This is a genomic window from Enterococcus rotai (assembly GCF_001465345.1).
GTDB classification, from domain to species: Bacteria; Bacillota; Bacilli; order Lactobacillales; family Enterococcaceae; genus Enterococcus_L; species Enterococcus_L rotai.
The window spans coordinates 3,517,776-3,623,512 of sequence record NZ_CP013655.1 but is presented as its reverse complement, the minus strand read 5'-3'; the positions used below and the strand labels follow the sequence as shown (position 1 = coordinate 3,623,512).

General features: G+C 36.4%; 95 protein-coding genes (1 of these 95 only partly in view). 80 read left to right on the top strand and 15 right to left on the bottom strand.

What is annotated here, in order from left to right:
• Window positions 1-21 precede the first annotated feature (21 nt).
• From ATZ35_RS16175 to ATZ35_RS16160, 4 genes are read left to right on the top strand one after another with little or no spacing between them, the layout of a single operon-like run.
• Complete coding sequence (locus tag ATZ35_RS16175) at window positions 22-1,107, top strand: ABC transporter ATP-binding protein (RefSeq protein ID WP_208928141.1); 1,086 nt, start codon at window positions 22-24, stop codon at window positions 1,105-1,107.
• A gap of 11 nt (window positions 1,108-1,118) precedes the next feature.
• Entirely contained in the window at window positions 1,119-1,928 is an 810-nt protein-coding gene (locus ATZ35_RS16170; protein WP_208928140.1) for an ABC transporter permease, read from the top strand.
• A complete protein-coding gene (locus ATZ35_RS16165; protein WP_086278972.1) occupies window positions 1,925-2,761 on the top strand; it encodes an ABC transporter permease in 837 nt (278 codons plus the stop codon). Before ATZ35_RS16170 ends, ATZ35_RS16165 begins: the two co-directional genes overlap by 4 nt.
• On the top strand, window positions 2,758-3,831 hold the full coding sequence (locus ATZ35_RS16160; protein WP_208928139.1) for an ABC transporter substrate-binding protein: 1,074 nt from the start codon (window positions 2,758-2,760) through the stop codon (window positions 3,829-3,831). Before ATZ35_RS16165 ends, ATZ35_RS16160 begins: the two co-directional genes overlap by 4 nt.
• Window positions 3,832-3,919: 88 nt before the next feature.
• Here the strand turns inward: ATZ35_RS16160 and ATZ35_RS16155 are convergent, their stop codons facing one another.
• Window positions 3,920-5,080 carry a hydroxymethylglutaryl-CoA synthase gene (locus ATZ35_RS16155; protein WP_208928138.1) on the bottom strand — a complete coding sequence of 387 codons (1,161 nt, stop codon included), beginning with the start codon at window positions 5,078-5,080 and terminating at the stop codon, window positions 3,920-3,922.
• Window positions 5,081-5,265: 185 nt separating this feature from the next.
• Between ATZ35_RS16155 and ATZ35_RS16150 the strand changes: the two genes are divergently transcribed.
• Together ATZ35_RS16150 and ATZ35_RS16145 are read left to right on the top strand one after the other, a co-directional pair.
• Entirely contained in the window at window positions 5,266-7,707 is a 2,442-nt protein-coding gene (locus tag ATZ35_RS16150) for a hydroxymethylglutaryl-CoA reductase, degradative (RefSeq protein ID WP_208928137.1), read from the top strand.
• A 422-nt stretch (window positions 7,708-8,129) separates the two neighbouring features.
• Complete coding sequence (locus tag ATZ35_RS16145; protein ID WP_208928136.1) at window positions 8,130-9,458, top strand: glucosaminidase domain-containing protein; 1,329 nt, start codon at window positions 8,130-8,132, stop codon at window positions 9,456-9,458.
• A gap of 476 nt (window positions 9,459-9,934) precedes the next feature.
• On the opposite strand, the gene ATZ35_RS16140 is transcribed toward ATZ35_RS16145, so the two are convergent.
• From ATZ35_RS16140 to ATZ35_RS16125, 4 genes are all read right to left on the bottom strand, one after another.
• A complete protein-coding gene (locus ATZ35_RS16140; protein ID WP_208928135.1) occupies window positions 9,935-11,650 on the bottom strand; it encodes an ABC transporter permease/substrate binding protein in 1,716 nt (571 codons plus the stop codon).
• Window positions 11,643-12,833 (bottom strand): quaternary amine ABC transporter ATP-binding protein, encoded by a 1,191-nt coding sequence (locus ATZ35_RS16135; RefSeq protein ID WP_208928134.1) that lies wholly within the window; start codon window positions 12,831-12,833, stop codon window positions 11,643-11,645. The genes ATZ35_RS16140 and ATZ35_RS16135 overlap by 8 nt, the downstream gene beginning before the upstream one ends.
• A 331-nt stretch (window positions 12,834-13,164) precedes the next feature.
• Window positions 13,165-13,800: a GntR family transcriptional regulator gene (locus ATZ35_RS16130; protein WP_208928133.1), complete on the bottom strand. Its 636-nt coding sequence runs from the start codon at window positions 13,798-13,800 to the stop codon at window positions 13,165-13,167.
• Between the two features lie 16 nt (window positions 13,801-13,816).
• A complete protein-coding gene (locus ATZ35_RS16125) occupies window positions 13,817-15,760 on the bottom strand; it encodes an ABC-F family ATP-binding cassette domain-containing protein (RefSeq protein ID WP_208928132.1) in 1,944 nt (647 codons plus the stop codon).
• Between the two features lie 216 nt (window positions 15,761-15,976).
• On the opposite strand from ATZ35_RS16125, the gene ATZ35_RS16120 reads away from it, so the two are divergent.
• Complete coding sequence (locus tag ATZ35_RS16120; protein ID WP_208928131.1) at window positions 15,977-16,642, top strand: redox-sensing transcriptional repressor Rex; 666 nt, start codon at window positions 15,977-15,979, stop codon at window positions 16,640-16,642.
• A gap of 67 nt (window positions 16,643-16,709) precedes the next feature.
• Here ATZ35_RS16120 and ATZ35_RS16115 read toward each other — a convergent pair whose 3' ends face one another.
• The gene (locus ATZ35_RS16115) at window positions 16,710-17,378 is read right to left on the bottom strand and encodes a CPBP family intramembrane glutamic endopeptidase (protein ID WP_208930518.1); all 669 of its coding nucleotides are present in this window, start codon (window positions 17,376-17,378) and stop codon (window positions 16,710-16,712) included.
• A gap of 75 nt (window positions 17,379-17,453) precedes the next feature.
• The gene (locus ATZ35_RS16110; RefSeq protein ID WP_208928130.1) at window positions 17,454-17,636 is read right to left on the bottom strand and encodes a hypothetical protein; all 183 of its coding nucleotides are present in this window, start codon (window positions 17,634-17,636) and stop codon (window positions 17,454-17,456) included.
• Window positions 17,637-17,885: 249 nt separating this feature from the next.
• Here ATZ35_RS16110 and groES point away from each other — a divergent pair, with 249 nt between their 5' ends.
• Window positions 17,886-18,170, top strand: coding sequence for a co-chaperone GroES (gene groES, locus ATZ35_RS16105; RefSeq protein ID WP_010773017.1), 285 nt, complete (start codon window positions 17,886-17,888; stop codon window positions 18,168-18,170).
• Between the two features lie 62 nt (window positions 18,171-18,232).
• Window positions 18,233-19,861, top strand: coding sequence for a chaperonin GroEL (gene groL / locus ATZ35_RS16100; RefSeq protein WP_086278993.1), 1,629 nt, complete (start codon window positions 18,233-18,235; stop codon window positions 19,859-19,861).
• Window positions 19,862-19,923: 62 nt separating this feature from the next.
• On the opposite strand, the gene ATZ35_RS16095 is transcribed toward groL, so the two are convergent.
• Window positions 19,924-20,664, bottom strand: coding sequence for a TraX family protein (locus tag ATZ35_RS16095; protein WP_208928129.1), 741 nt, complete (start codon window positions 20,662-20,664; stop codon window positions 19,924-19,926).
• Between the two features lie 642 nt (window positions 20,665-21,306).
• On the opposite strand from ATZ35_RS16095, the gene ATZ35_RS16090 reads away from it, so the two are divergent.
• From ATZ35_RS16090 to ATZ35_RS16855, 20 genes are all read left to right on the top strand, one after another.
• Window positions 21,307-22,431: a tyrosine-type recombinase/integrase gene (locus tag ATZ35_RS16090; protein WP_208928128.1), complete on the top strand. Its 1,125-nt coding sequence runs from the start codon at window positions 21,307-21,309 to the stop codon at window positions 22,429-22,431.
• A 374-nt stretch (window positions 22,432-22,805) separates the two neighbouring features.
• Window positions 22,806-23,528 carry a winged helix-turn-helix domain-containing protein gene (locus ATZ35_RS16085; protein WP_208928127.1) on the top strand — a complete coding sequence of 241 codons (723 nt, stop codon included), beginning with the start codon at window positions 22,806-22,808 and terminating at the stop codon, window positions 23,526-23,528.
• Between the two features lie 244 nt (window positions 23,529-23,772).
• Window positions 23,773-25,107 (top strand): pectate lyase-like adhesive domain-containing protein, encoded by a 1,335-nt coding sequence (locus tag ATZ35_RS16080; RefSeq protein WP_208928126.1) that lies wholly within the window; start codon window positions 23,773-23,775, stop codon window positions 25,105-25,107.
• 98 nt (window positions 25,108-25,205) lie between these two features.
• Window positions 25,206-28,364 carry a hypothetical protein gene (locus tag ATZ35_RS16075; RefSeq protein ID WP_208928125.1) on the top strand — a complete coding sequence of 1,053 codons (3,159 nt, stop codon included), beginning with the start codon at window positions 25,206-25,208 and terminating at the stop codon, window positions 28,362-28,364.
• A gap of 19 nt (window positions 28,365-28,383) precedes the next feature.
• A complete protein-coding gene (locus ATZ35_RS16070) occupies window positions 28,384-28,728 on the top strand; it encodes an LPXTG cell wall anchor domain-containing protein (protein ID WP_208928124.1) in 345 nt (114 codons plus the stop codon).
• Window positions 28,729-28,732: 4 nt separating this feature from the next.
• The gene (locus ATZ35_RS16065; RefSeq protein ID WP_208928123.1) at window positions 28,733-29,536 is read left to right on the top strand and encodes a WxL domain-containing protein; all 804 of its coding nucleotides are present in this window, start codon (window positions 28,733-28,735) and stop codon (window positions 29,534-29,536) included.
• 30 nt (window positions 29,537-29,566) lie between these two features.
• Window positions 29,567-30,376, top strand: coding sequence for a WxL domain-containing protein (locus ATZ35_RS16060; RefSeq protein ID WP_208928122.1), 810 nt, complete (start codon window positions 29,567-29,569; stop codon window positions 30,374-30,376).
• A gap of 100 nt (window positions 30,377-30,476) precedes the next feature.
• A complete protein-coding gene (locus ATZ35_RS16055) occupies window positions 30,477-31,529 on the top strand; it encodes a WxLIP family cell surface protein (protein ID WP_208928121.1) in 1,053 nt (350 codons plus the stop codon).
• A gap of 21 nt (window positions 31,530-31,550) precedes the next feature.
• Complete coding sequence (locus ATZ35_RS16050; RefSeq protein WP_208928120.1) at window positions 31,551-32,219, top strand: hypothetical protein; 669 nt, start codon at window positions 31,551-31,553, stop codon at window positions 32,217-32,219.
• A 26-nt stretch (window positions 32,220-32,245) separates the two neighbouring features.
• The gene (gene lepB, locus ATZ35_RS16045) at window positions 32,246-32,986 is read left to right on the top strand and encodes a signal peptidase I (protein WP_208928119.1); all 741 of its coding nucleotides are present in this window, start codon (window positions 32,246-32,248) and stop codon (window positions 32,984-32,986) included.
• Between the two features lie 17 nt (window positions 32,987-33,003).
• A complete protein-coding gene (gene lepB, locus ATZ35_RS16040) occupies window positions 33,004-33,678 on the top strand; it encodes a signal peptidase I (RefSeq protein WP_208928118.1) in 675 nt (224 codons plus the stop codon).
• 74 nt (window positions 33,679-33,752) lie between these two features.
• A complete protein-coding gene (locus ATZ35_RS16035; protein WP_208928117.1) occupies window positions 33,753-36,329 on the top strand; it encodes a YfhO family protein in 2,577 nt (858 codons plus the stop codon).
• Between the two features lie 14 nt (window positions 36,330-36,343).
• The gene (locus ATZ35_RS16030; RefSeq protein WP_208928116.1) at window positions 36,344-37,315 is read left to right on the top strand and encodes a DUF5067 domain-containing protein; all 972 of its coding nucleotides are present in this window, start codon (window positions 36,344-36,346) and stop codon (window positions 37,313-37,315) included.
• Window positions 37,315-38,052 (top strand): hypothetical protein, encoded by a 738-nt coding sequence (locus ATZ35_RS16025; protein ID WP_208928115.1) that lies wholly within the window; start codon window positions 37,315-37,317, stop codon window positions 38,050-38,052. Before ATZ35_RS16030 ends, ATZ35_RS16025 begins: the two co-directional genes overlap by 1 nt.
• Before the next feature lie 22 nt (window positions 38,053-38,074).
• Window positions 38,075-39,754 (top strand): hypothetical protein, encoded by a 1,680-nt coding sequence (locus tag ATZ35_RS16020; RefSeq protein ID WP_208928114.1) that lies wholly within the window; start codon window positions 38,075-38,077, stop codon window positions 39,752-39,754.
• 24 nt (window positions 39,755-39,778) lie between these two features.
• Complete coding sequence (locus ATZ35_RS16015) at window positions 39,779-40,810, top strand: glycosyltransferase family 2 protein (protein ID WP_208928113.1); 1,032 nt, start codon at window positions 39,779-39,781, stop codon at window positions 40,808-40,810.
• A complete protein-coding gene (locus ATZ35_RS16010; RefSeq protein ID WP_208928112.1) occupies window positions 40,810-41,880 on the top strand; it encodes an acyltransferase in 1,071 nt (356 codons plus the stop codon). Before ATZ35_RS16015 ends, ATZ35_RS16010 begins: the two co-directional genes overlap by 1 nt.
• Before the next feature lie 202 nt (window positions 41,881-42,082).
• Window positions 42,083-42,934 (top strand): HAD-IIB family hydrolase, encoded by an 852-nt coding sequence (locus ATZ35_RS16005; RefSeq protein WP_208928111.1) that lies wholly within the window; start codon window positions 42,083-42,085, stop codon window positions 42,932-42,934.
• A gap of 110 nt (window positions 42,935-43,044) precedes the next feature.
• The gene (locus ATZ35_RS16860; protein ID WP_244148182.1) at window positions 43,045-43,572 is read left to right on the top strand and encodes a hypothetical protein; all 528 of its coding nucleotides are present in this window, start codon (window positions 43,045-43,047) and stop codon (window positions 43,570-43,572) included.
• 233 nt (window positions 43,573-43,805) lie between these two features.
• Complete coding sequence (locus ATZ35_RS16855) at window positions 43,806-44,252, top strand: hypothetical protein (protein WP_244148181.1); 447 nt, start codon at window positions 43,806-43,808, stop codon at window positions 44,250-44,252.
• A 127-nt stretch (window positions 44,253-44,379) separates the two neighbouring features.
• Here ATZ35_RS16855 and ATZ35_RS15995 read toward each other — a convergent pair whose 3' ends face one another.
• Complete coding sequence (locus ATZ35_RS15995) at window positions 44,380-45,138, bottom strand: MerR family transcriptional regulator (protein WP_208928110.1); 759 nt, start codon at window positions 45,136-45,138, stop codon at window positions 44,380-44,382.
• Between the two features lie 156 nt (window positions 45,139-45,294).
• Between ATZ35_RS15995 and ATZ35_RS15990 the strand changes: the two genes are divergently transcribed.
• The 26 genes from ATZ35_RS15990 (at window position 45,295) to ATZ35_RS15865 (ending at window position 70,912) form a co-directional block, all read left to right on the top strand.
• Window positions 45,295-45,651, top strand: coding sequence for a DUF1827 family protein (locus tag ATZ35_RS15990; RefSeq protein WP_086279015.1), 357 nt, complete (start codon window positions 45,295-45,297; stop codon window positions 45,649-45,651).
• A gap of 220 nt (window positions 45,652-45,871) precedes the next feature.
• Window positions 45,872-46,282 (top strand): GtrA family protein, encoded by a 411-nt coding sequence (locus ATZ35_RS15985; protein WP_208928109.1) that lies wholly within the window; start codon window positions 45,872-45,874, stop codon window positions 46,280-46,282.
• Between the two features lie 81 nt (window positions 46,283-46,363).
• Window positions 46,364-47,836 (top strand): nicotinate phosphoribosyltransferase, encoded by a 1,473-nt coding sequence (locus ATZ35_RS15980; RefSeq protein ID WP_208928108.1) that lies wholly within the window; start codon window positions 46,364-46,366, stop codon window positions 47,834-47,836.
• 81 nt (window positions 47,837-47,917) lie between these two features.
• Window positions 47,918-48,745, top strand: a complete 828-nt coding sequence (gene nadE, locus ATZ35_RS15975; RefSeq protein ID WP_208928107.1) for an NAD(+) synthase — start codon at window positions 47,918-47,920, stop codon at window positions 48,743-48,745.
• Window positions 48,746-49,335: 590 nt separating this feature from the next.
• Entirely contained in the window at window positions 49,336-51,804 is a 2,469-nt protein-coding gene (locus ATZ35_RS15970) for an HAD-IC family P-type ATPase (protein ID WP_208928106.1), read from the top strand.
• A 176-nt stretch (window positions 51,805-51,980) separates the two neighbouring features.
• Window positions 51,981-53,771: a heavy metal translocating P-type ATPase gene (locus tag ATZ35_RS15965; protein WP_208928105.1), complete on the top strand. Its 1,791-nt coding sequence runs from the start codon at window positions 51,981-51,983 to the stop codon at window positions 53,769-53,771.
• Between the two features lie 155 nt (window positions 53,772-53,926).
• A complete protein-coding gene (locus ATZ35_RS15960; protein WP_208928104.1) occupies window positions 53,927-54,199 on the top strand; it encodes a (4Fe-4S)-binding protein in 273 nt (90 codons plus the stop codon).
• Window positions 54,200-54,201: 2 nt separating this feature from the next.
• Window positions 54,202-54,477: a GNAT family N-acetyltransferase gene (locus ATZ35_RS15955; protein WP_086279022.1), complete on the top strand. Its 276-nt coding sequence runs from the start codon at window positions 54,202-54,204 to the stop codon at window positions 54,475-54,477.
• A 131-nt stretch (window positions 54,478-54,608) separates the two neighbouring features.
• On the top strand, window positions 54,609-54,845 hold the full coding sequence (secG, locus tag ATZ35_RS15950) for a preprotein translocase subunit SecG (protein WP_010765524.1): 237 nt from the start codon (window positions 54,609-54,611) through the stop codon (window positions 54,843-54,845).
• A gap of 145 nt (window positions 54,846-54,990) precedes the next feature.
• The gene (locus ATZ35_RS15945; protein WP_208928103.1) at window positions 54,991-55,755 is read left to right on the top strand and encodes an alpha/beta hydrolase; all 765 of its coding nucleotides are present in this window, start codon (window positions 54,991-54,993) and stop codon (window positions 55,753-55,755) included.
• Window positions 55,752-58,100: a ribonuclease R gene (gene rnr / locus ATZ35_RS15940; protein WP_208928102.1), complete on the top strand. Its 2,349-nt coding sequence runs from the start codon at window positions 55,752-55,754 to the stop codon at window positions 58,098-58,100. Before ATZ35_RS15945 ends, rnr begins: the two co-directional genes overlap by 4 nt.
• Before the next feature lie 17 nt (window positions 58,101-58,117).
• Complete coding sequence (gene smpB, locus ATZ35_RS15935; RefSeq protein ID WP_086444181.1) at window positions 58,118-58,582, top strand: SsrA-binding protein SmpB; 465 nt, start codon at window positions 58,118-58,120, stop codon at window positions 58,580-58,582.
• A gap of 339 nt (window positions 58,583-58,921) precedes the next feature.
• Complete coding sequence (atpB, locus tag ATZ35_RS15930) at window positions 58,922-59,638, top strand: F0F1 ATP synthase subunit A (RefSeq protein WP_010763288.1); 717 nt, start codon at window positions 58,922-58,924, stop codon at window positions 59,636-59,638.
• 41 nt (window positions 59,639-59,679) lie between these two features.
• Entirely contained in the window at window positions 59,680-59,892 is a 213-nt protein-coding gene (gene atpE / locus ATZ35_RS15925) for a F0F1 ATP synthase subunit C (RefSeq protein ID WP_010763289.1), read from the top strand.
• A gap of 376 nt (window positions 59,893-60,268) precedes the next feature.
• Window positions 60,269-60,796, top strand: a complete 528-nt coding sequence (atpF, locus tag ATZ35_RS15920) for a F0F1 ATP synthase subunit B (protein WP_208928101.1) — start codon at window positions 60,269-60,271, stop codon at window positions 60,794-60,796.
• Window positions 60,783-61,325: an ATP synthase F1 subunit delta gene (gene atpH / locus ATZ35_RS15915; RefSeq protein WP_208928100.1), complete on the top strand. Its 543-nt coding sequence runs from the start codon at window positions 60,783-60,785 to the stop codon at window positions 61,323-61,325. The genes atpF and atpH overlap by 14 nt, the downstream gene beginning before the upstream one ends.
• A 28-nt stretch (window positions 61,326-61,353) precedes the next feature.
• Entirely contained in the window at window positions 61,354-62,910 is a 1,557-nt protein-coding gene (gene atpA / locus ATZ35_RS15910) for a F0F1 ATP synthase subunit alpha (protein ID WP_069645166.1), read from the top strand.
• A gap of 15 nt (window positions 62,911-62,925) precedes the next feature.
• On the top strand, window positions 62,926-63,846 hold the full coding sequence (locus ATZ35_RS15905) for a F0F1 ATP synthase subunit gamma (protein WP_086279030.1): 921 nt from the start codon (window positions 62,926-62,928) through the stop codon (window positions 63,844-63,846).
• Window positions 63,847-64,220: 374 nt separating this feature from the next.
• Window positions 64,221-65,627, top strand: a complete 1,407-nt coding sequence (atpD, locus tag ATZ35_RS15900) for a F0F1 ATP synthase subunit beta (RefSeq protein ID WP_208928099.1) — start codon at window positions 64,221-64,223, stop codon at window positions 65,625-65,627.
• 17 nt (window positions 65,628-65,644) lie between these two features.
• Complete coding sequence (locus tag ATZ35_RS15895) at window positions 65,645-66,064, top strand: F0F1 ATP synthase subunit epsilon (protein WP_010772960.1); 420 nt, start codon at window positions 65,645-65,647, stop codon at window positions 66,062-66,064.
• A gap of 276 nt (window positions 66,065-66,340) precedes the next feature.
• Complete coding sequence (locus ATZ35_RS15890; protein ID WP_208928098.1) at window positions 66,341-66,577, top strand: DUF1146 family protein; 237 nt, start codon at window positions 66,341-66,343, stop codon at window positions 66,575-66,577.
• A gap of 106 nt (window positions 66,578-66,683) precedes the next feature.
• Entirely contained in the window at window positions 66,684-67,982 is a 1,299-nt protein-coding gene (gene murA / locus ATZ35_RS15885) for a UDP-N-acetylglucosamine 1-carboxyvinyltransferase (RefSeq protein WP_208928097.1), read from the top strand.
• A 14-nt stretch (window positions 67,983-67,996) separates the two neighbouring features.
• On the top strand, window positions 67,997-68,173 hold the full coding sequence (locus tag ATZ35_RS15880) for a DNA-directed RNA polymerase subunit beta (RefSeq protein WP_086279034.1): 177 nt from the start codon (window positions 67,997-67,999) through the stop codon (window positions 68,171-68,173).
• A 393-nt stretch (window positions 68,174-68,566) separates the two neighbouring features.
• Entirely contained in the window at window positions 68,567-69,217 is a 651-nt protein-coding gene (locus ATZ35_RS15875) for a 3D domain-containing protein (RefSeq protein WP_208928096.1), read from the top strand.
• 161 nt (window positions 69,218-69,378) lie between these two features.
• Complete coding sequence (locus ATZ35_RS15870) at window positions 69,379-69,741, top strand: PTS glucitol/sorbitol transporter subunit IIA (protein ID WP_208928095.1); 363 nt, start codon at window positions 69,379-69,381, stop codon at window positions 69,739-69,741.
• A gap of 4 nt (window positions 69,742-69,745) precedes the next feature.
• On the top strand, window positions 69,746-70,912 hold the full coding sequence (locus ATZ35_RS15865) for an AI-2E family transporter (RefSeq protein WP_208928094.1): 1,167 nt from the start codon (window positions 69,746-69,748) through the stop codon (window positions 70,910-70,912).
• 46 nt (window positions 70,913-70,958) lie between these two features.
• Here ATZ35_RS15865 and ATZ35_RS15860 read toward each other — a convergent pair whose 3' ends face one another.
• Window positions 70,959-71,579 (bottom strand): FMN-dependent NADH-azoreductase, encoded by a 621-nt coding sequence (locus tag ATZ35_RS15860; RefSeq protein ID WP_208928093.1) that lies wholly within the window; start codon window positions 71,577-71,579, stop codon window positions 70,959-70,961.
• A gap of 139 nt (window positions 71,580-71,718) precedes the next feature.
• Window positions 71,719-72,012, bottom strand: coding sequence for a rhodanese-like domain-containing protein (locus tag ATZ35_RS15855; protein ID WP_208928092.1), 294 nt, complete (start codon window positions 72,010-72,012; stop codon window positions 71,719-71,721).
• A gap of 280 nt (window positions 72,013-72,292) precedes the next feature.
• Between ATZ35_RS15855 and licT the strand changes: the two genes are divergently transcribed.
• The 3 genes from licT to ATZ35_RS15840 all read left to right on the top strand — a co-directional run bounded on the left by licT (window position 72,293) and on the right by ATZ35_RS15840 (window position 76,749).
• On the top strand, window positions 72,293-73,135 hold the full coding sequence (gene licT / locus ATZ35_RS15850; RefSeq protein WP_208928091.1) for a BglG family transcription antiterminator LicT: 843 nt from the start codon (window positions 72,293-72,295) through the stop codon (window positions 73,133-73,135).
• 184 nt (window positions 73,136-73,319) lie between these two features.
• Window positions 73,320-75,209 carry a beta-glucoside-specific PTS transporter subunit IIABC gene (locus ATZ35_RS15845; protein WP_208928090.1) on the top strand — a complete coding sequence of 630 codons (1,890 nt, stop codon included), beginning with the start codon at window positions 73,320-73,322 and terminating at the stop codon, window positions 75,207-75,209.
• A 91-nt stretch (window positions 75,210-75,300) separates the two neighbouring features.
• Window positions 75,301-76,749, top strand: coding sequence for a glycoside hydrolase family 1 protein (locus ATZ35_RS15840; protein ID WP_208928089.1), 1,449 nt, complete (start codon window positions 75,301-75,303; stop codon window positions 76,747-76,749).
• A gap of 62 nt (window positions 76,750-76,811) precedes the next feature.
• Here the strand turns inward: ATZ35_RS15840 and ATZ35_RS15835 are convergent, their stop codons facing one another.
• Complete coding sequence (locus tag ATZ35_RS15835) at window positions 76,812-77,720, bottom strand: helix-turn-helix domain-containing protein (RefSeq protein WP_208928088.1); 909 nt, start codon at window positions 77,718-77,720, stop codon at window positions 76,812-76,814.
• A gap of 537 nt (window positions 77,721-78,257) precedes the next feature.
• Here ATZ35_RS15835 and ATZ35_RS15830 point away from each other — a divergent pair.
• From ATZ35_RS15830 to manA, 8 genes are all read left to right on the top strand, one after another.
• Complete coding sequence (locus ATZ35_RS15830; protein WP_208928087.1) at window positions 78,258-78,845, top strand: nucleoside/nucleotide kinase family protein; 588 nt, start codon at window positions 78,258-78,260, stop codon at window positions 78,843-78,845.
• A 157-nt stretch (window positions 78,846-79,002) separates the two neighbouring features.
• Window positions 79,003-79,650 carry a TetR/AcrR family transcriptional regulator gene (locus ATZ35_RS15825; protein WP_208928086.1) on the top strand — a complete coding sequence of 216 codons (648 nt, stop codon included), beginning with the start codon at window positions 79,003-79,005 and terminating at the stop codon, window positions 79,648-79,650.
• A gap of 241 nt (window positions 79,651-79,891) precedes the next feature.
• Window positions 79,892-81,052 (top strand): efflux RND transporter periplasmic adaptor subunit, encoded by a 1,161-nt coding sequence (locus tag ATZ35_RS15820; protein ID WP_208928085.1) that lies wholly within the window; start codon window positions 79,892-79,894, stop codon window positions 81,050-81,052.
• Window positions 81,053-81,063: 11 nt separating this feature from the next.
• Window positions 81,064-81,774, top strand: a complete 711-nt coding sequence (locus ATZ35_RS15815) for an ABC transporter ATP-binding protein (RefSeq protein ID WP_086444196.1) — start codon at window positions 81,064-81,066, stop codon at window positions 81,772-81,774.
• On the top strand, window positions 81,771-83,006 hold the full coding sequence (locus ATZ35_RS15810) for an ABC transporter permease (protein ID WP_208928084.1): 1,236 nt from the start codon (window positions 81,771-81,773) through the stop codon (window positions 83,004-83,006). Before ATZ35_RS15815 ends, ATZ35_RS15810 begins: the two co-directional genes overlap by 4 nt.
• A 297-nt stretch (window positions 83,007-83,303) precedes the next feature.
• Complete coding sequence (locus tag ATZ35_RS15805; RefSeq protein WP_208928083.1) at window positions 83,304-84,140, top strand: VOC family protein; 837 nt, start codon at window positions 83,304-83,306, stop codon at window positions 84,138-84,140.
• 38 nt (window positions 84,141-84,178) lie between these two features.
• Window positions 84,179-85,216 (top strand): serine hydrolase domain-containing protein, encoded by a 1,038-nt coding sequence (locus ATZ35_RS15800; protein WP_208930517.1) that lies wholly within the window; start codon window positions 84,179-84,181, stop codon window positions 85,214-85,216.
• A gap of 42 nt (window positions 85,217-85,258) precedes the next feature.
• Window positions 85,259-86,233 (top strand): mannose-6-phosphate isomerase, class I, encoded by a 975-nt coding sequence (gene manA / locus ATZ35_RS15795; RefSeq protein WP_208928082.1) that lies wholly within the window; start codon window positions 85,259-85,261, stop codon window positions 86,231-86,233.
• Between the two features lie 42 nt (window positions 86,234-86,275).
• On the opposite strand, the gene ATZ35_RS15790 is transcribed toward manA, so the two are convergent.
• From ATZ35_RS15790 to ATZ35_RS15780, 3 genes are all read right to left on the bottom strand, one after another.
• Window positions 86,276-86,971: a type 1 glutamine amidotransferase gene (locus ATZ35_RS15790; RefSeq protein ID WP_208928081.1), complete on the bottom strand. Its 696-nt coding sequence runs from the start codon at window positions 86,969-86,971 to the stop codon at window positions 86,276-86,278.
• A 71-nt stretch (window positions 86,972-87,042) separates the two neighbouring features.
• Window positions 87,043-88,377 carry a Mur ligase family protein gene (locus ATZ35_RS15785; RefSeq protein ID WP_208928080.1) on the bottom strand — a complete coding sequence of 445 codons (1,335 nt, stop codon included), beginning with the start codon at window positions 88,375-88,377 and terminating at the stop codon, window positions 87,043-87,045.
• A gap of 184 nt (window positions 88,378-88,561) precedes the next feature.
• Window positions 88,562-89,200, bottom strand: coding sequence for a helix-turn-helix transcriptional regulator (locus ATZ35_RS15780; RefSeq protein ID WP_208928079.1), 639 nt, complete (start codon window positions 89,198-89,200; stop codon window positions 88,562-88,564).
• 439 nt (window positions 89,201-89,639) lie between these two features.
• On the opposite strand from ATZ35_RS15780, the gene ssnA reads away from it, so the two are divergent.
• The 14 genes from ssnA to ATZ35_RS15710 all read left to right on the top strand — a co-directional run.
• Window positions 89,640-90,974: a putative aminohydrolase SsnA gene (ssnA, locus tag ATZ35_RS15775; RefSeq protein ID WP_208930516.1), complete on the top strand. Its 1,335-nt coding sequence runs from the start codon at window positions 89,640-89,642 to the stop codon at window positions 90,972-90,974.
• Between the two features lie 39 nt (window positions 90,975-91,013).
• Entirely contained in the window at window positions 91,014-94,019 is a 3,006-nt protein-coding gene (gene ygfK / locus ATZ35_RS15770; protein ID WP_208928078.1) for a putative selenate reductase subunit YgfK, read from the top strand.
• 49 nt (window positions 94,020-94,068) lie between these two features.
• The gene (hydA, locus tag ATZ35_RS15765) at window positions 94,069-95,451 is read left to right on the top strand and encodes a dihydropyrimidinase (RefSeq protein WP_208928077.1); all 1,383 of its coding nucleotides are present in this window, start codon (window positions 94,069-94,071) and stop codon (window positions 95,449-95,451) included.
• Between the two features lie 53 nt (window positions 95,452-95,504).
• Window positions 95,505-96,698, top strand: coding sequence for a diaminopropionate ammonia-lyase (dpaL, locus tag ATZ35_RS15760; RefSeq protein ID WP_208928076.1), 1,194 nt, complete (start codon window positions 95,505-95,507; stop codon window positions 96,696-96,698).
• Between the two features lie 5 nt (window positions 96,699-96,703).
• Entirely contained in the window at window positions 96,704-98,020 is a 1,317-nt protein-coding gene (locus ATZ35_RS15755) for a YgeY family selenium metabolism-linked hydrolase (protein ID WP_208928075.1), read from the top strand.
• A 117-nt stretch (window positions 98,021-98,137) separates the two neighbouring features.
• Window positions 98,138-99,331: a knotted carbamoyltransferase YgeW gene (gene ygeW / locus ATZ35_RS15750; protein WP_208928074.1), complete on the top strand. Its 1,194-nt coding sequence runs from the start codon at window positions 98,138-98,140 to the stop codon at window positions 99,329-99,331.
• Between the two features lie 315 nt (window positions 99,332-99,646).
• Entirely contained in the window at window positions 99,647-100,585 is a 939-nt protein-coding gene (gene arcC / locus ATZ35_RS15745) for a carbamate kinase (RefSeq protein WP_208928073.1), read from the top strand.
• Window positions 100,586-100,619: 34 nt separating this feature from the next.
• A complete protein-coding gene (locus ATZ35_RS15740) occupies window positions 100,620-101,000 on the top strand; it encodes a RidA family protein (RefSeq protein ID WP_208928072.1) in 381 nt (126 codons plus the stop codon).
• 100 nt (window positions 101,001-101,100) lie between these two features.
• A complete protein-coding gene (locus tag ATZ35_RS15735; protein ID WP_208928071.1) occupies window positions 101,101-102,420 on the top strand; it encodes a nucleobase:cation symporter-2 family protein in 1,320 nt (439 codons plus the stop codon).
• 107 nt (window positions 102,421-102,527) lie between these two features.
• The gene (locus ATZ35_RS15730; protein WP_208928070.1) at window positions 102,528-103,115 is read left to right on the top strand and encodes a nucleoside-triphosphatase; all 588 of its coding nucleotides are present in this window, start codon (window positions 102,528-102,530) and stop codon (window positions 103,113-103,115) included.
• A gap of 52 nt (window positions 103,116-103,167) precedes the next feature.
• Window positions 103,168-103,554, top strand: a complete 387-nt coding sequence (locus ATZ35_RS15725) for a winged helix-turn-helix domain-containing protein (RefSeq protein WP_086279064.1) — start codon at window positions 103,168-103,170, stop codon at window positions 103,552-103,554.
• Entirely contained in the window at window positions 103,551-104,570 is a 1,020-nt protein-coding gene (gene xdhC / locus ATZ35_RS15720) for a xanthine dehydrogenase accessory protein XdhC (protein WP_208928069.1), read from the top strand. Before ATZ35_RS15725 ends, xdhC begins: the two co-directional genes overlap by 4 nt.
• Before the next feature lie 24 nt (window positions 104,571-104,594).
• Window positions 104,595-105,626, top strand: a complete 1,032-nt coding sequence (locus tag ATZ35_RS15715; protein WP_208928068.1) for a FecCD family ABC transporter permease — start codon at window positions 104,595-104,597, stop codon at window positions 105,624-105,626.
• Between the two features lie 12 nt (window positions 105,627-105,638).
• On the top strand, window positions 105,639-105,737 hold the 5' portion of the coding sequence (locus ATZ35_RS15710) for an ABC transporter ATP-binding protein (protein ID WP_208928067.1). It continues 669 nt past the right edge of the window; only the first 99 of its 768 coding nucleotides appear in the window; it begins with the start codon at window positions 105,639-105,641; its stop codon lies beyond the right edge, outside the window.

The window sequence follows — 105,737 nt, the reverse complement described above, 5'->3', positions numbered from 1 at the left end:
AATAATAGGAGGCATTAACGAGTGAAAAAAAATATTATTACGTTTGAAAACGTTGTGAAAGAATATGATGATGAAAAAGTATTAAAAAATGTTAGTTTTGAGATTGAACAAGGGAAATTTTATACTCTGTTAGGGCCTTCTGGTTGTGGGAAAACCACAATTTTACGTATTTTAGCAGGTTTTGTCGATGCTACTGAGGGAGATATTTATTTTGATGGACAACGAATCAATGATATCCCAGCAAATAAACGTCAGGTCAATACGGTTTTTCAAGATTATGCTTTGTTTCCCCATATGAATGTCTTTGATAATGTAGCGTTCGGTTTGAAAATCAAAAAGACACCTAAAAAAGAAATTGAAAAAAAAGTCAAAGATGCATTACGGATGGTGCAATTGCCTGGTTATGAGGTGCGTGAAATCAGTGAAATGTCAGGTGGTCAGCGCCAACGTGTGGCTATCGCTCGTGCTATTGTCAATGAGCCTAAGGTTTTATTATTAGATGAACCATTGTCGGCTTTAGATTTGAAATTGCGGACAGATATGCAATATGAGCTCCGTGATTTACAACAACGTTTAGGCATTACCTTTATTTTTGTGACTCATGATCAAGAAGAAGCTTTGGCTATGAGCGATGAGATTTTTGTGATGAACAAAGGGCATATTGTGCAAAGTGGAACACCTGTCGATATTTATGATGAGCCAATCAATCATTTTGTAGCTGATTTTGTAGGAGAAAGTAATATTGTCAACGGTACGATGATTGAAGACAATCTCGTTGAATTTGTCGGCAAACGCTTTGAATGTGTGGATGGCGGCATGCGCCAAAATGAAGCTGTTGAAATCGTATTACGTCCAGAAGACTTAACGATTACTACAGCGGATAAAGGGAAACTAGTCGTGACGGTCGATACACAGTTATTTCGTGGGGTTCATTATGAGATCATTTGTCACGATGAAGATCATAATGAGTGGATGGTTCATTCAACTAGGAAAGCCACAGAAGGTGCCAAGGTTGGACTCTTTTTTGAACCAGAAGATATTCACGTAATGCGCTTCAATGAATCTGAAGAAGAATTTGATGCTCGTTTAGAAAGCTACGAAGAATAGGGGGAAGATTAATGAAAACAATGCGTCGGATTTATTCAATTCCTTATATGATGTGGCTATTATTATTTGTGATTGCACCGGTTTTGATGATCATTTACCAATCGTTTTTCGATATGAATGGACACTTCACTTTGGGAAATTATCAAACTTACTTTACTTCTGGAACCTACTTGAGTATGACCCTAAATTCTGTTTGGTATGCTTTTTTGATTACAATATTTACGCTGTTGATCAGCTATCCTACAGCCTATTTTTTGACTAAGTTAAAACATAAACAATTATGGTTGATGTTAGTGATTTTACCAACTTGGGTCAATTTGTTACTAAAAGCCTATGCGTTTATCGGGATCTTTAGCATTCATGGAAATATTAATGAGTTTTTAAGCTTTATCGGAATTGGACCGCATCAGATTCTATTTACCGATTTTAGTTTTTTGTTTGTCGCGACATATATTGAAATACCCTTTATGATTTTGCCGATTTTCAATGCTTTGGAAGAGCTGAATCCTTCCTTGATCAGTGCGAGTCGTGATTTAGGTGCGAATAGTGTTGAGACGTTTCAGCGGGTGATTTTTCCTCTTTCTTTGAATGGGGTGAAAAGTGGGGTTCAAGCTGTTTTTATTCCGTCACTTTCATTATTCATGCTAACTCGTTTGATTGGTGGAAATCGAGTGATCACACTTGGGACGGCGATCGAAGAGCACTTTATGGTCACACAAAATTGGGGCATGGGTTCAACGATCGGTGTGATTTTGATCGTGGCTATGTTCGTTGTAATGCTATTAACGGGTGAGAAGAAGAAAAAGGGGCGAGTGAAATGACAAAGAAAAAATTTAAATGGTCCTATCTTTATCTGATCATCGTTTTTGCTTTATTGTATGCGCCAATTTTTTACCTGATTTTCTATTCATTCAATGATACTGACACAATGAATACATTTACTGGATTTACACTTGATAACTATACAGCTGTTTTTGAAGATACTCGTTTGTTGATCATTGTGCTGAATACATTCTTGTTGGCCTTTTTATCAGCTCTGCTAGCAACGATGATCGGTACGTTTGGCGCAATGGCCATCTATTATACGAAGAAAAGAAAAACGAGAACAACACTAATGAGCTTTAACAATATTTTACTTGTTTCCCCAGATGTTATTATTGGTGCTAGTTTTTTGATTTTTTTCACTGCCGTTGGATTTATTAGCTTAGGCTTTACTAGTGTTTTATTATCTCATATCGCTTTTAGTATCCCAATCGTTGTGTTGATGGTTTTGCCGAAACTTCAAGAGATGAACGATTCTATGGTCGATGCAGCTCGTGATTTAGGAGCAAATAACTTTCAGGTGATTAAAAATATTATCTTGCCATTTTTAGCGCCAGGTATCATCGCTGGCTATTTTATGGCGTTTACCTACTCACTTGATGATTTTGCCGTGACCTTTTTCGTTACAGGAAATGGATTCTCCACATTATCAGTTGAAATTTATTCTAGAGCAAGACAAGGAATTAGTTTGGAAATCAATGCTTTGAGTGCATTAGTATTTATCTTCTCGATGATTTTAGTGATCGGCTACTATTTTATCAGCCAAGATAATACATCAAAACGAATCAAAAAACTGCGCCGAGAACAGAGTGAGGTGGCTAACCTAAAATGAAAAAACTACAATCTTTGTTTATTGGTATTTTAGTGATCATTTTGATCTTATTTTTAGGCGTACATCAACTGGAAAAAGCGAGTGGTATGGCTGGTGCAGACACATTGACGATTTACAATTGGGGTGACTATATCGACCCTGATCTATTGCGTAAATTTGAAAAAGAATCAGGCTACAAGGTTAATTATGAAACATTCGATTCAAATGAAGCCATGTTTACCAAGATCCAGCAAGGTGGGACCGCTTATGATATTACGATTCCTTCAGAATATATGATTCAAAAAATGATGAAAGAAAAAATGCTCTTACCGATCGATCATAAAAAATTAAAAGGGTTAGAAAACATTGATGAACGCTTTTTGAATTTAGATTTTGATCCGCAAAATAAATACTCGATTCCTTATTTCTGGGGGACGTTAGGCATTATCTATAATGACAAATTCATCGGCAAAGATGAAATCAAGCACTGGGATGATTTATGGAAGCCAGAATTAAAAGATAACGTGATGCTCATTGATGGTGCACGAGAAGTATTGGGATTATCATTGAATAGTTTGGGCTATTCTTTGAACAGCAAGAACAATCAAGAGTTAAGAGCTGCAACGGATAAACTAAATAAACTGACCACAAATGTAAAAGCGATCGTAGCGGATGAAATCAAAATGTATATGATCAATGAAGAAAGTGCAGTAGCTGTGACGTTTTCAGGTGAAGCTGCTGAAATGCTTACGAGCAATGAACATCTGCATTATGTCATTCCAGCAGAAGGATCAAATTTGTGGTTTGACAATATTGTGATTCCTAAAACTGCTAAAAACATTAAAGGCTCATATGATTTTATCAACTTTATGCTACGACCTGAAAATGCTGCTCAAAATGCTGAATACATTGGTTATTCTACACCTAATAAAATAGCTGAAAAACTATTGCCAGAAGAAATCTCTAGCGATGAACAATTTTATCCTAATGATGAAGTTATCAAACATCTGGAGGTTTATGAGGACCTAGGGGCAAAATATTTGGGGATTTATAATGACTTGTTTTTAGAGTTTAAGATGTACCGGAAATAGCAAACCAAATGGAAATATAATAAAACTATTTTAGACTAAACTAAATAACTGAGCCGTAGCAGACAAGTTACGGCTCAGTTATTTAATTTTAGTTATCTGTACGATAATAACGAATATGATTCTCCGCTTTTTCAATCGAATAAGGGACAGGATCTGCAAAAGAGACAGATTGGCCGTCATTCGGTAAACTTTCGCTAAAGACGTTTTCATAGTCTTCTATAGAAAGCTGCTTGCGATTATCAAGAAGCTCTTGATGTTCTACGCTGTGTAACTGATTTTGATACCCTTCTACTAAATAACCAGAGAAAAATTCACTGACAGCGCCAGATCCATAACTGAATAAACCAATTTTTGAACCTGCTTCTAAGGAAAAACTATTTTCTAATAAAGAAATCAACCCTAAATATAATGAACCAGTATATAAGTTCCCAACTCGTCGACTATAAGTAATACTTTCTTCATATTGAGCCATAAGTCGTTCGAGTGTTTTTTCATCAGTTTCTTCAGCAATGCTCAATAGAGCTTTTTTGCCTATTTTTGTATAAGGAATATGGAAGCAAAGAGCAGCATAATCTTCTAAAGTCAACCCAGTTTGCTGTTTATGCTGCGCCCAAACGGTAGCAAAAGATTGAAGATAGGTTTCATTTGATAAAGGACCATCTACCAAAGGAAACTCTTCATAAACAGGTCGCCAGAAATCATAAATATCATTTGTAAAAAATACACTATCATTTTCTAAGACTAACACACGAGGATCTTTACTGATTAAAAGTGCAACAGCACCAGCTCCTTGTGTTGGTTCACCATCTGAATGTAAACCATAGCGAGATAAATCAGAGGCAACCACTAATACTTTACGCTCTGGATGACTTCGTACATAATCTGTTGCCATTTTTATTGCTGCTGTAGCCCCGTAGCAAGCTTCTTTTATCTCAAATGAGCGAGCAAAAGGCTGGATATCTAATAAATGATGAATGATTACAGCCGAAGCTTTTGAAGAATCATAACCGGATTCTGTTCCAACAATCACCATGTCGATTTGTTCTTTATCAGCTTGACTCAAAATTGCAGCCGCTGCATTTGCTCCAAATGTGATAATATCTTGACTAACAGGATTAACCGCCATTTGGTCTTGCCCAATACCAACATGAAACTTCATAGGATCTGTGTCTCTGGCATTTGCAAGGTCAGTCATATCAAGATACAAATTTGGAACATAAAAAGATAACTTATCAATACCAATATTCATAAAAATCTACTTCCCTTCAAATTTAAAAAAGCTCCAATTATAAGGTACCATATTTCCGCAGAAAAGTAGTCAAAAAAAGGCGATAGTTTAAGAATGGTTAAAGAATTTTTAATTTTCTTCTATTTCACAAAAGTAATTGCTTTTGATAGAATAAAAATGCTATATTCTCATGAGGGGGTGCTTTTTTGAAAGAAGTTGTTATTATTGACGCTGCACGTACGCCGATTGGAAAGTATAAAGGCAGTTTAAGTTCTGTTTCGGCAGTAGAGTTAGGCAAAACAGTAGTCAAACAAATTATAGATAGAAATGAAATCAATACCAAAGATATTAAACAAGTTATTTTTGGAAATGTACTGCAAGCAGGTTTAGGACAAAATCCAGCTAGGCAAATCGCTTTAGGTGCAGGATTATCAGAAACAATACCAGCCATGACAATCAATGAAGTGTGTGGCTCAGGTATGAAAGCCGTTATTTTGGCGGAACAATTGATCCAATTAGGAAAAGCTGAGATTGTTGTTGCAGGCGGAGTAGAAAGTATGACGCAAGCACCGAAAATAAAAAAATATCTTGCTGAAACAAATACATATGACACATCAACTTCTAGTATGTGGAACGATGGTTTAAAGGATGCATTTACACAAGAACCAATGGGTGTTACAGCTGAAAAGGTCGCAAAGCAATTCAAGATTAGTCGAGTGGCGCAAGATGAATTTGCATTGAAATCACATCTTAAAGCAGCAAAAGCTCAAAAAGAAGGTCTATTCGCTCAAGAAATACTACCTATAAGATTGGAATCAGGTGAGGTCATTGATGAGGACGAAGGAATTTCTTCAGAGATGACATTGGATCATTTAGAGACATTAAAACCAGCATTTGAAGAAAATGGTACGGTAACAGCAGGAAATTCTTCAACAATCAACGATGGTGCAGCTGTCTTGATTTTAGCTTCAAAAAGCTATGCCATTGAGCAGGGATTGCCTTATTTAGCGACGATCAAAGATTACACCGAGATTGGGATTGACCCTTCTATCATGGGTGTTTCTCCAGTAAAAGCCGTTGGTCAATTATTAGAGAATAATCAATTGAAGATCAGTGATATTGATTTATTCGAAATCAATGAGGCTTTTGCAGCTACATCGATAGCTGTGACCAACGAGCTAGGGTTACCAGAGGATAAAGTCAATACTAAAGGTGGGGGGATCGCTTTGGGGCATCCTATCGGCGCTTCTGGTGCACGGGTCATTACGACACTAGCTCATAGTTTAAAAGCTAAAGGCAAGCAATACGGAATTGCTTCACTGTGTGTAGGTGGAGGGCTTGGCTTAGCCCTATTGATTGAATGTCAAACAGAGACAGATACACAGCGGAAATTTTATCAGTTATCTCGTGAGGAAAGACTACAAAAACTAGAAGATGCTGGAACGATTGATCGAGAGAGCAAAAATGAGCTATTATATAATGTTGCGCTACCAGCAGATATCGCTAATAACTTGATTGAAAATCAAATTAGCGAAATCAGTATACCGCTTGGAATAGCTCAAAACTTCGTGGTCAATGATGCTGAATTCGTTATTCCGATGGCAACAGAAGAACCTTCTGTGATTGCAGCGGCTAGCAATGGCGCGAGGATAGTAAAAATAGCAGGTGGTTTTAGAGCATCGGTCAGCCAACGTTTAATGCGAGGACAGATCGTCTTTTATGATGTTGAGGATGAAAATGAGTTGCGTCGGCTGATTGAAAGCAGAGAAGCTGAGATTTTTGAAGTGGCACGTCAAAGTTATCCTTCGATCATTAAGCGAGGGGGAGGCTTGGAAAAAATGTCGATCCGCTGGTTAGCAGCCTCTCAATTTCTATCACTTGATTTATTCATTGATGTCAAAGATGCCATGGGGGCTAATATTGTCAATACGATTTTAGAAGCTGTGGCGGAGCGTTTACAACAAGAGTTGCCTAACGAGAAAATTTTATTCAGTATCTTAAGTAACTATTCAACAGAGTCATTGGTAACGGCAACTTGTGAGATTCCTTTTTCTCTTTTAAACAAAGGCGAAATCAGCGGGAAATTGGTAGCAGAGAAAATCGTTCAGGCTTCTGAACTAGCAAAAGTTGATCCTTATCGAGCTGCAACGCACAATAAGGGCATTATGAATGGCATTGATGCAGTTGTTTTAGCAACTGGAAACGATACTAGAGCGATTGCAGCTGCTTGTCATGCGTATGCGGTGAAAGAGGGCCAATATCGTGGATTGAGCTGTTGGAGCATGAAAGAAGAGACGCTGGTTGGGACTCTGACTGTTCCGTTAGCCATTGCAACCGTAGGTGGGGCAACGAATGTGTTGCCCAAAGCTAAAATTGCTTTAGAAATATTGAAAGTTGATTCGGCAATTTCGTTAATGGAAGTTATAGCCGCCTTGGGACTTGCCCAAAATTTAGCTGCTCTCAAAGCATTAGTAACAGAAGGGATTCAAAAAGGACATATGTCAATGCAAAGCCGTTCACTTGCTTTAACTGTTGGAGCAATTGGGGATGAAGTGGGGAAAGTAACAGCTTTATTAGAAAATCAAAAGCCGTTAAATCAGGAAATAGCTAGAGCGATTTTAAAAAAAGTTAGATTGGCTGAAAAGTAATAAAATAAGCGTTATTTTACTATTGCTACTTATTTTTAACAAAATCGCTCTCTTTTTGACTGAAACGTGAATTTTTTTCGAAACTTTCCAATCTTTTGAGTCAAGTGCAAGATTTTCCAACATACTTATGGTAAAATAAACTCAACTTATAGAAGGTTAAATGCGGTTTTTAGAGGAAATGGGTAGGTGAAGCTATGGAGAAACATCACAAGAAGTGCAAGAACAATCGGAAGTTCATGATATTCTCACACTCAGAATGCTTTACTAGCTTAAGAAGCTACAGTCAGATTTAGCACTTTAAAATCACGACAAGGTCACCCAACTGCTTAAAATCAGGCAGTTCTATGGAGACAACCTAAAAATGAGTGATGGATTCTAAAAAATAATTGAATCTTTAATACATGTGAGAGGAACTAAAATGAATGAAAAGAAAACTATTATCACTCCAGATGATTTGTGTATTGCTCAGTGTTAATTTAATCCCTGTGATTAGCCATGCAGATGAATTAACTCAGTCGGAATCGGAATCAAATGTTATCGAAGAAAGTCCAACCGAAACAACGGATACTTCTTCAACAGAAGTAACGCCGCCCACAACCGATTCATCAACTTCAGAAACGGAAACTGGGACGACTGAAACAACAACTGATACGACAACAGAATCTTCAGAAACGGTCCAACCTCCTGCAAACAGTCATGAGGAAGTACCTGTAACTCCGCAGCCAGGTGCACCCGTTGAACCAGCACCTGCAGAAACGGCACCGGTAGAAGTACCACAACCAGCGCCTGTTTATGATGCAGCTGCACAATTGAATCAAGACATCAAAGTCTTGAAAAACGAACCAACAGAAACATTTATTCGCCGTATCGGTGAAAAAGCCCGTGCTGTTGGACAAAAAAATGATCTCTACGCATCTGTCATGATTGCCCAAGCTATTTTGGAGACAGGTTCTGGTAACAGTGATTTGAGTCAACAACCATATCATAATCTTTTCGGAATCAAAGGGGAGTACAAAGGAGAAAAAGTTGTCTTTTCTACACAGGAAGATGACGGATCTGGTAATTGGTACTCAATCGATGCATCTTTTAAAAAATACCCTAGCTACAAAGAGTCTTTTGAAGACTACGCTAAGTTGATGAAAGAAGGCATTGATTCAAATAAAGAAATCTATTCAGGAACATGGAAAGCCAATGCAGTTAGTTATCGTGAAGCAACGAAATCTTTAACTGGTGTTTATGCTACTGATACTAGCTACGATCAAAAGCTGAATGCATTTATCGAAGAATATGATTTGACTGAATACGATAAGGAAAAACCATCTACATCAACTAGTGGTATTATCGTAACGGATAGTCATCCAGATAGTGATTTTAAAGAATACACTGGAGAAACTTATACTGGTTCAGAAGCTTATGCAGCAGGTAATTGTACGCAATATGTTTATAATCGTATCGTTCAATTAGATGGTTATGTTGAAACAACTATGGGTAACGGGATGGACTGGGGTGCAACAGGAAAAGCCAATGGTTATGAAGTAACAAACAAACCAAAAGCAGGTACCGCAGTTAGCTTCCAACCTACAGTTGCAGGAGCAGATGGAACATATGGACATGTGGCATTTGTAGAGCATGTCTATGAAGATGGTTCAATCCTAATTTCAGAAATGAATGTAGCTGGTTTAGGGATGGTTTCATTTAGAGTGATTGACAAAGACACTGCCAATACACTAGCGTATGTAACACCTAAATAATAAAAATAGACCAATGATTATGTCTAACGGAATACGTTAGATAGGATCATTGGTTTTTCTTATAAGAAAATAGTATTTAGGTTTTCTTAAGTATTCTATAGAAAACCTAAATGATTTAGGCATAGTTTCTTCAAATCTTCCAGTTATTATAAATACATACCCAATAACAAACCCAAACAAAACACTTTTTCATTTTTACTCCTCAAGTAAAAAAGAACTCCTTTCCGCTCGGTCACCCAGCCGAGCGGTATTTGCTGTGAATCACTACACTGCGTTTCGATCTCATCAATTTCTAAGAGCTAAATCTCTAAGAATTGAAGGACTACGACTGGCTTCGCCAGAGCAGATGATGAACAGTACTTGGCGACCAGAGGGAGAGAAGTTCCCATACTAGGAATCACGTCAAAGCTAAAAGGCAAAAAAGCATTCCAAAATAAAAAAAGAACTGACCACAATTATCATGGTCAGTTCTTTTTTTATTTTTTCCACTCAGCTACTTCTTTTGAGTGACTGTCTATCCAGTCTCTGGCAGCTTGAGTTGGTTCAGTTCCGTTATTGATTTCCAACATTACAGATTCCATATCTTCTTTTGTCCAATGGAAATTTTTCAAGATGTTATAGGCTTCAGGATTTTCTTTTTCTAATCCTTTTCTAGCCATTGTGTGAATTGTTTCTTCTTTGCCCATTGTGCCTTTTGGATCTTCTAAATATTTAAGATCGTATTTAGCAAACATCCAATGTGGAGACCAACCCGTAATAACAATCTCTTCTTTGTTTTTGATGGCTTGTCCAAGAGCAACGGTCATGGCACCAGAAGAAGAAGTTTCAACTGACCAATCAGATAAGTTGTTATAAGCTTTTTGTGTTTTTTCAGCAGCCGCAACAACACCTGCACCAGGTTCGATCCCGGTGATTTTTTTACCAGCTTGATCTTTTAAATCTTCAATTGAATTAACGTCCATGTATTGTGGAACAACGATACCAAGTTTAGCACCTTTTAAGTTTTCACCTAAATCATCCACTTTATTTTTATATTGTTTGTATTGCTCACCATGAGTTCCAGGAAGCCAAGCGGCAACCATTGCATCTGTTTCCCCTTTTGAGAGAGATTCCCACATAATGGCATTATCTAGCGGTGTCAGTGAGACATTGTAACCAACATCTTTTAACACTTCACCGATCACATGAGTTGAGGCAACTTCTGTATCCCATTCTACATAAGAAAGAGAAATATTTTTTTCTTCATTTTTTGCAGAAGAGAACAGAGTAGAGCCGGCGATCAAAGCGATAATCGCTACAATAGCAACAGCAGTGCCACCAATTTTTTGTTTTTTAGATAATTTTGATTTAGCTGGCGTTGATTTTTTCTTATTTAAATTTTGAGTAAAACGATCAATGATAATCGCTAAAATAACTAAAGCAACCCCATTAACAAAACCATTTCCGACTTGGGCACGTTGTAAGGCAGAAAGAACGCCGCGGCCAAGTCCAGGAGCACCGATCATTGATGCGATAACCACCATAGAAAGTGCCAGCATTGTTGTCTGGTTGACCCCCGCCATGATCGTATTTTTAGCTAATGGTAACTCAAGTTTGAATAGTTTTTGCCAACCGGTACTACCAAATGAATCAGAAGCTTCAACTAATTCTTTCGGTACTTGACGAATCCCAAGATTGGTAAAACGAACAGTTGGTGGCAATGCAAAGATCACTGAGGCAAATACCCCAGGAACCATCCCGATTCCGAAGAATGCCACTGCAGGAATCAAATACACAAATCCAGGCATTGTTTGCATGAAATCTAAAATAGGGGTAATAATGCTTTGCGCTTTATTACTTTTTGCCATTAAAATTCCTAATGGTACACCAATGACGATGGAAACTACACTAGAAAGTAAAACTAAAGTTACGGTACTCATTAAATCTGTCCATAAATTTTGATTGTAAATGAAAAGTAACCCGATCAGTGTGAACAAGCTTAAACCAATTTTCTTATTTGAAATAAAAAATGCAATGGCAGTTAAAATAATGATAAATAGTACGGGAGGAATCGCAACTAATAGAGAGGTGATTCCGTCCATTAAACTTTGACCTGTTGATTGGAAGAAACTGAAAACTCCTGAAAAAGTATTCGTCATCCATTCTGTGATCGTTTCTACCCAACTTGCTACTGGTAATTGATAATTATTCATTGATATTCACCTCTGTTTCTGCTAATGCTTCAAGAACGCTGCCTCGAATGACGACACCAAGCAATTTATTGTTGTCCGTTACAGCAACTGGTGTAGGTGAATCATAGATGATTGGAAAAATATCGTTGACGAGCATATCTTTGTCGATAGAAGTGATATCTGTATCCACATAATCAGTTAATGGTTTACCTGCTTTACGTGCTTCTAACGCTCGCTCAGCTCGGACGACCCCTTTTAGTTGACGTTTTTTATCAACAGCTAAAAGCATACTAACTTCTTCTTGACGCATCCGTGTTAAAGCAACCGTTGGGCCGTCAATTTCAATATTAGTTGTTAATGCAGGAACCATGATATTTTGAGCAGTTAAAACCTTAGAACGATCCACATCTTCAACGAAGGTACGAACGTAATCATTGGCTGGGTTTGTTAAGATTTCTTCACCAGTACCAATTTGCATAATCTGACCGTCTTTCATTAGAGCAATTCGATCGCCGATACGTAATGCTTCATTTAAATCATGTGTGATAAAGATGATCGTCTTTTTCACATTTTCTTGTAGATCTACTAATTCATCTTGCATTTCTCGACGAATCAACGGATCAAGAGCAGAAAAGGCTTCATCCATCAGTAAAATTTCTGGATCGTTAGCTAAGGCTCTGGCTAAGCCAACACGTTGTTGCATTCCGCCAGACAGCTGTTTAGGAAACTGATCTTTAAAAGCGAGTAAGCTTGAGTTTTCTAACGCTTGTTCGGCTTTAGCAGTACGTTCTTCTTTTGGGACACCGCGAACTTCTAAACCATATTCTGTATTTTCTAAAATGGTGCGGTGAGGGAATAGACCGAAATTTTGGAATACCATGCTCATCTTATTACGACGAACTTCTCTAAGGCCTTCTTTATCCAATTTTGAGATATCTTGATTATCAATAAAAATATTTCCTGAAGTTGGCTCGATCAGGCGGTTCAAAAGACGAATCAACGTAGACTTCCCACTACCTGAAAGTCCCATGATCACGAAGATTTCCCCTTCTTCTACTTCAAAATTTACATCGTAAACCCCGACAGTAGCACCAGTCTTCTTCAAGATCTCGGTCTTATCCTTGTTTTCTTTGATCATATCCAGTGCTTGCTTTGATCTTTTACCGAATATTTTTGTTAAATGCGATACTTTTACTTTGGGCAAAACAAAATTCCTCCTTATTTTAAAAGCTTAGCAGGCTCGTCCAGCTCTGACAGGAAAATAGGAAAATCAGAATGTGGCGTTATTTGCCACAATCGGATTTTATCTTTTTCCCAAAGAGCTAGCCTGCGAAGCTATATAACACTAAAAGTTCAATACACTCTTTCTTTTTGCTTTTACAGAGTAATGTAAAGAAAATCAATTTCTTTTCTGTAAAAAAAGTGACCATTCTAGGTTAACATCGGCTAGTCACTTTGTCAAATTGCTTGCTTTATAGATAAGAAGAAAGAAAAAAGAGCTATCAATCCACAAATGGGGTTGATAACTCTTTAGATTATGAATTTGGGTAGAAAAAATTCTGAACTCGTTGCAACGTTGATTCATGACCGACAAAATAAATTGTATCACCAGAAGTAAGCTTTGCATAGGGTCCAGGGGAGACTAGCAGTTCGTCTCCATGCTTGATTGCAATCAGAGTAGCAGAGGTGCTTTGCCATAAATTCAATTCGCTGATCGTCATTTCAAGATGCACTGCATCATCCGTTAGCGTAAAAGTGACTGGATTCAACGGGTTGAATGAGTCAAAACGTTTCGTTTGGCCAACAAGTTTATCTAATATTTCTGAAAAGTAGCTTAATTCTTCTTTTTGTTTTTTGACACTGCTGATCAGGTTTTCTTTTAAGTCATGGATCGATTGGACATCCTGGTATTGATCGACGAAAAGCTTGGCTTTCTCAATTGAATGAACATAAAAGCCGCTGCCATGCTTGGCTTGGACAATTTCTAAATCAACTAATACACTGATTGCCTTACGTGCAGTTTCAGGAGATACACTGTATTTATTTGCCAGAGTAGATCGTGCGTGGATTTTATCTCCAACTAAAAAAGTTTGATCAACAATTTTGGAGGCTACATCAACAGCAATTTGTTGATACTTAGGTTGTGTTACATTCATACGTTTTGACGTCATGATTGTCCACCTTTCGTCAATTATTTTCTTCTAACTCTTCAAGCTCTAAACTAAGATTTTCCCACTCCGTCAACAATTGTTCTTGTTGAGTTCGCTGGGCTTCTAATGACTCGTTCAAAGCCATAAGTTGCATGTGGTCATCGACGAGCTTTGGATCACTCATCGTTTGTTCGATTTCTGCAATCGTCGTATCCAAAGTAGCTAAATTTTCTTCGATTTGCGTGATTTTGCGACTTAAATTACGTACTATTTTTTGTTGTTCTTTATTTTGATAAAAATCATTTTTTGGTTTTGCGGTTTCAGTTTGTTTTACGGAAGTTTGTTCAGCTAATAGGGCAGCCAATTCTTCTTCTTCCTTTTTCTTTTCTAAATAGTAATCGTAATCACCTAAATAGAGCTTACTGCCAGTTTCAGAAAGTTCAATCACTTTGGTGGCAATTCGATTAATAAAATAGCGGTCATGGGAGACAAATAAAAGTGTACCTTCATAATCAATCAAGGCATTTTCTAAGACTTCTTTATTATCTATGTCTAAATGGTTGGTTGGTTCATCAAGAATTAAAAAGTTTTCTTTATCCATTGAAAGTTTAGCTAATGCAACACGGGCTTTTTCACCGCCGCTTAACAGAGGAATTGTTTTTTCAACATCATTTCCACTAAATAAAAAGCTACCTAAAATATTACGAATGTCTTTTTCAGGAGTAGTAGGATGTTCATCCCACAGCTCTGCTAAAACTGTTTTTGTGCCATGCAAGTTGGCTTGTTCCTGGTCATAATAGCCAATTTGTACATTAGTTCCAAGCGTTGCGCTACCTTTAATGAAGGGAATTTTTCCAATTATCGATTTTAGCAATGTTGATTTTCCAATTCCGTTAGGACCGACCAGAGCAATGGCTTCTTGTCGCCGAATATCTATTGAAACAGGTTCAGATAAGATACGAGCGTCATACCCAATAGCGGCATCTTCTACTTGTAAGACGACATTTCCAGAAACTTTCTCAATTCCAAAAAGAAAATTTGCTGATTTTTCATCTCCTTGAGGGCGGTCTAGGCGTTCCATTTTCTCTAACGTTTTGCGGCGACTTTGTGCTCGTTTGGTCGTGGAAGCTCTAACTAAATTACGGGCGACAAAATCCTCGAGCTTGTTGATTTCAGTTTGTTGTTTTTCGTATGCTTTCCATTCACTGGTCAGCTGCTCGGCTTTTAATTCCAAATATTTTGAATAATTTCCTTTGTAATAACGCATTTTATGGCGACTGATCTCATAGACCTCATTAACAACTTTATCCAAAAAGTAGCGGTCATGTGAAACAATCAAAAGAGCACCAGAATAATTAGGTAAATAGTTCTCCAACCAAGAAAGAGTGTCGATATCTAAATGGTTGGTTGGTTCATCGAGGATCAAGATATCAGGTTTTTGCAGTAACATTCGAGCTAAAGCCAAACGAGTTTTTTGTCCCCCAGATAACGTACTGATATTTTTTGAATAAAATTCTTCTTTAAAGCCAAAACCATGCAAGACCGAACGAATCTCGTTCTCATAACCATAGCCATTTTTTTCTGAAAACTCGTGCTGTAAGCGATCATATTCTTTCATAACCGATTCATAATTTGATGCATCTGGTAACAGTTCACTAATGATCAATTCAAGTTCACGCATTCGTTTTTCCATTGTGATGACTTCAGCAAAAGCTTCAAGCATTTCATCCCACACGGTTTTATTAGAATCAAGTCCTGTATCTTGGGCCAAATAGCCTAAACTAGCTGTTTTATTTTTAGCAATCGTGCCGGCATCAGGTGCATCGATTCCAGCGATGATTTTTAAAAGAGTAGATTTACCAGCACCATTGCGGCCGACTAAGGCAATCCGGCTGTTTGTACTGATCTCCATTTGTATGTTATCAAACAAAGTGTCCGCACCGAAATAACGGGCGATTTGATTTGCTTGGAGTAAAATCATAGGGTAACCTCATTTCTATTTCAATGCCTTTAGTGTAGCATAAATTGATTCAAAATAGCACCCATCCAACAGCTTGAGAAAAAAATTATCAGAACAATTTTAAGAAAGTTTGAAAAATGTTTCTTTTTCTGAGCTGTAAGATTGCTTTTTATCTGGAACAACTGCTATTATGAGAGGTGGATATTTGTCTATATTTAGAGTATTGGAGGTACGATTGTGAAAGACCAAATTATTCCAAAAGCAACGGCAAGACGCCTTCCCCTATATTATCGTTATTTGAGAATTCTGCATGATGCAGGAAAAAATAAAGTATCATCTACTGAGTTAAGCGAAGCGGTTCAAGTAGATAGCGCAACGATTCGACGTGATTTTTCTTATTTCGGCGAATTAGGTAAGCGCGGCTATGGTTATGATGTAGAGAATTTGATGAATTTCTTTGCAAAGACACTGAATGATGATGAATTAACGAATGTCGCTTTGATTGGTGTAGGTAACTTAGGTAGTGCCTTACTAAAATATAAATTCCATCAAAGCAACAGTATTCGTGTAAGTTGTGCCTTTGATGTCAACGATGACATTGTAGGAAGAATTGTTGATGGTATTCCGGTTTATCCAATGACGGATATGATGGAACAAATTCGAGTACAGCAAATCGAAGTGGCTATTTTAACTTTACCTGCTAGAAAAGCGCAAGAAGTTGTTAGCCAATTAGCAGATGCTGGAGTAAAAGGGATCTTGAACTTTACAGCAGCTCGATTAGTAGCACCTACAGACGTGTTGATCCAAAACGTGGATTTGACGAATGAATTACAAACGTTGATTTATTTCTTGCATCACGACAGTGAATTAGTCGATACAGAAATCGAAAACGAAAAAGAGTAATAAAAATCCCATATGATTGCATTTTAAGAAATGCAATCATATGGGATTTATTTGTTTAGACTATTCTCTATTTTGGTAATTCGATATTGGCATAATGCATCACCAGTTGGGCAATCACAACGAGTGTGTTCATTCCACAATGCGCAATGATCGAGGTCCAAATTTTTCCAGTCATTTTATAAAGTAGCGCGAAAAAGAAGCCCATGAAAAAATAAACAAAAAAATGACCGTCTTGATGAATCACTGAAAATAATGAGGAGCTTATAATAGCTGAAATCCAAAAACCGGTATAACTTTCTGTCAATCCAATCAAAGAACGACGAAAAACGAATTCTTCCATAATCGGTCCGCCAATCGTAGTTGCTAAGATAAATAGTGGATTAGCTAAAATAACAGCAATGATATTTTGAGTATTTTGGGAGCTAGGTTGAACGCCAGTAATTGCTGTTTCAATACTAAAGACAATGGCTTGAATGATCATAGCTATAAAGATCCCACTAAAGCCAAGCAACATAACGAAAACAGGTGATCTGAGTTTAGCGTTTTGCTCAACTTGAGTTATAGCAGTTTTTTTATTGTTGAAATAAAGCCAAATCATCAAAACAGCCCCGAGGATATAAGTAAATGTTGTGCCTCCAATGACAATGTCAGGTGAAAATGGTCTAAAAATAAATGGAGAGAAAAAGACAAGTCCATAGAGTAGGATTGTTGTAATGCTTAATTTTTTTATAGACATAGTTGTTGACATAAAAGCAGAGAACTCCTTTCAAAATTGTTAGCATAAAGAAAAGTATAGTATAAACAGTTTGGGTTACTTCTTATGCTTATTACGATAGCCTAATAATAGAAAGATAAATACGAAGAAGAATGCTGCTTCCCACAAAGTCGTTGTCCAATCAAATCGTCTGGTTACACCAAAAAAGAAATTACCAACATTTGCAATGATCAAATAAAGTCCTGTAGCCATCAAAGCGCCTGTGATTCGTTGTTTCATTTCTATCGCCTCTCTTTCTATAAGTATTTTACCACGAAATGATTCAGAGGAAAGGAATAATCGAGTCAAAAGGAAAAAATGCTTTGTCGTCTATTAAATTTAGAAATAGAAATAAGGAAAGAATTATTTTATAAAATTAGTCAAAAGACTTGCAAAGTGAAGGGGAAATGAGTATTATAAATAGTGTGAGTTAGCACTCGATAACCAAGAGTGCTAACATAGAAAAATTTTTTTATGGAGGGATTTATTGTGTTAAAACCATTAAGCGATCGCGTCGTTATTGAAGTCGCGAAAGAAGAAGAAAAAACAGTAGGCGGTATCGTATTAGCATCAGCAGCTCAAGAAAAGCCGCAAACAGGAAAAGTTATCGCAGTAGGTGAAGGCCGTGTACTAGAAAACGGAACAAAAGTTCCTGCTGCTGTTAAAGAAGGCGACACAGTAATGTTTGAAAAATACTCTGGTACAGAAGTTAAATATGAAGGTAATGAATACTTGATCGTTTCTGGAAAAGATATTATTGCGATCGTTGAATAGATCGTTTAAAACAGAGACAAAACCATTTAAATAAAAAAATACTATTTTGAGGTGAAGGAATTATGGCAAAAGAAATTAAATTCGCAGAAGATGCACGCGCAGCAATGCTTCGTGGTGTAGATATTTTAGCTGATACAGTAAAAGTAACATTAGGCCCTAAAGGCCGCAACGTTGTTTTAGAAAAATCTTTTGGTTCACCACTGATCACAAATGATGGTGTGACAATTGCTAAAGAAATCGAATTAGAAGATCACTTTGAAAACATGGGTGCTAAACTAGTTTCTGAAGTTGCTTCTAAAACCAATGATATCGCTGGGGATGGAACAACAACAGCTACTGTTTTGACACAAGCAATTGTACGTGAAGGCTTGAAAAACGTTACTGCAGGGGCTAATCCATTAGGCATTCGCCGTGGGATCGAATTAGCAACAAAAACTGCGGTTGAAGAATTACACAATATTTCAACTGTTGTTGATTCAAAAGAGGCTATCGCTCAAGTAGCGGCTGTTTCTTCTGGTGATGAACGTGTTGGCCAATTGATTGCGGATGCAATGGAAAAAGTTGGTAATGACGGTGTGATTACCATCGAAGAATCAAAAGGGATCGAAACTGAATTAGACGTAGTTGAAGGAATGCAATTTGACCGTGGTTACTTATCACAATATATGGTAACAGATAATGATAAAATGGAAGCCGTTTTAGAAAATCCATATATCTTGATTACGGACAAAAAAATCTCGAATATTCAAGATATTTTACCTTTGTTAGAACAAATTTTACAACAAAGCCGTCCATTATTGATCATCGCTGATGACGTAGATGGTGAAGCTTTACCAACATTAGTGTTAAACAAAATCCGTGGAACATTCAACGTTGTAGCTGTAAAAGCTCCTGGATTTGGTGATCGTCGTAAAGCAATGCTTGAAGATATTGCAATGTTAACAGGTGCTACAGTGATCACAGACGATTTAGGTCTTGAATTAAAAGACACAACTATTGATAACCTTGGGAATGCAAGCAAAGTGGTTGTAGATAAAGACAATACAACAATCGTTGAAGGTGCTGGCGAAAAAGCTGGTATTGATGCTCGTATCCAATTAATCAAAAACCAAATTGCAGAAACAACTTCTGATTTTGACCGTGAAAAACTACAAGAACGTTTAGCTAAATTAGCAGGCGGTGTAGCCGTAGTCAAAGTTGGTGCTGCAACAGAAACAGAATTAAAAGAATTGAAATTACGAATTGAAGATGCGTTGAATGCAACACGTGCAGCCGTTGAAGAAGGTATGGTTTCCGGTGGTGGAACAGCCTTAGTCAATGTTATTGGTAAAGTAACTGCATTAGATGTTGAAGGCGATGTAGCAACTGGTGTGAAAATCGTAGTTCGTGCATTAGAAGAACCAATTCGTCAAATCGCTGAAAATGCGGGCTATGAAGGCTCAGTAATTGTTGATAAATTGAAAAATATTGATTTAGGTATTGGCTTCAATGCTGCAACAGGCGAGTGGGTAAACATGGTAGAAGCAGGAATCGTTGACCCAACAAAAGTAACTCGTTCAGCATTGCAAAACGCTGCATCTGTTTCAGCTTTACTGTTAACTACAGAAGCCGTAGTTGCAGATAAACCTGAACCAGCAGGAGCAAGCATGCCTCCAATGGATCCTTCAATGGGTATGGGCGGTATGATGTAATACAAATAAAAAACAAGCTGACATTTTTAGATGTTGGCTTGTTTTTTTACAATGATTTTCTGTTAAATCAGGTAAGGTACAACCAAAAATTGTTGAATTGCAAAAAGAACGAGTAAATGAACGGGATAAAACCAATAAAAAAAATATTTCCATTGTTTACCACGTTGCCCGTTGTAAAAATAAATTGGTATAAAAGCAAACAGCCCAAACCAACTATTTTGTAAAAGAACCAATCCGCCTAAAATACACTTCAACAATGAAGAACGCCTAAATAGATACAAAATAGTGATGAGTAAAATACCGATCCAGCCACCATAATCCGTTTGGAGCCACTCTGCTAAAAATACTCCGCTACCAATGAATATCAGTGAGAGTATGCTGTTTTTAATAGAAGTAAATGTATATTTTTCTACCCCTATAATGACCACTAAACCAATTACTAACGTGAAGAATACATTTTGACTGTCAAAATCAATAACGCGATGTGAAAAAGCTAAATCGTAAGGGACTTCTGAAATCAGTGCAAATAAGGAAAGCCGTACCAAATATCTTCTAGTATTAGAAGTATGGACAAAGCCTTCAACCAATAAAAAACAAAACAATGGAAAAGCAATCCTTCCAATTAGAATAAATATAGGGAAAAGGATTTGGCTTAAACCAAATAGCTTAGTTGTTTCTACCATATAAGGAAGAGCTCCATTTATGAAAGGTCGAAAAGAAATGATTTTTGCTATATGGTCGAGTAACATTGTAACAATGGCGATCCATTTTAACTGGCTACCTGAAAAAAATTTAGGCTTCAATAGATCACTCCTTTTAAGATAGATAGTTAGACTCTATTAGTTTACCATAGATAACCAACTACTTTAGCTAAAATCTTACTCTGATGCTATTTATAATGGGGAAAATTAAAAGGGACTTACAACGGTTGTAAGATTGAGAAAGAATAGATTAGACAAAAACAGTTGCTTTAGCCAGAAAAAGTGCTAAAGTAACTGTTTTTATTCAAACATATAATAACGATATAAAAGATATTTTATTTTAATAAAAAGGTGAAAAATAGGGGGTATATTGTTATAATGAAATTGTGTTAAGGAAGTGAAATTTCTTTCTTGAATGTAACAGTTATAAGAAAATAATAAATCTAATAAATGTATAAACGTATTTAAATCTAACTACTTATTCATTCTATATCAAAATTGAAAAGTAGTCTATAAGGAAAAGATCATTTTTTTATCATATTTTTAATAATTTTGATAAAAAAATGAGAATAGTTATTTATTATTTTTGGTTACAAATTCAAATTAAATGGATTTGTCTGTGGAATTACTTGTTTATATTGTTTTTATTTCAGTAAATACTATTGTTTATACATTGTAAAAATAGATTTTTATTTTTTAGCCGTCAAATAAGCCGTCAATTTTTTTGGGAAAGGGTGTCAAGTTGTGAGTAGAAAAGGTGAGAATATTTATAAAAGGAAGGATGGACGCTGGGAAGGACGTTATATGAAGGCAAGAAATGAACATGGTAAAATCATTTATGGCTATATTTACGGAAAACGCTATGCACATGTAAAAAAGAGGCTCGCCGAATTGAAAGTTCAATACTCTTTTTCGCATAATAATCTTAACTTATTCAAAGGAACGGTTCAAGAGTGGTTGAATTATTGGCTGAATGGGTTGATGCGGAAAAAAATCAAGCTTTCTACTTATTCCAGCTACCGCTTACGAATTGATAAATACATTGTTCCGTTTTTAGGAAGAAAACAGCTGGTTCAAGTAAAAAGCGGTGAAGTAGAAGAATTCATCAATTATTTAACAAATTTAAATCTATCATCTTCCACAATCCATTCAATTGTGACTGTACTAAAAAGTGCCATGAATAAAGCATTTTTAGAAAATTACATTCTTTCAAACCCATGTAGTAATTTGTCATTATCAACAACAACAGTAGGCGAAATAACAGCGCTTAGTTTAAAAGATCAAGAGAAGATCGAACAAATCGCACTAAATGAAAAAAAATGTTCTGCTGTTATCTTAGCATTGTATACCGGGTTAAGAATTGGTGAAATCAGTGGATTGAAGTGGTCTGATATCGATTTCGAAAAAAATATTATTTATATCAAAAGAACATTATACAGAATCCCAAATACAGAGAATAACAAAAAAACGGAAATAATTATGGCTGAGCCGAAAACAAAAAGTTCGAAACGATCGATCCCTTTGGCAAAAAATTTAAAAAATTATTTATTGGATAAACAAAAAATCGATACTTCTGAATATGTGATTTCTTGTAAAGGTAGCTATGCAGAACCTAGAGTAATTAGTTATCGATTCAAAAAGAATATTAAGGATGCTGGAATACGTCCTATTCATTTCCACGTGTTACGTCATACGTTCGCTACCCGATGTGTAGAACAAGGAATTGATATCGCTACGCTAAGTAAACTATTAGGCCACGCTTCAATAAAATTAACGTTAGACACATACACCGATTCACTGTGGGAAAATAGGAAAGAGGCTGTTTCTGTTATAGATCACAAACTTGGAAATGCGACTATTTTCTCTTAAAAAAGCTTCAGATAAACTAAGATCTTACTTTAGTTTATCTGAAGCTTTTTTGCTTTAACTGAAGCAAATATTTTATTCAAATGATTTTTAAAGCCGTCAAAAAATGGTCAATACTAATGAGAAGAGCTAGTATATAGACAAAAAAAGGCTATTTTCTTATAACTGTTACATTCAAGAAAAAGCCAAACAAATTATCTTTCTTCAAAGATAAGCCATGATTGGTTATTCATTAAGCCCATAATGAATAACCATGTGACTATTATAAGCGTAAAACGATAATTTCTAAACTTTAAAGCCTTAAAATAAATAAAAGTTTAGAGTAAAGAAACAAAGTAATCAAACTGTAAAAAATGATGATAGGGAGGGCCTCATTAATGTATACGATCGGTTGTATCTCACACAGTAGCGAAATCAGCGAAGAACATAAAGAATTATTCCAATCACTTCAATGTAATATTCAAATTATCAACAAAGAAAAGGCACAACTTTTATTTGAAAGCAATAACAGTACATTGAATTTAATGGACACATTGATTATTGAAGATTCTGATGCTAGTAATATCAACTGGACTTGTGAACTGATTATGAATGTAAGGAAGCAAACAGCATTACCACTTTGGATTTTATCCTCATCAGATACCATCAATAAAACGAATCGAATTGTTTATTTACAATTGGGTGCAGACGGCATCATCGAACAAGGAAATGAAACGGACGAATCGATACTGATGATGAGAAACTTACTAAAGCGTTTTAAACAACTAGAGTACCCAATAGAAGCACCTCAAAAAAAACTGGTTGAGCGGTCCGCTATCTTTAAGTTAATACCAGAAAATTTAAGTGTCTGTTTAGAAGATGGGATAGAAGTCAACTTAACAAAGCTAGAATTTCTTACAGTTGAATATTTACATAAAAATGCACGTAAGACGATGACATATGAAGAAATTTACAAAAACGTTTGGAACGATACCTATAGAAATCGAAAATATCGGGTTTCAAACTTAGTTTTTCATTTGAGAAAAAAACTTGAAATAGATATCGAAAAGCCTCAATATATCAAAACCATTCGTTCTAAGGGATATATGTTGAATATTTGATACCAAAAATGAACAAAGACTGAGAATCGGCTGATTGAAAATTGACTCAGTAAAAGGATAAATCATTTGATTTTTAATGGGAAAGTAGGAGGAAAAGACATGCTTAAACATTTCATTTCAGTCAAAAAGGTAATTTGCGAAACTGGTTAGAAATAACGAGTAAAGTAAATATGTACTCATTTTTCTGGAGAGGAGGAAGAGTCAAAAAAGTTTCGTCAAAACACACATCTTAGGAGGAAGAAAATTGAAAAAAACACAAATTTTCAAAAGAGGATTAGTAACATTAGCTGCAACTGCTGCATTAGGAGTAGCGGTATTGTCAGTACCAACACCATTTACCGGAGAGTCAGTTATTGCTTATGCAGCGGAAGAAACAGCAGAAGTATCAACGATTGAAGAATTCGATGCAGCGTTGAAAAATCCAGCAATTACAGTAATCAATGTTAATCAAAGTATTCAATTCAAGAAAAACATTACAAACATTCCAAATCGTGATTTAACGATCAATGGTAATGCAGATAAAGGTGTAGTGATCAACTCAGCACACAACTCTATCTATGGAAAACAAAATACTAAAGGTAAAAATACAATTTCAATCAAAAACGTCAACATCGTAGGCGCGGATGGCGATGGACGTTTCTTCACTGGTGGTTCTGGTAATGGACCATCAAGTTATGGTTGGGATGTTTATGCAGAAAATGTAACTTATGAAGGCGCACGTTTTGTTCACCTTAGTGAAGGGAAATTGACGTTTGCTGGTACAAATAACATTAATACTCGTGGAGAAAATGCATGGGTTCATGATTTAGAATTCTTACCAGGAACAGTTTATAACGGAATTGCTGCTAATAAAGACCATGGTCAATTTGGTGCATTTTACTTTAATGGTGCTTTGATCAAAGGCAAAGCAACTGGTGAAGTGAAAATTGGTGCTAAAGCTAACGTTAATGTAAAAATCGGACCACAAAGTGATGTAAATCACTACTACCCAGTATTTTATGATAAAGTTCAAAAAGTTGATATTGATGAAAATGCAACTTTAGATGTTGATGCAGCTGGTGTAGCATTTGAGTTTATTCCACGTGCTGACTATGTAAATAAATTCCCATCGTTAAACTTAGCAAGTGGTGCGAAAGCATACTTTAATGGCCGTGGTGGCGGTAACTACGCAGCAGTTAATTTACAATATTATGGCGCTCAAGTAAATCTTGCACCAGATTCTGAATTTGTAGCAACTGGTAATAGTAGCAAGGGTGTTATTCGCAGTGAGTACAAAGGTGCTCAAATCAATATGGATTCTCCAGCAAAATTTGAAGTAGCAAACAAAAAAGCAAATGCTAAATTGTTCTATTCAACAAATACAACAATTAACGCTAAAAATATAAGTGATGTTTCAACATGGGCACAAATTGGTGGAGATTACGCTGAAAATCCTTCTCAAGTTTTTGATGGTGGCGACTTTGCAGTAAACTTCGGTAAAATTTGCAACAGTAAAACACTTTCTGTTACTGGTGATTTAGATCAACAGTTCAAAATGGAAAATTACGGTAAAATCTCTCTTGAAGCTGGTGGCTTCTAAAAGATTAAGCGTGATAAAAGAACCAAGTTCATATTTTAGGTTCATTTAAATATGAACTTGGTTTATTTCCAAAAATCATGAAGGAAAGGAGGACTAAAATGAGAAAAAAACAAAAGTTCGTTTTTTTGTCGTTTGTTGGTGTGTTTCTTTTGATTGGTTGGTATTGGATAAGTGGAAATCATTCGATTAAAGCCTCACCAGAGGAGTATGAACAATATCAAGTATTTAATAGTGTTAATACCCCTGGGGTACACATTCTTAATAATGATGGAACAGATGCAGTCTCAGGACAAGCTGTTGAATTGCCGGGTGATTTTGGAACTAGTTTTAAATTAACAGATAAAATTGGCTATGAAGTATCAGGTGAGGATACAACCATTATTCCGCAGGGATTGGAAAAAACAAAAATTTTTCGATTTAAAAAAGCTGATTTAGGCAAGGAAAAATCGGTTTTGGTTAAAAATGCTGCTGTTTATAATGGAAGAGATATCAATTTGAAGTTAGTAATCGATGAAATGAACTTTCAGCAAGATCCGAATATTAACTTTATTGCTGTTGGAAGTGTTAAAGATGGTCAAAGTAGCGATTTTCTACCTGTTTCTACTAACTCAGCAGAAAATTGGGGAAAACTTTTCCTATTCTTTGGAAGTGGTAATAGAAATGGTGTTACGAATACTGATATTTGGGATAAATATGAAGTCAATGACAGTATTTCATATCACTATGAGTTTTTTGATGCGAAAAGTGGTGCACCATTAGATTTTAAAGGTGTTTGGAACTTTAGTAATATTAATGGATTAAAAGCTGTTTCAGCTCCACAAAATAAGGACGACTTTAGCGATGTTTACGTTCGTAATCTAACCGATGTCCGGGTCAAAACAGAAACAAAATCAGGACTTACAGTACCAGGATTCTCAGAGTTTTATGGATCTGGTAGTAGAGTTGGATTAGATTCATCTAAAGTTTCTAAATTGGTTTCAGGTGAAGAATATTCAATGAATATGCAACGTCGTTCAGCGAATAGTAATACAGCATCTTCCGCAATGGCCATTCTTTATGATACAACTTCCATAGTACGAATTGCTCCAGCAAAGCCGATTGTCTTTGGTGAACGAAACAGTGCTAAACATGATGATCCAGATTATTTAAAATTAAAATATTCGATTCTTCAAACAATTGCAGATAATGTAAAAAATGCTGAAGTAAATAACAGAAGTACGACATTCAAAATAGATACTCAAGTACCCGATTATTATGAACTAAAAAAAGAAGACATCAAAATATTTGAATACGGTTCAACAGTCGATATAACGGACAAAGTATTTAATATTGTGATTACAGGTGGTAACAAAGCAACGATTGAAGCCAAAGATTCTACCTCAGATGAATTCAATGGAAAAGTATTTGATATTCAAGTTGTAGCAAATCCTAGTCCATCTTTTGATTTTAAAAATAATAAAGCTGCTTACAATTATCAAAACAGTGGGCCAGATAATGGCTATATGACAGATTTTGAGATGGCAGGAGCCGCAACGACTGCATCCTATACATTCGTCAATCCAAAAACCAATATTTCGCAGACACTTATTTCAGAAACCAATACCGAACAAACTCAATCTCAAGTTCTTTATGAAGGAGTCCCTTATGGAACGGCCAAAGAAGATCTAAAAATCCCAATGGGCGGGAATATCGCTACAGCATTTCCAGAGGCCAAGGAATTACTTTCTTCATATGACGTTGATACAGAAAATGAAATCGATCGTCCAGTCACAGTCTCATATGTTGGAACACCACCAAATATCAGCACCAACAAACCTGGGGATATTGTAGAAGTACCTTTGATGTTAACTTCTGCTAAAGGCGTTGAAACGCCGATTACAGTCAAAATTGAGATAACTCAAACAATATTTGACTTAGATATTGAACATCTTGATGCTGAAACAGGGGCAGCAATTGCGACGACAAGTCCATTACCAAGTGGTGAAGAAGGAGTAGAATATATAGCTACTTCTGAACAAATCAAAGGGTATATCCCATCGGCTGTACTTGTAGATGGTGTAGATAAAACACCATCACCAATAACAGATCCGTTATCGGTTACAGTTAAGTTTGTCACAAATAAAAAAGTAACATTCAAATACACCAAATTAAGAACACCTGTGATTAAGGCGGAATTTGATGTTAGCCCAACTACGGTTCCTTTAGGCGGAAAAGCCACTTATACAGCTACTGTCAAAAATACAGCGGAAGCACCGACTGCTTGGGGGAATGTTTCGTTTAAAATCGATACACCATTCCCTGACAAAATCACGCCAGATGTGAGTACTGTTAAGGTCAATGGAGTAGCACTTGAAGCAAGTAAAGTGGATTTCGATCTATCGACTAAAGAATTTAAAATCGATCTAAGTGATTTGGATTTAGATGAGAACGAGGCAGTGATTAAATATGACGTTATTGTTGCTGCAGATGCTGCTGTTCAGGTTGTCAATCAAACATATACTGTGTCGGGCGCAGCTGGAGACGGTTCCAAAGCTTCTCAACAATCCAATTCAACTAGTTTGAACGTAATACGTGGTGAAAGCCAGTTAAATGTTCTTTATAGGAAAAAAGATGAAACTAATAATGATGTGAAAATGGATCCAGATCGTGATACCATCACTACTCAAAAGGATGGTACAGCATTTGATATCACACCTGAAACGTTTGATGGATATGTTTTAGATAAAATCATTGTTGACGGTCAAGTATTACCCGAACCATTGCCAACATCTGTCAAAGGGAAATACGGAGAGATTTCAACGATTGAATTCCATTATAAAGGAACATTATTGATCACATCAGCACCAACGCTGCTTGATTTTGAGATGAACGAAGCAAGCGCAAAAAATCTTCGCGTAGAAAGTGCTAAAACGGACAAGGATTTAGTCGTTACAGATACACGAGCAACAAAACAACGTTGGTATTTATACGCCAAAGTAACGGAAGATTTTAAAACAACTGATGGATCGAATAAGACTCTTTCAGGGATCTTGCGATATAACGATGGCGGAACAACTGAAAAGAATTTCCCAGTAGATCAAAATCAATTGTTGACATCACCTGATAATTTTTCAGATACGAAGTATAACATTAGTCAAACTTGGTCTGCAAAAGGCAAAGGCTTTAAAGTTGAAGTGCCGGGAGATTATGTCAAAAAGCTAGGCGAATATCGAGCAAAAATTGTTTATACATTAAGTGAAGTGCCAGATCTTCCATAAAGCGAAGGAGAAAATGTCAATGATGAAGAAAAGAAACTATTTGTATATTGGCCTAATGTTACTCGCTTTAATGGGAGGAATCTTGGGCATGTTCACTACTTCTGTTTATGGAGAAGAAGCTGCTGTACAAACGAATGGCGAGATTGTTTTTTCTGCTGAAAGTAGTGGTCCAAGGTCTAGCACAACACCTTCAGAGTCAACAGCTTCTAGCAGTGAACCAATTAAAAAGCCAACTGGGAAATATCCTTCAACTGGAGAACTTGTTATGAAGAGTTTGACGATTAGTGGGATAGTTTTAGCCGCTTTAGTAGTCATCTTTTATCTTGTTAAAAGAAAAAAAGATGCGAGTGAAAAGGAGGGATAAGCAATTGAAGAAAAAAACATTTTTTACCGTTATTCTTCTTGGATCCCTTCTGTTTACACTTAGCAACGCGAAGACTTCTTATGCTAAAGACGCTTCATTATCTGGGGATGCAGAAGTTGAGTTAAAAGGGTATAAAGAAGAAAATTCAATTATCCGAGATCCAGAAAATCCAAAAGTTGAAGTTGATCCTGGGGAATCACCACAAACTGAAGGAGACTTAAGGATTGATTTTGCCCCAAAACTAAATTTTAGTACAGTTATGATTTCAGATGAAAATGCTGTTTTTCCTGTCAATGCACAACTATTTCATGGCGATACTTCTGCTCGTGGAAATTTTGTGCAAGTATCGGACTATCGAGATGATCCAGATGGTTGGACGTTGCAAGTCAGACAGGAGAATCAATTTAAGCATGCCACTAAATTGGGGGCAGAATTGAAAGGCGCAGTGATATCATTTGATCAAACATGGGTTAATTCTTCAAGAGAGTTAACCAAAGCACCGACTGTATCAAAAGAAGTTATTCGTATGAGCAATGTAGGTGAAACTTATAACCTAGCAGTTGCACAATCGGGCAAAGGGGTAGGAACTTGGAGTATTGTGTTTGGAGCATCACAAGAAAATCATAATGAACGTCCAAATACATTGGAAATAAGAAAAGACGGTTCGGGTAAAGAAATAATAGATCCGATCTTTAAAAAACCTGTGTACACAAACCGAGCAGTTACGCTCTCTGTGCCAGGGGCGACTGAGAAAGAAGCAGGCGCTTATTCAACGGTGCTAACTTGGGTATTAGCTGAGTTACCATAAATAGAACAAAAAAATTAGGAGGAAACACAAATGAAATTAACACACAAATTATGTGGTGCAGCGTTATTAGCTGTACTAGGTGTAGCAGTAGCAGCACCAGGAGCAACAAAAGCAGCACCAGATCATTCAAAAGCAGGCGAAGGTGAAATCCAATTCACTAAAGCTACTTATGGTTCATATGATTCTACAGGTGGGGTAGTACCACGAGATACATCTTCTCAATCAACAACAGATACTGATCCAACAAAATTATTAGATGGTGAATTTGTTGTTCAAGGGATGTCAAAATTAGTTTTTACTGAACAACAAGCTACAACCGGTGCTATCAAGTCTTGGGCAAAACCAACAACTGCCAATGATGGTGCAACGGATGGCAGTTATGTGGAAAGACGTGCTAACTGGGTTCAATTTAAAGATGATCGTCTTGTAGATAATCGTACGTATGAATTATCAGCTACACTTGTTGATCCAGATGGAAAAGGTGCATTTGAGTTTGATGATAATGGCAAGAAAAGACGTATCGCTGGTGCAACAATCGATTACAAAAATACAGATTTAGTGGCTCATGAAGATAACGTTAGTCTTAAGCCAAGTACTTCTGGATTAAAGCCAACTCTTCATCTAGCTGAAAATACTCGCAAACAATTATTTACAGTAAATGAAAATAACACTGGTAAAGGCCGTGGTAAATATGCTGTTTACTTTGGTGATACATTAAATCCAGCTCAATTAGATTCAGAATCAATCGAATTGAGCATTCCAGCTAACCAATCGGATGATATCCGTGATGGTAAATACGTAGCAACAATTCTTTGGACACTTTCAGAAACACCAATGTAATACGAAAGCTACTATAATTTAACAAATAGTAGATTAAAAGATTCACCGGTGATTTACCGGTGAATTCTTTCATGATGGAAGAGAGAGGACAACGAAATACATGAAAAAACGAATTTTATTAAGTCTCTTTTTATGTTTATACATAGTTTCACTTTTTGGTTTTTCAAGAGATGCATATGCTGAATTGCAATTTGCATATGAAACTGTGCTACCTGAAAATCAAAAAGGGGAAGGGCGTTATTTTGACTTACGTATGACACCTGGACAGGAACAAACGGTCCAAGTAATGTTAACGAATCGTGCAGATCAAGAACAAACGATTCAAGTGTCTTTAAATGGGGTAAAAACGAATTCAAATGGTGTTTTAGAATATGGACCAAGTGCGTTGAAAAATGATCCTTCTTTAAAACATGACTTTAAAGACATTGTTAAAGGGCCATCAGAAGTAACCTTGGCACCAAATGAAACAAAGCCTTTAGAGCTAACCATTACGATGCCAGCAACAAGCTATGATGGAAAAATCGTGGGTGGAATTTATTTGAAATCCAAACCGACAAAAGAAGAGGAAGAAGCAAATAAAAAAGCAAAAGGCGTAGTTAATGAGTATGCGTTTTTAGTTGCAATGGTTTTACAGGAAACAGATGAAAAAGTAACAAATGATTTAAAATTAAACAAAGTTTATGCAGGCTTATCAAACTATCGAAATAGTGTATTTGCCAATTTTTCAAATATAAAGCCAGAATTTTTAAATAATATGACAGTAGAAATGGAAGTAATGGCAAAAGATTCAGATGCTGTTTTATATGATACGAAAAAAGCGGATATGAAGATGGCGCCCAATTCTATGATTGAATTCCCTCTAGAAATGAATGGAGATAAGATGGTCGCAGGGGATTATAAGGCCCATATACTAGTTACAAGCGGTGACCAAAAATGGGAATGGACAGAAAACTTTAAGATTACCAATGAAGAAGCTGATAAATATAATGCTCAAGATGTCTCTTTGATTCAGGAACCAGGTATTAATTGGAAACTAGTGGCTTTGATTGGTGCGGGTATTTTCCTGGCATTTTTAGCAATCTTCTTTATCGTTCGAGTGGTAAATAAGAACAAGAAGAAAAAGAAAGGAAATAAGAAGAGAAAGAAAAAATAAGCTTAAGGAGGTTATCATAATATGAGTCTATTAGACTGGTTTTTCATTGGACAACTTTCCTTTGCGACTCTTAGCTTTTTGTTTATCTTTTTTTTCTTTTTCTATTCTTTATCGATTCGAAAAGAACTAAAGAAAGCGAAGTGGCAAAAACGACCTAAAAACAAAGCGAAACGAAAACGTTGGATAAAAGCGCGAAAGCAATTGGAAAAACGTCGGAAACGATTTGATCGAAACAGTTTTATTTTTCTATTGTTCGTGATTATAGCGTCTGGAAGTGCTTTTTATTCTCGATATTATCAGATGACCCATTTAACAGCTGAAGATGCAAAAGGAGTTGTTCAAGGTTATTTTATGTCGGAGGATATCGAAAAAAAGTTGGAGACAATGAGAGATGGCGGAAGTATTGAAAAGGAATATCAAGCATATCTGGAAATTAGCTCTTTAATCGTAACTTATAGCAATCGATCCGTTTCTGACGGACTGTCGGAAGAAGGAAAGAGATTATTGACCCGTTATAATGTGGGGATGAAAAACTTAGGGATGAATCTCCATAGTCTATCAGAACAGCAGTTAGAAAATAAAGAAACGATTGATGGCTATTTAAAAGATATTCAAAAAATGAAGAAGCAGCAAAAAGAAGTTTTTAAGTATTTTAGAGTGAATGAATCAGCATTAAAAAGAAAAGGGTAAGGGAACTGATTGCTGAGGGAAACAACATGAAACAGACAAAAAAAACTAAAGTAAGACGACAGTCGCTAAAAGCAACTCCTAACAGGGAATTAAGTCAACCCAAAAAAAGAAAAAAGAATGTAGTCGATCAAAAGAAAAGAAAAAGTAAAAAGTCGAATGACCCTACAAAGAAGTCTTCTTCTAGAAAGAAAAGACCCACAAAAAAATATATTAATCGTAAAAGAGAAGAGCAAAAGCAATTAGTAAAAGAACTTATTGTTAGTTTATCCCTTTTATTAGGATTGCTTGTTATAGTACAGTCTTTGCTTTTTTCTTTTCCATTGGTTGAGGGCTATGGAATGACCCCGTTGCTAAACGATGGTGAACGGGTGATTGTCAGAAAAACGAAGGAAATTAAACGGTTTGACTTAGTTTATATCAGGGAATCTGGAACCAAAAGAACGATGGTCCGTAGAGTGATAGGTTTACCTGAAGAAGAAATAGCCTATCAAAACGATCAGCTATTAGTGAATCAAAAGCCTATTGTAGAGCGTTTTTTGAAGAAAGAACTAAATGAAGCAAAAGTGGAGCAACGATTATTGACAGATAACTTCAGTTTGAGAACTGTTACAGATGAAAGCCGTTTGCCCAAAGATAGCTATTTTATTTTGGGTGATAATCGTCATTATGCTGCAGATAGCCGTAATTTTGGCTGGATTGAGAAGAAAGATATTTTAGGGATTGTAAAAGCAAGGATCTCACCGATGCATCAAATAACATCATTTTAGAGATAGGAGGAATGGATATGGCAAAAGGACCTCATTTCTCAAAGAAAAAAAAACAACGGCAAACGACTTTAAGTCCAAATAAGCGAAGAGAGCAACGATTAAATTTATCAAAAAAACAAAGTGAAAATAATATGCTGGAGCATAGAAGAAGTTGGCTAAAAGAAGGCTTTTTGTTTTTTGCACTTATACTAGTTATTGTTTTTTTAGTTGTATTTAAAACCCATCGTGTTTCAGGGAAATCAATGGCACCAACTTTTGAAAATAGTGATCGAATTATTGTACAAAAGAACACATCCCCAAAAAGATATGAGATCGTGACATTTGATCCTGAGATTCCCAATGACCCAAGCTATGTCAAACGAATAATAGGTCTTCCAGGAGACCAAATTTGGACAGAATCAAATGCGGTTTATATTCGTCCGTCCAATGCTGCACCGTGGCAACAAGATGAAGTTCCACAATTTATTATTAGCATGTTACCAGATAGTACGCTTAAAGTATTGGTTCATGAGGAGGTAGCTCTAAAGCTTTCGGGACTGGCAACAATCCCGAAAGGAAGCTATTTTGTATTAGGAGACAATCGCGCTGAATCCAAAGATAGTAGAGCTCTTGGACTAATTGAAGAAGAGCAGATTGAAGGCGTAGTAGTATTTCGCTACTTTCCATTCAACAAAATAGGGTTAGTACACTGATAAAGTATTAAAAAATAACAGCCACAAAGCGGCAACGCACCACAGTTAATTTGTACCTAGGAGGAAGAAATGACATGAAACTAAAAATATGGTTTAAAAGAAAAGGTTGGGCATTTCTTTTAAGTGTACTCATTCCCATCATAATAATGGCAGTAGTCTACTTAATGATGGGCATTTATCCTACTAGTCAAAGAACGGTCTTAGCGAGTGATGCGTTATCTCAAACATCTAATTTTTTTGCAAGTTTTAATAATACGTTACATGGCAAACAAAGCTTTTTTTATACATGGTATGGTTCTTTAGGATTGAATTACTGGTCATTTATGGCCTATTACATAAACGGGATTTTTAGTTTTGTTGTTGCGCTTTTTGATAATCAACATATTCCTGATGCACTGTATTTGATTTTGTTACTCAAGTTTGGAGCCATTGGCGGTACATTTTGGATCATGAGTGATCGCTTATTTAAATTGCCGCAAATTGCAAAAATAATGTTAAGTGTTAGTTTTGCTTTGTGTGGATTTAGTATTGCTTATTCGCCGCAACAAATGTGGTTGGATGGATTAATCTATTTACCTTTAGTTATTTTAGGGATTCATTATTTAATGGATGACCGAAAACCTGCACTATTATTTATTAGTTACTTGTTACTATTTTTATCCAACTTTTATATGGCATTTATGGTTGGCGTATTTTCTTTTTTCTATGTATTTTGTCGATTTTTAACAGAGCCTAAGCGATTTAAAGCAAGCTTGGTTCCTTACTTGATAACGTCGCTACTTGCAGGTGGCGCGTCGATGGTCACGATTTTGCCAACATTATTAGACTTGAAAAATAATGGTGAGGGATTAACACCGATCTATAGCTTTTTAACAAGAGGGATGGATATCTGGGATATTCCAGCCAAAACAATGGTAGGGTCATACGATACGAGTAAATATGGGAGTGCACCCTTTATTTATTTTGGGATGCTAGGGTTGATTTTTTGTCTTTTCTATTTTATAAGCCGGAAAATCGCGCTTAAAAATAAGCTGATCTATGGCAGTTTGTTTCTTCTATTGATTGCAAGTGTTTATATTGAGCCGATGAATCTTTTTTGGCATGGAATGCATTCTCCTTATATGTTTTTATTTCGTTTTAGTTTCTTGTTTTCCTTTTTAGGGCTTTTATTGGCTGGATTTGGATTGGAACAGGTAACCAAGGATGACTTCAATCATTTCGTTAATATTGTCTTGGGCTTGATTTTTCTATATGTTTTGATCAGTTTTGTAGCAAATCGTAAAAGATATGAGTATTTGGATCAGAAAACGTTACTCGTTACATTAACTGTTGCCTTGCTCTATGTGCTATTAGGCGTTCTGATTCAAAAGTGGCCGAAGCGTTTGGTATTGATCGGATGTCTATTTTCTTTTGTTTTTATTGGAGAACAGTTGATTAATGCACAAAGCATTGTAAAAGGAATTGCAGGAGAATGGAATTATCCAGATCGTATAGCTTATGATGATCATTTTTCTGATATCAATACATTGATCGAGACAACCAAAAATGAGAACACTAGTCTATACCGGGTAGGAAATGTTGATGCAACATCTCGAAATGAGAGTTTTATTCATGGATATAGCGGTGTTACAATGTTTTCTTCTATTCGAAATCGTCACTCTTCCCAGTATCTAGATCAGTTAGGCTTTCGTTCAGCGGGAACTAATTTGACGATTCAATATGAAAATAATACGTTGATTATGGATGCCTTATTAGGCATAAAATACAATTTAGCAAAAGAAGATTTAAGAAAATATGGGTATAAAGCGATAAAAACAGCAGGGGATTATACCTTGTATGAGAATCAGTTCGCAATGCCTCTAGGTATTTTAACAGACAAGGGGATTTATAAGAAAAACGCTGTAAAAAATCAAACAGAATTAATGCAATACCTATCTGATGATGAATCAACTATGTTTTCTTTTGCTGAAGTGGAGACAGTGAAAGAAAACAATGTCAAAGTAGAAGAACAAGAAGGCGGCGTTTATTATTCAAGAACCGCAAACGCCAATCGTGAACTGACCTATTCAATTGATGTTCCTGCGCATTCCCAAGCCTATTTAAGTCTATATGGTAAAGGAACAGAAGTGGATATTATTACGAAAGTCAATGGGATACAGCGTCATGGGAGTCTGGATTCCAGTGGTCAGTATTATGACTTAGGCTATTATAAAGAGTCCAAAACGATTGAAGTCCAGGTTGTATTCACTGGTGAAAATGTTGTACAACTGGTAAAACCAAAAGCAATGTTTTTAAGTAGTGATCGTTTCGAGCAGATGATGAAAACAATCAATAAAAATGGCGTTTCGTTCGAAACCAGCGGGCGAACTTCAGAAGCAGAAGTCGAGTTGTCTAAAGATCAGGTGATTTTGACAACCATCCCCTTTGACAAAGGCTGGAGAGCTTATATTGATGGCAAAAAAGTTGAAATTCCCACATTTAAAGATGCTTTCTTAGCGTTGCCTGTTCCTAAAGGAAAACATTCCGTAAAATTAGTATTTTTACCTGAAGGCTTTAGAATCGGTCTTTCATTATTCGTTAGTTGTATTCTACTTTTTATAGTGTACAACTGGTGGTTAAGGAAAGAAATGGAACAACAGACCCATATATAGAAGGAGTAAGAGGCATGAAAAAAATAATAAGGTATTTCCCGATTTTCGTTTTTAGTTTATTCATCATCAGTGGTTGTTCGGCAACATTATCGGATAAAAAACAATCCTTTGAAGCAGAGGGAATTCAATATCAATTTCAATTACCGAGTACTTGGGAAGTTACCAAAGATTATAAAGCAACTTATAATAAGTCAGCAGTTTTTGGAGCGAAAGACAAAAAGAGTAATTCATCTTTATTTGTTTTAGCTTCTCGTAAAGAGAATGTTGATTTAGCTGATTTTGGTGAACGAACGCGTAAAGAACTGGCAAAGCTATATAACTATAAAGCGAAAGATATATATATGAAAGAAACCAAAATTGGCAAGTATAAGGCCTATAAATATACACTGAATACTACGTTTGAGAAACGTTCTACCTGGTTACATCTCTATTATATTGAGACAGAACATGGTTTGGTTCAATTTGATTTTTATTCTGCTGATGATGGTCAACATGAAAAACGTGTTGATATCATTGATTCTTCCGCATACTCCATCAAAGAAAAAGAAGATCAAGGTCCTGTTGAAGATGAAGATGAAATTGTGTTTGATTCAAGTACATTAGAGGTAAAAGTGACAGGTGTAATGGATTTAGCTGGAGAGAACGATACCTCAGTTTATGCGATTCGGTATATGGTTACGAACAAAGGGAAACAAGACGATATCACACCAAAGAAATGGCAAGAGTTGATTAAAGTAACTCAAAATGATCAAGGGTTACAAGAAGGAACCGTTAAAAAAGACGATCAAGTAGTGGATATCACGAAGCTATTAGAACAACAAAATCAAACGATTCCCAGTGGGGAAAGTCTTGAGGCAGTTGTCATATATACGTTGAAAGACAAGACAAAGGATATAGTACTTACACCTTCTAAAGAGGTCTTTAAAGATGCTGAACCTGTCCATTTAACGCTTGCAAAAGATAGTGGAAAGGAAGATGGAAAATAATGCAAAAAAAGCGTACTTTATTTTTGTGTGCAACAACGATTTTAATCCTTATAATAAGTGCCTGCTCAGCAAATAAAAAGACAACTTCGATCGAACATGAACAACTTCTTTGGCACGATACTAGAGAAAAGCCTTTTGGTCGATTTGATTATCCCAAAATCAGCAAAGAAGAAGGACTCTCTTTGTTGAAAGACAAGTTTAAAGTAAAAGTACCAGATATGATAGCCCAAGCAGAGGCGTTGATGGAAAAAGAAGTGGCAACAGATGGAGTGAAACCTGGTGATTCTGAATATACTCTTTATGCTGAAGGGGATGAATTAAGAATTCAAGGCTATTATCCATTTTCTAAAGAGAGTCAGCTAGAAACAGTTGCTGCAGTAGAATTTACGTATTTGTTTAGACGGGAAGAAAAAGATGTTCGACTAAGAACTCAGAGTTTTTCTATTGTGAATGTTGGAGAAAAAGAAGCATTTACCAAAGAAAAATTTCATACTCTTTTAGAAGAAACGGCTAAAATAATTGATTTGCCTAAAACGATAGCAGATCGTTCAATTGAAAATTTTGGCAAAACATATCAAGAATTGGATAGTCGCCCAGCAGCACAACGAGTAAAAGTTTATAGTAATGATGAGGAAATGACAGAAAAAAAACGAATCACACAGTCTATAGTGGCTGAATTCAGTCAAAAGAAAGAATTGAAAGGCCTTCAAGTTGCGATTGTGGATCGTACGGAATAAACGAATAAAAGGGAGAAACTAAATGGCGGTCATTGTATTATATTCAGTTATGATAGGCTTTATTGGAGTTGGAGCTGATTTTCTTCGGCGCGTATGGATACAAGGGGAACAGTATAAAAAGAACAAGCAGTTTTTACAAATTCTTTTCTTTTTATTCGTTATAGGAGTCATTACCCGTTTTGTTAATATCAATCAATTGCCTGGTCTCCAAATCGATGAAGCGATGTCAGGATATGACACTTGGGCTTTAGCAAATTATGGGACAGATAGCGCCTTGAATTCGTGGCCAATTTACTTGATGGGGTACGGGACAGGACCATCAGCATTTTATACTTATTTATCTTTACCATTTGTAAAGCTATTAGGATTATCTCTTGTTAGTACTCGTTTAGCAATGGCTTGCCTTTCTTCCTTTACGATTTTGACAGTATTATGGACCCTATTAAAACTGAAGCTACCAGAAACGTTAACTGGATCGATTTTCTTTATGCTGATCATTAGTCCATGGCATATGTTGATCAGTCGGTTTGGTTTGGATGCAAATGTAGCGCCGCATTTATTATTAATTGCTGTTTGTCTAGTCTTGGTTGGTATGAAAGAAGTAGAAAACAAGCAGATGCTTTTTTATAGTGTAGGGATTTGGTTGATTGGATTAACTTCATATGCCTATTTAGCAACGTGGTTTTTCTTACCTTTATTTTTACTTTTTCTTTTAGGTTATTTCTTGAAAAATAATCTATTAAATAGACGACAAGTGGTGCTATTAATAGCCGTTTTAATTGTTACAATCATCCCTGTCATGATTTTTGCATATGTCCAGTATGTGCGGCATGAAACCCTTACTATTTTCGGTATAACATTTGCAAAAATGATCGGTAGTCAGAGTGAAGGGCAAACCATTTTATTTCAAAAAGATATCTGGAGCGCATTTTTAGGCAATCTTCAAAGAATTTTTGGTTTTCTTTTAAGTGGTAGAGATGGCTTGATTTTTAGTTCAATACATGGGTTTGGTTTTATGTACAACTTGGCTGGGTTACTGTTGGCTAGTTTAGGTTGGATTCACATGCGGCAGGAGAAAAGTCCGTTGAGTCAATTAACGATGGGCTGGTTTGTATGTAGCATTCCTTTATTGCTGATTATCGTTCCTGTTGTCCATCATTGGAATGTCATTATGTTTCCTTTAATTATTATGATGGGTTATGGACTTGCTAGTTTAGGGGCATTGGGAAATAAAGCAGTTTTCAGAAGTACATTTGTCTTTTTCTCAGTATTATTTGTTTCCTATGTTTACACCTATAATGTTGTCTATAAAGAAGAACAGCAAGACAGCAAATATATGGCACCAATCACATTAGCAGAGATACTTAGGGTTGGAAATGAAAAAAAATTAGAAAAAATATATGTTGAGCGAACTAGCTTGAAACAGTTGCAAGACTTAACCTTTATCTTCATCCGTTTTTATGATCCTATCTCACCAGAGAGTTATCAGGCTAGCCGTGATACGCCATATGATAAAAATAGTAATCTGACCTATCGTTATTATGGAAAGTATATTTTTTTAGATGAAAATGAGGCTACAAAAAAGGATGAAACAAGCGTTGGTTATCTGTATCACAAAGGAACTGATTTATCGAAAAAAACATTTTTAAAGGATTTTTCAGTGAATGAAAATGCTGATTTCATCCTTTTTTATAAAGAATAGTTAACAAGTTAGGAGGAAATCTAAATGAAGCGAATTACTGTGATCATTCCATTTTTGAATGAAGAATCTGTTTTAGAAAAACTGTACGAACGACTCATTTTATTAGCGGATGATTGTTCTACGTATCGTTTTGATTTCCTCTTTGTAAATGATGGCAGTAATGATCAAAGTTTAGCAATTGTATTGGGGTTAAGAAAAAAGGATGATAGAGTTACCCTACTTGAACTTTCAAGAAACTATGGGAAAGAAATTGCGATGTTAGCAGGTTTTGATCACGCTAAAGGAGACGCAGTGGTTGTGATCGATTCTGATTTACAACAGCCACCAGAATTAATTAAAGAAATGATTATCTGGTGGGAAAAAGGCTACGAAGATGTATATGCGGTCAGAAAAGAACGAAAAGGGGAACATTTTTTTAAAAAATGGACGTCTGCTTGTTACTATAAAATTTTACAAAAAGCGAGTAAGACAAACATTTATCCGAATGCAGGGGATTTTCGTTTGCTAGATCGAAAAGCTGTAGAGGCGTTAAAAATGATCCGGGAATATGAACGCTATACTAAAGGATTGTATGGCTGGATCGGATTTAAGAAAAAGGAACTTTATTATGATGCTGATGAACGAGCGGGAGGAACAACAAAATGGCGTTTTTCTTCTTTGTTTAATCTTGCGATGAATGGAGTCACCTCTTACACAACATTGCCATTGAAAATCACAACAGTTATAGGCGGCATCGTTTCATTCGCTGCATTTATATATATGTTGATCGTTTTAGTTCAAACACTTCTTTTAGGAGCGGATGTTTCAGGATATCCTTCATTAATGATCGGTATTTTATTTCTAGGAGGCCTTCAATTGATTTCGCTTGGCATTATTGGAGAATATTTAGGTCGTGTGTTTAATGAAACGAAAAAACGACCATTGTACTTTATCGATACGTATTATGATACCCAAAGCTCGGAAACAGCGAAACTAAGTGAACAAAAGCTAGAGGAAAACCCTATTTTTTCATTGATAGAAGAAGAGATGAGAATCAGAAAGGAGCATCGTCATTAGTGAAAAGGCATTTGGGTATTGAATTATTACGAATGGTATCTATGTTTATGATTTTGATCCTACATATTTTAGGAAATGGTGGAATTTTGAATAATGTACAGATTGGTAGTTTCAATTATTATCTTTTTTGGGCAATAGAAATTATATGCTTTGTCGCTGTAAACTGTTTTGCTTTAGTAACGGGTTACTTTATGAGTAAAGGAAAGTGGCGAATTGGACGATTTATTCAGTTGTGGGTTGAAGTGCTTTTTTATTCGGTTACGTTAAGTCTCGTTGCTTATTGTATTTTAGGCGAGATTGTTCCACTATCGCTGTATACTGATTCATTATTTCCTTTATTTAAAAAAAGTTATTGGTTTTTCTCGGCATATGCTGGTTTATTTTTGTTCATGCCGTTACTAAATAAAGCCATAGGTAAACTTACAAAAAAAGAAATGCTTTACGGTGTATCCGTCATCGTGTTATTAGGTTCAGCATCTATTTTATTTAAAGCGGATCCGTTTAATTTGGCTGAAGGCTATAGTATGATTTGGTTGATTTTTATGTATTTTATTGGTGCATTTATTCGTTTACATGTGGATATTGACGCTATTGATAAGACGAAAATCGTTTACTATTATTTAGGCGTAAATAGTGTGTCGCTAGGACTGATTGCGATTAAAACAATGGTAGGAAGTTTGGAAGAATCCAGAGATACTGTTTGGTTTATCCATTATGTGTCGCCGCTTATTTTAGCAAGTTCGATTTTATTGTTTATTTTATTTTTAAAAGCGCCAATCAAAAATAAACAGAGTTCTTTTATGATTGAAAAAGTCGTACCTTATTCTTTTGCTGTTTATCTTATTCATACGCATCCAATCATTTTTTATTTTGTTTTAAAAGATCGTTTTATTTTTTTAGCAAATGAGCCGATCATTGTGGCGTTGATTCAAGTGTTGATATCCGCAAGCTTGATCTATTTGAGTTGTCTTTTGATTGATTTTATTCGATCACTGTTATTTCAATTATTACGAGTTTCAAATCTAACAGATAAAATTGGAGAAAAGTTGCATCAGCTGATTGGGTTATAACTCTAAGAGTTATACTCCAATCATTTTTTGTTTATATTTGCTAGAAAAATTGAATAGGAGCAGTAACATCGGGAAGTTTATTATGCTATACTCAAATGTACGAATTGAATTTTTCCGATGACACCAATTGTTTAATAGGGGAAGTGAAAGGTTCAACATAATAATAGAACGACATTAAAGCTAAAAAGGAGTTTAACAACCAATGAATGTAGTATTTTGTGATATAGATGGAACATTTCAAGACCTTGGTGGCGAGGTACCTCAAGTCAATTACGATGCAATTTATGCCCTGCAAAAGCAAGGGGATCATTTTGTGTTTATCAGTGGACGAGGGTATGCACAGTTGACTGAATTGATGGATCAGTTAGATAGTGAATGTGATGTTATTTTTAGCAATGGTGGCGGTTATAAATTAGTTGGCGAACCAGTGCAGTATAATCACTGTTTATCAATGGCTGAGTGTGAAAGAACGATGGCTATTTTAGAGGAGCGCAATATTTTTTATCACATTCATACGAATGAAGGAATCATTTTAAAAGCAGTTGAAAAATACGAGACAAATATTTTGGATTTAAGAAAAAAACTTGAACCAATGGGCGCTATGGGAAAACAAATCATGGACTTCAAAGAAAGTTTTTTCAAAGAGCAGTGTCAGCACGTTGACGATCCATACCGTTATCTGACTGAACATCCTGAATTAAAAGTGATGAAAATTGAATTGATGGAAGCCAGTGATCAAGAACACGAACTTTTACGTGACGTGTTAAGTAGTGATAGCGCAGAAGTTTTCTCTTCATTTATTCAGTGTCTGGAAATCGTTGATCCAAAAAGTAGCAAGGGCAATGCGATCAATGAGTTTATGAAAAAATATCCAGGAGCTCGTAGTTATGGTATTGGCGATGGTGAAAATGATTTAGCTATGTTAGACGTTGTCGATGTTCCAGTTGCAGTGGGCAATGCAAAACCAATCGTCAAAGAAAAGTGTCAAAAAATTATTGGAGACTGTTTAGACGGCGGTGTTGGACAATTTATATTTGAAGAAATTATTGAATAAGGCAGTTTCATATCAAAAAAAATTCAATAGTTAGTAGAACTTTGGAATAGGCATACAAATACGTGGTCATTGACGTAAAAGAATTATTTTATCGTTTTGGGGGAGTATAAATGAAAGAAAATAAAGAAAACATCGAACACGATTTAGAGTATTATCAATCAGGTATCCGACAATTGTATCTAAAGACCTATCAAAAATATCTATTGATTCTGCTGGCGGTCATGTTGGGAACCGCTATTGGAATTGGAGCCACTGAATCAATCGTTAGATGGTTGCTGATTGCTGTCTTTTTAATTGAAGCTGGTATTGTAGTCTATTTGTTCCGTTATTTGCGAGCTGAAACATTTGAAGCGTATTTCCAGCAAATAAAAGAACAGTTACCAAATGAGTTTCATAAAATGGCTTCGATTGAAATCCAAGAAGATGACCAAGCGTATTATTTTTCAGATGATCAAGCGTTATTTGTTAAATTGAAAAAGAAAAACACTCGAAATTTTCCGTCAAAGATCAGACAATATACCTTGTTAGTCGGTTTTACAGACGAAATAAATAAAAATGGACTAGAACAGCCACTACAATTTTTTACTATGATATCACTCAAATCAAACATTCGGCGAATTATAAAAAAGAAATACTAAAAAATACTAATTTTATTGCAAAGCGTAAAAGAAGAAGAATCAAGACCACTGTTTTAACGCTTATTTTACTAGCCGTACTAGGTACGTTAGTTTATTTTGGTGCAAAAACATACTTACAAGACGACGGTCGAACCTTATATGAAAAAAGGGTTGAGGGGGAATATGAGGATAATATTGGTCAAGAGACGCAGGTAAGGATTAGTGAGCTTGCTGTCACCAATGAAAATGAAACGTTGAAAATTCAGTTGCCAAAGCATTTTCATGAAGAAAAAGGTGAATTGTCATCAGCGGATGAAGTAAAAGGACTGGCAAGTAAAGCCTTCAGTAGTCCCACGCTCTATGTTTCGATCCTCATGAGCCAAGTGTCAAATGCAACTAGCTTATCAGAATTTGTAGGTCAAGTGCTAGAAGACGACGGTAAAATAAACGATAAAAAAACGAGCGAAACGTTACATCCTGATTTGTTCAAAAACGAATATATCATCACCACCAAAACTAGTAAAAATGGTCAGTCAGATTCTAGCAATTATACGACTTATTTTTTTGAAACAGGTCATAATTATGGCTGGATCATGTGTGAAATAACAGCTACTTCTCAAATGGATGACCTTGATTTAGAGCAACAAGTACAAGAAATCCTGCGTTCAATCGAACTTGATACAAAAGGGACAGTTATTTAAAAAAGAACCTTCTATCAAGGATGTCGTAATCCTCGAAGTTAGATGATAAATTCTAACTTCAAAAGGTTCGTACACTTAGGTAGAAGGTTCTTTTTAGTAGATAGTATTCAGTAATGTTAATGACTATCTAGTTAGCAAACTGTTGAATGATTTCATTTAAGGTTTGTGCAGCATTGGCGCCGGCCCGATTATTATAGTAAGCAGCAAATCGTCCATCGGCTACATACATTTGGCCAAGGCCTCGGTGCATTTCAGCTGAATAGGCAGGTGAAGTATAGCTTAACCATTCTTTGTGTTTTAAAAAGACTGTTTCTGCTTCTTGCGAGTGATAGTCTTTGGTCTCCATCACAACTTTTAATGCGTCGATCAGTTCTTTTTCTGCAGTTTCCATTTGATTAAAATCTGCTTCACTTAGATTTAGCCACTTTTGATTAGATGCTGCCACTGTTTCCTCACCATACTTTTCTCGAATTTCTTGTCCGTAGGTTGCTTCATTTTTCTCTAGTTTTTCTTGTTTAAAGCCAATAAATTTTTCTTTGTCGGTCATGATTAGCTCTCCTTTTTGATAGCGTAATGTTTTTTCTACAGTCAGGATTAGATGATCCATTTGTCGCCGCTTTTCCAATAATTTTTGATAATGGTCCTGTAACGCGTGTTGGGGATCATAGTTTGGTGTGCCAAGTAACGTTTGGATGTCTTCTAATTTCATATCCAACGAACGATAAAAAAGGATTTGCTGCAGCTTATCGATTTCTTTTGTTCCATAGATACGGTAACCAGAAGAATTAATACGTGCCGGTTTTAATAAGTTGATTTCATCATAATAACGCAACGTTCGCGTGCTGATTCCAGATAATTCGGCAATTTTTTTGATCGTGTATTCCATCTTTTTCCCTCCTGCATGAAACTAGCATAAACCTTTACTTAACGTGAAGGTCAAGTTTTTTATAGCATAACATAACTATAAATTTTTGATTTACAAAAATGGACTGAAAGAGTAAAATTTTTATGTAAAGTTATTATGGAAAAAGGAGCTGAGTAAATGAAACTAATTGAAACCCCGATTAATAGAAATTTAGATTTAGAGTATTTTTATCCAAATATCACTAAATTCGTTTTTGGGACAAAGGCGATCAAATTTTTTAAATTATACGCATTGGATCGAACACAAATCGTGTATGCTGATGCCTTTGATAAAATCGATATCATCATGATTAATACCAAGAAGAAGATCAACAAAAAAGAGGTTGATTATGTGATCAAGAAACTGTTAAATACGACTAGAGAAGAAGTCACTGTGCATATTGGGATTAAAAATGAAATGCAGAAAAATGGTTATTCTTTTAGTGCTCCGAGAAAAGATATTATTGTGATTCAGAAAAATGTGGAGCCATCATAAAAAAGGTAAAACTCTTGAGAAAGTGGAAATAGCACTTTTTCTGGGGTTTTTTTCTTATTTGCAAGTTAAAATGATCAGATTTCGTCAGTATAGCGAGCTGATTTTATAAAGTGTTTCGCACTCACTTAAATTTGAGAAAAGATGAAAAATGTAGTAAAGCAGTATGATTTCTATGTTAACTTTGATAAAATGTTAAATAGAGTGAAAGGATGCGTAGCTGTTGAAAGAATTGTTTCATAAATACAAAGAAGTAATCTCGTATTTAGTGTTTGGAGTAGCGACAACTATTGTGAATATCCTTGTCTTCTTTCTTTGCAAAGATGTTTTAGGGATTGACTATAAAATTAGTAATACGATTGGCTGGTTTTTATCTGTATTATTTGCATTTTTCACAAACAAATATTTTGTTTTTGCCAGTAATCATGAAGATTTTGGTTCTTTTGTAAGAGAAATGCTACTGTTTTATTGGTATCGCATATTGTCTTTTGTAGTGGATATGGCATTGATGATTTTGATGATCGAAGTCCTGCATATCTCAGAATTTTGGGCAAAAATGGTGACCCAAGTAGCAGTCGTCGTATTGAACTACTTTTTCAGCAAGTTTTTCATTTTTAAGAAAAAATCACCTTAAAAGCAGATTTTAGTTAAAAAAATGTTTTTTTGTTATAATTGAAGTTAAAATTCTAGAAAAAATAAAGGATGGCACAGTGAGATGAAGAAAGTTTACGATGATGATAGCTTAACCTTACATACGGATTTATATCAAATCAATATGATGCAGACTTATTGGAAATTAGGACGAGCAGATTTACATTCAGTTTTTGAATGTTATTTTCGAGAAATGCCATTTAACCATGGCTATGCAATTTTTGCCGGGTTGGAACGCTTAGTTGACTATTTAGAAAATTTAACGTTTACAGAGACAGATATTGCTTATCTTAGAGAAGTTGAAGATTATCCAGAAGATTTTTTGACCTACCTAAAAGAGTTCGAATTTAAATGTACTGTTCGTTCCGCGTTAGAAGGAGACCTAGTTTTTAATAACGAACCATTGATTCAGGTAGAAGGTCCGTTAGCTCAATGTCAACTGATCGAGACGGCTCTTTTAAATATGGTCAATTTCCAAACGCTGATTGCAACGAAAGCTGCACGGATCAAATCCGTGATCGGTGAAGATCCATTAATGGAATTCGGCACACGTCGTGCACAAGAATTAGATGCGGCTGTTTGGGGAACTCGTGCAGCTTACATTGGTGGAGCTGATGCGACGAGTAATGTTCGAGCTGGAAAGATTTTTGGCATACCAGTTAGTGGAACACATGCTCATTCACTAGTACAATCTTATGGAAATGACTATGATGCTTTTACGGCCTATGCTCAAACTCATCAAGACTGTGTCTTTTTAGTAGATACCTATGATACGTTGAAATCAGGAGTTCCAAGTGCAATTCGCGTAGCCAAGGAAATGGGAGACAAAATCAATTTCCTAGGTGTTCGTCTTGATAGCGGGGATATGGCCTACATTTCCAAACGCGTACGTGAACAATTGGATGAAGCAGGCTATACAGAAGCGAAAATCTTTGCTTCTAATGATTTAGACGAAAATACTATTTTAAGTTTAAAAATGCAAAAAGCGAAGATCGATGTTTGGGGTGTGGGTACAAAATTGATCACCGCTTATGATCAACCTGCTTTAGGTGCAGTATTCAAATTAGTTTCGATTGAAGATAAAAACGGTCAGATGAAAGATACGATCAAACTTTCTAGTAATGCAGAAAAAGTCACGACGCCAGGTAAAAAGCAAGTTTGGCGGATCACACGTAAATCGGATAAAAAATCTGAAGGTGATTATGTAACATTATGGGATGAAGATCCTCGTAAGCAGGAAGAAATCTATATGTTCCATCCAGTGCATACCTTCATTAACAAAACTGTTAGAGATTTTGAAGCTCGAGCTGTTTTACAAGACATTTTTGTCGAAGGGAAACGAGTTTATACAATGCCGACCTTGGAAGAAATCAAAAGTTATGCGAAAGAAAATCTTGATTCTTTGTGGGAAGAGTATAAGCGTGATCTTAATCCGCAAAAATACCCAGTCGATTTGTCCACTGAATGTTGGAATCATAAAATGCGTTTACTGGAAAAAGTCCGTGTAGATGTAAAAGCATTAAGTGAAGGAAAATAACGATTATTTAACGATGCGGGCTTTTTTCTACGAGACTGAGTGAGCCCGCTACGCTTTTATATTATTTAGGAGGAAATTTCTATGGAATCGTTGCAAAAAGCCATTATCGAAGAATTAGGTGTCAAACCACAAATAGATCCAAAGGAAGAAATTCGTAAAAGTATTGAGTTTATGAAAAGCTATTTATACAAATATCCTTTTTTAAAAACGTTTGTTTTAGGAATTAGCGGTGGTCAAGATTCGACACTAGCAGGTCGACTCGCTCAGTTAACGATGGAAGAGATGCGCAACGAAACCAAAGATAAAGACTATCAGTTTATTGCAGTTCGTTTGCCATATGGTGAACAGGCAGATGAAGCAGATGCTAAAAAAGCCTTAGATTTTATTCAACCTGACGTCTCATTATCTGTTAATATCAAACCTGCGATTTCAGCCTGTGTGCTGTCTCTTGAAGAGTCAGGTGTTTCAATCAATGATTTCAATAAAGGTAATATGAAAGCACGACAACGCATGATCGTCCAATATGCGATTGCAGGCGAAAAATCAGGGGCTGTGATTGGAACGGATCATGCTGCTGAGAATATTACAGGTTTTTACACAAAATTTGGTGATGGTGGAGCGGACATTTTACCATTATTCCGTTTAAATAAACGTCAAGGTAAGGCTTTATTAAAGGAGTTAGGTTCTCCTGCTGAATTATATACGAAAATCCCGACTGCTGATTTAGAAGACGACAAACCTTTAGTGGCGGACGAGGTAGCACTTGGGGTAACCTATGATGATATCGATGATTATGTTGAAGGAAAAACAGTATCAGAGAAAGCTAAAGAAATAATTGAAGGTTGGTATAAAAAAACACAACATAAACGTCACATGCCAATTTCTATTTTTGATGATTTCTGGAAATAAGAAATGATCAGCTCATTTTGGTGCGAACCCTAAGTGCCCATAAAATTACTGGGAGATTCGCACCGAAAAAAGGACAGATATAAGGGCTATTTAGAGCTTTTTATCATTTTATTTTAATGTTTAAATAGTTTTACGTGGGAATTTAGTGATTGTCACCGATTTTTCGTAGATAATCGCTTGTTTTCACAGTCTCACTCTGTTATGAGTGAGTGGATTGAAATATCATACCAATCAGCATCACCGGCTTTAATCGCGTCTCACTCTGTTATGAGTGAGTGGATTGAAATTGCGTGATCGTTTAGCAGGAGCTGGAGTGCTTTCGTCTCACTCTGTTATGAGTGAGTGGATTGAAATGACTCGGTTAACAGACAACTAAAGATAAATAAAATCTCAACCAAATCCCATCAAAAATAGACTAAAAAAGAAAGACTAAAAATTTAGCCTTTCTTTTTTTAGCGAATTTTTAATCAGAGTACCTTCAGTTTGTGCAAATGGTTAAAAAAAGTGTAAACTTAAACTAGTTCTCTGAAATAATCGATGAATTATTCTACAATTGAATTAATTACAGCAAGAAAAAGGTGAATGAAAATATGAAAAAATGGTTTAGGAAAAAAAGAAATATCGATAACGAGGAGTTTCTTTCATCTGAAGAAAAAACACAATCAGTTAATACTAACGACATTCGGATTCCAAACGATATCAATGGTTTGTCCGATCAAGAAGTCGAACAGCTATACGCAGAAGGAAAATACAATAAAGAAGTCGAAGATTTATCTAGAACGACAAAACAAATCATTTTAGATAATTCACTAACATTATTCAACTTTATCAACCTATTTTTAGCAATCGCAGTTTTTGCTGTGGGGTATCCGAAAAATGCTTTGTTTTTCTGGATTATTATCATAAATACAGCAATTGGTGTGATTCAAGAAATCCATGCCAAAAAAACGATCGACAAATTATCGATTGTCAATAAAACAGAAGTTACAGCTTTAAGAGATAACCGATTACTAAATATTTATCAAGATGAAATCGTACTGGGGGATGTTTTAGTTCTATCCTTAGGAAACCAAGTCCCTTCAGACGGAATCGTTTTACACGCTGAAGGAATGGAAGTGGATGAATCCTTATTAACAGGAGAGTCGGATAAAATCACAAAACAAAATGGCGATAAAATCATGAGTGGTAGTTTTATTACCGCTGGATTGGGATTTGTTAAAATCAATGCCGTAGGAGAAGACAACTTTGTTTCCAAACTATCTAAAGAGGCTAAGACAGAAAAACCGTCAACCTCTGAACTAATGAATTCGTTGAATCTTTTGATCAAAGGATTAACATTTGCCATTGTTCCTATTGGTTTATTGCTCTTTTGGTCACAGTATCAATCGACACAGTCATTTCCCAAAACTGTTTTAGGGGTTTCAGGTGCGTTGATCAGTATGATTCCAGAAGGCTTGATGCTTTTAACGAGTGTTGCATTTGCCGTCGGTGCTGCTAACTTAGCTAGAAAACAAACGTTGATCCAGCGACTATCATGTATAGAAACGCTTGCTCGTGTTGATACGATTTGCTTGGATAAGACCGGTACAATTACTGATGGGACGTTGACCTTTAAAGAACTGATTCCGCAAGCAGGCTTTCCAGCTAGTGAAATTGAACGTGCAATGAGTGAAATGATGGCTGGTTTATCTGATCAAAATGCTACGGCTAAAGTTCTGAGAACGAGATTTCCTTTAACTAAAACGGAATGGACAGTCAAAGAAGTGATTCCATTTTCTTCCGATCGAAAATGGAGTGGTGTGACGTTTAAAGAAAAAGGATCTTTTGTTATGGGGGCACCAGAATTTATTTATTCAGAAGTTCCAGCGGATTTAAGAGAAAAGTTAGCTCCTTATAATGAGCAAGGAGATCGTGTGTTGATCTTAGTTCATTTTTCTGAAGAATTAACTAGACCAGAGTTACCACAAACAAAAGAGACTGTTGCGATTTTTATTATTGCGGATACGATTCGTGCGAATGCAGTGGATACTTTTTCTTATTTTGCTAAACAAGATGTTACCCTAAAAGTTATATCAGGAGACAACCCAATTACAGTATCACAAATAGCGAAGCAAGCAGGAATCGCCGGTGCAGAAAATTTTGTCGATATGAGTACGATTTCCGATTCAGCAGATTTTAATGAATTGGTTGAAAATACAACTGTTTTTGGCCGAGTGACCCCTTATCAAAAAAGAGAGTTGATTCAAGCCTTAAAACAAAATGGACATACAACGTGTATGACGGGTGATGGCGTCAATGATATCCTGTCATTAAGAGAAGCAGATGTTAGTGTTGCAATGGCTAGTGGAAGTGATGCAGCTCGGGCAGTATCCGATGTCGTGTTGTTGAATTCTGATTTTAGTTCAATGATTCAAGTCTTGAATGAAGGTCGCAGAGTAATCAATAACATTGAACGAGTGGCATCGATGTATATGGTTAAAACGATCTACTCAGCGATTCTGGCTGTAACATTTATCTTTTTATTCTTACCTTATCCATTTGCGCCGTTACAATTAACACCGATCAATACCTTAACAGTAGGGATTCCCTCTTTTATTTTGGCGTTAGAGCCTAATTATCAACGAATCAAAGGACATTTTTTAACGAATATCTTGCGAATCTCAGTTCCAGGTGCTTTGACAGTCGTTTTTAATATTTTAGTCTTGCAACTAGCGGGTATTTGGTTTGATTTATCCCATCAAGATGTTTCCACGATGTGTGTCTTGCTAACTGGCTGTGTTGGTTTTCAAGTGTTATTAAAAGCAGCTCGACCACTTGATTTGAAAAAACAAATCATGATTGGTTTGCTATTGATAGCATTCATTGCTTGTTTCCTATTCTTTGGCGATTTCTTTATGCTAACCTCACTCTTCACAAGAAATGTACTCTTCTACTTGCCGTTGATTTTAGGTAGTCGATCAATTTTCAATTACATCTCTTTATTTATGACTAGAGCAGTACATGAATTTGAAAAAAGAAGTGAAAATAGAAAAATCAAAAAGAAGAAGCGTGTGATTTAACTTATAAAAATAAAAAAAGTGAAACATTTCCAAAAAGAGGAAGTGTTTCACCTTTTTTTATGTTGACGTAGTAAGAATGACAATCATTTTCATTTAAGGCTTTTACCTTTGTTATTTGTTTAACTGAGCGTAATCTTAGTAATAGAGAATGAAGAGGGGAAAAAGGAGGAGTAAAAATGAAACATTTAACGAAATTGATCATAACAATCGTTACAGGTATTTTAGCGCTATTATTTGAATTTGTTTTTCACCAAGCTTCTTTAGCATTTGGCATCATTGTGATCACAGGTTCAGTAATGACTTTATCTATGTTGGTTGAAATGATTAAAACCTTAAAATCAGGGAGATATGGAGTAGATATATTAGCGATTACAGCGATTGTAGCGACACTAGCGGTAGGTGAGTATTGGGCAAGTTTGATGATCTTGATCATGCTGACTGGTGGTGATTCTTTAGAAGACTACGCTGCTAAACGAGCCAATAAAGAATTAAAGTCATTACTTGATAACTCACCTCAAAAAGCCCATCAGTTGGTTGACGGGACTCTACTGGATATTAGTGTTGAGAAAGTCAAAGTTGATGATGAGCTAGTCGTAAAGCCAGGAGAAATAGTTCCAGTAGATGGGGTTGTCATAAAAGGATCATCAACTGTTGATGAATCTTCATTAACTGGAGAATCTCGCCCAGAAAATAAAAATCAAGGGGATCCATTGATGTCTGGATCAATCAATGGGGATAGCTCTATCACGATGAAAGCGGAAAAAAGTGCAGCAGACAGCCAGTATCAAACCATTGTTAAACTAGTCAAAGAATCTGAAGCACAACCAGCTCACTTTGTTAGAATGGCGGATCGTTACGCCATTCCATTTACGATTACCGCATATGTAATTGCAGGTGTTGCTTGGTTTGTATCAAAAGACCCAACTAGATTTGCTGAAGTTTTAGTTGTAGCATCGCCATGTCCGCTGATTTTGGCAGCACCGATCGCACTTGTTGCTGGAATGAGTCGTTCAAGCAGAAATGGAATCGTTGTAAAAACAGGAACGACCTTGGAGAAAATGGCGGAAACACAATCAGTTGCCTTTGATAAGACTGGAACGATTACAAAAGGTGCCCTATCAGTAGCTCAAATTGTACCAGAGTCCGGTATTTCTAAAGAAGAATTGTTAGTGTTAGCAGCCAGTGCTGAACAAGAATCAACTCATATCTTGGCGCGCTCACTCCTTGCATATAAAGATACGCCCAAAAAGTTAAAAGAAGTTTCTGATTTAGCAGAAGTAACAAGTTCTGGGGTAAAAGCTATAATTGAAGGAAAAGAGATTCGTGTGGGAAAACCTGCATTCGTCTCACACCAAAAAATAGAAAAAATCGTAGATCAGACGACGATTTACATTTCTCAGGATGAAGTGTTCTTAGGCTACATCACTTTTACAGATACCATTCGTCCAGAAGCGAAAAAAACAATGGAAGAACTACGTAAACTAAACGTGAACCATTTGCTGATGGTGACAGGAGATCATCAAACAGTTGCAGATACGATTGCTAAAGATGTTGGGATTACAGAAGTTTACGCAGAATGCTTACCCCAAGATAAAATAGATGTGCTAAAGAAAATTACAGCTTCCAAACGTCCAGTAATCATGGTTGGAGATGGTGTAAATGATGCGCCTTCTTTAGCAATTGCTGATGTTGGCATTGCAATGGGGGCTCACGGGGCAACAGCAGCGAGTGAAACCGCTGATGCTGTTATCTTAAAAGATGACCTAGAAAAAGTAAGTACAGCTGTAAAGATTTCAAAAGATACAATGAAAATCGCCAAACAATCTGTCTTGATCGGAATTTTGATTTGTACAATCTTGATGTTAATCGCAAGTACGGGAATTATACCAGCGTTATTTGGTGCAATTTTACAAGAAGTAGTGGATACTGTTTCTATTCTATCCTCTCTACGTGCCAAGAATGACTGAGTACAATGAAGAAAGTGTGTGTGGCTAGCGAGAAAAGATAGTTGCAGCAAATGACTTAAGTTGTTAGAATCAAAAGAAGAAACTAATAAAAAACAGATGTAATTTTATTGTTAGTTAACGTTGAAAGTTAGCTTATACATTAGGAGGAAAACAAGATGGATGGAAGTAAAATAAACGACAAAGCAGTGACAGAAGAGATGCTTTTAGAAGAAGGGTATCGTAAATATTCAGGTGAGGATTTGGACATTTATTACAGCAAAGATATTTGTGCCCATATTGGAAACTGTGTTCGTGGAAATAAAGCTGTTTTTGAAGTGGGACGTCGTCCATGGATCATAGCTGATAATGGCGGTATTGAAGAAGATATCCGCGTGATCAATACTTGTCCAAGTGGTGCGTTAAAATACATTCGAAAGGATGGCAAATAGCTATGGAAATTAAAGAAGAAGAAAATCGCTTTGTATTATTTAATGATGAAAATCAAGAAATTGGTGAAATGACTTGGTCGAATGCTGGTGATAAAATGATGATCATCGATCATACTTTTGTTGACCCTACATACAGAGGTCAAAAACTAGCGGAAAAATTGGTCTTAAATGGTGTAGAAAAAGCACGCCGTGAAGGAAAGAAAATCATTCCGCTTTGTCCTTTTGCTAAAAAAGAGTTTGATACAAAACCTGAATATGGGGACGTTTTAAGAAAATAGAAAAAAGATCTGTGCTGGATTAGATCAGCACAGATCTTTTTTAAACTAGGAACGAAAGTTGAACTGGTATTTGTCTGAAAAATATGCTAAAGTATAATAGATGTATTTTGTGAATAAGGGAGAATTAGACTATGTATAATTTTATTTTAACACTTGTAATCATCCTTTCAGTAGTGATGGTTATTGCCGTTATGATGCAACCAAGTAAACAAAACAGTGCAGCAAGTGCGTTTACAGGTGGTGCAGATAAACTTTTCGGTAAACAAAAAGCACGTGGATTTGAAGCTGTTATGCAACGTGCAACAGCAATTATTGGTGCGGTTTGGATGTTACTATTATTTATTTTAGTATTATTATCATCAAAGTAAGACCTTTGAAGTCCTTCATTTACTGAGGGGCTTTTTTTCTTTTAAAAAATTGAATAGGCACATATGAAAAGTTACAGGAAAACCTTTCTTTTCATAAGGTTTTCAAAGGATAATGTGCTAAAATGAGGATGAGGTGAATTGAGAAGTGAAAACAATAAGTCTACCTAAACCATTATTTACAAAAAATGGTTCTCGTGCTGTATTACTCTTGCACGCTTATTCAGGAAGCAGCAACGATGTGCGTATGCTGAGTCGTTATTTAGAAAAAGAAAATTATACCGTTTATTCCCCCAATTTTTCGGGTCATGCAACCGTTGCGCCAGAAGATATTTTAGAAAAGACAACAAAGGATTGGCAGCAGGATACAATTGAGGCTGTTCAGTTTTTAAAAGAAAAAGGGTATCAGGAAATTGCCGTTTTTGGTCTTTCAATGGGTGGGATTTTTACAATGGAGGCATTGACAAGTCAGGTGGCAGGAGTTGTCGGCGGTGGTTTTTTCTGCTCACCGATTTTCCCTGTAAAAAACACAGTTCCGGAAAATTTTGTTTTATATGCAGATAAAGTGTTAAAGACGGCTGGTGTGCCAAATGAAGAAAGAGCACAGCGGATGGTCAAAATCAAAGAAGCCTCTTTCGCACAATTAAAAGATATTGAAAATTTTTCAGAACAGACGGCCAATAAACTTGATCAAATTAAGGTTCCTGTTTTTATGGGACAAGCAGGTAAGGATCAAATGATCGATCCACTAGGTGTTTATAAAACTGCTGAAGCGCTAACCCAAACACGATTTACATTAAACTGGTATCCAGATAGTGGTCATGTACTAACGATTGGACCAGATCATAAACAATTAGAACAAGACGTAGTCGCATTTTTGAATACATTGTCTTGGAATGAGGAGAAAGAATGACAAAACAAACAATCAAGGAGAAAATCCTGTTTTTCATGGAAAATCATCCGAAAAAAAGTGTTTCCATGGAAGAAATCGCAGAAGGGTTGCAACTACAAAAAAGCTCAGACTTTAAATTGTTAGTTCAAACCATTGCAACCATGGAACGTGAAAAATTAGTTGAATTTAACAAAAAAGGCAAGATCCGTTTGCCACAAAAAAATGGGGATATCGAAGGAACCTTTCGTGCTAATGAACGAGGATTTGGTTTTGTAACGATCGATCCTGAAGAAGCAGATGTTTATATTCCAAAAGAAGCAGTTAACTTTGCTATGGATGGCGATATTGTTGTAATTGATATCGTACAACCAGCAGATGCTTTTTCAGACCGCGGTGCTGAAGGGAAAGTTGTAGCAATTAAAACACGTGCAATTACTCAAGTAGTCGGTGAATTTATCGCCTATGATGAAAAAGAAGTCAGCGAAACCGATTTATATGGCTATGCAGTTCCAAAAGACAAAAAAATGACTGGGCTGACGTTTAACATCGCAGCTCAAGGAATCAAACCAGTTGACGGTAGTATTGTGATCGTAGAAGTGACCCACTATCCAGAAAAAGAATATCCAAAAAGTTTAGAAGGAATCGTCAAAAAAGTAGTGGGGCATAAAAATGATCCTGGTATGGATATCTTATCAATCGTTGTGGCTCACGGTATTCCAACTAGTTTTCCTAACGAAGTGATCGCTGAAGCGGACAAAGTGCCAGAGACTATTTCAGAGACTGATATACAAGGTCGTAGAGATTTACGGGATCAATTGATCGTCACGATTGATGGGGAAGATGCTAAAGATTTAGATGATGCAGTAACTGTAGAAAAATTAACAAACGGCAATTATTTTTTAGGAGTGCATATTGCTGATGTCTCTTACTATGTTACAGAAGGCAGTGAGTTAGACCAAGAAGCTTATGAACGTGGGACTAGTGTGTATTTAACCGACCGAGTGGTGCCGATGATCCCGCAACGTTTATCTAATGGGATTTGCTCGTTGAACCCTAATGTACCGAGACTTACAATGAGTTGTGAGATGGAAATAACACCTGAAGGTCATGTCGTGAAGCATGATATTTTCCAAAGCGTGATCCAAACGACTGAACGGATGACTTATACGGCAGTCAATGAAATTTTAGAAGAAGAAAAACCTGAAACGATGAAACGCTATAAAAAATTATTAACCATGTTTAAAGAAATGGGAGAACTTCACCAGATTCTTGAACAAATGCGAGAAAACCGTGGCGCAATTTCATTTGAAGATCGTGAAGCAAAAGTTTTAGTGGATACAGAAGGTCACCCACATGATATCTTACTTCGAACACGTGGCGTTGGTGAACGTTTGATCGAATCATTTATGCTTGCAGCCAATGAAACGGTAGCAAAACATTTCAATGAGTTGAAATTACCATTTATTTATCGAATCCATGAACAACCTAAAGAAGAAAAAATGCAGCGTTTCTTCGATTTTGCCGCCGTGTTAGGCATTTTAGTCAAAGGCACGAAGGCAGATATTACACCTAAAGATTTGCAAAGAGTTTTAGAACAAGTTGCGGATAAGCCAGAAGAAGCTGTGATCAATACAATGTTATTGCGTAGTATGCAACAAGCTCGTTATTCAGAGGATAACTATGGGCACTATGGCTTGGCTGCCGAGTACTATACTCACTTTACCTCACCGATCCGTCGTTACCCAGACTTGATCGTGCATCGATTGATTCGCAGTTATGCAGGGAATGTCTCCGAAAAGCTAAAAGAAAAATGGGAACAGGACTTACCTGATATTGCAGATCATAGCTCAAGAATGGAGCGTCGAGCGGTTGAGACAGAACGTGAAGTTGACTCAATGAAGAAAGCCGAATTTATGGCAGATAAAATTGGTGAAGAATATGATGGGATCATTAGCTCAGTTACTCGATTCGGATTATTTGTAGAACTTCCGAATACAATTGAAGGGTTGATCCATGTCAATAACTTGAAACAAGATTATTTCCATTTTATTGAAAATCACATGGCTCTTGTTGGTGAACGAACAGGAATGACCTTGAAAATCGGTCAAAAAGTGAAGGTAAAAGTAGATAAAGCCGATCCAGAAACAAGAGAAATCGATTTTGAGTTTCTTGAAGCGGAAGAAGTAGAAAGAATCGAAGCACCGAAACAAAAGAAACGTCAGGATAATCGCCGAAAACGCAATTCAGATCATAAAAATAGTGATAAAAAATCATTTACACAAAAGAAGAATAAGAAAAAAGGTAAGAAACCTTTCTATAAAGAAGTAGCGAAAAAGAAAAAAGGAAAGAAACAAAAGAATAAATAGAAATTGGAGGAATGGGTATGCCAAAAGGGGAAGGTAAGCTGATTGCCCAAAATCGTAAAGCACGGCATGACTATACTGTTGTTGATACAATGGAAGCAGGGATTGTTTTACAAGGAACAGAGATCAAATCCATCCGTAATGGACGAATCAATTTGAAAGACGGCTTTGCTAGAATCAGAAATGGTGAAGCCTATCTGCTCAATGTTCACATCAGTCCCTATGAGCAAGGGAATATTTTCAATCATGATCCTTTAAGAACAAGAAAATTATTATTACACAAAAAACAAATTGCAAAATTGATTGCTGAAACAAAAAATACGGGGATTACGATCATCCCGTTAAAAGTATATATTCGTAACGGTTATGCTAAAGTGTTGATCGGACTTGCAAAAGGGAAGAAACAATACGACAAGCGTGAAGATTTAAAACGCAAAGAGATCAATCGAGAAATCAGTCGTACCCTAAAAGAAAGTTTACGGTAACGAAATAAAATTCAAGTGTTTAAGAATAAAATCAACTCTTTTAATTCGGTTATTTTATTCTTTTTCGCATATTTATTTTCTTTGCTTTATCTTAAGCGGAAAATTTGGTAGAGTGTAAAGGAAATGATGAGTTTTCATCGTTTTTTCAGTAACTGACCTTCGTACTGCCAAACACCAAAAGGACTCTATTCTTTTAATATTTTGTCATATTAAAAGAAGTGTCCAATTTTCATGAAATTCTTTTGAAATTATTCATCGATGGTGGTATGATACGTGTGGTTAAGAAATAGAAGCCTTTTTAAGCTTCTCGCAAGTTTGTTGGAAAAGAGGTGAAATAATTTGGAAGAGAAGACACTACTCTTCAAGATTGGGCCAATTTGGTTTGACGGAACTATTTGTCTAATGGTTCTGTTAACATGTGTCATTGTCTTTGGGATAGTATATTTCTGCACAAGGAATATTCAAATGAAACCTAAAGGCAAACAAAATGTCATTGAGTATCTCATTGATTTTGTTCGAAGTATCATTACCGACAATATGCCGAGTAAAGAAGTAACAAATTTTCACCTGCTAGCATTCACGATGTTTATGTTCGTTTTAGTTGCTAACATTATTGGTTTAGTAACGAAAGTGGCAATCGGGGATTACACATATTGGAAGAGCCCAACAGCCGATCCAATGGTTACCTTGACATTAGCATTGATCATGATTGCTTTAACACATTTCTTCAGTGTTAGTCGTTTTGGCTTAAAAGGATATTTCAAAAACAGCTTTTTAAGTCCGGTATCTTTCTTAATGCCGATCAAGTTGATGGAAGAATTTACGAACTTGCTTACGTTGGCACTACGTTTATACGGAAATATTTTTGCCGGTGAAGTATTACTTGGACTAATTGCAGGACTTGTATCCAGCGTTGGACTTTGGACAATTCCACTCGCAATACCGCTAGAGATGATTTGGTTAGCCTTCTCATTATTTATCGGCGGAATTCAAGCATTTATTTTTGTAACATTATCAATGGTTTACATGGCTCATAAAGTTGAAGTCGAAGAATAAACAATAAATAAAAACAACTATTTCTTAGGAGGAAAACAATAATGAATTATATCGCAGCAGCAATCGCAGTTTTCGGAGCAGCAATCGGAGCCGCATATGGTAACGGAAAAGTTATCTCAAAAACAATCGAATCAATGACACGCCAACCAGAAATGGCTGGACAACTTAGAACAACAATGTTTATCGGGGTAGCCTTGATCGAAGCGGTTCCTATTCTAGGTGTAGTTATTGCATTGTTATTAGTGCTTAAATAATCTCTTTAGAAGGCAGGACGCTGAGTTTTTAAAACGCCACGCGTTACTGCTTTCTTTGCTGCGAATCACTGCGACTGCCTCCGGCAGAGCAGATGATGAGCAGTACTTGGCGAACGAAGAGAGAGAAGTAACCGATTAAAAGAACCATCAAACTTCTCCAAAATAAAGCAGACCACTCAAAATATCAAGTATACTTCAAAAGTTCTAACCAAAGGCAGAGCAGATGATGAGCAGTACTTGGCGAACGCAGTGAGAGAAGTAACCTATTAAAAAGGAATATCAAGCTTCTCCAAAAATAAGGTGAACCAAACCATACAAAGAACGTAATTCAACAAAAGCACCACAAAGTATTGCAGAGAAAGGAAGTTGAAACTTCATGCTAGATTATTTAGTAATCGGTGAAGCAGGACCCAGTACAACAATCGGTACAATGATTGTTGTAAGTGGCGCTTTTCTAATTTTGATGCTTCTAATCAAGAAATTCGCTTGGGAAGCAATCACTGATATGTTAAAAAAACGTGAAGATAAAATTGCCAACGATTTAGATTCTGCAGAACAATCTCGAATAGCAGCCGCTAAGTTGCAAGAAGAACGCCAACAAAAATTGCTTTCTTCTAAATCTGAAGCAGCAGAAATTATTAAACAAGCGAAAGAGAACGGAGATCAAAACCGTCAAAAAATCTTAGCAGAAACCAATGATGAAGTGTCACGTTTACGAGAAAAAGCACGTCTTGATATTTCTCAAGAGCATGAAGAAGCATTGGCTTCCGTTAAAGATGAAGTAGCGAGCTTGTCTCTACAAATTGCAGAGAAAATTTTAAATAAAGAATTGACACCTGATGCACATGATTCTTTAATCAATTCTTATATTGAAGGTTTAGGTAAGTCAAATGAAGTTAGATAAGTATACGGTAGGTAAACGCTATGGCAAAGCTTTGTTTGAACTGGCAATTGAAAATGAAGAAGCCGACAGCATTTATCAAGACTTATTAAAACTTAGAGAGATTTTTCATGAAGTTCCAGAATTAGGAGAGATCTTAAGTGACGTCCGTCTTGAACCATACGAAAAAGACGAAATCATGAAACAATTAGTTACTGGTTTTGATGGAACAATCGAAAACTTCTTATATGTTGTTTATAACTACTCTCGTATGATCGATTTATTATTGATGATCGATGAATACGAAAGACGCTATGACGAACATAAGAGCTTGCTTTTAGGCACAGCTTTGACGGCTGTTCCTTTAACGAAAGAACAACATCAGTTAATGGAAGAAAAAGCAGCAAAACTTTTAGGGTATGAACAAGCTAATTTAATCAATCTGATTGATCCTGAAATTGTTGGCGGCGTAATTATAGAAGCTAACTATAAAGTAATCGATGGTAGTATCCACAAGCAATTAGAACGAATCCAAGAATTGTTATTAAAATAACGTTCAGCACAATAAAGAGGTGAATTGAATGGCTATCAAAGCAGAAGAAATCAGTGCCTTGATTAAGGAACAGATTAAAAATTATCAACAAGAATTAGCAGTCGAAGAAATCGGGACTGTCACATATGTTGGGGATGGAATCGCTCGTGCCCATGGATTAGAAAATGCGATGAGTGGAGAACTACTTGAATTTTCTAATGGCTCATATGGAATGGCGCAAAATTTAGAAACCAATGATGTCGGTATTATCATTTTAGGTGATTTTGAAACCATTCGAGAAGGCGACAAAGTGAAACGCACGGGTAAAATCATGGAAGTCCCTGTCGGTGAAGCGATGATTGGCCGAGTGGTTAACCCATTAGGTCAACCAATCGATGGTTTAGGTGAAATCAAAACAGACAAAACACGTCCTGTAGAAGCAGCAGCTCCAGGTGTTATGCAAAGAAAATCAGTTGATCAACCGATGCAAACTGGTCTGAAAGCGATCGACGCACTTGTGCCAATTGGTCGTGGACAACGTGAATTAGTAATCGGTGACCGTAAAACAGGTAAAACATCAATTGCCATCGATACAATCATCAACCAAAAAGGTCAAGATGTCATTTGTATCTATGTTGCGATTGGTCAAAAAGAATCAACGGTTCGTAACCAAGTTGAAACACTAAGAGCCTATGGTGCCCTTGATTATACAATTATTGTAAATGCTGGAGCGTCTCAACCAGCGCCATTACTTTATATTGCGCCTTATGCAGGAGCTGCGATGGGTGAAGAATTCATGTATAACGGCAAACACGTTTTGATCATTTTTGATGACTTATCAAAACAAGCTGTGGCTTATCGTGAACTTTCATTACTATTACGCCGTCCTCCAGGTCGGGAAGCTTATCCAGGTGATGTTTTCTATCTGCATTCACGTTTACTAGAACGTGCGGCAAAATTAAGTGATGAATTAGGTGGTGGTTCAATGACTGCCTTGCCATTTGTTGAGACACAAGCTGGAGATATTTCTGCTTATATCCCAACAAACGTTATTTCGATCACAGATGGACAAATCTTCCTAGAAAGCGACTTATTCTATGCAGGAACTCGTCCAGCCGTTGACGCCGGTCTTTCAGTATCACGTGTTGGTGGTTCAGCGCAAATCAAAGCAATGAAAAAAGTTGCTGGTACACTTCGTTTAGATTTAGCAAGTTACCGTGAATTAGAAGCCTTCACTCAGTTTGGTTCTGATTTAGATGCGGCAACACAAGCAAAATTAAACCGTGGTCGTCGTACTGTTGAAATTTTAAAGCAAAAACTACATGCGCCATTAGCGGTAGAAAAACAAGTTGTGATCTTATACGCATTGACACATGGCTTCTTAGACAGTATCAGTGTTGCAAAAATTCTAGATTTTGAATCTGAATTATTCGACTTTTTAGATGGTAAACATCCTGAATTATTTGAAACGATTCGTACAACAAAAGATTTACCTAAATCAGAAGATTTAGACGCAGCGATCAGCGAATTCAAAGAAATTTTCGGTGCAGCCAACTCAGAAGGTTCAACAGCGAAAGATACACTTGAATCAATTCAAAATGCGTAAGAGAGGTGACAAGAATTGGGTGCTTCATTAAATGAAATCAAACAACGCATTGCTTCAACTAAAAAAACCAGTCAAATTACCAACGCTATGCAAATGGTTTCGGGCGCTAAACTGACAAAATCAGAGGCGGCTTCCAGAAGCTTTCAAGAATATGCGTCCAAAATCCGTTCTATCGTTACTCATCTTGTTGCAGCGCAATTAAGTGATCTGGAAGAATTGGATTCATATGACAATGAAGAAGCATCAGAAAGTGGCAACTACCATATGATGCTTACATCACGTCCTGTGAAAAAAACAGGTTATATCGTCATTACTTCTGATAAAGGATTAGTTGGTGGATATAACAGTTCAATTTTGAAACAAACGATGAAAATGATGGCAGATGATCATAAATCTCAAGACGAATATGTCTTGATCGCTATTGGCGGAACGGGAGCAGATTTTTTCAAAGCTCGTGGAATAAATGTTGCCTATGAGCTTCGTGGTTTAAGTGATCAACCTAGTTTTGATGAAGTTAGGAAAATCGTTTCGACGGCTACTACGATGTATGAAAGTGAAGTCTTTGATGAGTTATATGTTTGCTATAATCACCACATCAATTCATTGACTAGCCAATTTCGTGTAGAAAAAATGCTGCCGATTTCAGATTTAGATCCAGATGAAGCGACAACCTATGAGCAAGAATATATACTAGAGCCTTCCGAAGAAGCAATCTTAGATAATTTGTTGCCTCAATATGCTGAAAGTTTGATTTATGGCGCAATTATTGATGCAAAAACAGCAGAACATGCTGCCGGGATGACTGCGATGAAAACAGCCACTGATAATGCCCAAAATATTATTAGTGACTTGACGATTTCTTACAATCGTGCTCGTCAAGGGGCAATCACACAAGAAATTACCGAAATTGTAGCAGGTGCTGCAGCGTTAGAATAAAAAAGTAGAATTTGAGTCGGATTGACTCAAACTTCGTATAAAGTAACAAAGAAGATAGGTTTTATCACGACCTCGTTAGGTGTAAATCTGTCGAGCCTTCGATATTTTTATAACCTCTTTAACGGTATAAAAATATCAAGAGCTCAGCAGTTTCACACAATCTAAATATCCAAAAAGCGGATAGTCAGATTGTGCTCCAACTGCTCGCTCTTGAACAATATTTTTATAACCTCTTCAACGGTATAAAAATACCAAGAGCTCAGCAGTTTCACACAGTCTGAATATCCAAAAAACGGATAGTCTGACTGTGCTCTAACTGCTCGCTCTTTAACACTATTTTTATGACCTTTTTAAACGAAACGGAGGAAAGACACATGAGTTCAGGAAAGATTGTTGAAGTAATCGGTCCCGTTGTTGACGTGGAGTTTTCACTAGATCAATCCTTACCAGATATAAACAATGCATTAGTCGTTTATAAAAACGGCGAAGAAAAACAAAAAGTCGTGCTAGAAGTAGCCTTAGAACTAGGTGACGGTGTTATCCGTTCAATCGCAATGGAATCGACAGATGGATTGCAACGTGGCATGGAAGTTATCGATACAGGTAAACCCATTTCTGTACCTGTTGGAAAAGAAACCTTGGGTCGTGTCTTCAACGTTCTAGGTGATACGATCGACTTGGAAGAACCATTCCCAGAAGATGCAATTCGTAGTGGTATTCATAAGAAGGCCCCTGATTTTGCGGATTTAAGCACAAGTAACGAAATTTTAGAAACAGGAATCAAAGTAATCGATTTATTAGCACCTTACTTAAAAGGTGGTAAAGTTGGACTATTTGGTGGTGCCGGTGTTGGTAAAACCGTTTTGATTCAAGAGTTGATTCATAATATTGCCCAAGAACATGGTGGTATTTCTGTATTTACTGGTGTTGGTGAGCGGACACGTGAAGGGAATGACCTTTATTTTGAAATGAAGGACTCTGGCGTTATCGAAAAAACAGCCATGGTTTTCGGTCAAATGAACGAACCTCCTGGTGCCCGTATGCGTGTGGCGCTAACTGGTTTGACGATTGCGGAATATTTCCGTGATGTTGAAGGACAAGACGTACTATTGTTCATCGATAATATTTTCCGTTTCACTCAAGCAGGTTCTGAAGTGTCTGCCCTATTAGGTCGGATGCCGTCAGCCGTGGGGTACCAACCAACACTTGCGACTGAAATGGGACAATTGCAAGAACGCATTACTTCTACCAAAAAAGGCTCTATCACATCGATTCAAGCAATCTATGTACCAGCTGATGACTATACTGACCCGGCGCCAGCAACAGCATTCGCCCATTTAGATGCAACAACTAACTTGGAACGTCGTTTAACTGAAATGGGTATTTATCCAGCAGTTGATCCGCTAGCTTCATCTTCAAGTGCTTTAGCACCAGAAGTTGTAGGTGACGAGCATTACGCCGTAGCGACAGAAGTACAGCACGTCTTGCAACGTTACCGTGAGTTACAAGATATTATTGCCATTTTAGGGATGGATGAGTTATCTGACCAAGAAAAAATCTTGGTTGGGCGTGCCCGTCGTATTCAATTCTTCTTATCGCAAAACTTTAATGTAGCAGAACAATTTACAGGCCAACCAGGTTCGTATGTACCAGTTGCTGATACAGTGAAAGGCTTTAGAGCGATTCTTGATGGAAAATACGATGACTTACCGGAAGAAGCTTTCCGTAGCGTTGGTAGAATCGAAGATGTCGTAGAAAAAGCGAAGACATTGAACTACTAAAAGGAGGAGACACAGATATGGATTGTTTAACTGTCAATGTGGTGACTCCTGATGGTTTGGTTTATGATCATCGTGCAACGATTGTTGTTGCAAAAACAACAGATGGTGAAATTGGGATCTTACCTAAACATGCACCAATCATTGTTCCTTTAGCGATTGATGAAGTTCGTGTAAAAAGAACGGATTCTGATACACACGTGGATTGGATCGCTGTGAATGGCGGTATCATGGAAGTTCGTGATAACGTTGTTTCAATTATTGCCGATAGTGCAGAACGTGAAAGAGATATTGATGTAAGCCGTGCAGAGCGTGCAAAACAACGAGCTGAACGTATGATTGAAAAAGCGAAGGAAAATGCAAATACGGATGAATTACGTCGTGCAACAGTTGCCCTTCATCGCGCAATCAATCGAATCAATGTATCAAAACATACGTAAAAATAAAGTGACTGAGATAATTTAATTGTCTCAGTTCACTTTTTTTCAAAAAAAGTGATATATACATAAATTCTTTTAGAAAAGTTAAGAATCTTTATTTTTTGTTTCAGCTTATTTGTGATAAACTGTTTCTATATTACTTAGTGGAGCTATGTAAGTTAGACAGTTGGAAAAAAGATAAAAATGGAGTGAGACAAAAAGCGTCTCAATCAATTTTTCCTATTTTCCTGTCAAGAATGAACGAGCCTACTACGCTTTTAAATTAAGGAGAGTCCTATGCAATTTTTTGGTGTTGATGCAGTGATTCGGATCATTTGCCATATGATGTTTATTTATGTTACGTTTTGGGCGATGCAATCGATCAGGATAGAGCAGTTTTTTAAGGCTCATCAAACCTCTCAGGTGCGGTTATTGATCGTACTATTATCAATCGTTATTGGCTATACTGTAAGCTCATTTTTCTTAGAGTTTCTAACGCTGTGTCGTAATTTATTTATTGTTTTTTTTCCATAAAGGTTAATGAATAAAAAGAAAAGATACTAATTGTTGGTAAATAGTGGTATAATAGAAAAGATTTTGGATCGAAGAGTCCAATTCTAACTTTTTTGGGGGGAACAAAATGGAACAGATCATTGTTCATGGTGGTAACCAATTAAAAGGAACTGTGAAAATCGAAGGGGCTAAAAATGCAGTATTACCAATTTTAGCAGCGACCCTTTTAGCAGAAGAAGGAACAACAACATTAAATAATGTACCGATTCTTTCTGATGTTTTTACAATGAACCAAGTTATCAAACACTTAAATGTCGATATTGATTTTAATGAAGAAGAAAACCAAGTTACAATAGATGCAACGCAGCCTTTAGGCATCGAAGCAAATTATGAGTATGTTAGTCAAATGAGAGCGTCAATCGTTGTTATGGGTCCTTTATTGGCTCGTAATGGTCATGCTAAAGTTGCAATGCCAGGTGGATGTGCGATTGGCAAACGACCAATTGATTTACACTTAAAAGGCTTCCAAGCGTTAGGGGCAAAAATCATTCAAAAAAATGGCTATATTGAAGCTATTGCCGATGAATTAATCGGTAATACGATCTATTTAGATTTCCCAAGTGTGGGTGCTACTCAAAATATTATGATGGCAGCTGTCAAAGCTAAAGGAATGACCATCATCGAAAACGTTGCGAGAGAACCTGAAATCGTTGATTTAGCGAATGTTCTTAATAAAATGGGTGCTAAAATTGTCGGTGCTGGTACTGAAACGATGCGTATCGAGGGTGTGACTAAACTTCACGCAGTTGAACATTCCATCGTTCAAGATCGTATTGAAGCTGGAACATTCATGGTTGCAGCTGCGATGACTGAAGGCGATGTGTTGATTGAAGAAGCAATTCCTGAACATAATCGTCCACTTATTTCAAAATTAACTGAAATGGGCGCTATTATTCGCGAAGAAAGAGGCGGTTTACGTGTCATTGGACCTAAAGTGATTAAACCAACTGACATTAAAACATTGCCTCATCCAGGCTTCCCTACAGATATGCAAGCGCAAATGACTGCGATGCAAATGGTAGCAGAAGGATCAAGCGTTGTAACTGAAACTGTATTTGAGAATCGTTTCCAACATTTAGAAGAAATGCAACGTATGAATGCTGATGTTAAGATAGATGGAAATATTGCCATCATCAACGGCACTCAAGCATTACAAGGTGCATCTGTAGAAGCGACTGATTTACGTGCAGCAGCAGCGTTGATCTTAGTTGGACTAAGAGCTAGTGGGATTACACGCGTATCACATTTAGAATATTTAGATCGTGGTTATTATAAATTCCATGAAAAACTTCAAAAATTGGGAGCAAAAGTGGAACGTATCAACGACGAAAAAGTTGTAGAAAAGAAAATGTCTACAGTTAATTAAAAGGGGAAAGAGATATGAGTTCGACACGCTATATTATAGTGACTTTGTTGAAAGTTTTAGTAGTGATTTCTTTAGTGATCATCTTATTTGTGGCTGGTACTATGATTGGCTACGGGGTGATCGGTGGAGGCAATCCAAAAGATGTGTTCAAAGAAGAAATTTGGGCTCATATTCTAGACTTTTTTAAATAGGTAATCATATAAAGACAGCTCAAACTGCTTTGTCAGTTTAGGTTGTCTTTTTGTTTTAGTTAAGGGAAATTATTTGTAATTTCACTGTAATATAAAGGGATGTTCTATTGTTTTTGGTCTGTTTACTAGTCTAATATGCTGTAAATATAACAATAATGTAGAGTAGATATTTTTTTGACTATTTTAATGAGGAACAAATAGTGCTTGCTAAAACTGGTTATTTTTCTGTGAATGTACTTATTTATTCTGAAAAAAATGAAAATATTTCCAATGTAACAAACAATAAAACGTTTTCTTCCGTGCTGTAACGTAGCTTTAATTAAATGGTAACCATTAAGAGCTTGGCGCGTGTTATGATTGCTCCCGTACGAAATTTAGGGAGGAAACAATTTAATGAAACGAAAATGGTTAGCGATTTTATTTATCATTACCTACTTTATTACAGGAGCAGTTATACCTGTATACGCAGCTGAAAATAAGAGCAGTGATATCAAGAGTTTGACAGATTACACGATTGTGCCAGAATATAAAACCAAAAAATTATCGAGCTCAATGATCCATTCAATAACGGATGGAAAAGCATTTCAATTAGTAAAATCTGATATTTTAAATAAAGAAAAAATAGAAAAAGAACAAGCTAAGAAGGCCAAGGCAGAAGCTGAAAAAAAAGAGCAGCTTTCAAAACAAAAGGCTGAATCTGAACAGAAACAAGCCGAATTGGCAAAACAGACAGCTGAAAGTAGCAAACCTAGTGGTCAAAAGCTGATCATGGAAGCAACAGCCTATTCTTGTAATGAAGGGTTTATCGGTGGAGGGAATTTAACAGCAATGGGGCAAGACCTACGTTTAGACCCAATGGCCATTGCAGTAGATCCTAGCGTGATTCCTCTAGGCACAAAGTTACATGTTGAAGGGTATGGCGAAGCAATTGCTAGTGATACGGGTGGCGCAATCAAAGGGAATATTATTGACCTCCACTTTTCTGATGTAGCTCAATGTATCAATTGGGGCCGCCGACAAGTAGAAGTAACGATTTTATCGTAATAATTGAGCCTAGACAGGTGCCGTGTCTAAAAAGACAAACAGGATGAGTGAAATCTTGTTTTTTTTTTTTTTTATAAATTTACGAAGACCAAAATAACAAATAAGAAAAAAGGTTCTATGCTATAATGAAAGTGATTAATAGGATAAGGAGCGATAAATAGATGAAAGCGACAGTGACAGAAATCGGTGCTAGTGCATTAGATGAAAAAGAACCGATGATTATACTTTTTGGTGAAAGTGCTACAGAGGGCTTAAAAGAATATTCAGTGATTCAACAATTTCAAGAAGTCCCCTCATTAAACATGAAACAAGGTGATTTATTAAAAATCGACAAACAAGACTATACAATTCAATATGTAGGACCGTTTGCGAACGATAATTTGAATAGTATTGCTCATGTAACGCTAGTTTTTGCTGATGTCCCTGAAGAGGATGCGATTGTGAATGGCTTATACCTTGACCCTAGCGAATTTCCAACAATGAAAGTTGGATCAATCATTGAGTATACATCGCTTGGAGTGTGATTGAATGGGACAAGAGAAAGAAAAAGAGAGACGATTTTCGTGGTTTTGGCGTTGGTTTTTAAATAATCAAGTAGTGACCTCACTATTGATCGTGTTACTTATTTTACTGATTTTATTAGTATTTACAAAAGTGTCCTACTTATTTAAGCCAGTGTGGCAATTTGTAGGAGTCGTGGGTTTACCATTGATTATGGCAGGTATCTTATATTATTTGATGAATCCAGTCGTTGACTACCTAGAAAAGAAACAAGTCCCACGAATTTGGAGTATCATTGGGCTATTTATTATAGTGGTGGCATTGATTATTTGGGGATTGGTCGTGATTGTTCCCAAAATACAAGAGCAGACGATAAGTTTTGGCAACCATTTTCCACAATATATTGATACAATCGATCAAAAGATGCAAGAAATTTTAAGTGACCCATTTTTTGCGCAATTCCGTAGTCAGTTAGAGGATATGGGCGATAAGATGATCAATTCATTAGGAGATATTATTCGTAATATTTCTACATTTACAGTTCAAGGTATAGGTAGCTTTTTTGGGGCAGTTGCAACGATCGTTGTTGCAATTATTACGATGCCATTTATCTTGTTTTATCTTTTAAAAGATGGCAAACAATTAGCACCATATCTAATGAAATTTTTACCCAATAAAATGCGCAAACCTACATTAAAGGTTCTTGGGGAAGTTAATTCTCAAGTTTCTTCTTATATTCGTGGTCAGCTGACTGTAGCATTTGCTGTAGCAGTGATGTTCATTCTAGGTTTTTCTTTTATTGGACTTGATTATGCGATCACATTGGGGATTACGGCAGGTTTTCTTAATTTGATTCCTTATCTAGGATCATTTTTAGCAATGGTGCCAGCTGTGTTTTTAGGAATCGTAGGCGGTCCTATTTTACTTGTAAAAGTGTTGGTTGTATTTGTTATCGAACAAACAATTGAAGGTCGTGTGATTTCGCCATTGGTATTAGGAAGTCAACTAGATATCCATCCAGTAACGATTTTAGTCGTGTTGCTGACTTCCGGGAAGCTATTCGGTGTAGTTGGTGTTATTTTAGGAATACCTGTTTATGCAGCAGCTAAGGTCATTATAACGCATGTCTTTGAATGGTATAAAGATGTTTCCAGTTTGTATCATGAAGAAGAAGAATTAAAAAAATTAGAGTAAAAAAAGACCGAAATGGACAAGTATGTCTGTTTCGGTCTTTTTATTTTTAAAATGTTTTACCTAAAGTTGTTGCTTGATCCATTGCTGCACCTAATAATTCCTCAGCTTTTTCAGGATGATGGTCGATTCCTTCAATAAATAATTGATCGACTTCAGCAACACCGATGAAGTTTAAAATTCCTTTTACATATTGGGAAGCAAAATCTTGTCCCTCGTAAAAGCCACCATTTGATTGAATGTGTAGGGCCTTTTTACCGTTAGTTAAAGGTTTTGGTCCTTCTTCAGTGTATTTAAATGTTTTGCCGGCAACATTGATTGTATCAACCCAAGCTTTTAAACGAGTTGGGACATTTAAATTCCATAACGCATTGGCAATGACTACTTTATCAGCGCCTAAGAATTGATCTGTCAGCTCATTGAAACGGGCAACTTTAGTCTGTTGGCTTTCATTTAAAGCTGTAAATTCAGTACCAGTGCGTAATGCACCCCAACCAGAAAGTAATTCTTCATCGATCTCTGGTACAAAATCAGCATAGACATCAAGAATGTCGATTTCATCTGCAGGATTTTGTGTTTGATAACTTTCTAAAAAGGTTTCTAACGCACGAACCGAACGAGATTCTTCTTTAGTTAGCGGGTGTGCTTTAACAACAAGTAATTTTGACATGTAAAATCTCCTTTGAATACCTCAGTATCATTTTTTATAGACAAAAACTATTTTACTAATAAAAAGTAAGGAAATCAATATATTTGCATAAATTATATAAAATAACAAGAATTCAAGAGAAATGTTTGTTGTTTTAATGTTAGAAAACTTGCGAAAGGTGCTGTATTCCACCAATTACATGGACAGCATGGAAACCTTTAGAAGCCATAAATGAGGCAATGATTTCAGAGCGTCGCCCACTATAACTAATGATATGATAGGTTTTCTCTTTATTCAGTTTTTTTAACATATTTGGCAAAAGAGTAGCAGGCAGTGATATTGAGTAGGCCAAGTGTGCTTTTAGATAATTACTGGTTTCACGGATGTCGATAACGTTAAGTTCAGTTTCAGTATAAAGTGTTTCAAAATCTGGAATAGAAATCGATTCAAACATACAACTCATCCTTACGAATATTTTTTTTAAAACTCTGAGCTCGATTGTAACGCTTTTTATATCACTTTGCAATCGGGGTGTGACACTTCTTAAGAGATGTCTAAAAACTATTTACCAGTTGTTTTTTGAAAAGGGTTGCAAATAAACTAAAATCATGTTATGCTGTGCATGTAATAAGGATTGTTACTGTTCGGCAGGCAAAACCTGAATCTTCCATAATTGTTTATTTGGGTGGATTCTAGGTTTTTTTCATTTGTATTTGTAAAAGGTGAGGTTCATCATGAATATTGAAAAAATTTTAAACAACAATGTCGTCATGACAAAAAATGAATCAGGTGAAGAAATTGTCTGTATGGGCCGCGGTCTTGCATTTCAGAAGAAGATTGGTGATGTCATTGATCCAGCTTTTATTGAAAAAGAATTTGTTCTTAAAGATTCCATCACTTCAGGACAGTTTCAGCAATTATTTGCAGATATTCCAGTAGAAGAAGTAGAGATCGTCAAAAAAATTGTCGATATAGCAGAAGAAGATTTAGGCATCGAGCTTTCATCGAATATATACTTAACGTTAACGGATCATGTGCATTACGCCATTATGAGAGCTAAAGAAGGACTTGAAATGCCCAATCCACTAATGTTTGAAACAAAAAAGTTTTATCCGAAAGAGTTTGCTATTGCTAGAAAAGGCGTAGCGTTGATTAAGGAAAGACTGGACATAGATTTCTCAGAAAGCGAAGCTGGTTTCATTGCCTTTCACATTGTAAACAGTGAACAAGCCAATGGCAACATGGAAGTAACTATGTCGGCAACTGAAATGGTGCGAGATATTTTAACGATCATTAGTCGTTATTTCGGTAAACCATTTGATGAGGATTCACTAAATTACCAAAGAATCGTGACGCATTTACAATATTTTGCACAACGCTATTTGCAAAATGAAGCCCACGATGAAGAAGATGATTTTCTGTACGAATTGATTCAAAGTAAATATCCAAAGGCATTTCAATCAGTCCAAAGAATCGATGACTATCTGGTTAAAAAATATCAAAAACCAATCGATAAAGCGGAACAGATTTATTTGACCATTCATATCCAGCGAGTTGCTGGTGAGAAAAAAGCATAACGTTTATCTGTCGTTATTAAAAATTTAGCATTCAATCGAAGCGGATTGTTACTGTTTAGCAGGCAAAACCTAGATTGAAAAAACAAGTGATTCATCTATATTTAGTTTTTTTAAGTATAGTAGAGTATTGTTTTTTCAGTTTAGGTTTTTTTATATAAAAAATTAAGGAAAAGAGGCATATAAAATGAGTAAAAATCAAGAAATCGCTGAACGCGTTCTAACGTTAGTTGGCGGAGAAGAAAATGTGAATAGCGTAGTCCATTGCGCAACACGTCTACGTTTTAAATTGAAAGACGAAGGCAAAGCAGATACCGAAAAATTAAATCAAGATTCAGATGTGATTCAAGTCGTTCAAAGCGGCGGTCAGTATCAAGTCGTGATCGGCAGCCATGTTAGTGATGTTTATAAAGAGTTGATGGCTCATAGTAATTTAGGCGATGATGATTCAGAGAGAGATGAAGGTCCTAAAGGGAATATATTTAATCAATTAATTGATATTATTTCATCTATCTTTACACCATTCTTAGGTGCTATGGCTGGAGCTGGGGTTTTAAAAGGATTTTTAACACTAGCCTTGACGCTAAATTGGTTGACTGTTGAATCAGGTGTTTACGTCGTTCTCTTTGCAATAGCAGATGGAATCTTCACATTCTTACCAATTCTTTTAGCATTTACAGCTGCGAAAAAATTCAAAACAAATCAGTTTTTAGCAGTCTGTTTAGCGATGGCATTGGTTCATCCAAGTATTAGTGCTTTAGCAGGTCAAACATTAAGTTTTGCGGGTATTCCAGTTATTATTGGTGCTAGTGCATATACGTCTTCAGTTATTCCAATTATTTTAGCCGTGTATGTTCAAAGTTATGTGGAACGTTTCTTTAAGAAAATCATTCCTTCATTCTTACAAATTATCTGTGTTCCCTTGGCAGTATTCTTAGTAATGGCGCCAGTAACATTTATTGCAATTGGTCCAATCGGCACGATTTTGGGAGATTTATTAGGTAAAGGCTACAATGGAATTTATGGTATTAGTCCAATCATTGCAGGAGCTGTGATGGGTGGTTTATGGCAAGTATTCGTTATGTTTGGTATGCATTGGGGCTTTGTACCAATCATGATGCTGAACCTTTCTCAAGCAGGTGGCGGTGTTGATACAATGGCACCAATGTTATTACCAGCTGTTTTAGCACAAGGTGGCGCAGCGCTAGCAGTCTTCTTTATGACAAAAAATGTAAAATTAAAAGGGTTAGCTCTTTCTTCTACAATGACTTCAGTATTTGGGATTACTGAACCAACTGTTTATGGTGTCACTTTACCACTTAAAAGACCGTTTATTGCGGCTTGTATCGGTGGAGCTGTTGGTGGAGCATTTATCGGATTTAGCCATGTTCAAAACTATGTATTTGGTTTGATCAGTTTACTAAGCTTACCAGGCTTTATTCCACAAGATACAAAAGATACATCTGGCTTGATAGCAGCAGTTATTGGAACAGTAATTGCGTTTGTGATTGCATTTGTCTTAACGTTTATTTTAAAATTTGAAGATAAACCAGAAGCAGGCAGTGAAGCAGCTACTAAAGGCAACAGTTCTAATTCAGCAACGCAACACGGCAATAAAAATGATAAAATCGTCTTAACAAGTCCAATTACTGGAACAATCGTTCCTTTAGATAAAGTAGAAGATCAAGTGTTTTCATCTGGTGCATTAGGTAAAGGAATTGCTATTGAACCAACATTGGGTGAGCTTTATGCTCCTGCAAATGGAGAAATCACAACACTATTTCCAACAGGTCATGCGGTCGGAATCACTACAGAAGACGGTGCGGAAGTATTGATGCACATCGGAATGGATACTGTTGAGATGGATGGTGATGGATTCGAGATTCTAGTGAAACAAGGCGATAAAGTCAAACAAGGGGATCTCCTAGTTAAATTTGATATTGAAAAAATCAAAGCAGCAGGTCATCCTGTTGTAACACCTGTTGTAGTTACAAATAGTGGTGACTATCTAGATGTATTAGATATGGATCAAACAGATGTTTTACATGGTGAAGATTTCTTGGCGATTGTACGTTAATTTATAGTTAAGGTTTACCGCTTTAAATTTACTTAGCTAAGGGGGCTGAAAAAGTTAGCCCTCTATGCTTTTAGAATAAGGAGGAATAATAATGTCAACGAAAACAACTACATTTCCAGATGGATTTTTATGGGGTGGCGCAACTGCAGCGAATCAATTAGAAGGTGCTTATCGTTCAGATGGTAAAGGCTTATCAGTAGCAGATGCAATGCCTGGTGGTAAACAACGCTTTCAAATTTTAGGAAGTGATACATTTAATTGGGAAATTGACGAAGATAAATTTATTTACCCTAACCATCGTGGAATCGATCATTATCATCGTTTTAAAGAAGACATTGCACTGTTTGCAAAAATGGGCTTCAAATGTTATCGTTTCTCAATTGCTTGGGCAAGAATTTTCCCTAAAGGGGACGAAGCAACACCAAATGAAGCAGGATTGAAATTTTATGATCAAGTGATCGATGAATGTTTGAAACATGGAATTGAACCTGTTATTACAATTTCACACTATGAAATGCCTTTACACCTTGCGAAAGAATATGGTGGCTGGAAAAATCGTAAAATGATCGATTTTTTTGAAAAGTATGCAACGGTCGTTTTAACTCGCTACGGCAAAAAAGTAAACTATTGGATGACATTTAACGAAATCAACTCAGCATTCCATTTCCCAGCATTAAGCCAAGGAATGGTCAAAGCAACTGGTGCTGGTGATTATCAAAATGTTTTCCAAGCATGGCATAACCAATTTGTGGCAAGTGCTAAAGCAGTTAAAATCGGTCATGAGATCAATCCAGATATGCAAATTGGTTGTATGATCATCTACGCGACAACCTATAGTATTGATGCAAATCCAATCAACCAAATGGCTACACTAGCTCAAAATCAAGAATTCAATTTTTATTGTACAGATGCTCAAGTTCGTGGTGAGTATCCAGCTTACCAACAACGGATGTTTGATAAATATGGTGTATCTGACTTGGAAATTGGTGCGGATGATTTAGAATTAATGAAACAATATTCTGTTGATTATATTGGTTTTAGTTACTACATGTCTTCAGCAGTTAATGAAACAGCGGAAGAAGAAGATACGGTGATCGGTAACTTATTAGGCGGCGTGCGTAATCCATTTTTGGAAGCAAGTGAATGGGGCTGGCAGATCGATCCAGAGGGAATAAGAATTGCATTAAATGAATTATATGACCGCTATCAAAAACCGCTATTTATCGTAGAAAATGGCTTAGGTGCAATTGATAAAGTTGATGAAAACTTTTATGTAGAAGACGACTATCGCATTGATTATTTACGTCGTCACATTGAAGCGATGTCTGACGCGATTAATGACGGTGTTGATTTAATGGGTTATACCCCATGGGGTTGTATTGATTTAGTTAGTGCTTCAACAGGTGAAATGAGTAAACGTTATGGCTTTATCTATGTGGATTTAGATGATAATGGTGAAGGCACAATGAATCGCTATGAGAAAAAATCATTTAATTGGTATAAACAAGTGATTGAAACAAATGGATCGGATTTAAACTAGCATGAAAAAGAGCCCTAACTCAGTGATAAACTCTGAGTTAGGGCTCTTTTGATAAACAATTGTTAATATCTGAATAAGCCATTTGGAAAGCTTGTTTTATCGGTTACGGTGAAATTACTGTGAGTCAAATAGGTAACCTCTTTTTTCAAAGTTTCCGCTTGCTGAAGGTCACCAATATTTTCAATTAATTTGATAAAGTCATATAGATACTCCATGTAATGGTGCTCTCCCGTTACTAAATACTCTAGCAAGTTATTTAAATATTGGAGATTCATACGAAAATTATAATTTTTACCTTTTTTATCTTGTTTTTTTGCAATTGATAGATACTTCGCTGCACCTTCATAATCTCTTTCATGAATTCTAGAGGAAATGACATTTGTAAGCATATTATAAGCAAAATTCAAAGTTGTAGAATCTCTTAAATCCTCATCAGAAATTGGAATTGCTCTTGAAAGAACTAGGTCTTGTTGTTTGGTACTAAAAAATCTAATAGTATTTGATATAATTAGATAATCGAATTGTTGATAATAATCTTTTTTTAATAAGTATTTGACTATCTCTTGAATCTCTTTATCAGTAATAGGATCAATCTCACTCCAAAATTGAGAAAAGTAAACTTTAATAACAATATAATTTGAAAGTTCTTTTAAATTGTGTTGAAACTTTGCTAGTTTAAGATAGTAATCAACTAATTTTTGTTTCATAGATTGATTATCTAAATGTTCAGCACAATAGTAAAATAGTGCCTTAAATTTTTTTTGGTCTTCATCCAAAGAGATTCGTGCAAAAAATTCTTCAGGTGAGAGGGATAATTTTTTTAAAATTTCAGCTAAAGTATCAATTCTGATAATTTGTTTCCCGTGCTCGATACGGGAATAAGAGGAAGGATCTAAATGATTATCCAACATTTCTTTTTGTGTCAGATGTAATTTCTTTCTGAAAAATCTTAACGTTTCGCCTATGTTCATATGATTCACTCCTAAAAATTGCACGTATGATAAGAAAACAAGTGTTTTTGTGTAAAAAACATATATTATAAAAAAAAAGCATTTATTTTAGTGTTTTATGCAATTTTATCCAATTGTTGTTTATTTAAGTCTTGTTGTTTGTTAAAATAATCTTATGAAAGATATTTTTATATAGAATAGCTTTTATAAATAATCATAGATTGGAGGGAGAAAAAATGACTTTAGGTGTTGCTGTTGTATTGTTTAGTTTATTTGCTTTCACTGTAGGAACTTAAATCTATAAGCATCTTCTAACATTTCAAAGCTTGGGGAAGTTTAGTGCTGTTAGAAGATGCATCGACAGTATTTTTAATAAAATACTATTTATGTAATTATAACATTGATATAAATAAATTGGTAGTTATTTTTTACTATTATGGAAGATTAATTTACAAAATAGAGATAGACAATCATGACTAAGAATTACGTTCATGATTGTCTTTTTCTTTGAAGCAGTTTTCTAATTGTTGTATAGTAAATTTACAAGGAGGAGTGACTATGGGAGAAGCAAAATTAAAACATCCTTTTTTTGTTATTATTGGTCCAAGTGGTTCGGGTAAAACCAGAGTAGCAGAAGCAGTTTTTCCGAAAGAGTACAAGGTGGTTTCTCATACAACACGTCCAATTAGAACTGGAGAGCAAGATGGTACGGATTATTATTTTGAAACAAAAGAGCGATTTGACTATTTAGTGAATACTAAGTCATTAGCTGAGTATGATACTTATCATGGCTATCACTATGGGGTAGGCATTGCGGAGTTAATGAACAGAACAAAGAATCATTCTGCTTATGATGTATTAACGATCAATGGTTTTCAGGAAATTCAAAATCAATTTGGAAGTATGGTTATTCCGATTTTTTTAGAAGTATCCAAAAAAAATGTTTTATCAAGGTTAAAAATTAGAGAAGTAAACGAAGAAGTCATAAATGCACGTGGGGCACTTTATGATCAGGAATCTACAAATAAAAATACAGTGATGAACTATCCGCATCACTATATTATCGATGCGAACCAACCATTCGAAGAAGTTGTTAAGGATGTAAAGCAAGCAGTAACTGAAGTAATGCAACTTAAGCTAGGATGAAATACGCTATTCATCTAGCTTTTTTGTGCTTAATTATTGGTTTAAAGAATGTTCCCATGAAAAACTCACACCTTTTCTATTGTTTTTTCATTTTAAATTGCTATGATGACATCGTTTCATATGACGGTGTGTCATGTTGTGGAGAGGGAGGAACAAAATGCCAAAAAGTACTTTTTTCCATTTATCAGAAGAAAAGCAACGTAGGTTGTTGGAGGCGGCTTCGATTGAATTTTCTAGAGTTGCACTGAAAGAAGCATCCATTGCTAATATTATAAAGCTAGCTGAGATCCCCAGAGGTAGTTTTTATCAATATTTTGAAGATAAAGAAGATCTTTACTATTATTATTTTGATTTATTAAGTCAGGATAGAAAAAGTGAAATCACAAAATGTGTACAAGAATCAGACGGAGATTTATTTGACGGAATGGAAAATTATTTCTCAAAAATAGTTTTAGAAGTATTATGTGGACCACATGCAGGCTTTTATAAACGTTTCTATATGGAGAGTAATTATCGCTCGATGGTGCGGATTTCGCCTGAATTGCAAACGATTAAAAAGAAGGGCGAAAAGTCACAGAAAAAGCGTCACGGGCATCAACTCTATACCTTGATTGATCGATCTAAACTAAAGATTGCGGATGAAAAAGAATTTAAAATGGTGATGGAAATACTGATGAATATCCTTTTTACTTCGATTGTAGAGGGGTATCAAAAAGACGACGATTCTCTTAAAAAGGATTCTAACGAGATCATCAACGATTTTAAAATCAAACTAAATTGGGTGAAAAACGGACTCTCTAAATAAGTTGTGTAGTATCTAAATGAAAAGACTAGAATAGGATCAAGAATCCATTTATAATCTAGTCTTTTTTAGTATCAGTAAGAAAAGTCAAAATAAAAATGGAGATTCTTAACAAGTTTCAATATTCACAAAATTACAAAAATGTAACTTGTATGATAGCGCTAATAATGGTTAAATGAAAGAGTAGGATAACTAAAGTTGTCGAAAAGGATAACTTGATTAAAAGGAGATGAGGAGAAGGGTTATGAAAAAGAAAAAAATAATGATTATTGTTGGAATAGTTGCTGTGGTGCTTATCGGTCTATTTATTCTTCCTAATTTATTTGGTGGAAAACCATCCGCTAGTTCAGATCAGAAAGCGGCTACGGAAGATCTAGGTATCGAATACTTTGAAGTTCCAGATATTGAACAAGTCTATATCAATGGTGTAGTACAACCGGAACAGGCAGAAGCTTTTTCAAAAGATGCAAAAATGACAAGTACACCAGAAATCAAAGTAAATAATGGGGACGTTGTCGAACCTGAGACAATATTATTTACCTATGAAGATAAAGAAATCACAAAAGAAATCGAAGCGCAAAATAATACCCTAAGTAAACTAGCGACAAAAAAACAGAATATTTATAAGAAATGGAATCGAGCAATCGATACTTATAATAAAACAAAAGAAGAAGACCGAACAACAAACGGAGCCGCGATTGATGAACAACATCAAGCTGAGGTCGATGGCGTGGATGAAGAAATTTTGTTTTCAAATGAAACGGTAGCTGACCTGTCTACCAAGCAATTTATCTCTACCAAAGCAAAATTCAAAGGCCGCGTTTCTATCCCAGAAGTAAAGGATGAAAATGCCCCTGTTCTTCGATTAACATCAGATGGTCTATACGTTGCTGGAAAAGTAAATGAAAAAGATTTAATGAAAATCGCTGTTGATCAAAAAGCAAATCTTTCTGTTGTTTCAAGTGGCACTACAGTAACTGGAAAAATTTCGTATATTGATGACAATCCGCCAGAAGCTAAAGCAACTCAAGGTGAGAGCAGTAATGCTGAAGGATCGATGTCCAATTATAATGTAAAATTATCGCTTGATAGTTTAGAAGGAATAAAAAATGGCTATCATATGCAAGCGACGATCAATTTAGGAGATAGTAAACCAATCGAGGTCCCTAAAAAGGCAGTTCATGAACAAGATGGTAAAAAATATGTATTGGTCAATGACTTTGGTTCTGTAATTCGCCGTGATGTACAAGTTGGTGAAGAAAAAGGAGAAAATACAATTATAAATTCAGGATTAGAATCTGCAGATCGAATAATTGTTTCTTCTAAGAAAGAAGTCAAAGAAGGCGATTTAATTGGAGAAGGCACAGATGAATCGGGAGAAGCAGCGCCAGCAGCAAAAGAATAGGAGGAGCAGACATGATACAACAAGAGCAAAGCCCGCGACCTCTTATTCAGATGCAAGCAATCAATAAGTATTTTCCTGTTGGGAAAGAAAAATTGCAGGTTTTAAAATCATTGGATTTGACGATCAATGAAGGTGAATTTATTATGATCATGGGAAAATCTGGAAGTGGGAAAACCACCTTGATGAATATCATTGGATTTTTAGATCGAGTGTCTGATGGAAATTATCTTTTCAAAGGAGAAGATGTTTCAACTCTTTCAGAAAACAAGAAATCAGAATTCCGTAATGAATATTTGGGTTTTATTTTCCAACAGTTCTTTTTGATCAATTCGCTGAATGTTAGTCAGAATGTGCAGTTGCCTTGTGTTTATGAAGGCAAAAAAAGCAATGATGAAAAGCGCAAGATTGCTGAAAAATATCTAGAGTTGGTTGGTTTAGGGGCAAAAACAAAAGCAAAAGTGAATGAATTATCTGGTGGGCAACAACAACGTGTAGCGATTGCGCGTTCTTTAGTCAATGATCCACTTTTGATCATGGCTGATGAACCTACAGGAGCATTGGATAGTGAGACGGGAACAGAAATCATGGAGTTATTGACTGAACTGAATCGTCAAGGAAAGACGATCGTAATGGTTACTCATGATGCCGATATGAAGAAATATGCCACTCGAGTGATTCATATGAAAGATGGACGCTTTCTTGAAGAAGAGGTGATTCGATGATTTCAAACCTATTGATTAGTACACTTTTAAGTTTGCGTGCGCATAAATTGCGCGTTTTTCTAACGATGATTGGTATTATCATTGGAATTGCTTCTGTTGTGACAATTTCAACCCTTGGTGAAGGGATGAAAAAACAAGTAATGTCGGCAACGAGTGCAATGAATACGGATGTCGTTAAGCTCCATTATACCATGCAAGATGAAAGTGCTTCGGGAATGATGAGCTTTGAAGAACCTGATTATAGTTTTTCAAGAGTTGATATGAAAAAAGTCAGAGATATCGATGGTATCGAAACGATTTATCCTCAATATGGCGATGGTGTGATGGGGGATAATTTAACAACTGAGTTGGATTATTTTGGTGCCAAGGCAAATTTAATGGTCACTTCAAACAGGGGCAACAACAAAATAAAATATGGTCGTGATTTCGATGATCGAGATATCAATAAAGATGTGATCATCTTAAATCATGATACGTTTGATATGAGTTTAAAAATGGATGATCCAAGTGAATTGATTGGTAAAGCAGTTGCAATCAATGGTTATATGTACAAAGTAATCGGTATTTTAGAACCATTTGATTATGACTCATTAGATAATACTGAGGCAATGTCTTTGGATTGGAATACTGTTTCAAGCAGTTTTGTTTCAAGAAGTTCTTATAATAAATTGGCTAGCTCAAAGTCAATCAGCGGAATTAATTTTAAATTAAAAGAAGGTACGGATAAACAAACTGTGATTGCTCAAGCGGTTACGATTTTAAGTGAAAATCATCCAGATGTTAAAGGTGTGTTCAAAGAAAATGATCTAGAACAAAAGAACCAAAAGCAAATGGAAGACGCTATCGGAGGAATGACGATGTTCCTGATGGCTGTCACAGCAATTTCTCTATTAGTTGGAGGAATTGGTGTAATGAATATCATGTATGTCTCTGTAACGGAAAGGAAACGAGAAATCGGGATTCGTAGAGCAATTGGAGCAAAACCGCGAATGATTTTAATGCAATTTTTATTAGAAGCGGCATTTATTACGTTGTTAGGTGGATTGATCGGTGTGGGAATAGGTTACCTGCTTTCTACACTCGTCGGTGGCTTTGTAGATATCGTACCAGTCATGACTCCAGCAATTTTTGCGATTTCCACAGTGGTTTCTATTTTTACAGGCGTTGTTTTTGGGATTATTCCTGCGATTAGTGCGTCAAGAATGGATCCAATCAAGGCTATTTATAATTAAGTAGCTTAGTTAATAGCTAAAAAAAGATGTTTGAATAGCAGATTCAGCATCTTTTTTTATTTTAAAATATTATTTAAGAAATAATTGGAGTATTATATTCATTTTATTCGATAATTGGTATAGAATAAGTGGTAATCAAGTGAGTGTATTTTACTTCTCAATTGGTCTAGGTAAATAGAATTTACTTCTATTCAGTCTTATCTATAAGAGTGATGAACGAAAAAAGTACATTTGCTTGCTGAAATCAGTAGAGATGTTTAGAATAAATATAGGGAGACATTCGGAGGGGGAAGACGAATGGAAAAGTTTCAATTATCGGAAGATGTATATGTGAGAACGGTTGCGTTGCGTGTGAAAGATGTAGAAAAAATGGTTCGTTTCTACAAAAATGTGTTGGGGTTTATTTTGAAGTTGGAAGAAAATAATTTATCTATCTTTGGTTCACAAAAAAAGGATAGTAGATTGCTGATATTAGAGGAAACAGATCCAGATGAGGAGCAGGTAGTCTCTTTAAACAAGGCTATTTGTTTATCATTACGAATTCCGACTAAGGAAGAATTTGGCAGTCTTTTGAGAAGAATTACAGCACATAATTATCCTATCGATAAATCAGTACAGCGAGGAAATCGGAAAAGTATCTTTTTGGAAGATCCCGAGGGGAACGAGCTAGAAATTAGTTATCAAAATTCAGTGGATCAAACTGTAGAAGTAGCTGAATCACTAGATATTCAACCCTTGATACAAGAAAGCAATGTATTATATTCAAGCCTTTCAGCAGACGTGGTCTTTGATCGAATCAAGCTACGTGTAGAAAACAAGTCAGAGCACTTAACGTTTTATCAAGATGTTTTAGGAATGTTTTCTGAAGATGTTTCAATGGGGAAGCTGTCGATGAAAAATGGTAATTTTGAGATTTACTTGGCAGATTCTGTCACACAAAATGAGAACAAACTAGAGAGTGAAGAATGTTTGGGAGTAGATTTTTTCGTTTTAGGATTAGAAACTGAAACTGAAATGAAATTACTTAAGCAGCATTTAGAAAATAAACAGCAAAAATTTTTTGTTGATAAAAAATTAACCATTTTAACCATTTATGATCCAAGTGACATTGAATGGTGGTTTGTGCGAAACTAGTTGAGAAATAAGAATAAAATCAATGAGGAAAATGAATGATGTATAAAGAAACAAGCAGAAAAATCAAGACTTTGATGAATGAGGGGGTTTTTCCTGGTGTTAGTTTTTCATTTATGACGGATACAGCATCCGAAGATCATACCTGGGGAAATGCTCAACTTATACCTGCAGTCGAAGAGCTAAAGCCTTCGCTGCTTTTTGATGTTGCCTCTTTGACAAAAGTGATTTGTACAACAACAGTGGTCTTACAATTGATGGAAGAGCAGATTATCGAAATTGACGCACCTTTCAAAAATTATTATCCAGTATTTGAAGATCAAAAAATAACGATTCGACATCTATTGACTCATACATCTGATATTCAAAGTTATATTGAAAATCGAGATGCTTTATCGAAAAGTGAATTGCAGCAGGCCTATAATCTGGTTCGCTCAGGGGAATCTTTAGGAAAAAAAGTTGCCTATACAGATACTGGGACGATTTTATTGGGATTTATGTTAGAAGAATTGCTAGATAAAGACGTCATTGAAATTTTTAAGGAACGTGTTTTAGACCCCTTGGATATGACGGATAGTTGCTTTTTACCTTCAGATCCATCCAAAACCGTACCAACAGAAAACCACCCTGTAAGAGGCGTGATTCGCGGACAAGCTCACGATCCAAAAGCGTTTGTTTTAGCAGAACATGCTGGCAATGCTGGTTTATTTACTAACTTAGCTGATCTTAAAAAATTCACCTCAATGTATTTGAATGAAGGTCTGTATCAGAAAACGAGAGTATTAAGAAAGCAGACAGTTCGTTCGTTGTTGGCGGATCAAACACCAGATAAGTGCGGACATCGTTCTTTAGGATGGGATTTGAAAGCTGATTTAACAGGAAGGCCGTTTTTATTTCATACTGGGTATACAGGAACTTTTTTGCTAATTGATCTAAAAGAAAAAGAAGCGTTTATTTTTCTATCTAATCGAGTTCATCCTATAGATGAGAGAGCAACGTACATTGAAAAAAGAGATGAATTGATTGACATTTATTTGAAAGAAAAAATAGCAAACAAAGATGAATCGCTTTCTTTTTAGTGGTATAATTTACGAGTATAAATGGAAGGGAGTCTCTAAACTATGCAGCAACCTTTATTTCTAAAACCAGTATTCCAAGAAAAAATTTGGGGTGGAGATCGTTTACACACTGTATTCGGTTTTGACTTACCAAGTAATAAAATCGGAGAAGACTGGGCAATCAGTGCTCATCCTCATGGTGTTAGTACTGTGGAGAATGGTGAATTTTCTGGGCAAAAACTCGACGAACTTTGGGCAAATCACCGTGAACTGTTTGGTCATGCCAAGGGCGATGTTTTTCCTTTATTAACCAAAATTTTGGACGCGGAAGATGATTTATCTGTGCAAGTGCATCCAGACGATACTTATGGATTGGCTCATGAAGGCGAACTTGGAAAAACCGAGTGTTGGTATATTATCGATGCTGAACCAGGATCTACGATCATTTATGGACATAATGCCAAGAGCCGTGAAGAACTAGAAGCAATGATCAAAGAAGCACGTTGGGATGATTTACTGAAAAAAGTTCCAGTTAAAAAAGGTGACTTTTTCTATGTGCCAAGTGGAACGATCCATGCAATCGGTAAAGGGATCATGATTTTAGAAACACAACAAAGTAGTGATACAACGTATCGGGTGTATGACTACGATAGAAAAGATGATCAAGGCCAAACGAGAGAACTGCATATTCAACAATCTGTGGATGTTACGACAGTTCCAGCTAAAGAGGCACAATTATCGATCCAACAACAAAACCAAGGACAATCAAGTATTATTACCTACTTGAAAACACCTTTTTTCAATGTATATGAATGGCAAGTTAAAGGTGTATTGAATCTTAAAAAAAATGCGCCGTATACATTAGCAACAGTCATTGATGGTGTCGGTCAGTTGATTATTGAAGAGGTTGAGACGGTTAAAACTGAAAGCTATGAATTAAGTAAAAGAACAAGCTTTATTTTACCGAATGATATCGCAAAATGGCGTATCGAAGGAGACTTGACGATTATTGCTTCAGAACCTGGTGTAGATGCCTAAAAATAGACAAAAAAGTGTTAGGAAAAAATCCTAACACTTTTTTTATTTAACAGTCAATATCTCTTGTGGGACCTCAAAGGGTTCGTTGTATTTTTTTTCTAAGGCAGTTTTGATCAAGCGAACGCCTAGGTTCTCATTACGAGCAAGAATCGGTCCGTGGAAATAAGAACCAAAAACATTCTTGTAGATCACACCTTCAGAACCGTCTTCACTATTATTGCCTTTTCCCTTGATTACATTCCCTAAAGGACGCTCACCTTTTCCGAGAAAAGTTCGGCCATTATGATTTTCAAAGCCGTAATACGTTTCATTGAATTCTTCATTATGAATGACAATATCACCAATGTAGCGGTTATTATCTTGGCTTAACGTATAGTGATCCAAAGCACCGATTCCATGGATTTTTTCACCTTTAGCCCCCATGTAATAGTGACCTAACAATTGAAAACCACCACAAATTGCTAACATTACGCCATCATTTTCAATATACTCAGTCAAATCTTCTTTTTTAGTTTGGATATCTTCAGAAATGATCAGTTGCTCAAAATCTTGACCACCACCAACGAAAACTAAATCATATTTATTCGGGTCAAAAGGTTCATAAATACTGATAATCTCAGAACGAAAGGTGACATTCATTTTTTCAGCAAGGTATTTTAACATTAGTAAATTACCATTGTCACCATAAGTATTTAGTAGATTTCCATATAAATGGCATACAACTAATTCTTTAGTCATTGTTTTTACCTCATTCGTATTTTATTTTTTCAGAAGATCATAAGACAAAAGTGTTTCACACCGCTGCACAACTATTTAATATAACCTTGAGCAGTTAGTAGTTTTCGTAACTGTAAAACTGCCGTATACGTAGCTAAAATATAAACACGTTCTGTCGGCAATTCTTTGATTGCCATGATCACATCCTCAAGATTAGGGATTTCTTTTAAATTATCTTCAGAAATTCCAGCAACTTTTAGTCTTAAAGCCATATCTGTATGGCGGTCACCACCAGCAATCACTTCGGGAATGTCCATTTGAGCAAACGACTCATGGTCACCGTCCCAGATCCAGCTAACATCGATACCGTCTGCATAATTCGCATTTAATAATGAGACAAGTGAGAAAGAATAAGGAGCAAGGCCCATCATGTCGATCACTTGATTTAAACCAACTGGGTTTTTAACTAAAATCAACGTGCATAATTTACCATCAATATTAATGGTTTCTTGGCGACCAAATACTTTTTCATCATAGCTTAGTCCTGCTTTGATTTTTTCCGGCGCAACACCGTAATACTCTGCAACAGCCGTAGCAGCCAAGGCATTGTAGACATTGTACATTCCCCCAACAGCAATGCTATATTCAGAACCATCAATGACAAAATCAGCGGAAGTATTATCCATTGCAACCATCTCGGTAAGTTGAACATCTAGTTCAGGACGATGGAAACCACAGTTTGGACAATAATATTTTCCAAGATTAGCATAAGTAATCATTTTATAATGTAAAATATGGTGACATTTTGGGCAAAGTAGTCCATCTGTATTGTAATGAGCCATTTGCTCTTTATCTGGCTCATGATTAAACCCATAGTATTTTCTCGGATTGATCGTTTCAACTGAGTTGAAGATCGGTGAATCACCGTTACATAGGATTGGAGCATTAGGAGCAGCCGCTGCACCATCTACAATCAATTTGTAAGTAGTGTAAATTTCACCGTAGCGGTCCATTTGATCTCGAAAAATATTTGTAAATAAGAATAGTTTTGGTTCGATATATTTTGTAACACGACTCAAACTAGCCTCGTCGATTTCTAAAACGGCAAATTTCTTTTTTGCTTTTTTATTTTTGGCAGATAAGAAGGTTGAAACGATTCCTTGTTCCATATTCGCACCTGTTGGATTCGTCAATACATGATCAAATTCTTGTCTTAAAATATTTACCGTTAAAGCAGTGGTCAATGTTTTTCCATTCGTACCAGTAACAACGACGATTTCATAATCTTTTGCTAAGGTATCCAAAATTTTTGGATCGATTTTTAGTGCTAGTTTTCCAGGATAGCTGCTGCCGCCTTTGAAAAAAGTTTGTAAAACCCATTGAGAAGTTTTTCCAGCGGCTATCGCTACATGACTTCTAATTCCCATAAAGTAGTGCCCTCCAATTTATATCAACAATCAAAAATTAAATTCAATAATAAACTCAATCTATAATACCACAATTAAAAAAAAAAATTAATTGCTTTTACTCTTTCTTACTATTATTAGGGGAAAATAAAAATTAGGCAGTTAGGTTCAAAAAGAACACAACTGCCTAATAAATCGCTGCTAGTTACTTCGCATCAATATAGCTATACAATGTATATTTTGAAATATTGAAAAATCCAGCTACTTTGTCGCCTGATTTTGTTACCAAAAAGGCTCCTTTGCTATTTAAAAACTGGATGCATTTGATTTTATCATCTTTTGTCATCAATGGAACAGGTTTGCCAACTAATTTCACTGATTCATCAATCAAATCATCTAAGAGTTCATTGATATCTTGAGGAATATAATCTGGTTCTTTCTCATCCTCTTTTTCATCGATTGAAACAAGTGATTTTAACGTTGATTCGGCCGCAATCAAAGCGGTGATGTCATAATTGATAGCAAAAATTCCATCTAAGCTACCAGATTTATCTTTGAAATAAACGGTGCTTGACTTTAAAATACGACCATCATGTGTTCGCGTCAAATAATTGACGTGATCGATCAAATCAGCTGGATCTTTTTTTAACGCCTCTAAAACAACTTGAGAAGGTCCATCTCCAAGCTGACGTGAAGAAACATGACCATTTTCAATAGAGACGATGGTATTGTTAACATTGTTTTCATTGATTTTATGAATAACGATTTCACAATTTTCACCAAATTGACCAGCCAAAGCTTTAGCAACTTGAGTCAGAAAATTTAATTTTTCATCGGAAAGCATAATGTCACTCCTTTCTATCTTACAGAGTTTATCTTTTAAGTAAATTAAATGATACTTTAGGCTTGGTTTCGCTTGTTTTTACAATTTTAAGAAAATAACAGATATATATATAGACATTTTTAGAGAAAAATGGTTATCTATAATTCGCTTCGTGTGTAATAATATCATGCAGTAAATCATAATACAAGACAATGGGCGTTTTGCACTAAAAAATATTTTTTAGGTAGCATTGTTTTTTTTTAGGTAAGGTGGTATAATTTAATCGAGTTAGGGGAAATAGTTCATTATGAGTACGATTGCAAGCGCTTTTTTTAACGTGAGATCAGAATATGTAAATTGTTACTCAGATAACGAGTCGTTCGTGAATGTTTGAACTATCCTTTATGTAAGCGATTTCTATTGTCGGCAAAAAATAAAAGGAAACTATAGGAGGGCAATGATGTTATTAATTGGAAATGGACGGCTGATCACACGAGACAAGGAAGGGACATTTTTTGAGAACGGTTGTGTAGCGATTGAGGGTCAGAAAATCAAAGCAGTAGGAGCAACAACAGATTTACGCAAAGAGTTTCCCAAAGCTGAATTTATTGATGCCAAAGGCGGCGTGATCATGCCAGGATTTATCAATATGCACAATCATATCTATAGTACATTCGCTAGAGGATTAAGTATCAATAACTATCATCCTAAAAATTTTATGGATATTTTAGAGGGACAATGGTGGCGTATCGATCGAACCTTGAATTTAGAAGATTCTTATCATAGTGCAAAAATTGCTTATCTAGACAGCATCAAAAATGGCGTAACGACGGTTTTTGATCATCATGCGAGTTATGGAGCGATTGAAGGCAGTTTAACGCAACTTTCTAATGCCGCCGATGAACTGGGAGTTCGTACTTGTTTATGTTATGAAGTATCCGATCGAGATGGCGAAGCGAAAATGAAAGCAGCAGTTAAAGAAAATGCTGATTTTATCAAGACAAGTGGTGAACGCCGTGATGATATGCAAAAAGCGATGATGGGGATGCATGCAGCCTTTACGTTATCAGACAAATCGTTAGAACATTGTGCTGCTTATACGCCAGAAGGAGTTGGCTATCATATCCATATTGCAGAAGACATCGCTGATGTATACGATTCACTTGCAAAATATGGAAAACCAATCGTAAATCGTTTATATGACTTGGGTATTTTAGGGAAACAAACAATGGCGGGGCACTGTATTCATATCAATCCTCATGAAATGGAACTATTGCGAGATACCAATACAATGGTTGTAACAAATCCAGAATCAAATATGGGAAATGCTGTAGGCTGTCCGCCAGCAATGCGGATGCTTAATGAGTATGGCATTTTAATGGGACTGGGAACGGATGGTTATACGAATGATCTTACAGAATCATACAAGGTAGGAAATATCATTCATAAACATCATTTAGCAGATCCGAATGCTGCTTGGGCGGAAATTCCACAGATGTTATTCAATAATAATCCACAAATGGCAAATCGCTATTTTGAAAAAAAACTTGGCGTTTTAGAAGCAGAGGCAGCAGCAGATGTGATTGTATTGGACTATAATGGACCAACACCAATGACAAAAGACAACTATAATGCTCATATTCTATTTGGCATGAATGGTGGAGCCGTTACCGATACGATTATCAATGGCGAAATTCGTATGAAAAATAGAGAAGTACAGGGCGTTGATGAAGAAAAAATCTGGCATGATGCGCAAGTACAAGCACAATCGCTTTGGACAAGAATCAATAGCTAGTGATTACTAGCTTAGAAAAATAAAAAAGGAGTGACAAACATGAGTGACATCATGCACCCGATTTCGATCGATGGGTTATTGAACTGGATCTTAAACGAATATAAAAATGAATCAACAATTTTTGGTGTAAGAAAGTTTTATAAAGCTGATCCCAGTAAGACAATGCCTTTATTTGGTGAAAAAATGGAGACACCTTGTGGCCCTGCTGCAGGACCACATACCCAGTTATCTCAAAATATTATTGCCTCTTATTTGACCGGTTCACGTTTTTTTGAAGTTAAAACAGTTCAAGTCATTGATGGAGAAGATTTACCAGTAAGCAAGCCATGTATTACAGCAGCAGATGAATGTTACAACGTAGAATGGTCAACTGAATTGCGTGTTCCTCAAGCTTACGACGAATATGTCAAAGGGTGGTTTGTTTTAAAACTACTTAGTAAAGAACTTGGTTTAGGAGACCCAGATGGTTTTATTTTCAACATGAGTGTTGGGTATGACTTAGCTGGTATTCAGTCGCCAAAAGTTGATAAATATATTACAGATATGCAAGATGCTGAAAATACACCGATTTGGCAAGAATGTAAAGCAGCTGCTTATAAATACCTACCTCAATTCAACTCTATCGACAAAGAATTTATCGAAGGAATCAGTCCAAATGTATGTCGTTCGATCACACTTTCTACGCTCCATGGCTGTCCATCAGACGAAATCGAGCGAATCACAACGTATTTATTAGAAGAAAAAGGGTTGAATTCATTTATTAAGTGTAATCCAACTATGCTTGGTTATGAGTACACACGTCAAACAATGGATGAACTAGGTTTTGATTATATGGTTTTTGATGATCATCATTTTGTAGCAGATCTACAATTTGAAGATGCGGTTCCGATGCTAAAACGACTACAGACTTTAGCAAACAAGAAAAGGTTAAACTTTGGCGTGAAAATCACGAATACTTTTCCTGTTGGGATTGCTGAAGATGAATTGCCTGGGGATGAAATGTATATGTCAGGACGTTCATTATTCCCATTGAGTATTTCCTTAGCTAAAAAATTGTCGGATGCATTCGATGGGAAACTACAAATTTCTTATTCTGGCGGTGCAGATATTTTCAATATTAAAGACATTTTTGATGCGGGGATTTGGCCGATTACGATGGCTACAACATTATTGAAACCAGGTGGATATCAACGCATGAACCAAGTAGCGAATCTGTTAAGTGAATCAGAATATCCAACGCAAGTACGTGTTGATTTAGATAAACTGACAGCAATCGTTGAAAAAGCAAAAACACAAGGTCGCTACAAAAAATCAATCAAATTACCTGAAAGTCCTAAGCTACGTACAACCGTTCCATTAACCAATTGCTACACAGCTCCTTGTCGCAGTGACGGTGGTTGTCCAATCGATCAAGATATTCCAGCCTATCTTCGTTACGTTAGCGAAGGCAACTATTTGGAGGCCTTGAAAGTGATCGTGGATAAAAATCCGTTGCCTTTCATAACGGGAACAATTTGTGCTCATCCTTGTATGACAAAATGTACCCGTCAGTTCTATGAAGGATCGATCAAAATTCGTGAGGCAAAACTGGAAGCGGCTGAACATGCTTATGACGAATTAATGGCGACGATGGAAAAACCAGTTCGAAAGGAAAATGCGCCTAAAACGGCGGTTGTAGGTGGTGGACCAGCTGGAATCTCTGCTGGATTCTTACTTGCTCGTGAAGGAATGCCAGTTACTATATTTGAAAAAGCAGATACGATCGGCGGAGTTTGTAGTCAAATCGTACCAGAATTTAGAATTTCAATGAAATCTGTTCAAAACGATGTTGAAATGGCTAAATTTATGGGAGCAGAATTTAAGACTGGGAAAGCTGCACCGAGTATTGAAGCATTACGTGAACAAGGCTATACCAATGTTATTTATGCAATCGGTGCATGGAAACATGGGAAGCTAAGATTAGAAGCAGGTGAAACGTTAAACTCGTTAGAATTTTTAAAAGCCAATCGCGAAAATCCTCAAGTTAATCCATATGGTGAACAAATCGTAGTGGTTGGCGGTGGAAATACTGCGATGGATTGTGCTAGAGCTGCGACTACTTTGCCTGGAGTGAAGAAGGTTTCTGTTGTTTATCGTCGAGACAAACGTAATATGCCTGCTGATGAGGAAGAATTGTACTTCGCGTTAGAAGATGGTGTGGAATTCTTAGAGCTATTGTCACCAATTAAATTGGATAATGGGCTGTTAACTTGTGAAAAGATGCGCTTAGGTGAACGTGACAGCTCTGGTCGTCGTAAACCTGTTGCTACGGGCGAATATAAGGAAGTTCCAGCAGATACGGTTGTTGCTGCTGTAGGTGAAAAAGTTGATACAGACTTCTATCAATCAATTGGGATTACAACTGATCAATATGGGAAAGTCGTGTCAAATCCAGCAACGTTAGAAACAAACTTAAAAGATGTTTATGTGATTGGGGATGCTAATCTAGGGCCGGCAACCATTGTGGAAGCCATTGCTGACGCAACGAAAGCTGCAGGAAATATTTGTCAAATCCATAATGATCATTATGAACAAACAAATCTAAACGATGATTTTACAGCTGTGCGTAATAAACGAGGCCTACTAGAAACAAATGAAGCATTGTGCGGCCAAGCAAGCAATTGTTTAGAATGTTCAACGATCTGCGAATCTTGTATGGATGTTTGTCCAAATAGAGCCAACATTGTTGTAACAGTCAAAGGGCAACCACAAATTGTCCATGTTGATCGCATGTGTAATGAATGCGGCAACTGTGAAACGTTTTGTCCTTATGCAAGTGCACCATACAAAGATAAATTTACGCTATTCAATACGGAAGCTGATTTTCAAAATAGTACGAATTCAGGTTTTTACGTTATTGACCCAAGAGAAAAAATTTGCCTGGTTCGTTTATGGGGCAATACATCAACGGTTCATTTAACGGCACAAGGAGCTGCTATTCCTGCAGATATCATCGAATTGATGGATACGATGATCGAAGAATACGAATACTGTATGCAAATGTAAAAAGACATGAGTTGCGCAAAACCAACTTCTGAAAAATGGAGGTTAAAAAATGTCTATTCTTTTAAAGGGCGGAATCGTAGTTTCCGCTAAGGGTCGCCGTCAATTAGATGTACGAATCGACGGTGAAAAAATCGTTGAAATGGGTACCCATTTAAAAACAGAAAATTCTACAGTCGAAGACGTGACAGAATGTTTTTTACTGCCGGGATTTATCGACGCCCATACTCATTTAGAATTAAACAATGGGAAAGGCTCAATGGGGACTGCAGATAATTTTTATACGGGAAGTAAGGCAGCTGTTGCTAAAGGAACCACTGCAGTGATTGATATGGCGACACCAAGCAAAGGCAGTTCATTAAAAGACTGCCTAGCTGCTTGGGATCAATTGGCAAAGGGAAATAGTTCTTGTGATTATACCTATCATATGTCAATCATTGAGTGGAATCCCGCTATCAAGGCAGAAGTCAAAGCAATGATCGATGCTGGGATTACTTCATTTAAAATGTATATGGCCTATGACAATTTAAGGACAACAGATGCTGAAATATTTGAAGCAATGAATGAGATTCATAAGTACCAAGGAATGTTAGGTATTCATTGTGAAAATGGTGATATGGTCAATGAAATGATCGCTCAATTTGTAGCGGAAGGGAAATTATCACCTCATTATCACCCTTTAACAAGACCTGATTCAGTTGAAGCAGAAGCTGTAGAACGGTACTTAATGATTGCAGATTTAGCAAATTTGCCCGTTAACATTGTTCATTTAAGCACAAAACGATCTTTAGAAGCTGTAAAACGAGCGAGAGCACGAAATCAAAAAGTCTTTGTGGAAACATGTCCGCAATATTTAGTATTGGATGAACATTTATATGATGGTCCTGACTTTGAAGGAGCGAAGTATGTGTGTTCACCACCATTACGTAGTATTGGTGATCAACAGGCTTTATGGGATGGTGTGATCGATGGTCAAGTCAATACGATTTCAACGGATCATTGCAGTTTTAATTTTGAGGGACAAAAGACGATTGGCAAAGAAGATTTCAGTAAAATTCCTAACGGGATGCCGGGTGTCGAAACTCGTCCTGAGTTGATCTATACGTATGGTGTAACGACTGGGAAAATCAGTTTAGAGCGGATGGTTGGTCTGATTTCAGAAGACATTGCCAAACAGTTTGCCTTATATCCACAAAAAGGCATTATCCAAGCTGGCAGCGATGCAGATATCGTCATTTGGGATCCCAAAACCACAGGCGTTATTTCAGCTACAACTCAACTGCAAAATGTAGATTACACTCCTTATGACGGGATGCAAACAAAAGGCAGCGCGAAAGCCGTTTATCTAAGAGGGCAAAAAGTGGCTGAAAATGGTCAAGTGATCGCAGAAAAACAAGGAAAATTTATTTTCCGGAACATCTCCAAAAATAACTAAGGGAATCAATCAACCTGTGTTGATTTAAATAAATAGATGGAGGGGAAAATTTTTTGGAAAAAATAAAATGGACGGCAAATGAAATGCCCAAAACAGATGATCAGTATTTATCACTGATGTCAAAGGAAGCAATCGAAAAAGCCTTAGCTTTTCATCGTAGTTTCCCTCAATACAATCAGACGCCATTGGCTGAATTAAAACAGATGGCTCAACATTTAGGATTAAAGGATTTTTTTGTTAAGGATGAATCCTATCGTTTCGGTTTAAATGCCTTCAAAGTGCTCGGCGGCTCGTTCGCTATGGCAAACTATATTGCTGAAAAACTGGGGAAAGACGTAGCAGATTTGACGTATGATGTTTTAACATCCGATAAACTACGGGAAGAATTTGGGCAAGCGACGTTCTTCACTGCGACAGATGGAAATCATGGACGCGGCGTTGCTTGGGCAGCAAATAAATTGAGACAGAAATCAGTCGTTTTGATGCCTAAAGGCTCAACACAAACCCGAAAAGAAAATATTGAAAAAGAAGGCGCTAAGGTGACCATTGAAGAAGTCAATTACGACGAATGTGTGCGGATGGCTAACAAGATGGCAGAAGAAACTGAAAACGGTGTCATGGTACAAGATACTGCTTGGGATGGTTATGAAAAAATTCCAACTTGGATCATGCAAGGATATGGCACGATGGCGTTAGAAGCATCTAAACAATTAGAAGAAGCTGGAAACAAGCGCCCAACACATGTGTTTGTGCAAGCGGGTGTTGGTAGTTTAGCGGGAGCAGTTGTTGGCTATTTTGCTAATCTTTATCCCGATAATCCACCTAAAATGATTGTAGTCGAAGCGCAAGTAGCAGATTGTTTATATAAATCAGCAATCGAAAAAGATGGCCAAATTCGTTTTTTAGAAGGTGATTTACAAACCATTATGGCAGGCTTAGCCTGTGGTGAACCAAATACGATCTCATTCGATATTTTAGAAAATCATACTTCAGTCTTTGTTTCAGCACCAGACTGGGTTTCAGAAAAAGGGATGAGAATGCTAGGTGCGCCACTAAAAGATGATCCTCAAGTCATCTCTGGAGAATCAGGAGCGGTCGCAATGGGCTTAGTAGCAACCGCGATGCAAGATCCTGAATATAAAGAATTACGTGATACGTTAGAACTAGACGAAAATTCAACTGTTTTAATGTTCTCAACAGAAGGCGACACAGATCCAGATAACTATAAAAAAATCTTATGGAGGTAATATAAATGGATTTCAACGAAATTAACAAAGCAGCAGAAGGTTACAGAGAGGACATGATCAAGTTTTTACGTGATCTAGTTAAAATTCCAGGAGAAAGTGCTGAAGAAGGCGCTAAAATGGATCGTGCGAAAGCCGAAATGACAAAATTAGGTTTTGATAAAATCGAAGTAGATCCTCAAGGTAATTTACTAGGTTATATGGGAACAGGGAAAAAATTGATCGCATTTGACGGTCATATGGATACGGTTGGTATCGGTGAAATGAGTAACTGGGAATTTGATCCATATGATGGGTATGAAACAGATACAGAAATTGGCGGACGTGGTACTTCTGACCAAGAAGGCGGAATTGTTTCAGCTATTTATGGTGTCAAAATCATGAAAGATTTGGGACTATTAACCGAAAAATATACAGCTTTAGTAACCGTAACTGTTCAAGAAGAAGATTGTGATGGTTTATGCTGGCAATATATCATCAAAGAAGATGGCATCCGTCCAGAATTCGTTGTGTCAACTGAACCAACCGATGGCGGGATTTATCGTGGTCAACGCGGCCGAATGGAAATTAAAGTAGAAGTCAAAGGTGTTTCATGTCACGGATCAGCTCCAGAACGTGGCGATAATGCAATTTATAAAATGGCTGACATTTTACAAGACGTTCGTGCCTTAAACAATAATGGGGACACAGAAAGCACTGTTATCAGAGGCTTAGTCCGTATGCTTGATGAAAAATACAATCCTGAATGGAAAGAAGCACGTTTCTTAGGCAAAGGAACTGTTACAGCTTCACAAATCTTCCATTCATCACCAAGTCGTTGTGCGGTGGCAGATGGCTGTACAGTGTCATTAGACCGTCGTATGACTGCTGGTGAAACATGGGAAAGTTGTTTAGAAGAAATCCGCAACTTACCTGCAGTTAAAAAATACGGAGATGATGTTGTCGTTTCAATGTATGACTACGATCGTTCATCATATACTGGTTTAACCTATCCAATCGAATGTTACTTCCCAACTTGGGTCATTCCAGAAGAACATGGCGTAACAAAAGCCCTGATGGAAACACACAGAAATCTTTACGGTGAAGAACGTAAGGGATCAAAAGAAACGATCGACATGCGTAAAGCGCGTCCGTTGTTAGACAAATGGACATTCTCAACAAACGGAGTATCCATCATGGGTCGTAACGGCATTCCTTGTATTGGCTTTGGACCAGGTGCTGAAGCACAAGCACATGCGCCAAACGAAAAAACTTGGAAAGATGATTTAGTTCGCTGTGCAGCTGTTTATGCCGCATTACCAACTGTCTATTGCGAAAATAACTAATCATTATTTTGACTAGTTATAGTGAATGATCAAAGGGAAAAACGAACTGCGATGCGAATGAGTAAAGGTCATTTGCATCGTAGGGATCGTATTAATAAACTTTAAGGGAGAAATGACATGGAAACTTTTAACGATTATATTGCAAAATTGGACAAATTAGAATTTGATAAAATGTATGAAAACGACTTTTTCTTAACATGGGAAAAAACCCGTGATGAATTGGAAGCTGTTTTTACAGTAGCTGATACTTTACGTTATTTACGTGAAAATAATATTTCAACAAAAATCTTCGATAGCGGTTTAGGTATTTCATTATTCCGTGATAATTCAACAAGAACTCGTTTTAGTTTTGCTTCAGCTTGTAATCTTTTAGGGCTAGAAGTTCAAGATTTAGATGAAGGAAAAAGCCAAATTTCTCACGGGGAAACAGTTCGTGAAACAGCGAACATGATTTCATTTATGGCTGATATTATCGGGATTCGTGATGATATGTATATCGGTAAAGGAAATACGTATATGCGTGAGGTTTCTGAATCTGTACAAGAAGGGCATAAAGATGGCGTGTTAGAACAACGTCCAACATTAGTCAACTTGCAATGTGATATCGATCATCCAACTCAAGCGATGGCAGATGCTTTGCATTTGATCCATGAATTCGGCGGCGTTGAAAACTTGAAAGGTAAAAAAGTTGCGATGACTTGGGCTTATTCACCTTCATATGGTAAACCATTATCTGTTCCTCAAGGAATCGTAGGTTTGATGACACGTCTTGGTATGGATGTTGTTTTAGCTCATCCAGAAGGCTATGAAATCATGCCGGAAGTTGAAGAAGTTGCGAAGAAAAATGCAGCAGAAGCTGGCGGTTCATTTACTAAAACAAACAGTATGGCAGAAGCTTTTAAAGATGCCGATGTTGTATATCCTAAGAGCTGGGCTCCCTTTGCGGCTATGGAAAAACGGACACAATTATATGGTGAAGGCGATCAAGCGGGTATCGATAAATTAGAAAAAGAACTACTTGCTCAAAATACCAACCATAAAGATTGGGAATGTACAGAAGAACTAATGAAAACAACAAAAGATGGCAAAGCACTATACATGCATTGCTTACCTGCCGATATTACTGGTGTGAGCTGTGATGAAGGCGAAGTTGAAGCTTCTGTCTTTGATCGTTATCGTGTGGAACTGTACAAAGAAGCAAGCTACAAACCATATATTATTGCAGCAATGATTTTCTTAAGTAAAGTGAAAAGCCCACAAGCAACATTAAAAGAACTTGAGAAAAAAGCAACTCCAAGAGAAGTCAAATAACACTTTATTGAACTAGGCATGAAGTGAGATGCTTTCTTTATTGATGATGATAGTCGTAAGTAAAATAATTTGTTCTCTTTTCAAAAAGACAAATGAACTGATTTTAAGACCTTTCCAAGTCCATTTATGAATACTATCAGTTAAGGATAAAACTGTCTTAAAATGAATCTGCTGTCCACAGATTCTGACCACTTCATGCAAAATTCAGTTTTTACTTAACAATCATTGATGTGATTTATTGGGAGAAAGCATCTTACTTTTAAAATAATCAATTAAAAGAATCATTATAAAACAGAACACGAGGTGAATGGCTGAATGGTAAAAAGAGTTGTAGTTGCACTTGGCGGAAACGCATTAGGGGATAATTTAACAGAACAAATGACAGCAGTGAAAGAAACATCTAAAGCCATTGCAGATTTGATCGAGGCAGGATACGAAGTGATTTTGTCTCATGGTAATGGTCCTCAAGTTGGGATGATCCAGTTAGCGATGGAAGAACTGTCGTTAAGTGATCCAAGCAAATACCCGACGATCCCACTGTCCGTTTGTGTGGCGATGAGTCAAAGCTATATCGGCTATGATTTGCAAAATGCTTTACGGGAAGAATTATTGAGTCGTAACTTAGAGCAACCGGTTGGAACTGTGATCACACAAGTAGCTGTCGATCCGAAAGATCCAGCATTTGCTCACCCTGCTAAGCCGATTGGTCGCTTTATGTCAAAAGAAGAAGCAGATGCACTTGTGAAAGAAAAACAAGTGACAGTCGTTGAAGATTCAGGACGAGGCTATCGTCAAGTTGTGGCCTCACCAAAACCAAAAGAAATCGTTGAAATCAAAACGATCACGTCTCTGATCAATTCAGGTCAAACCGTGATTGCTTGTGGTGGTGGTGGTATTCCAGTTGTGAAAGAAGGCAATCATTTAAGTGGCGCTGCAGCTGTAATCGATAAAGATTTCTGTAGCGAACTATTAGCTGAAATGGTAGATGCTGATCTACTGATCATTTTGACAGCCGTAGAAAAAGTTTGTATCGATTTTGGAAAACCAACACAAAAGGAATTGAGTCAAGTATCTACAAGCGAAATGAAAAAGCATGCAGCAGACGGACAGTTTGCACCAGGTTCAATGTTACCGAAAGTAGAAGCGGCAATCCAATTTGCTGAATCAAAACCGGGTCGTAAAACATTGATTACCTTATTAGAAAAAGCCAAAGATGGAATCGTTGGGAAAACGGGTACGATCATTGAGCAATAAATGAAGCAAAATACGTAGGAGAAGGAGTGAGTTGATGACAAACAAAATGGTAAATTCAACAAATGCACCAGCAGCTGTAGGACCTTATTCCCACTCAGTTTTAGCGGGACAGACACAGTATATCTCTGGCCAATTGGGATTAGATCCTGTTAGTGGTGAAATGAAAGAAACTGTTGAGCAGCAAGCAGAACAAGCATTGATCAATTTAGGGGCCATCTTAAAAGAAACAGATATGACTTATGATAATGTTGTAAAAACAACCGTATTTCTAAAAAATATGTCAGATTTTGCCAAAATCAATGACATTTATGGTAAATACTTCTCAAAAACACTTCCTGCCCGTTCTTGTGTAGAAGTATGCGAATTACCTAAGAATGGACTTTTTGAAGTCGAAGCAATTGCCGTTAAAAATTAATTTCTGAGAAGTTTCTGATTCAAGAAAAAGGGTTGCGGATTTCAATACTCGGATAAGTGCAGTCCTTTTTAAAATAAAAAGTAAAGAAGGAAACTTGCCTATGAGTGAAAAAGAAGAAAAGGCATTGTTTGATTATGATGCCAAGTTATCGATCAAAGAAGCTGTTCCAATGGGCTTACAGCACGTAGTAGCAGCAGTTGTTGGGATCGTCACACCTGGAATTATGATTGCTAAAGTCTGCAATCTAAGTTCTGGAGATACGACGATCATGATTCAAACGTCACTGATTTTCTCTGCCGTAGCAACTCTGATTCAGCTTTTTCCGATTTTTGGAAAAGTCGGCTCTAGGTTACCTGTTATGATGGGTGCGAGTTTTGCTTATGTACCGATTTTAATGGCCATTGGTGGAGACTTTGGGATTGCCGCAATTTTTGGTGCTCAGTTGGTTGGCAGTATTTTAGTTATTTTAGTTGGACTCTCTATCAAAAAGATCCGAATATTGTTTCCGCCGCTCGTTACTGGTACGGTCATCTTGAGTATTGGATTATCGCTATTTCCAGTTGCAATCAAATACATGGCTGGGGGAGCTGGCAGCCCAGATTTTGGCTCAGCTCAAAATTGGCTAGTGGCATTACTAACTTTTGCAGTAGTTTTTTATTTTAACTATTTTTCAAAAGGGTTTCTTAAGCTATCCTCTATTCTAAATGGGATGATCATTGGGTATGTTGTTTCATTGATTTTAGGAATGGTCAATTTTGCTCCAGTCAAGGAAGCTTCTGTTTTTCAAATGATCACTCCGTTATACTTTGGTTTAGACTTTCAAATCGTACCGATTTTAACTTTAGTAGTGATGTTTATCGTTGATGCCGTTCAAGCAATCGGGCAGTTCACTGCCACAACAGTTGGAGCAATGGATCGGGAACCAACGGATCAGGAACTTTCTGGCGGGATTATAGGAAGCGGTTTCTCCAATTTTATAGGAAGCTTCTTTGGTTCTGTACCTGTTGCAACATTTGGTCAAAATGTAGGGTTAGTTACGGTGACGAGAGTAATCAATAAATATGTCATGGTTTTTGCCTCTGTTATTTTGCTGGTGGCAGGTTTTGTTCCAAAAGTTGCATCGATTTTGACGACAATTCCTTATGCTGTGATTGGCGGTGCAACGGTCTCTGTGTTTGCATCAATTTCAATGACTGGCGTTCGGATGATCGCAACGCAAGAATTAACTCCTAGAAATACGGGAGTTGTGGGAATTGCGTTAGCTTTTGGTATCGGAGTAACATTATCAGTTGGTTGTTTAAGTGGATTTCCACCTTGGGTAACGACTATTTTTGGTAACTCAGAAGTTATTTTGACAACGATTGTTGCAGTTATTTTAAATGTTTTACTTAAAGAGGAAAAGCAGCTAGCAATCGAATAACAATGAAGATTTTCTCCTTAAAAAAGATGCAAAAGATAAATGAATAACTTAATTTGTCTTTTGCATTGTTTTTATGAAGGCATCGATTTAGTAAAGGAAAATGCAGAATGAAGAATTTTTTTCTAGAAGGAGACAAATTCGTCGGCAAGTCCACATTATTACAAGAGGTAATCAGAGCTGTTGGGAAAGCCATCAGTGGTTTTTATGTGAAACGCAGAATGGATGAACAAGGTCAGATTGTTGGGTTTGAACTGAGGGCTGCAAAAGAATTACTTCAAAAAGAAGCCAATTTAGAGCCGATTGATGAACATTGTTTTATTCAAACTGAAAGCGGCAAACGAATAAGAAATCTGCAAGTGTTTGAAACATGGGGTATGGCTTTATTGGAAGAAGCGAAAACCAATCCAACTGATTTTATTTTATTAGATGAAATCGGAGGGATCGAATTACTATCACAAAAGTTCACAAACGAGCTTTTAACAACGCTACAACAACCGCAAAAAATAGTTGGGGTATTTAAGTCAGACATAAATTATCAAAGACAAAAGAAGCATACAGTTGAAGCGTTAGAGATAGGAAGACAACGAGCACAGCTAAAACAAACTATTCTCAAAAATGAAGGGCAGATTTTAGCATTAAATGAGCATAATTTTGCTGAAATCAAAAAGCAACTGTCTGAATTTTTAAAGAGATAATTTTTTTTGATGGTCGTTATCTTTTTAGAGTATAACGAAAGGAGGTTTTGTAATGAAGGAGCAAGAAGCCTTTAATTATACGCTCAATTTGAAATTACGGACAAATCGCATTTTTTTTGGACCTGGCGTCGTTGAACTACTCCAACGGATTTCTCAAACAGGTTCACTAAATACTGCCGCTAAACAGATGCGAATGTCTTATAACAAAGCTTGGCGGATGATCCAAAAAGCTGAGGAAGAACTAGGCTATCCGCTAGTCAATAAAAGTGTAGGTGGGAATAACGGCGGCGGTTCCACCGTAACGAGCCAAGGAAAAAAATTAACAGCAAAGTTTTTGCTTTTTCAAAAGAAAACGTATCAAATCACCAATCAATATTTTGCAGAGATTTTTAGTGATGAATTAGATTTAGAATCAGTAGAGTTGGAGGAAAGAGAATGAAAGAACTTTTTCTACGAATAAATGAAGCAATCAAACAAAGAGAAGATACGGTTTTAGTTACGGTTACTGAAAGTTCAGGATCGACACCTAGAGCCGCTGGTGCTCGTATGCTAGTTGATAAATCTGGTCGGATAAATGGCACGATTGGCGGTGGTGCAGTAGAGTTTCGCGCAGAAAAAATTGCGAAAGAGGTTCTGAAAGCACAACGATCTCGAGCAGAAACCTTTATTTTAGCACCAAATGATGTTGTAGATCTGGGTATGATTTGTGGTGGTAATGTGGCGCTGTTTTTTCAATATCTTAGTTGGCAAAATGCTTCTGTTCAAGCTATTTGCGAAGAAGTTATCCAGCATTTTAACCGTAATCAGCAATGTTGGCTGATCACTGAAATCAATGCTGAAAGAGAAAATGGTTTTGGGGTGTATAGCGTAGAAACAGGATTAATCGGAAATATACCAGCTAAATTAAAAGAAGAGAAGTTTAAATCTGGTTTATCAGAAGTAAAATTGAATGAACGGATTTATTCAGTGGAAGCATTGCTACAACTTGGAAAAGTTTACGTTTTTGGTAGTGGTCATGTTGCTCAGGCGTTGCTTCCTATTTTAAAAACAATAGATTTTTATTGTGTTGTTTTAGATGATCGGGAACAATTTTTAACCGAAGCAGTTTTTCCAGATGCCGATCAGCGAATGGTCGTTGATTTGAGTAATATTGACGCATCGATCCAAATTACAGAGGCAGATTATGCCATCGTGATGACACGAGGCCATCAATTTGATTTTCTAATAGCGAAACAGTTATTAGAAACACCAGCACATTACATCGGTGTCATGGGCAGTAAGCAAAAGATCGCGGTCCAAGTCAAAAAATTAAAAGAAAGCGGCTTTTCAATGGAAGACATTGAACGAATCAATATGCCGATCGGCCTAAAAATAAAATCAGAGACACCCGCTGAACTGGCAATTAGTGTTGCCGGTGAGTTGATTGAAAAAAGGGCGGAAAGACCAAAGGGATAGCGGTCAACAATAGGGGTGAATTTAGTGGAAAACAAACAGTCGACAACGAAACAGAAAAAAATCATTCTTTTAGCTTCCTTCTTGCTTTTTCTACTGGTCTTTATAATTTCCTTTTTTTTAGGGAAGTTTCCGATTGCGATGGACGATTTTTTTAAGGTTGTTTTGAATAAAATAATCCCTTTAGAGCAAACTTGGAGCAGTCAAGTTGAGACGATTTTGTTTAAGATTCGTTTTCCTAGAATTATTATGGCAGTGGTGATCGGTGGCGGTATTTCTGTAGCTGGGGCAACTTATCAAGCTTTGTTTCAAAATCCAATGGTCTCACAAGATATTTTAGGTGCTTCACAAGGTGCTGCTTTTGGTGCGGCTATAGGATTGTTTTTTTCATTGACCTATGAACAGGTGATTTCGTTGTCTTTCATTTTTGGATTATTAGCTGTAGGTGCGGTTCTTTTAATGAGTCGTTTTTTGCGCACTGATTCGGTTTTAAACATGGTTTTGATTGGTATGATGATTGGCTCACTTTTTTCTTCAGCTGTTTCCTTTTTGAAATTGGTAGGGGATCCGACAAATACTTTACCGGCAATAACCTATTGGTTAATGGGCAGCTTATCTTCGATCAATAAGCAAAATGTTGTATTTGCTGCCCCTTTGATTTTAGTAGGAATGATGCCCATTTTTTTATTACGCTGGCGCTTAAATGTGATTTCTCTGGGAGAAGAAGAAGCGTTGAGTTTAGGAGTAAACAGTCGTGTTTTACGCGTGATTTTGATTCTGGCTGCGACCTTGATTACAGCAAGTGCAGTATCGGTTAGCGGACTGATTGGTTGGGTAGGGTTGGTTGTACCGCATTTTTCAAGGATGTTAGTTGGCAATGATTATCGCTATAGTATTCCGATGACTGCTATATTAGGCGGTACTTTTCTGTTATTTGTAGATGATTTTTCACGCTTGATTACAACTAGTGAGATACCGATCGGAATTTTAACTTCATTTATCGGTGCACCGATTTTTCTTTTATTGATTGCTAAAAATAATCGTTCAGTTAGACAGTGAGGAGGAATTTCAATGCTTGAAGTTATTGATTTAGCATTTGCCTATAAACAGCAAAAAATATTGAACGACATTTCATTTACTTTAGATTATGGACAATCAGTTTGTTTATTA

Excerpts from the sequence above, each read along its gene's own strand:
- ATZ35_RS16155 (WP_208928138.1), bottom strand. The coding sequence starts at position 5,080 with ATGAATATTGGTATTGATAAGTTATCTTTTTATGTTCCAAATTTGTAT.
- ATZ35_RS16035 (WP_208928117.1), top strand. The coding sequence starts at position 33,753 with ATGAAACTAAAAATATGGTTTAAAAGAAAAGGTTGGGCATTTCTTTTA.
- ATZ35_RS16060 (WP_208928122.1), top strand. The coding sequence starts at position 29,567 with ATGAAATTAACACACAAATTATGTGGTGCAGCGTTATTAGCTGTACTA.
- ATZ35_RS16085 (WP_208928127.1), top strand. The coding sequence starts at position 22,806 with ATGTATACGATCGGTTGTATCTCACACAGTAGCGAAATCAGCGAAGAA.
- ATZ35_RS15735 (WP_208928071.1), top strand. The coding sequence starts at position 101,101 with ATGAGTGAAAAAGAAGAAAAGGCATTGTTTGATTATGATGCCAAGTTA.
- ATZ35_RS16025 (WP_208928115.1), top strand. The coding sequence starts at position 37,315 with ATGCAAAAAAAGCGTACTTTATTTTTGTGTGCAACAACGATTTTAATC.
- atpD (WP_208928099.1), top strand. The coding sequence starts at position 64,221 with ATGAGTTCAGGAAAGATTGTTGAAGTAATCGGTCCCGTTGTTGACGTG.
- ATZ35_RS15805 (WP_208928083.1), top strand. The coding sequence starts at position 83,304 with ATGGAAAAGTTTCAATTATCGGAAGATGTATATGTGAGAACGGTTGCG.
- ATZ35_RS15990 (WP_086279015.1), top strand. The coding sequence starts at position 45,295 with ATGAAACTAATTGAAACCCCGATTAATAGAAATTTAGATTTAGAGTAT.
- ATZ35_RS15815 (WP_086444196.1), top strand. The coding sequence starts at position 81,064 with ATGATACAACAAGAGCAAAGCCCGCGACCTCTTATTCAGATGCAAGCA.
- ATZ35_RS15845 (WP_208928090.1), top strand. The coding sequence starts at position 73,320 with ATGAGTAAAAATCAAGAAATCGCTGAACGCGTTCTAACGTTAGTTGGC.
- ATZ35_RS15740 (WP_208928072.1), top strand. The coding sequence starts at position 100,620 with ATGACAAACAAAATGGTAAATTCAACAAATGCACCAGCAGCTGTAGGA.
- ATZ35_RS15800 (WP_208930517.1), top strand. The coding sequence starts at position 84,179 with ATGTATAAAGAAACAAGCAGAAAAATCAAGACTTTGATGAATGAGGGG.
- ATZ35_RS16125 (WP_208928132.1), bottom strand. The coding sequence starts at position 15,760 with ATGATTTTACTCCAAGCAAATCAAATCGCCCGTTATTTCGGTGCGGAC.
- ATZ35_RS15830 (WP_208928087.1), top strand. The coding sequence starts at position 78,258 with ATGGGAGAAGCAAAATTAAAACATCCTTTTTTTGTTATTATTGGTCCA.
- atpF (WP_208928101.1), top strand. The coding sequence starts at position 60,269 with ATGCTAGATTATTTAGTAATCGGTGAAGCAGGACCCAGTACAACAATC.
- ATZ35_RS16140 (WP_208928135.1), bottom strand. The coding sequence starts at position 11,650 with ATGAATAATTATCAATTACCAGTAGCAAGTTGGGTAGAAACGATCACA.
- ATZ35_RS16160 (WP_208928139.1), top strand. The coding sequence starts at position 2,758 with ATGAAAAAACTACAATCTTTGTTTATTGGTATTTTAGTGATCATTTTG.
- ATZ35_RS15725 (WP_086279064.1), top strand. The coding sequence starts at position 103,168 with ATGAAGGAGCAAGAAGCCTTTAATTATACGCTCAATTTGAAATTACGG.
- ATZ35_RS15835 (WP_208928088.1), bottom strand. The coding sequence starts at position 77,720 with ATGAACATAGGCGAAACGTTAAGATTTTTCAGAAAGAAATTACATCTG.
- nadE (WP_208928107.1), top strand. The coding sequence starts at position 47,918 with ATGGAATCGTTGCAAAAAGCCATTATCGAAGAATTAGGTGTCAAACCA.
- ATZ35_RS16170 (WP_208928140.1), top strand. The coding sequence starts at position 1,119 with ATGAAAACAATGCGTCGGATTTATTCAATTCCTTATATGATGTGGCTA.
- manA (WP_208928082.1), top strand. The coding sequence starts at position 85,259 with ATGCAGCAACCTTTATTTCTAAAACCAGTATTCCAAGAAAAAATTTGG.
- ATZ35_RS15825 (WP_208928086.1), top strand. The coding sequence starts at position 79,003 with ATGCCAAAAAGTACTTTTTTCCATTTATCAGAAGAAAAGCAACGTAGG.
- atpE (WP_010763289.1), top strand. The coding sequence starts at position 59,680 with ATGAATTATATCGCAGCAGCAATCGCAGTTTTCGGAGCAGCAATCGGA.
- ATZ35_RS16050 (WP_208928120.1), top strand. The coding sequence starts at position 31,551 with ATGAGTCTATTAGACTGGTTTTTCATTGGACAACTTTCCTTTGCGACT.
- lepB (WP_208928119.1), top strand. The coding sequence starts at position 32,246 with ATGAAACAGACAAAAAAAACTAAAGTAAGACGACAGTCGCTAAAAGCA.
- ATZ35_RS16055 (WP_208928121.1), top strand. The coding sequence starts at position 30,477 with ATGAAAAAACGAATTTTATTAAGTCTCTTTTTATGTTTATACATAGTT.
- licT (WP_208928091.1), top strand. The coding sequence starts at position 72,293 with ATGAATATTGAAAAAATTTTAAACAACAATGTCGTCATGACAAAAAAT.
- ATZ35_RS15730 (WP_208928070.1), top strand. The coding sequence starts at position 102,528 with ATGAAGAATTTTTTTCTAGAAGGAGACAAATTCGTCGGCAAGTCCACA.
- ATZ35_RS15780 (WP_208928079.1), bottom strand. The coding sequence starts at position 89,200 with ATGCTTTCCGATGAAAAATTAAATTTTCTGACTCAAGTTGCTAAAGCT.
- rnr (WP_208928102.1), top strand. The coding sequence starts at position 55,752 with ATGACAAAACAAACAATCAAGGAGAAAATCCTGTTTTTCATGGAAAAT.
- ATZ35_RS16165 (WP_086278972.1), top strand. The coding sequence starts at position 1,925 with ATGACAAAGAAAAAATTTAAATGGTCCTATCTTTATCTGATCATCGTT.
- ATZ35_RS15880 (WP_086279034.1), top strand. The coding sequence starts at position 67,997 with ATGAGTTCGACACGCTATATTATAGTGACTTTGTTGAAAGTTTTAGTA.
- ATZ35_RS15755 (WP_208928075.1), top strand. The coding sequence starts at position 96,704 with ATGGATTTCAACGAAATTAACAAAGCAGCAGAAGGTTACAGAGAGGAC.
- ATZ35_RS15965 (WP_208928105.1), top strand. The coding sequence starts at position 51,981 with ATGAAACATTTAACGAAATTGATCATAACAATCGTTACAGGTATTTTA.
- ATZ35_RS15960 (WP_208928104.1), top strand. The coding sequence starts at position 53,927 with ATGGATGGAAGTAAAATAAACGACAAAGCAGTGACAGAAGAGATGCTT.
- ATZ35_RS15875 (WP_208928096.1), top strand. The coding sequence starts at position 68,567 with ATGAAACGAAAATGGTTAGCGATTTTATTTATCATTACCTACTTTATT.
- ATZ35_RS15810 (WP_208928084.1), top strand. The coding sequence starts at position 81,771 with ATGATTTCAAACCTATTGATTAGTACACTTTTAAGTTTGCGTGCGCAT.
- xdhC (WP_208928069.1), top strand. The coding sequence starts at position 103,551 with ATGAAAGAACTTTTTCTACGAATAAATGAAGCAATCAAACAAAGAGAA.
- ATZ35_RS16145 (WP_208928136.1), top strand. The coding sequence starts at position 8,130 with ATGAAAAGAAAACTATTATCACTCCAGATGATTTGTGTATTGCTCAGT.
- ATZ35_RS15895 (WP_010772960.1), top strand. The coding sequence starts at position 65,645 with ATGGATTGTTTAACTGTCAATGTGGTGACTCCTGATGGTTTGGTTTAT.
- ATZ35_RS15870 (WP_208928095.1), top strand. The coding sequence starts at position 69,379 with ATGAAAGCGACAGTGACAGAAATCGGTGCTAGTGCATTAGATGAAAAA.
- ATZ35_RS16075 (WP_208928125.1), top strand. The coding sequence starts at position 25,206 with ATGAGAAAAAAACAAAAGTTCGTTTTTTTGTCGTTTGTTGGTGTGTTT.
- ATZ35_RS15855 (WP_208928092.1), bottom strand. The coding sequence starts at position 72,012 with ATGTTTGAATCGATTTCTATTCCAGATTTTGAAACACTTTATACTGAA.
- ATZ35_RS16115 (WP_208930518.1), bottom strand. The coding sequence starts at position 17,378 with ATGTCTATAAAAAAATTAAGCATTACAACAATCCTACTCTATGGACTT.
- groL (WP_086278993.1), top strand. The coding sequence starts at position 18,233 with ATGGCAAAAGAAATTAAATTCGCAGAAGATGCACGCGCAGCAATGCTT.
- ATZ35_RS15785 (WP_208928080.1), bottom strand. The coding sequence starts at position 88,377 with ATGGGAATTAGAAGTCATGTAGCGATAGCCGCTGGAAAAACTTCTCAA.
- ATZ35_RS16860 (WP_244148182.1), top strand. The coding sequence starts at position 43,045 with ATGAAAGAAAATAAAGAAAACATCGAACACGATTTAGAGTATTATCAA.
- ssnA (WP_208930516.1), top strand. The coding sequence starts at position 89,640 with ATGTTATTAATTGGAAATGGACGGCTGATCACACGAGACAAGGAAGGG.
- ATZ35_RS15840 (WP_208928089.1), top strand. The coding sequence starts at position 75,301 with ATGTCAACGAAAACAACTACATTTCCAGATGGATTTTTATGGGGTGGC.
- ATZ35_RS15980 (WP_208928108.1), top strand. The coding sequence starts at position 46,364 with ATGAAGAAAGTTTACGATGATGATAGCTTAACCTTACATACGGATTTA.
- ATZ35_RS15890 (WP_208928098.1), top strand. The coding sequence starts at position 66,341 with ATGCAATTTTTTGGTGTTGATGCAGTGATTCGGATCATTTGCCATATG.
- ATZ35_RS15860 (WP_208928093.1), bottom strand. The coding sequence starts at position 71,579 with ATGTCAAAATTACTTGTTGTTAAAGCACACCCGCTAACTAAAGAAGAA.
- ATZ35_RS16110 (WP_208928130.1), bottom strand. The coding sequence starts at position 17,636 with ATGAAACAACGAATCACAGGCGCTTTGATGGCTACAGGACTTTATTTG.
- ATZ35_RS16020 (WP_208928114.1), top strand. The coding sequence starts at position 38,075 with ATGGCGGTCATTGTATTATATTCAGTTATGATAGGCTTTATTGGAGTT.
- lepB (WP_208928118.1), top strand. The coding sequence starts at position 33,004 with ATGGCAAAAGGACCTCATTTCTCAAAGAAAAAAAAACAACGGCAAACG.
- smpB (WP_086444181.1), top strand. The coding sequence starts at position 58,118 with ATGCCAAAAGGGGAAGGTAAGCTGATTGCCCAAAATCGTAAAGCACGG.
- ATZ35_RS15820 (WP_208928085.1), top strand. The coding sequence starts at position 79,892 with ATGAAAAAGAAAAAAATAATGATTATTGTTGGAATAGTTGCTGTGGTG.
- atpA (WP_069645166.1), top strand. The coding sequence starts at position 61,354 with ATGGCTATCAAAGCAGAAGAAATCAGTGCCTTGATTAAGGAACAGATT.
- ygeW (WP_208928074.1), top strand. The coding sequence starts at position 98,138 with ATGGAAACTTTTAACGATTATATTGCAAAATTGGACAAATTAGAATTT.
- ygfK (WP_208928078.1), top strand. The coding sequence starts at position 91,014 with ATGAGTGACATCATGCACCCGATTTCGATCGATGGGTTATTGAACTGG.
- ATZ35_RS16130 (WP_208928133.1), bottom strand. The coding sequence starts at position 13,800 with ATGACGTCAAAACGTATGAATGTAACACAACCTAAGTATCAACAAATT.
- ATZ35_RS15970 (WP_208928106.1), top strand. The coding sequence starts at position 49,336 with ATGAAAAAATGGTTTAGGAAAAAAAGAAATATCGATAACGAGGAGTTT.
- atpH (WP_208928100.1), top strand. The coding sequence starts at position 60,783 with ATGAAGTTAGATAAGTATACGGTAGGTAAACGCTATGGCAAAGCTTTG.
- hydA (WP_208928077.1), top strand. The coding sequence starts at position 94,069 with ATGTCTATTCTTTTAAAGGGCGGAATCGTAGTTTCCGCTAAGGGTCGC.
- ATZ35_RS16070 (WP_208928124.1), top strand. The coding sequence starts at position 28,384 with ATGATGAAGAAAAGAAACTATTTGTATATTGGCCTAATGTTACTCGCT.
- arcC (WP_208928073.1), top strand. The coding sequence starts at position 99,647 with ATGGTAAAAAGAGTTGTAGTTGCACTTGGCGGAAACGCATTAGGGGAT.
- ATZ35_RS15955 (WP_086279022.1), top strand. The coding sequence starts at position 54,202 with ATGGAAATTAAAGAAGAAGAAAATCGCTTTGTATTATTTAATGATGAA.
- murA (WP_208928097.1), top strand. The coding sequence starts at position 66,684 with ATGGAACAGATCATTGTTCATGGTGGTAACCAATTAAAAGGAACTGTG.
- secG (WP_010765524.1), top strand. The coding sequence starts at position 54,609 with ATGTATAATTTTATTTTAACACTTGTAATCATCCTTTCAGTAGTGATG.
- ATZ35_RS15995 (WP_208928110.1), bottom strand. The coding sequence starts at position 45,138 with ATGGAATACACGATCAAAAAAATTGCCGAATTATCTGGAATCAGCACG.
- ATZ35_RS15790 (WP_208928081.1), bottom strand. The coding sequence starts at position 86,971 with ATGACTAAAGAATTAGTTGTATGCCATTTATATGGAAATCTACTAAAT.
- ATZ35_RS16015 (WP_208928113.1), top strand. The coding sequence starts at position 39,779 with ATGAAGCGAATTACTGTGATCATTCCATTTTTGAATGAAGAATCTGTT.
- ATZ35_RS16030 (WP_208928116.1), top strand. The coding sequence starts at position 36,344 with ATGAAAAAAATAATAAGGTATTTCCCGATTTTCGTTTTTAGTTTATTC.
- ATZ35_RS16005 (WP_208928111.1), top strand. The coding sequence starts at position 42,083 with ATGAATGTAGTATTTTGTGATATAGATGGAACATTTCAAGACCTTGGT.
- ATZ35_RS15865 (WP_208928094.1), top strand. The coding sequence starts at position 69,746 with ATGGGACAAGAGAAAGAAAAAGAGAGACGATTTTCGTGGTTTTGGCGT.